The sequence below is a fragment of the Enterococcus sp. LJL51 genome (genome assembly GCF_049894025.1).
Lineage (GTDB): Bacteria > Bacillota > Bacilli > Lactobacillales > Enterococcaceae > Enterococcus_L.
The window spans coordinates 1-115,343 of sequence record NZ_JBNEQE010000005.1; the positions used below are offsets into that span (position 1 = coordinate 1).

Annotated in this window: 99 protein-coding genes, 2 tRNA genes, 1 other RNA gene, 1 pseudogene and 1 CRISPR repeat array (1 of these 104 running past the window's edge); of the genes and pseudogenes, 19 read left to right on the plus strand and 84 right to left on the minus strand. The window is 38.5% G+C overall.

Features of this window, described 5'->3' with window-relative positions; genetic code table 11:
* Positions 1–155: transposase (locus ACPWSO_RS06560; RefSeq protein WP_426082301.1), on the plus strand; the 155-nt coding region annotated here is incomplete at its 5' end.
* Positions 156–323: 168 nt separating this feature from the next.
* Here the strand turns inward: ACPWSO_RS06560 and ACPWSO_RS06565 are convergent.
* A complete protein-coding gene (locus ACPWSO_RS06565) occupies positions 324–977 on the minus strand; it encodes a redox-sensing transcriptional repressor Rex (protein ID WP_426082078.1) in 654 nt (217 codons plus the stop codon).
* 197 nt (positions 978–1,174) lie between these two features.
* Between ACPWSO_RS06565 and ACPWSO_RS06570 the strand changes: the two genes are divergently transcribed.
* Positions 1,175–3,109, plus strand: coding sequence for an ABC-F family ATP-binding cassette domain-containing protein (locus ACPWSO_RS06570; protein WP_426082079.1), 1,935 nt, complete (start codon positions 1,175–1,177; stop codon positions 3,107–3,109).
* A 196-nt stretch (positions 3,110–3,305) separates the two neighbouring features.
* Here ACPWSO_RS06570 and ACPWSO_RS06575 read toward each other — a convergent pair whose 3' ends face one another.
* The 8 genes and pseudogenes from ACPWSO_RS06575 to ACPWSO_RS06610 all read right to left on the minus strand — a co-directional run bounded on the left by ACPWSO_RS06575 (position 3,306) and on the right by ACPWSO_RS06610 (position 10,229).
* Positions 3,306–3,599 carry a choline/carnitine O-acyltransferase gene (locus ACPWSO_RS06575; RefSeq protein ID WP_426082080.1) on the minus strand — a complete coding sequence of 98 codons (294 nt, stop codon included), beginning with the start codon at positions 3,597–3,599 and terminating at the stop codon, positions 3,306–3,308.
* 172 nt (positions 3,600–3,771) lie between these two features.
* Positions 3,772–4,218, minus strand: coding sequence for a D-aminoacyl-tRNA deacylase (gene dtd, locus ACPWSO_RS06580; protein WP_426082081.1), 447 nt, complete (start codon positions 4,216–4,218; stop codon positions 3,772–3,774).
* A 10-nt stretch (positions 4,219–4,228) separates the two neighbouring features.
* On the minus strand, positions 4,229–6,442 hold the full coding sequence (locus ACPWSO_RS06585) for a RelA/SpoT family protein (protein WP_426082082.1): 2,214 nt from the start codon (positions 6,440–6,442) through the stop codon (positions 4,229–4,231).
* 361 nt (positions 6,443–6,803) lie between these two features.
* Complete coding sequence (locus ACPWSO_RS06590; protein WP_426082083.1) at positions 6,804–7,439, minus strand: deoxyribose-phosphate aldolase; 636 nt, start codon at positions 7,437–7,439, stop codon at positions 6,804–6,806.
* 2 nt (positions 7,440–7,441) lie between these two features.
* Complete coding sequence (locus tag ACPWSO_RS06595) at positions 7,442–8,203, minus strand: 16S rRNA (uracil(1498)-N(3))-methyltransferase (RefSeq protein ID WP_426082084.1); 762 nt, start codon at positions 8,201–8,203, stop codon at positions 7,442–7,444.
* 1 nt (position 8,204) lies between these two features.
* Positions 8,205–9,152, minus strand: coding sequence for a 50S ribosomal protein L11 methyltransferase (gene prmA / locus ACPWSO_RS06600; RefSeq protein WP_426082085.1), 948 nt, complete (start codon positions 9,150–9,152; stop codon positions 8,205–8,207).
* Between the two features lie 18 nt (positions 9,153–9,170).
* Positions 9,171–9,659 carry a DUF3013 family protein gene (locus tag ACPWSO_RS06605; RefSeq protein WP_426082087.1) on the minus strand — a complete coding sequence of 163 codons (489 nt, stop codon included), beginning with the start codon at positions 9,657–9,659 and terminating at the stop codon, positions 9,171–9,173.
* Positions 9,601–10,229 (minus strand): annotated as a pseudogene (locus ACPWSO_RS06610) (DNA-3-methyladenine glycosylase). Before ACPWSO_RS06610 ends, ACPWSO_RS06605 begins: the two are co-directional and overlap by 59 nt.
* A 595-nt stretch (positions 10,230–10,824) precedes the next feature.
* Here ACPWSO_RS06610 and ACPWSO_RS06615 point away from each other — a divergent pair.
* The 5 genes from ACPWSO_RS06615 (at position 10,825) to ACPWSO_RS06635 (ending at position 14,323) form a co-directional block, all read left to right on the plus strand.
* Positions 10,825–11,613 carry a hypothetical protein gene (locus ACPWSO_RS06615; protein ID WP_426082088.1) on the plus strand — a complete coding sequence of 263 codons (789 nt, stop codon included), beginning with the start codon at positions 10,825–10,827 and terminating at the stop codon, positions 11,611–11,613.
* Positions 11,614–11,850: 237 nt separating this feature from the next.
* On the plus strand, positions 11,851–13,131 hold the full coding sequence (locus ACPWSO_RS06620) for a replication-associated recombination protein A (RefSeq protein ID WP_426082089.1): 1,281 nt from the start codon (positions 11,851–11,853) through the stop codon (positions 13,129–13,131).
* A 55-nt stretch (positions 13,132–13,186) separates the two neighbouring features.
* A non-coding RNA gene (ssrS, locus tag ACPWSO_RS06625) (6S RNA) lies at positions 13,187–13,378 on the plus strand.
* Positions 13,379–13,447: 69 nt separating this feature from the next.
* Positions 13,448–13,717 (plus strand): hypothetical protein, encoded by a 270-nt coding sequence (locus ACPWSO_RS06630; protein WP_426082090.1) that lies wholly within the window; start codon positions 13,448–13,450, stop codon positions 13,715–13,717.
* A 135-nt stretch (positions 13,718–13,852) separates the two neighbouring features.
* Positions 13,853–14,323: a universal stress protein gene (locus tag ACPWSO_RS06635; RefSeq protein ID WP_426082091.1), complete on the plus strand. Its 471-nt coding sequence runs from the start codon at positions 13,853–13,855 to the stop codon at positions 14,321–14,323.
* A gap of 318 nt (positions 14,324–14,641) precedes the next feature.
* Here ACPWSO_RS06635 and ACPWSO_RS06640 read toward each other — a convergent pair whose 3' ends face one another.
* The 17 genes from ACPWSO_RS06640 to ulaG all read right to left on the minus strand — a co-directional run bounded on the left by ACPWSO_RS06640 (position 14,642) and on the right by ulaG (position 28,319).
* The gene (locus ACPWSO_RS06640; RefSeq protein WP_426082092.1) at positions 14,642–15,460 is read right to left on the minus strand and encodes a GNAT family N-acetyltransferase; all 819 of its coding nucleotides are present in this window, start codon (positions 15,458–15,460) and stop codon (positions 14,642–14,644) included.
* A gap of 111 nt (positions 15,461–15,571) precedes the next feature.
* Complete coding sequence (locus tag ACPWSO_RS06645) at positions 15,572–16,759, minus strand: acetate/propionate family kinase (protein ID WP_426082093.1); 1,188 nt, start codon at positions 16,757–16,759, stop codon at positions 15,572–15,574.
* Positions 16,760–16,792: 33 nt separating this feature from the next.
* Positions 16,793–17,800, minus strand: a complete 1,008-nt coding sequence (locus ACPWSO_RS06650; protein ID WP_426082094.1) for a class I SAM-dependent methyltransferase — start codon at positions 17,798–17,800, stop codon at positions 16,793–16,795.
* A gap of 222 nt (positions 17,801–18,022) precedes the next feature.
* Positions 18,023–18,358: a competence type IV pilus minor pilin ComGG gene (gene comGG / locus ACPWSO_RS06655; RefSeq protein WP_426082095.1), complete on the minus strand. Its 336-nt coding sequence runs from the start codon at positions 18,356–18,358 to the stop codon at positions 18,023–18,025.
* The gene (comGF, locus tag ACPWSO_RS06660; protein WP_426082096.1) at positions 18,342–18,824 is read right to left on the minus strand and encodes a competence type IV pilus minor pilin ComGF; all 483 of its coding nucleotides are present in this window, start codon (positions 18,822–18,824) and stop codon (positions 18,342–18,344) included. Before comGF ends, comGG begins: the two co-directional genes overlap by 17 nt.
* Positions 18,787–19,113 carry a competence type IV pilus minor pilin ComGE gene (locus ACPWSO_RS06665; protein WP_426082097.1) on the minus strand — a complete coding sequence of 109 codons (327 nt, stop codon included), beginning with the start codon at positions 19,111–19,113 and terminating at the stop codon, positions 18,787–18,789. The genes comGF and ACPWSO_RS06665 overlap by 38 nt, the downstream gene beginning before the upstream one ends.
* Entirely contained in the window at positions 19,088–19,543 is a 456-nt protein-coding gene (comGD, locus tag ACPWSO_RS06670; RefSeq protein WP_426082098.1) for a competence type IV pilus minor pilin ComGD, read from the minus strand. The genes ACPWSO_RS06665 and comGD overlap by 26 nt, the downstream gene beginning before the upstream one ends.
* The gene (gene comGC, locus ACPWSO_RS06675) at positions 19,518–19,841 is read right to left on the minus strand and encodes a competence type IV pilus major pilin ComGC (RefSeq protein ID WP_426082099.1); all 324 of its coding nucleotides are present in this window, start codon (positions 19,839–19,841) and stop codon (positions 19,518–19,520) included. Before comGC ends, comGD begins: the two co-directional genes overlap by 26 nt.
* Entirely contained in the window at positions 19,838–20,881 is a 1,044-nt protein-coding gene (gene comGB / locus ACPWSO_RS06680; protein ID WP_426082100.1) for a competence type IV pilus assembly protein ComGB, read from the minus strand. The genes comGC and comGB overlap by 4 nt, the downstream gene beginning before the upstream one ends.
* A complete protein-coding gene (gene comGA, locus ACPWSO_RS06685) occupies positions 20,835–21,791 on the minus strand; it encodes a competence type IV pilus ATPase ComGA (RefSeq protein WP_426082102.1) in 957 nt (318 codons plus the stop codon). Before comGA ends, comGB begins: the two co-directional genes overlap by 47 nt.
* A 788-nt stretch (positions 21,792–22,579) precedes the next feature.
* On the minus strand, positions 22,580–23,260 hold the full coding sequence (locus ACPWSO_RS06690) for an L-ribulose-5-phosphate 4-epimerase (RefSeq protein WP_426082302.1): 681 nt from the start codon (positions 23,258–23,260) through the stop codon (positions 22,580–22,582).
* A gap of 13 nt (positions 23,261–23,273) precedes the next feature.
* Entirely contained in the window at positions 23,274–24,134 is an 861-nt protein-coding gene (locus ACPWSO_RS06695) for an L-ribulose-5-phosphate 3-epimerase (RefSeq protein WP_426082103.1), read from the minus strand.
* Between the two features lies 1 nt (position 24,135).
* A complete protein-coding gene (locus ACPWSO_RS06700; RefSeq protein ID WP_426082105.1) occupies positions 24,136–24,777 on the minus strand; it encodes a 3-keto-L-gulonate-6-phosphate decarboxylase UlaD in 642 nt (213 codons plus the stop codon).
* A 104-nt stretch (positions 24,778–24,881) separates the two neighbouring features.
* On the minus strand, positions 24,882–25,181 hold the full coding sequence (locus ACPWSO_RS06705) for a PTS sugar transporter subunit IIB (protein ID WP_426082106.1): 300 nt from the start codon (positions 25,179–25,181) through the stop codon (positions 24,882–24,884).
* Positions 25,182–25,225: 44 nt separating this feature from the next.
* The gene (locus ACPWSO_RS06710; protein WP_426082107.1) at positions 25,226–26,695 is read right to left on the minus strand and encodes a PTS ascorbate transporter subunit IIC; all 1,470 of its coding nucleotides are present in this window, start codon (positions 26,693–26,695) and stop codon (positions 25,226–25,228) included.
* A gap of 15 nt (positions 26,696–26,710) precedes the next feature.
* Positions 26,711–27,169: a PTS sugar transporter subunit IIA gene (locus tag ACPWSO_RS06715; protein WP_426082304.1), complete on the minus strand. Its 459-nt coding sequence runs from the start codon at positions 27,167–27,169 to the stop codon at positions 26,711–26,713.
* A gap of 85 nt (positions 27,170–27,254) precedes the next feature.
* Positions 27,255–28,319 carry an L-ascorbate 6-phosphate lactonase gene (ulaG, locus tag ACPWSO_RS06720; RefSeq protein WP_426082108.1) on the minus strand — a complete coding sequence of 355 codons (1,065 nt, stop codon included), beginning with the start codon at positions 28,317–28,319 and terminating at the stop codon, positions 27,255–27,257.
* A 201-nt stretch (positions 28,320–28,520) separates the two neighbouring features.
* Between ulaG and ACPWSO_RS06725 the strand changes: the two genes are divergently transcribed.
* From ACPWSO_RS06725 to ACPWSO_RS06735, 3 genes are all read left to right on the plus strand, one after another.
* Positions 28,521–29,282 (plus strand): hypothetical protein, encoded by a 762-nt coding sequence (locus ACPWSO_RS06725; RefSeq protein ID WP_426082109.1) that lies wholly within the window; start codon positions 28,521–28,523, stop codon positions 29,280–29,282.
* Positions 29,283–29,298: 16 nt separating this feature from the next.
* On the plus strand, positions 29,299–30,069 hold the full coding sequence (locus ACPWSO_RS06730) for a DeoR/GlpR family DNA-binding transcription regulator (protein ID WP_426082110.1): 771 nt from the start codon (positions 29,299–29,301) through the stop codon (positions 30,067–30,069).
* Positions 30,070–30,395: 326 nt separating this feature from the next.
* Entirely contained in the window at positions 30,396–32,123 is a 1,728-nt protein-coding gene (locus ACPWSO_RS06735; RefSeq protein ID WP_426082111.1) for a DUF4037 domain-containing protein, read from the plus strand.
* Between the two features lie 618 nt (positions 32,124–32,741).
* Here ACPWSO_RS06735 and rlmN read toward each other — a convergent pair.
* The 9 genes from rlmN to ACPWSO_RS06780 all read right to left on the minus strand — a co-directional run bounded on the left by rlmN (position 32,742) and on the right by ACPWSO_RS06780 (position 43,858).
* Positions 32,742–33,812 carry a 23S rRNA (adenine(2503)-C(2))-methyltransferase RlmN gene (gene rlmN / locus ACPWSO_RS06740; RefSeq protein ID WP_426082112.1) on the minus strand — a complete coding sequence of 357 codons (1,071 nt, stop codon included), beginning with the start codon at positions 33,810–33,812 and terminating at the stop codon, positions 32,742–32,744.
* A gap of 483 nt (positions 33,813–34,295) precedes the next feature.
* A complete protein-coding gene (locus ACPWSO_RS06745; protein WP_426082113.1) occupies positions 34,296–36,125 on the minus strand; it encodes an FtsX-like permease family protein in 1,830 nt (609 codons plus the stop codon).
* Positions 36,115–36,864, minus strand: a complete 750-nt coding sequence (locus ACPWSO_RS06750) for an ABC transporter ATP-binding protein (protein ID WP_426082114.1) — start codon at positions 36,862–36,864, stop codon at positions 36,115–36,117. Before ACPWSO_RS06750 ends, ACPWSO_RS06745 begins: the two co-directional genes overlap by 11 nt.
* 183 nt (positions 36,865–37,047) lie before the next feature.
* Positions 37,048–37,749: a GntR family transcriptional regulator gene (locus ACPWSO_RS06755; protein ID WP_426082115.1), complete on the minus strand. Its 702-nt coding sequence runs from the start codon at positions 37,747–37,749 to the stop codon at positions 37,048–37,050.
* Positions 37,750–37,965: 216 nt separating this feature from the next.
* Positions 37,966–38,382 carry a YjdF family protein gene (locus tag ACPWSO_RS06760; RefSeq protein WP_426082116.1) on the minus strand — a complete coding sequence of 139 codons (417 nt, stop codon included), beginning with the start codon at positions 38,380–38,382 and terminating at the stop codon, positions 37,966–37,968.
* Positions 38,383–38,871: 489 nt separating this feature from the next.
* Positions 38,872–41,256, minus strand: coding sequence for a DNA translocase FtsK (locus tag ACPWSO_RS06765; RefSeq protein WP_426082117.1), 2,385 nt, complete (start codon positions 41,254–41,256; stop codon positions 38,872–38,874).
* Positions 41,257–41,656: 400 nt separating this feature from the next.
* A CRISPR array of direct repeats spans positions 41,657–42,080; the repeat unit is 30 nt; unit sequence CTCTTAATCTAAACAGACTGTAATGTTAAT.
* 117 nt (positions 42,081–42,197) lie between these two features.
* On the minus strand, positions 42,198–42,569 hold the full coding sequence (locus ACPWSO_RS06770) for a tyrosine-type recombinase/integrase (protein ID WP_426082305.1): 372 nt from the start codon (positions 42,567–42,569) through the stop codon (positions 42,198–42,200).
* Between the two features lie 265 nt (positions 42,570–42,834).
* On the minus strand, positions 42,835–43,332 hold the full coding sequence (locus tag ACPWSO_RS06775; RefSeq protein ID WP_426082118.1) for a hypothetical protein: 498 nt from the start codon (positions 43,330–43,332) through the stop codon (positions 42,835–42,837).
* A 22-nt stretch (positions 43,333–43,354) separates the two neighbouring features.
* On the minus strand, positions 43,355–43,858 hold the full coding sequence (locus ACPWSO_RS06780) for a hypothetical protein (RefSeq protein WP_426082119.1): 504 nt from the start codon (positions 43,856–43,858) through the stop codon (positions 43,355–43,357).
* A 59-nt stretch (positions 43,859–43,917) separates the two neighbouring features.
* Here ACPWSO_RS06780 and ACPWSO_RS06785 point away from each other — a divergent pair, with 59 nt between their 5' ends.
* The 3 genes from ACPWSO_RS06785 to ACPWSO_RS06795 all read left to right on the plus strand — a co-directional run bounded on the left by ACPWSO_RS06785 (position 43,918) and on the right by ACPWSO_RS06795 (position 45,143).
* Positions 43,918–44,061, plus strand: coding sequence for a hypothetical protein (locus tag ACPWSO_RS06785; RefSeq protein ID WP_426082120.1), 144 nt, complete (start codon positions 43,918–43,920; stop codon positions 44,059–44,061).
* 132 nt (positions 44,062–44,193) lie between these two features.
* The gene (locus tag ACPWSO_RS06790) at positions 44,194–44,889 is read left to right on the plus strand and encodes a pre-toxin TG domain-containing protein (RefSeq protein WP_426082121.1); all 696 of its coding nucleotides are present in this window, start codon (positions 44,194–44,196) and stop codon (positions 44,887–44,889) included.
* Positions 44,890–44,903: 14 nt separating this feature from the next.
* On the plus strand, positions 44,904–45,143 hold the full coding sequence (locus ACPWSO_RS06795) for a hypothetical protein (RefSeq protein WP_426082122.1): 240 nt from the start codon (positions 44,904–44,906) through the stop codon (positions 45,141–45,143).
* A gap of 500 nt (positions 45,144–45,643) precedes the next feature.
* Here the strand turns inward: ACPWSO_RS06795 and ACPWSO_RS06800 are convergent, their stop codons facing one another.
* On the minus strand, positions 45,644–46,855 hold the full coding sequence (locus ACPWSO_RS06800) for an NAD(P)/FAD-dependent oxidoreductase (RefSeq protein ID WP_426082123.1): 1,212 nt from the start codon (positions 46,853–46,855) through the stop codon (positions 45,644–45,646).
* A gap of 31 nt (positions 46,856–46,886) precedes the next feature.
* Positions 46,887–47,789 (minus strand): prenyltransferase, encoded by a 903-nt coding sequence (locus tag ACPWSO_RS06805; RefSeq protein WP_426082124.1) that lies wholly within the window; start codon positions 47,787–47,789, stop codon positions 46,887–46,889.
* Positions 47,790–47,917: 128 nt separating this feature from the next.
* Between ACPWSO_RS06805 and ACPWSO_RS06810 the strand changes: the two genes are divergently transcribed.
* Positions 47,918–48,898, plus strand: coding sequence for a polyprenyl synthetase family protein (locus ACPWSO_RS06810; RefSeq protein WP_426082125.1), 981 nt, complete (start codon positions 47,918–47,920; stop codon positions 48,896–48,898).
* Positions 48,899–49,064: 166 nt separating this feature from the next.
* Here ACPWSO_RS06810 and cydC read toward each other — a convergent pair whose 3' ends face one another.
* The 9 genes from cydC to ACPWSO_RS06855 form a co-directional block, all read right to left on the minus strand.
* Complete coding sequence (gene cydC / locus ACPWSO_RS06815; protein WP_426082126.1) at positions 49,065–50,813, minus strand: thiol reductant ABC exporter subunit CydC; 1,749 nt, start codon at positions 50,811–50,813, stop codon at positions 49,065–49,067.
* Positions 50,806–52,539: a thiol reductant ABC exporter subunit CydD gene (gene cydD / locus ACPWSO_RS06820; protein WP_426082127.1), complete on the minus strand. Its 1,734-nt coding sequence runs from the start codon at positions 52,537–52,539 to the stop codon at positions 50,806–50,808. Before cydD ends, cydC begins: the two co-directional genes overlap by 8 nt.
* Positions 52,536–53,561 (minus strand): cytochrome d ubiquinol oxidase subunit II, encoded by a 1,026-nt coding sequence (gene cydB / locus ACPWSO_RS06825; protein ID WP_426082128.1) that lies wholly within the window; start codon positions 53,559–53,561, stop codon positions 52,536–52,538. The genes cydD and cydB overlap by 4 nt, the downstream gene beginning before the upstream one ends.
* Positions 53,558–54,967, minus strand: coding sequence for a cytochrome ubiquinol oxidase subunit I (locus ACPWSO_RS06830; protein WP_426082129.1), 1,410 nt, complete (start codon positions 54,965–54,967; stop codon positions 53,558–53,560). The genes cydB and ACPWSO_RS06830 overlap by 4 nt, the downstream gene beginning before the upstream one ends.
* A 303-nt stretch (positions 54,968–55,270) precedes the next feature.
* Positions 55,271–55,948, minus strand: a complete 678-nt coding sequence (locus ACPWSO_RS06835; protein ID WP_426082130.1) for a lysozyme — start codon at positions 55,946–55,948, stop codon at positions 55,271–55,273.
* 21 nt (positions 55,949–55,969) lie between these two features.
* Positions 55,970–56,176, minus strand: a complete 207-nt coding sequence (locus tag ACPWSO_RS06840) for a hypothetical protein (RefSeq protein WP_426082132.1) — start codon at positions 56,174–56,176, stop codon at positions 55,970–55,972.
* Positions 56,177–56,338: 162 nt separating this feature from the next.
* Entirely contained in the window at positions 56,339–57,007 is a 669-nt protein-coding gene (locus tag ACPWSO_RS06845) for a CHAP domain-containing protein (protein ID WP_426082133.1), read from the minus strand.
* A gap of 743 nt (positions 57,008–57,750) precedes the next feature.
* On the minus strand, positions 57,751–58,158 hold the full coding sequence (locus ACPWSO_RS06850) for a hypothetical protein (protein WP_426082135.1): 408 nt from the start codon (positions 58,156–58,158) through the stop codon (positions 57,751–57,753).
* Between the two features lie 90 nt (positions 58,159–58,248).
* Positions 58,249–59,277: an SDR family oxidoreductase gene (locus tag ACPWSO_RS06855; protein WP_426082137.1), complete on the minus strand. Its 1,029-nt coding sequence runs from the start codon at positions 59,275–59,277 to the stop codon at positions 58,249–58,251.
* A 120-nt stretch (positions 59,278–59,397) separates the two neighbouring features.
* On the opposite strand from ACPWSO_RS06855, the gene ACPWSO_RS06860 reads away from it, so the two are divergent.
* A complete protein-coding gene (locus ACPWSO_RS06860) occupies positions 59,398–59,685 on the plus strand; it encodes a MerR family transcriptional regulator (protein WP_426082138.1) in 288 nt (95 codons plus the stop codon).
* Positions 59,686–59,920: 235 nt separating this feature from the next.
* Here ACPWSO_RS06860 and ACPWSO_RS06865 read toward each other — a convergent pair whose 3' ends face one another.
* The gene (locus ACPWSO_RS06865; protein WP_426082139.1) at positions 59,921–62,008 is read right to left on the minus strand and encodes a DNA topoisomerase III; all 2,088 of its coding nucleotides are present in this window, start codon (positions 62,006–62,008) and stop codon (positions 59,921–59,923) included.
* A gap of 327 nt (positions 62,009–62,335) precedes the next feature.
* On the opposite strand from ACPWSO_RS06865, the gene ACPWSO_RS06870 reads away from it, so the two are divergent.
* Positions 62,336–63,013 (plus strand): DsbA family oxidoreductase, encoded by a 678-nt coding sequence (locus ACPWSO_RS06870; RefSeq protein ID WP_426082140.1) that lies wholly within the window; start codon positions 62,336–62,338, stop codon positions 63,011–63,013.
* Positions 63,014–63,209: 196 nt separating this feature from the next.
* On the opposite strand, the gene ACPWSO_RS06875 is transcribed toward ACPWSO_RS06870, so the two are convergent.
* From ACPWSO_RS06875 to ACPWSO_RS06950, 16 genes are all read right to left on the minus strand, one after another.
* Positions 63,210–63,578 (minus strand): DUF1033 family protein, encoded by a 369-nt coding sequence (locus tag ACPWSO_RS06875; protein ID WP_426082141.1) that lies wholly within the window; start codon positions 63,576–63,578, stop codon positions 63,210–63,212.
* A 165-nt stretch (positions 63,579–63,743) separates the two neighbouring features.
* A complete protein-coding gene (gene mnmA / locus ACPWSO_RS06880) occupies positions 63,744–64,862 on the minus strand; it encodes a tRNA 2-thiouridine(34) synthase MnmA (protein ID WP_426082142.1) in 1,119 nt (372 codons plus the stop codon).
* 185 nt (positions 64,863–65,047) lie between these two features.
* Positions 65,048–65,746 (minus strand): alpha/beta hydrolase, encoded by a 699-nt coding sequence (locus ACPWSO_RS06885; RefSeq protein WP_426082143.1) that lies wholly within the window; start codon positions 65,744–65,746, stop codon positions 65,048–65,050.
* A gap of 68 nt (positions 65,747–65,814) precedes the next feature.
* Complete coding sequence (gene tsaA, locus ACPWSO_RS06890; protein WP_426082144.1) at positions 65,815–66,270, minus strand: tRNA (N6-threonylcarbamoyladenosine(37)-N6)-methyltransferase TrmO; 456 nt, start codon at positions 66,268–66,270, stop codon at positions 65,815–65,817.
* Positions 66,271–66,836: 566 nt separating this feature from the next.
* A complete protein-coding gene (pgmB, locus tag ACPWSO_RS06895) occupies positions 66,837–67,469 on the minus strand; it encodes a beta-phosphoglucomutase (protein WP_426082145.1) in 633 nt (210 codons plus the stop codon).
* A complete protein-coding gene (locus ACPWSO_RS06900) occupies positions 67,457–69,640 on the minus strand; it encodes a glycosyl hydrolase family 65 protein (protein WP_426082146.1) in 2,184 nt (727 codons plus the stop codon). Before ACPWSO_RS06900 ends, pgmB begins: the two co-directional genes overlap by 13 nt.
* Positions 69,641–69,797: 157 nt before the next feature.
* Entirely contained in the window at positions 69,798–72,107 is a 2,310-nt protein-coding gene (locus ACPWSO_RS06905) for a glycoside hydrolase family 65 protein (protein WP_426082147.1), read from the minus strand.
* Between the two features lie 93 nt (positions 72,108–72,200).
* The gene (locus tag ACPWSO_RS06910) at positions 72,201–73,229 is read right to left on the minus strand and encodes a LacI family DNA-binding transcriptional regulator (RefSeq protein WP_426082148.1); all 1,029 of its coding nucleotides are present in this window, start codon (positions 73,227–73,229) and stop codon (positions 72,201–72,203) included.
* A 73-nt stretch (positions 73,230–73,302) separates the two neighbouring features.
* Positions 73,303–74,115 (minus strand): carbohydrate ABC transporter permease, encoded by an 813-nt coding sequence (locus ACPWSO_RS06915; RefSeq protein ID WP_426082149.1) that lies wholly within the window; start codon positions 74,113–74,115, stop codon positions 73,303–73,305.
* Positions 74,112–74,990, minus strand: a complete 879-nt coding sequence (locus tag ACPWSO_RS06920; RefSeq protein ID WP_426082150.1) for a carbohydrate ABC transporter permease — start codon at positions 74,988–74,990, stop codon at positions 74,112–74,114. Before ACPWSO_RS06920 ends, ACPWSO_RS06915 begins: the two co-directional genes overlap by 4 nt.
* Positions 74,991–75,061: 71 nt before the next feature.
* Positions 75,062–76,447, minus strand: coding sequence for an extracellular solute-binding protein (locus ACPWSO_RS06925; RefSeq protein ID WP_426082151.1), 1,386 nt, complete (start codon positions 76,445–76,447; stop codon positions 75,062–75,064).
* 485 nt (positions 76,448–76,932) lie between these two features.
* Positions 76,933–77,274 carry a DUF1831 domain-containing protein gene (locus ACPWSO_RS06930; RefSeq protein ID WP_426082152.1) on the minus strand — a complete coding sequence of 114 codons (342 nt, stop codon included), beginning with the start codon at positions 77,272–77,274 and terminating at the stop codon, positions 76,933–76,935.
* Between the two features lie 82 nt (positions 77,275–77,356).
* Complete coding sequence (locus ACPWSO_RS06935) at positions 77,357–78,502, minus strand: cysteine desulfurase family protein (protein ID WP_426082154.1); 1,146 nt, start codon at positions 78,500–78,502, stop codon at positions 77,357–77,359.
* A gap of 68 nt (positions 78,503–78,570) precedes the next feature.
* Complete coding sequence (gene rarD / locus ACPWSO_RS06940; RefSeq protein ID WP_426082155.1) at positions 78,571–79,473, minus strand: EamA family transporter RarD; 903 nt, start codon at positions 79,471–79,473, stop codon at positions 78,571–78,573.
* A 363-nt stretch (positions 79,474–79,836) separates the two neighbouring features.
* On the minus strand, positions 79,837–80,799 hold the full coding sequence (locus tag ACPWSO_RS06945; protein ID WP_426082156.1) for a ribose-phosphate diphosphokinase: 963 nt from the start codon (positions 80,797–80,799) through the stop codon (positions 79,837–79,839).
* Between the two features lie 384 nt (positions 80,800–81,183).
* Positions 81,184–82,173, minus strand: coding sequence for an immunoglobulin-like domain-containing protein (locus ACPWSO_RS06950; protein WP_426082157.1), 990 nt, complete (start codon positions 82,171–82,173; stop codon positions 81,184–81,186).
* A gap of 259 nt (positions 82,174–82,432) precedes the next feature.
* Here ACPWSO_RS06950 and ACPWSO_RS06955 point away from each other — a divergent pair, with 259 nt between their 5' ends.
* On the plus strand, positions 82,433–83,941 hold the full coding sequence (locus ACPWSO_RS06955; RefSeq protein ID WP_426082158.1) for a helix-turn-helix domain-containing protein: 1,509 nt from the start codon (positions 82,433–82,435) through the stop codon (positions 83,939–83,941).
* A 378-nt stretch (positions 83,942–84,319) separates the two neighbouring features.
* A tRNA-Thr gene (locus ACPWSO_RS06960) sits at positions 84,320–84,392 on the plus strand.
* 498 nt (positions 84,393–84,890) lie between these two features.
* Here the strand turns inward: ACPWSO_RS06960 and ACPWSO_RS06965 are convergent.
* Both ACPWSO_RS06965 and rpoN read right to left on the minus strand, forming a co-directional pair.
* The gene (locus ACPWSO_RS06965; protein ID WP_426082159.1) at positions 84,891–85,643 is read right to left on the minus strand and encodes an alpha/beta fold hydrolase; all 753 of its coding nucleotides are present in this window, start codon (positions 85,641–85,643) and stop codon (positions 84,891–84,893) included.
* A 671-nt stretch (positions 85,644–86,314) separates the two neighbouring features.
* On the minus strand, positions 86,315–87,643 hold the full coding sequence (gene rpoN, locus ACPWSO_RS06970; protein WP_426082160.1) for an RNA polymerase factor sigma-54: 1,329 nt from the start codon (positions 87,641–87,643) through the stop codon (positions 86,315–86,317).
* A 59-nt stretch (positions 87,644–87,702) separates the two neighbouring features.
* Between rpoN and ACPWSO_RS06975 the strand changes: the two genes are divergently transcribed.
* Positions 87,703–87,774, plus strand: a tRNA-Arg gene (locus ACPWSO_RS06975).
* A gap of 328 nt (positions 87,775–88,102) precedes the next feature.
* Here the strand turns inward: ACPWSO_RS06975 and ACPWSO_RS06980 are convergent.
* The 19 genes from ACPWSO_RS06980 to ACPWSO_RS07070 all read right to left on the minus strand — a co-directional run.
* Positions 88,103–88,510, minus strand: coding sequence for a pyridoxamine 5'-phosphate oxidase family protein (locus ACPWSO_RS06980; protein ID WP_426082162.1), 408 nt, complete (start codon positions 88,508–88,510; stop codon positions 88,103–88,105).
* A gap of 483 nt (positions 88,511–88,993) precedes the next feature.
* Positions 88,994–89,797 carry an SGNH/GDSL hydrolase family protein gene (locus ACPWSO_RS06985; protein ID WP_426082164.1) on the minus strand — a complete coding sequence of 268 codons (804 nt, stop codon included), beginning with the start codon at positions 89,795–89,797 and terminating at the stop codon, positions 88,994–88,996.
* 244 nt (positions 89,798–90,041) lie between these two features.
* Positions 90,042–90,896, minus strand: a complete 855-nt coding sequence (locus ACPWSO_RS06990; RefSeq protein WP_426082165.1) for a hypothetical protein — start codon at positions 90,894–90,896, stop codon at positions 90,042–90,044.
* Between the two features lie 355 nt (positions 90,897–91,251).
* A complete protein-coding gene (locus ACPWSO_RS06995; RefSeq protein ID WP_426082166.1) occupies positions 91,252–92,220 on the minus strand; it encodes a hypothetical protein in 969 nt (322 codons plus the stop codon).
* A 123-nt stretch (positions 92,221–92,343) separates the two neighbouring features.
* Complete coding sequence (locus tag ACPWSO_RS07000) at positions 92,344–92,634, minus strand: hypothetical protein (RefSeq protein ID WP_426082167.1); 291 nt, start codon at positions 92,632–92,634, stop codon at positions 92,344–92,346.
* Positions 92,635–92,863: 229 nt separating this feature from the next.
* The gene (gene glmS, locus ACPWSO_RS07005) at positions 92,864–94,675 is read right to left on the minus strand and encodes a glutamine--fructose-6-phosphate transaminase (isomerizing) (protein ID WP_426082169.1); all 1,812 of its coding nucleotides are present in this window, start codon (positions 94,673–94,675) and stop codon (positions 92,864–92,866) included.
* Between the two features lie 568 nt (positions 94,676–95,243).
* Complete coding sequence (gene glmM / locus ACPWSO_RS07010; protein ID WP_426082170.1) at positions 95,244–96,602, minus strand: phosphoglucosamine mutase; 1,359 nt, start codon at positions 96,600–96,602, stop codon at positions 95,244–95,246.
* A gap of 48 nt (positions 96,603–96,650) precedes the next feature.
* Positions 96,651–97,772, minus strand: a complete 1,122-nt coding sequence (locus tag ACPWSO_RS07015; protein ID WP_426082172.1) for a CdaR family protein — start codon at positions 97,770–97,772, stop codon at positions 96,651–96,653.
* The gene (gene cdaA, locus ACPWSO_RS07020) at positions 97,769–98,656 is read right to left on the minus strand and encodes a diadenylate cyclase CdaA (protein WP_426082306.1); all 888 of its coding nucleotides are present in this window, start codon (positions 98,654–98,656) and stop codon (positions 97,769–97,771) included. Before cdaA ends, ACPWSO_RS07015 begins: the two co-directional genes overlap by 4 nt.
* A gap of 234 nt (positions 98,657–98,890) precedes the next feature.
* Positions 98,891–102,574, minus strand: a complete 3,684-nt coding sequence (gene nifJ, locus ACPWSO_RS07025) for a pyruvate:ferredoxin (flavodoxin) oxidoreductase (RefSeq protein ID WP_426082174.1) — start codon at positions 102,572–102,574, stop codon at positions 98,891–98,893.
* Between the two features lie 329 nt (positions 102,575–102,903).
* Positions 102,904–104,244 carry a type I glutamate--ammonia ligase gene (gene glnA, locus ACPWSO_RS07030; RefSeq protein ID WP_426082176.1) on the minus strand — a complete coding sequence of 447 codons (1,341 nt, stop codon included), beginning with the start codon at positions 104,242–104,244 and terminating at the stop codon, positions 102,904–102,906.
* 36 nt (positions 104,245–104,280) lie between these two features.
* Positions 104,281–104,664 carry a MerR family transcriptional regulator gene (locus ACPWSO_RS07035; RefSeq protein WP_426082177.1) on the minus strand — a complete coding sequence of 128 codons (384 nt, stop codon included), beginning with the start codon at positions 104,662–104,664 and terminating at the stop codon, positions 104,281–104,283.
* A 314-nt stretch (positions 104,665–104,978) separates the two neighbouring features.
* A complete protein-coding gene (locus ACPWSO_RS07040) occupies positions 104,979–106,241 on the minus strand; it encodes an aminotransferase class I/II-fold pyridoxal phosphate-dependent enzyme (protein WP_426082178.1) in 1,263 nt (420 codons plus the stop codon).
* The gene (gene hflX, locus ACPWSO_RS07045; protein ID WP_426082179.1) at positions 106,238–107,479 is read right to left on the minus strand and encodes a GTPase HflX; all 1,242 of its coding nucleotides are present in this window, start codon (positions 107,477–107,479) and stop codon (positions 106,238–106,240) included. Before hflX ends, ACPWSO_RS07040 begins: the two co-directional genes overlap by 4 nt.
* A 5-nt stretch (positions 107,480–107,484) precedes the next feature.
* Positions 107,485–108,411 (minus strand): tRNA (adenosine(37)-N6)-dimethylallyltransferase MiaA, encoded by a 927-nt coding sequence (gene miaA / locus ACPWSO_RS07050; RefSeq protein ID WP_426082180.1) that lies wholly within the window; start codon positions 108,409–108,411, stop codon positions 107,485–107,487.
* A gap of 183 nt (positions 108,412–108,594) precedes the next feature.
* On the minus strand, positions 108,595–110,742 hold the full coding sequence (locus tag ACPWSO_RS07055) for a glycosyltransferase family 2 protein (protein WP_426082181.1): 2,148 nt from the start codon (positions 110,740–110,742) through the stop codon (positions 108,595–108,597).
* 14 nt (positions 110,743–110,756) lie between these two features.
* Complete coding sequence (locus ACPWSO_RS07060) at positions 110,757–113,966, minus strand: glycosyltransferase (protein ID WP_426082182.1); 3,210 nt, start codon at positions 113,964–113,966, stop codon at positions 110,757–110,759.
* A complete protein-coding gene (locus tag ACPWSO_RS07065; protein WP_426082183.1) occupies positions 113,963–115,171 on the minus strand; it encodes an ABC transporter ATP-binding protein in 1,209 nt (402 codons plus the stop codon). Before ACPWSO_RS07065 ends, ACPWSO_RS07060 begins: the two co-directional genes overlap by 4 nt.
* A 27-nt stretch (positions 115,172–115,198) precedes the next feature.
* Positions 115,199–115,343 carry the end of an ABC transporter permease gene (locus tag ACPWSO_RS07070; RefSeq protein WP_426082184.1) on the minus strand. 671 nt of this gene lie beyond the right edge of the window, so the window shows 145 of its 816 coding nt (coding positions 672–816); the start codon falls outside the window, past its right edge — the gene reads right to left on this strand; the stop codon is at positions 115,199–115,201.

The following is a 115,343-nucleotide window of genomic DNA, read 5'->3' on the forward strand; positions in this document are numbered from 1 at the left end:
AAAATGCTCTTCAACACACCTACTCCAATGGACCGCTGGAATGTTTAAACAACCATATCAAAGTTTTAAAACGGAATGCGTATGGCTTCCGTAGCTTTTACAATTTCAAACTGCGAATTATGATTCGTCACGGCAACGCTTTAATTGTAAACTAAAAAAGACCAAGAGAAATGTTTCCTCTTGATCTTCAAAAATTCTAAGATTTCTCTTCACCAACATTAGTTGACAAAGAGCCCTTTTTTATTAAACGAAAAGACAGATACTAAACAACATCTTGTGTAATTCCCAGGTTTCAGGACGTCCATCTTAATTGCTTTTACCGTCTATTCTTCACCTGTCTCAATCAAATCTCCATCGTGATGCAGGAAATAGATTAATGTTTGCAGTTCATTGGTTAGATCGACATTTTGAATCAATACATCTGATGGCGCTGCCAGACGGGCAATGGTAAAGTTTAAAATTCCTTTAATCCCCGCTTCAGCTAGCTGATTTACAACATCCTGCGCTTTTCTGGCAGGTAGCGTTAAAATTGCCACCTCAATTTGTTGAATCTTGATTTGCTCCAGCATATCCTCGATAGGATAGACAGGAACACCATCTACGATTCGTCCAACGATTTCTTCGTTGATATCAAAAGCACAGCTCACACGAATACTGTTGCTCTGATGAAATTTGTACTTCAATAAGGCACTGCCCAGATTCCCAACACCAATTAAAGCTACATTGGTTAATTCATCATCATTTAGTGTTTTACCGAAAAAGTTCATTAGATTTTCTACATCATAGCCATAGCCCCGTTTTCCCAGCTCACCAAAGTAAGAAAAATCTCTACGAATCGTAGCGCTATCAACTTGAACTGCTTCACTCAACTCAGTTGAGGAAACTTTACTTTTACCAGCATCATATAAAATACGTAAATAACGATAATATAAAGGAAGCCTACGCGCAGTGGCTTTTGGTATCGTTTGCTCTTTCACATTCATACCTCCAACTCATTCTATATCTCCACTACTAATAATAGCAGTTCCAAGAGCTAAAAAGCAACGTTGGTGCTCATAAAAAACTATTTATTGCCTAAATCTTCTGTTTTATAACCTACAGCTTCTTATGTAACTGAATTTTTTAGTATTTTATGCTAAACTAAGAAAGATTACGATGAAATGAGGATAGAACCATGATCTTACTACAAGCAAATCAGATTGCCCGTTTTTTTGGCGCTGAAACTTTGTTTGAAAATATACAAATGGAAATAGCCGACAACAGCCGGATTGCTCTGGTAGGTCGGAATGGTGCTGGAAAATCTACACTTTTGAAAATCATTGCTGGAGTAGAGGCTCCGGATGCTGGAACTATTTCTAAAACCAAAACAGCTACCATTGGTTATCTTGCTCAGGACACTGGGCTGGACTCTGAAAAAAACATCTGGGATGAAATGCTGCTGGCGTTCTCAGCTATTACTGCTATGGAAAACAGAATGCGGGAGCTAGAACAGCAGATTAGTCAGACAGATCCTGAGGCAGCTAATTACCCTTCAATCTTAAAGGAATACGATAGACTACAGCAGGACTTTTCAGACAAAAACGGCTACAGCATGGAAAATGAGATTCGTTCTGTGCTGCATGGCTTCGGTTTTGATGACAGCTTTTACGATCGTCCGGTAGCCTCACTGTCTGGGGGACAAAAAACTCGTTTGGCATTGGCCCGAATGTTACTCCAGAAACCAGACTTGCTGATTCTCGACGAACCAACCAATCATTTGGATATTGAGACCTTGTCGTGGCTAGAAGGCTACCTGCCAAACTACTCTGGCGCACTGCTGATTGTTTCTCATGACCGTTATTTTTTAGATAAGGTCGTAACTGAAATCTATGAAATCAGCAGACGAAAGATGCGCTACTACAAAGGAAATTACTCTAAATACCTTGAACTAAAAGCCGAACAGCTAGCTAGTGAATGGAAAGCATTTGAAAAACAGCAAACTGAAATTCAAAAGCTGGAAGATTTTGTCGCTAGGAACCTAGTACGGGCTTCTACGACCAAACGGGCGCAAAGTCGTAGAAAAACACTGGAAAAAATGGAGCGGCTGGATCGCCCTGCCGGAGATGAAAAATCTGCTAATTTTCTTTTTGATATTGAGAAGGTTTCCGGGAACGTCGTTTTACAAGTTGAAGACGCGGCGATTGGCTATGATGACACAATCCTTTCTGCTCCTATTACTATGGATATCCGCCGACAGGAAGCAATTGCATTAGTTGGACCCAACGGTATTGGAAAATCCACACTCTTAAAATCGATTATCGGCACGTTACCCTTTATTAAAGGACAAGCTTTTCTCGGAACAAATGTTTCAATTGGCTACTATGATCAGGAGCAGGCAACTCTTCATGGCAACAAAACCGTTTTGGCAGAATTATGGGATGAGCATCCAACGACTCCGGAGAAAGATATCCGCAGTGTTTTAGGCAGCTTTTTGTTCAGCGGGAATGATGTAGAAAAAACTATTCCATTATTAAGCGGCGGAGAAAAAGCCCGTGTTGCTCTGGCTAAGCTGTCAATGAATAAAGAAAATTTTCTGGTTCTTGACGAGCCAACTAACCACCTAGACATTGACAATAAAGAAGTATTGGAAAACGCCTTGATTGATTATGAAGGCACCTTGCTCTTTGTTTCCCATGACCGCTACTTCATTAACCGAATTGCTACCAAAGTCATTGAACTATCGGAAAATGGAAGTAAGCTCTACTTAGGCGATTATGATTATTATTTAGAAAAGAAAAAAGAAGAGGAAGAGCTTGCCGCTTTAGCCGCAGGTGAAGCGCAAGAGAAAGAAGTATTCGCCAGCAATAAAAATAACTTTTACCAGAACAAAGAAGCTCAGAAAATCTTAAGAAATCTGAAACGAAAAATTACTCAGATTGAAGAAACTCTCAGTAAATTGGATGAGCATATTGCTGAATTAGAAATAGAAATGAGCCGTCCTGAGGTTGCCGATGACCATGTCGGGCTGATGGAACTTAATAAAAAGCTGGAAAAAGCACATGAAGAACAAGAACAGCAGCTACAAGAATGGGAAGATTTGAGTCTTGAATTAGAAGAAATGGAGTCTTAGAACACCCTATTTGAAGCTTTTTCTAAACTTCAGCTTTCTCCTTCAATTATCAGAAAAATGTTGAGTTTTCAGCCTTAATAAATAGTTATTTGCCTATTTATTGAGGTTGAAAGGGCTATAGGGTTTGTCCTAAGGATAAACCCTACAGCTCTTTTTTACGTCTAACTTTTCAGCTTTTCTTGTTTCTTTAGTAATTCTACGTAATGTGCTGATAACTGGATAGCGAAGGAACCAGAGCAAAATTAGACTCGCTTTGGACAGGTCCTCTGCCGCTTAAATAGCTGTCCTGCCAAAAAGAAGCCAACCAGCTGCCGGAGCTGTTCTGCTGATGCTTTAATAAGCGCTCCTGAAGTACTCTGCCAGTTCCTTCAGAAAATTCTTCCAGACTGCGGCTGAGTTCTTTGCTTTCTTCAGCCGTTATAAAGGGACTCGCCCAATTAAACAGCTCCACTAATGTATCTTCTAAATCAGGAACAGGCAGCTTTTCCAAATGAGGCAATCGTTTTTTTTATATTTATGCAAGTTTTTTTCCAACACCTTCCTGCAAACAAATGTAAACGCTCACTAACTTATTATACCAATTTTTCTGAGCATTTATAAAAGTTTACAAAAAAAGCCCCTATTATCAAAAATCAATTTTTTTGGTAATAGGAACTTTATTATTATTTTTCTCTTGTATCGATAATGATTGTTACTGGTCCATCATTTGTCAGTGCTACATCCATATCTCCGCCAAATTCTCCGGTTTCAACAGAGATGCCGGTTGCTTCCAGCTGCTGATTAAATGCTTCATACAACGGAATAGCCTGCTCAGGACGTGCGGCTTGAATAAAGCTCGGTCGATTTCCCTTTTTAGTATCTGCATATAGCGTAAATTGTGAAATACTAAGAATACTCCCCTGTACTGCCTGAATATCCAGATTCATCTTACCTTCATTATCCTCAAAAACACGCAGTTTACTAATTTTTCGAACTAAATAGGCAGCATCTTCCAGCGTGTCCTCTTCATGAATACCTAGCAGAATCATGAAGCCATGACCGATTTTCCCAATCACTTTCTGTTCCAGTTTTACACGGGCACTGGAGACTCTTTGAATCACAGCTTTCAACTTACTCCTCCTATCCGTTCGTCCGGCGAACACTGTAAATGTCTGGTACACTTTTGATTTTATCGACAATTGTTTTCAAATGAGAAAGATTTTGGATTTTCACAGTGATATGAATCGTCGCCATCTTATCTTTTGTCGGCTTTGCCTCCACACTGACAAGATTTTTAGTCATTGAACTTATTACTTGTAAAACATCGTTCAATAAACCGCTGCGGTTATAGCCGTAGATTTCCAAATCTGCATCATATTCCTTATGAATATTATCTGCGTTCTCCCATTCCACTTCAATCATCCGTTCAGCCAGCTCTTCCTGATGCTGTACGTTAGGACAATCCGCCCGATGAATAGAGACTCCTCGTCCCTTAGTAATATACCCTACGATTTTATCTCCCGGAACCGGATTGCAGCAGCGGCTCAAACGAATCAGTAAATTATCAATTCCCTGAATCACAATCCCGCCTTCATGCCGAACCTTCATTTTATCTGATTCTTTCTTCACCGGCTGAGTCATCAGCTCTTCCGCTTCCTGCTTTTGTTTCTCCAGTTCAATCTGCTTCCGTTCCTTCTCAGTCAAACGGTTGGAAACGACCTGGGCACTGATTTCACCATATCCAACCGCCGCATATAAATCATCCTCAGTTTGATAGTTGAACCGCTCTAAGGCTTCAGCAATTTTTGCCTTATTCATAAACTCTTTAGGCTGGAAGCCGTGTTCGTTTAGGTATTTTGTAATTGCATCATGTCCTTTAATGACATTGACTTCTCTATCCTGTACCTTGAAAAAGCGTTTAATCTTATTTCTCGCCTTACTTGTTTTAACCATCTTCAGCCAGTCACGACTCGGACCAAAAGAGTTTGGCGAGGTAAGGACTTCAATTATGTCTCCATTTTTCAGCGTGTAGTCCAGCTGTACCATTTTGCCATTAACCTTGGCACCGGTTGTTTTATTGCCAATTTCCGTATGCACGCTGTAAGCGAAGTCCAGTGGACCAGAGCCCTTCGGCAATTCGGTTACATCCCCAGTCGGAGTAAAAACATAAACCTTGTCACTAAAGATGTCTCCTTTAACACTTTCCATAAAATCAGATGCATCATAGCTTTCATCTTGAAGTTCAAGAATTTCTCTAAACCAGCTCAGCTGTTTACCAGATGGATCTTCCTCCACCTTATCTGTCTTGCCTTCTTTATACGCCCAGTGAGCAGCTACCCCGAACTCAGCAATTTGATGCATCTCATGTGTTCGTATCTGAACCTCAACAGGATTTCCTTTTGGACCAATCACAGTTGTATGGATGGATTGATACATATTAGCTTTCGGCATAGCGATATAATCTTTAAACCGTCCAGGCATAGGTGTCCATTTTGTGTGGATTGCGCCCAGTACCGCATAGCAGTCCTTAATCGAGTCAACAATCACACGGATTGCCAGTAAATCATAGATTTCTGTAAACTGCTTCTTCTGGTCCTTCATCTTCCGATAAATCGAATAAATGTGCTTTGGACGGCCATAAATTTCAGCATAAATTTCTAAATCTTCTGTAGCCTTTTTGATATCTTCAACCGCTTCAAAAATATATTCTTCCCGTTCTTCACGTTTCGACTGCATTAAATGAACAATCCGGTAGTACTGTTTTGGATTGATGTAGCGAAGTGCTGTGTCTTCCAACTCCCATTTGATACGGCTCATCCCTAAGCGATGAGCTAAAGGCGCATAGATTTCCAGCGTTTCCTGTGCAATTCTTCTTTGCTTATCATCACGTAAATGCTTTAATGTGCGCATATTGTGCAGTCTATCGGCTAACTTAACCATAATTACCCGAAGATCCTGCGCCATCGCCAACAGCATCTTACGGTGATTTTCAGCCAGTTGTTCTTCATGAGACTTATATTTGATTTTTCCAAGCTTGGTCACGCCATCAACAAGCATAGCTACATCTTCGCCAAATTCATTTTTTAAGTCATCCAGAGTCACATCTGTATCTTCTACTACATCATGAAGAAACCCTGTAGCTACGGTATGAGGGTCCATATGCAGCTCAGCAAGAATACCTGCAACCTGAATCGGGTGAATGATATACGGCTCTCCAGATTTTCTGACTTGCCCCTCATGTGCCTCTTTTGCGTACTCGTATGCTTTCCCAACAAAAGCAGTGTGTTTCTCTGACATATATTTTGATACAATCCTTATAACTTCCGGTCCTGTTACAATTTCATCTTTCGGCATCGTTCTCACTCTCCTTCAGCTTTCAGCGGGTAGCTTTGTCCGCAATTCTTCACCAAGCCTAAAACTACAGACTTGCTGCAGAAAAGTACCATGGCAAAATCTTTTCAATCTTAAAACAGCATAGCAGAATTTAGCTGGAATCAGCGACTGTCTTTTCACTGCCGATGCTCTTTTAAAAGTGCGTATTTATTGTTTGCTGTCATTTTCCTACACGCCTTTGTTGTCATTTGCTTAGGAGTATTCGGTACAACAACAGCTATTTTTTGTAAAAAAGAAAAGTACTACTTGAAGCAGCAGCACTTTCAATACCCTCTTATTATACTCTAAAATCCCAAATTTTCAATTCCTTCATTTCTCGGAATCATGTAAATAAAGGTAGAATTTCTCTAGGATTGTTCACACCAATAGTCGTTGCTCCAGTTTGAAGCAATATTTCCATCTCCAATAAGGTCGGATTGTCTACGTTCACTTGGATTTCCAGATAACGGTCCCGCATTGTTCGAAACATCCCTAAATTAAACAACGCCGTCTCAACTGACAAATTAGAGCCTAGGGAAATCAGCTTCACGTTTGTCCGTCCAATCTGAATGGCGATTCGTCCCCGTTCCTCCTCTGTCATCTCTTCGATATCAATAAAAAAACCTAGTTCTCCTTTTCCAAAAGCCAGTGGTGCCAACATTTGATAGGTTTGTTTACTGATTGAAAGATTTTCTAAAGTAGCAGTAATTTGAACCTCTGTCGCTCCATCCCGATATAGTTCCCCTGTTTCAAACGCCTGTTTCGCCAAGGTGCCGACTCCTAATGGGTAATCGGCAATACTGCCAACGTGAACTTCAGTGCCCTCTAGAAGCTGTTTCGTTCGCCTCACATGATACGGCAAAACATATATCATTTTTATTTTATATTCCCTGATAAATAAAACTTCTTCTTTTAACTGCTGGTCGGTCATTGCCGGGTCCAGCAAAATAACAGAAATCCGATTTAAATCAATCCCCATATTCAACCCCCTTGCGACAACAATTCTTGTTGATAGCTAACCGCACTCAATGCATACAGCGGAGCCGTTTCAGCTCTTAAGATACGAGGTCCTAAACCACAGCATATGCCTCCGCTTTGCTCAAACAACGCAATCTCTTCAGATGAAAAACCGCCCTCCGGTCCAAACACAAACAGTAGCCGTGCACCTGTGTTAAGACTTGTTAACACGTCAACAAGTTTGCTCCGCTCATTTTGTTTTGCTGATTCCTCATAAGCAATCAGCACTTTATCATAGGTTGAAAACATAGCAAGCAGCTGTGCTTCTTTTTCCAGTAACTGTATTTCAGGAACTCTTTGACGGTGAGATTGTTCAGCCGCTTCCTGAGCTATTTTTATCAGCCGCTTCGTTTTGGCAGCCAGCTTTTTGTGATCCCATTTAACAATCGAATTTTGAGCCGGAAAGCCAATAAAGCTGCTGCTGCCTAGCTCTGTTCCTTTTTGCACAACCCATTCCAGCTTATCTCCTTTGGGTAGTCCGCAAGCAATGGTTACGTGGATGGGCAGTTCCTTATCCGCTGTTTCTTTAGACAGTTCTCTAACTGAGACCGTCTGTTCATCAATCGCTGTTATCTCTCCCAATACAACGATGCCGTCCTCAAACACTAAATAAAGCTCTTCTTCCGGCTTCATACGCATGACCCGTACAATATGATGATAATTTTCGTCTGTTACAGCAAAGACTTCTTGATTTCTATAAGATTCTTTTACAAAATAGCGCTGCATATTATTCGTCCTCTGATTTTTTTAAAATAATGGCATACCAGTCACCTTGCTGGAATATCTGATCCACCTGAAAACCAACACTTGTCATCTTTTCAAGAATCATCTCTTTTTTCTCTCTAATAATCCCTGAAACAACAAACGTCCCGGAATTTTTCAATAAGCGATATGCATCTTCCACCATCAATACAATGATATCTGCCAGAATATTCGCTACAATCACATCAGCTTCAACTGCGATTTCTGTCAATAGATTGTTTGCACCAACCTGAACATCAGCAGCAACGGGATTCAACGCCATATTTTCTTTGGCCGCAGCAACGGCTACATCGTCTAAATCATATGCATAAACAGTTTCAGCACCTAAATATTTTGCAGCAATACTCAGAACGCCGGAACCAGTTCCTACATCCAGCAGGGTTTCACCGCCCCGTAAAACAGTTTCCAAGGCCTGCAGCGTCAAACGTGTTGTCGGGTGAGTGCCTGTTCCAAATGCCATTCCCGGATCTAAAGTAATGATATGCTCTTTTGAATCTTTAGGTTCATACTTTTCCCAACTTGGTACAATCGTCAAGTATCGGGTTACCCGTACGGGATGATAATATTTTTTCCAGGCTGTCGCCCAGTCACTCTCGGCTACTTCACTAACGGTCAATTTATTTTTTCCAATCGCCAAGCCAAACTTCGGCAGCTGGGAGATATTTTCTTGGATGAACGGAACAATTTCCGGTAAAAAAGCAGTCTCTGGAAAATACGCCATAACTAACGCTCCCTCTTTAATATGAGCAAACTGATCTTTATCTAAAATCTCACCATAGATGTCGCTTTCAAAATTTTCAACATCCAGCGCATCCTCTATAGCAACACCGCTGGCTCCCGCTTCCATCATAATATTGGAGACCGCCTCGACAGCCTCACTTGTCGTTTCAACTTTCACTTCTGTCCACTTCATTTGCTTAATACCGCCTTTTTAATAGCTTGGATAAGGAAAATAGCTGTCTGTAGCTGTGCTGGCTTCCTTAATAGCTTTTTTAAATTCATCATCATTCCATACTAGTTCAAATGTTTCTTTATCCCCATCTGTCAAAAATTCAAGAAGACTATCCTGACCGTTAATCAGCACCTCATTTAGATACGTCAGTGCTCCATCAATTTCTCCTTTTGACATGCCTTTTTTCCCATCAAAAGGGATTACTGCCATATAATCTGAAGCATCAGGTATCTGCTTTACTTTTTGAGTGTTATAGAACAATAAGCCATCTTCAAACTCAATAATTTCAGATTCTGATACCACTCCCTGCGCATCATCAATTCGTTCTCCTGACTTATTTTCCGCAAATAACCGAACGACTACTTCAATCGTATGATTCCGTGTATCCCAGTCAATAGCGGTATCAAATTCAGTTATTTTCTTTTCCAGCTGCTGATTCAAATAATCGAGTATTGTTTGTTTTTTCATTAGTTATTCATCCTTCCACCCCAGGGTTTCTTGATCCACCCCAGCTTTCTTCTGTAAAGATATATATGGGTTCCCCGCAACTGCGAAACGGAGCGGCGCCTCTGTCCAAATTCCTTTATTCGGAATACCGATACGCGGCAGTTCAAGAATTTTTTGAGGATATTTCCTCTTTTCCGAAACCAAGTGCAGCGGGCTGTCAAAAATCGACTGACCATACAGTTCCCGGCTAATCCCTAATGCAGCAACCAACTTGCCTGGTCCATTTGATAACTCCGGTCCGCTACGTCCTTTCCGGTGAATAATCATCTCTTCAACACCTGCAGCCGGCTGCAGTCCTCGAATCATTACTCCTTGCGGGTGTCCTTCATCTCCGGTGACCATATTTAGAATCAAATGTGTGTGCATCGTGTATAGGTAAATTGTTCCTGGTCTGCCGTACATTGCCTGCAGTCGTGGAGTATTCCTCATACCAAAGCTATGTGCCGCCTCATCTTCCGGACCTAAATATGCTTCTGCATCAACAATATATCCTGCCAACGTGCCAGCTGCTGTTTCATGCTCCAAATACATACCCAGCAGATAGCGGGCAATCTCTTCTGTCGTGTGTTTTTCAAAGTATTGCTTGATATTATTCAATTTTGCCACCCTCTATCATACACAATCTATAGAAAATAAGCCATGAAAACAGGTAATCTTCCTGTGGTTCTCTCCAGCAAATCTAATCTTCAACCTTTGCGTATATCTTCTTATTAATAAATCACAAAAAGTCAAAGCTTGCTTTATAAAAAGCTAATCACGGCTAGTCTTGTTTTTTTAACAGTATTTATATATATTGTATCATATTCTTGCTCTTACAAAAGTATAAGAGCAAAGGGATTGACCTAATTACAAGAAAAATTTTTTTGAAAAAAGCTTGTTCATTTTTCAGCAAACATATTGATAAATCATTATTCGTCTTTTGCAGAGTCTCTTCAAATAACGTCTGCAGTAAAAAATAAATAAAATTTCTTATGCCAAATTGATTCTATCACCGGATAAAATCCTCTTACCAAACAACATGCGAATGTATGTTCTTATGATAAAAACATGGTATACTAGTGTATAAGAATTGGAATAGCTCTTCTTATTTTTTTATGTGTGTTTATTCCGGAAAGAGGATATTATTATGGCTTTCTTTAATCAGCTTTTTAGAAAAAAGGCAGACTCAGCAAAGAAAAGACCGGCAGCTTCTTCTGAACCGAAACAACTGTCTATCAATCGGCAAACCCTTGCTCCCTTCAATCTTCTGGAAAGTGAGCTGGACAGTATTTTTCAGCAAAACTACAATTCGCTACACCCGCAAATCCATTTGATTACTAGTGAAGAATTTCAGGCCCTTTCCATGATGACTGAAGTGTTGCCGGATGTCTGCTTCTTATGGACAGATGATGAAAGTAATTACGCTGGACTTTTTTATCAAGGACCGTTAAGAGGAAAAATTATGTTTCTTGATCATGGAAACCCTTTTTATGTTCCTTTATATAAAACAGTTGATTCGTTTATCCAACGGGTGGCAGATGGAAGCATTGAGAATCTATACATACCTGAACTGGGCGCTCAGTCATCGGAAAACAAGCCAGTTGCGGATTTTCCAATGAAAGCTGACAGCTCCAGTGAAATGCAGCAGAATTATGCTTGTAGTAAAATACTACTGGGGCAGCTTTCTCAGTTTTTAGATGAGGATGCTTATGCCCAAATCGCTTTTCAGGCTTTTTATCTCATGCCAAAAGAACACCTTTATGAGCTTCTGCCCTTCTTGGATAATGAAAATATGTATATTTTACAAGAGCTGCCTTATCTATTTGCTTTTCACAATTTCCTGCCTGCACGTCCTCCGCTTGAGAAAGCTGCGGAAGCTGGAAACAACTATATAAAAAGTCATGCGCAAAATGCATTGAAGCGCTATACTGCTTAGCAAGATACATGACTCTAAAACAAACAAGGATTATGAACAAAATTTCCCACCCTGTTTCCGCAATATCTAAACAGATGACAAGAACAAAATGAATTGCTGCAATACTTAGCTGTAATAAGCACCAGTTGGCACTTCATATCACTTTGCCTTCTAAGATTCAGACTTTCATTCCTGTCTTATGTGCAGTCTTGTAAGCTTTTATCAATTTACGATTATGAACAGAAAGGAAGTATTCCTATGCAAAAACCGCTAGCCTACCGTATGCGGCCAAGAAATATAGATGAAGTTGTTGGTCAAACACATCTTGTAGGAGAAGGAAAAATTATCCGCCGTATGGTGGAGGCACGTATGCTTTCTTCCATGATTCTCTACGGACCACCGGGAACTGGAAAAACCAGTATAGCCAGTGCAATTGCCGGTTCTACGAACTATGCCTTTCGAATGCTGAATGCGGCAACAGATACTAAAAAGGATTTGCAAATAGTTGCGGAAGAAGCAAAAATGAGCGGAACAGTTATTCTGCTGCTGGATGAGGTTCACCGCTTGGATAAAACCAAACAGGATTTTTTGCTTCCACATCTGGAAAGCGGACGAATTATTATGATTGGAGCAACAACTGAGAACCCCTATATTACTATTAATCCTGCAATACGCAGCCGGACACAAATCTTTGAAGTAAAACCTTTAAGCGAAGAAGATATTCAAACTGCTGTGAACTGGGCTTTGGAAGACAAAGAAAGAGGATTAGGAGAATATTCTATAATATTAGAACCAGAAGCTCTCCTGCATTTATCTCGAGCAACAAACGGCGATTTGAGGAGTGCTTTAAATGGGTTAGAATTAGCTGTAAAATCGACGAAGGAAAATAATGAGCAAAAAATTGTCGTTACACTATCGATTATTGAAGAATGCATTCAGAGAAAAGCACTGACACATGATAAAAACGGCGACGCTCATTATGATGTTATTTCTGCCTTCCAAAAATCGATTCGTGGAAGTGATGTGGACGCTGCGCTTCACTATTTAGGTCGATTAGTCGTCGCAGGTGATTTACCGATTATCTGTCGCCGTCTAATGGTTGTTGCCTATGAAGATATTGGGCTGGGAAATCCGACAGCTGCTGCGCGAGCAGTTACAGCTGTACAGGCCGCTGAAAAACTAGGCTTTCCTGAAGCTATTATGCCGTTGTCTATGACTGTTGTTGAACTCTGTCTCTCACCCAAATCTAATTCTGCAAATGCGGCATTAAGCAGGGCCATTGCAGATATCGAAGCCGGTAATGCCGGAGAGGTTCCTGATCACTTAAGAGACAGTCATTATTCTGGGGCCAAGGAACTAAACCGCGGAATTGGCTATCAGTATCCTCACGCCTTTGAAAATGCTTGGGTGAATCAGCAGTATTTACCGGATAAACTAAAAAATGCAAAATACTATGAACCGATTGACACTGGAAAATATGAACAAGCCCTTCATCAGCAATACGACCGAATTCAAAAATGGAAACAAGAAAATTCATAAATTCTCCAATGCATGGTCATTGCCGGATGGCAGAAGCTATGCTATTATAAAGATGGTTAATCTGTGATGTGCGCGTTGTCTTTTTTGTGTGTTGACCGAACATTTTATTGATATCTCGGGATCCGACTAGTATCCAGATGGGTAGCATGCCTTTTCATTTGGTAGCTCAAAATCAGGGATCGTGGAACCCACCTGCTAAGTGCGGGATCAATACTATAGGACAAATAACGGCATCGACGGATTATCCTTTTTTTAAACTTTCCAGAAACTGTGACATTAATGTAGATGTCGCAGTTTCTTTTTTTGGGGGAATACTATGCTTATTCGTTTTCTTATTTTAGCTGCAGCTATACTCGCTTTTATCATCAGTATTTATTTAAAAAAGAGCTTTCCTCTTCTTGCAGCTGCATTAAAAAAAGACATCTCTTCAGATTTTTTTGATAGCTTTAGCCGCCTGTTCTTAATTTTCGGAGTGTTGGGTATTGTAACAGCAATTATCAATCTATTTTATCTTTCCTTAGTCTATATTATCTTTCTATTAATGCTTGCCGCAGTTTTTGGAATCTCATTCTCAAAAAAAATATGAGAATTTTACCCTTTTTGATTTGAATTTCGACTGTTTTGTTCTACAATAATAGTGTAGAACGATTTAATGTTATATAAATCCTTTGGGACACCTCGCAGGATTCATATAGAGTAAATAATAAAGGAGTTGATTCCTATGTTACAAAATTATCGTAAAATCATGGTAGCCGTCGACGGCTCAGCGGAAGCAGAACTGGCTTTCAAAAAGGCTGTCAATGTAGCAATGAGAAATGATGCAGAACTACTACTAGCGCATGTCATTGACACGCGGGCTTTCCAATCCATCTCTTCTTTTGATGGGATGTTGGCTGAGCAGGCAACAGAAATGGCTAAACAAACATTGGATGACTACAAAAAACAAGCAGAGGAGCACGGCTGCGAAAAGGTTTCAACCGTTATTGAATACGGATCGCCGAAAGGAATCATCGCCAAGCAGCTTCCTCAAGATCACAATGTTGATCTTATCATGATTGGTGCAACTGGACTAAACGCTGTAGAACGGCTATTTATCGGATCTGTTTCAGAATACGTTATCCGCAATGCCGCCAGTGATGTCCTTGTTGTAAGAACAGATTTAGACAATAAGGTACCAAAAGAAGTAGAATAAAAGCTATAAAAATAGGACCCAGCCAAAAGCATTCAGCTTTTGGAAATCAGATGATGTTCACAAAAATGATTTTTTAATTTTGTGACTTTCAGTTTGTTTCCAGAAGAACAGCTTTTGTCTGGCCTTTTTTAATTGTAAGAGAGTTAGGGCAAAAGTATGACGCCTTGGAGCATAATACAAAGTAGATGAAAATTGTTAAGAAACTTTACGAAGAAATTCGAATAGCTGCTGATAGCTCCCTCAGTATTAGGAAGTAAACACGGATTAATGTCTTGCCTGCTCATTTTATTTTTTAGAATAGATTAATTTTTAGTTTGATTACTCTAGTTCATCTGTATTATAATTTTTTTCCATCTGATACTGCTCTACAATTGGGCTAAAACCTATATTCAACAGCTGTTTAGTCTCTTGCGATGATTCAGAGAAGTTCATCCCTACAACCTGTTCACGGCCAAATGCTTCCGCTAGATTTCTTATCATGTTTTCGCCATCTTTGTTGAAATCAACAAGATTCATCTGACAAATCGTCACCTGCTGTTCATTTCTCGACAATACTATTGTTCCAATCCGTTTATTTTCTTCTGAACTGATTTTATAGCCCTCATTTCCATGACTTAGCCAGTTTTGCCAAGGAGTATTGTCCGGTTCTACAATTTGTTCAGCTGCTATTTTTGAAAAAGACAGCTTACTTTGCGGTTTTTCTGTTACTTTTCTTTTTAGAACTAGAACCTTCGATGCAATATAATAGCCTAGCTTTTTATAGAGTTCAACTGCCTTAGTATTTTCAGTAATTACTTCCAGCGTCATTCTGGATACGCTATGCTGCTTGGCTATTGTCTCAGCCTGATTCATCAAAAGCTTTGCTATATTTTTGCTGCGATACTCTGGATGAACTGCCAAGCCTCCAATCCAGCCTACTTTTTCTTGCCCCCACACTGCTTCACCATACAAAATAATTCCAGCAGGCTTTCCATCACTCAAGTATATCCAAGACCAATCATCCTTTAGCTTCAAAAAACTAAGCCTATCATTCAGCTGCTGCTCCGTCACCTTAACGGGTACTAAATAATCTGAAAATCCCTGATTCCATAGTTCAGTCCGAACTGCTGAAGGAGTCTCCTTAAAAGATTGGAACACATCTCTCACACCTTTCTTAATCGACTATTGTTTCACTTAACTTTTTAAAAAGAACCCTTCACTCAGTAGTAAGAGTGAAGGGTTCTTTGGCTTCGGTAAGCTATTTGTTGATTATTTACGGAAACGCTCAACATCACGCGCAATTACTAATTCCTCGTCTGTAGGAATCAATAGTACTTTTACTTTTGAATCTTCAGTTGAAATCACAGATTCTTTCCCGCGCACATTATTTTTCTCAGCATCGATTTCACAACCGAACCAAGTCATTCCTTTAATTACTTCGCTACGGACATGAGAATCATTTTCTCCAATTCCCGCAGTGAACACAATTGCATCCACACCGTTCATTACAGTTACATAACTGCCGATATATTTACGGATACGGTCTGTAAAGATGTCATATGCTGTTTGTACTTCTTCTTTGTCAATATTTGATTCCAAGTCACGCATGTCACTAGAAATACCTGATAATCCTAATAAACCGGATTTTTTGTTTAAAATATCAATCATTTCCTTGATATCAGTCAAACCAAGCTTTTCCATTAGGTAAGGAAGTAATGAAGGATCAATATCTCCAGAACGAGTACCCATTGTTACGCCGGCTAACGGTGTGAAGCCCATTGATGTATCTACAGAAACACCGCCGTCAACAGCTGTAATTGATGCACCGTTCCCTAAGTGACAAGTGATGATTTTCAGCTCTTCAATTGGTTTGCCCAACATTTCAGCAGCACGTTGTGCTACGTATTTATGGCTTGTTCCGTGAGCTCCATATTTACGTGCGGCAAACTTTTCATAGTATTCAGTTGGAATACTATATAAATAATTGTGCTTAGGCATTGTTGTATGGAAAGCTGTATCAAAAACTGCCACACTTACGATGTCTGGTAGAATCTTTTTGAATGCTTTAATTCCCATTGCATTTGCTGGATTATGCAAAGGAGCAAGATCTGCCAATGCTTCAATTTTTGCCAGTGCTTCATCGTCAATCAAAGCTGAATCTTTAAAGTCTTCTCCACCAGCAACCACACGGTGACCAACCCCAGTGATTTCATCATATGAACCAAGAATATTTAATTCAATCAACTTATCAAGCAGCATTTTAACAGCAACTTCGTGATCGTTAATATCAATGATTTCTTCATACTTTTTATCGTCACCATACTTGATTGTAAAAATTGAATCATTTAATCCAATACGTTCAACGATTCCTTTAGCGATAACTTCTTCATTTGGCATTACGTATAATTGCCATTTCAAACTTGAACTTCCAGCGTTGATTGCAATTGTTTTAGACATGATATTCTCCTCTTTAAATGAATTAAGTAATTTTTATTTTAAATTTGAAGCTTTCCAGGCTTCAAATTGTTGAAAGAACTGAGTGATGTTTTTTGGATCTTTCATTGTCGCCAGCTTGGCAAGAAGGACTTCTTTCGCCTGCACGCTTTCGTTTCCCTTATTTTGGACAATCATGATACTTTTTCTCGATTGTTCAGATTGAAAAAGTTCATTCGGCAATTGAATTAAACCTTGCAAAAATACTTGTTCCTGAATCCATTTTTTTAGATATTGACTCTGGTCTGATTCAAATATATTTGAAGGTACTAAAAATAGCCCAAAGCCGCCGGGCTTCACATAATTCATCGCCTGCTCCATCAACAAATGATGTGCATATGTATGTCCTTTTTCTGAAGCAACAGTAAATTGCTTTGCTTTATCATCATTAGGGTAGTAGCCAATCGGCAGGTCACTGACAGCTGCATCAACTGGATCAATGAGTAAATCTTGTAGACCATCCTGATGAAATAGATGAATATTCGACTTGACTAAGCCATTATTTACTGATGCAACTGCTAATAATGTATCATCAATATCCACACCATAGCCTGTCATCCTATAACCGTTCATCTGCAGATTCACAACCAAGGTTAATAATAGATTGCCCATACCTGATGCAATGTCTAAAATCCGTAAATCCTTTGTTTCAGCAGATAAACTTTCTAATAAGTACATGAACAAATAGCCAATACCGTCTGGTGTTAGCTGATGGTTGGCTTGCAAAGGTTCATCCTTGTTTCCTTTCAGCAGCAAAAGCTGTGTCAAACGACTAAGCTCCTCTGGCTTTAGATCAATCTGTCGAAATTCCTTATAAATCTCTTCCAGTTTCAAAACCGTGGCTTCTTCAGGCTTTCCATCAAGAACTCTGACCGTAAAATCATCTAGAAGATTATCTCCATTTTCAATATAAGCATCTAAAAAAGAAATATCTAAAGATTTCTTCAGTAAAGTTATTGCTTCTTCCAGCAATTCGAAAGCCTTTTCCATTTTCTCAGAAAACAAAAAAACACCTCAACTTCTTAAAAAATATAACAACTTTCATACCTGTTCTATTTTATCTAAAAAACGCATAATAATCAATCAATTTTATAACATTATTTGTAAATTCAGCATTTACAGTAGAAAAACAGCAGTTTCATGAAAAAAATCTCATTATTTCCATTCAGACTGCTGTTCTGTACCAGTTATTTTCATTTAGATTTAGATACACAATTCACAAACTTTTTACTCTTTATCTTTTTCTGTTTTTTTAACCGCTTCATAGAAGGTATAGGTCGCCCCAGAAGTCTGAACAATCATTGTCATTTTTTGATTCTCTAATTTATAATTGAGTACTCCTTTTGAATAAGTTTTTGTCCCTTGATTATCTTCATTCTGATACTGTCGAAATTCTGATAAAAACATTGAACAGATTACTTTCGCTGTATAAAAGGCTTGTGTCTTTTTTGAATATTGAACAGTTAATTGATAATCCTCTGCGACAATTAAAAATAAGACACCAAATAAATAGAAAAAGAGTAATGCTGTTATCATCGTACTGCCTCTATACCTCTGCTTCATACTCAAGCTCCTTAGGAATAATCCAGCAACCCTTATGATTTCTGCCGTTTTCAAACAATACATCTACCTGTATTCGATTTTCATTTCTAGTAAAAATAGCTCTTTCCACTTTAGTCAGTAGTGGCTGATACCCGTTGTTTGCTGACTTCACTATTTTATTGTATTTAAATTCAATAAGTACCGTGTATTGCTCCTTCTGGTCATACAAGGTTAGCTTTTCACTTTCCAAAGCAGTCAAACTGCACTCTTTCAGTTCATTCTCCAATTGAATTTGAAAGGCATGCCATTCTTTTTCAGAAGCATTGTTTAGACGTCTAGTCAGCAGTTGGGTATGCCGGATATAACCTGAACTAATTATACCGATGAACGAAAAAAGAAATAATGCAAGCAGACATTCCAACAGCGTAAAACCAGATAGCCTCATTCTTCTATTCAATTTCTTCAACCGTAAATGATTCTTCCCCATTTTTAATAGCCGCCTTTACAATTTTCTTATTTTCCAGTGTAATACTTAGCTGATAATAAGTATTATTTCTAAAAATGACTTTGCTAGCTGTTCCACCATAGTTTTCATAATGCCTCACTTCTTCGTAAAGAAGCCGCTTCATCTCCAGTTGTGTTTCCTGTGCTTTTGTTTTTTCTAATAAAAGACTATTCACAGAAAGATAAGTACCAATTATCAGAGTAAGCATCGTTAATGCTAAAAAACTTTCTATAAATAAATAGCCATTATATTTTATGAATTTTTTTGACATATCTTCCATTTCCCATCTGAAACTGAAATTCAATCCTTTCTTTCTTAGAGACCCATTCAAAACTATATTTTGACAATGAGCCATTATTTCCCGTACCATTTTTAAACACTATTTTTTGAGGTCCCTGAACTACCAGCTCCTCTGGGATATTCAATATTTCCTCCCCATTTGCAGAGGAGAAAATCAATCGGCTTTCTTTCGTATTAAGATAAATGCCTGAATCTCGTTCACTGACAATCGCCATTTGCTGAACATATAGCAGATGCTTTTCAAACCGCATAAAAAACTGTCCCACAATGATATTTTGCTGGCTTTGCTTTAGCAACAATGAGGGCATGCTAATAAGAAATGCAGCTACCAACAGAACCAACAAAGCCTCAATCAGCGTGAAGCCCTGGTATTCTTTACTTATTTGCCTGATATTTATCATATTGCTCCTGTGTAATATAGCCCTCTGAAAGTAAGGTATCCACTGTTGGTGTCTGATCATTTTCTAAACGATAGACATCCATTTGTGTTTCCACGACTTTGATAATCGCTGCATTGCCCTTTTTGTCAATATTGTCCTTTTGTCTAGATAAATTTGGAGCAAAAAGCAGAATTAGAACGGAAATGATTAATAAAACGATGAGCATTTCCAAAAGTGTAAAACCTTTTAGCTTTTTTTTACGCAGCTTTTTTTCCATATTATTATTTTTGTGATTTTTTGCTATCTTTTGTTGTTTCATAATGTATCAATCCCTCCATAAATTGGCAGCAGCATTGCTGCATAAATTCCAACTACAGCCAATGCAATAATCAAAAAAATTATTGGCTGAAGCCATTGAATCAGCTTTTCTATTCGCAGAAAGAAGCTTCTCCAGCATATTTCACTATAAATCATTAGCTCTTTTCCTAAGTTTCCCTTAACTTCTCCTTGTTGAATAATTAATGCCAGCTCTTCAGAAAAGAACGGAAAATATTCTAACTGATTGTAGAAAGGTTCCCCTTTTAGCAAACCTCTCTCAATGATTTCGGATAGTTCCCTCATCAGTGATTCATTAAGGAGCCCCTTCATTGTGACAACAATATGCTTAATTTCCATTCCCTGAGAAAAAAGCTTTCCCCATTCCAAAGAAAAAAATGCTGAGGTATATTGAATATAGTATGATCGAAATCCTGGTATTTTTGCTAGAAATACGGCTCTATTAAAAGGAGTCTTTCTTTTAAGCAAAAGGCGAACACTGATAGTCAATGATATAAGCAGCAGCATACCGCCACCTAAAACATAGGGACTGGCTCTAACAAATTGAATACCAAAATTATCAGTAGTTGTTAGGCCGCTCATCTGAAGCTGGGGCAACAAAAATTGTCTCATACCGATGAGTGCTGCAAATAGGAACAGTAGAAGAATAAATGGATAGATAAGTATCTTTGAAAGGTTCTCTCTCTGTTTTTGCATAATCCCCATATGTTGTTCAATGCCTGTCAAAGTTGCCGCTAGATTTCCATGCCTTTGAGCGAATTCTATTTGAGTGATAATTTCAGAAGAAACCTCCAATTTTACTAAAGATTCGGTTAATTCCTCACCACTTTCCAACCCATCTATGAGAAAATCAATTAATGCTGCCGGCAATACCTTGGCTTTTCTCATAAATGAAAAGCTTTCGTTTAAAGAAAAACCGTTCATTAACAGCTCTGCTAAAAGCTTAAAAAAACCAGAAGACTGTTTTTTAGTTAATTTAGGTTCTTTTTTCTTTGTAATAAATTTCCGTACTGATAAATCCATAAGCCCATACCTTTCTCAATAAATTGTTCCACCCCATTGTTTTTGATTCAGAGAACTGATACTCCATCAGTAAAGCAGGAATCTCCCCCTCAATATCTACCGTCAACAACCGCTGATAGATAATACTTTTTAGGCACTCATCTAGTTCTCTGGTCTGTATGCCCAACTCCAGTAAACGTTCAGTCGCTCCAGTAATGCCCCTGCTGTGTATTGTTGCAAAAACTGTGTGCCCTGTTAGTGAGGCTCTAATGGCTGCTTGAGCAGTTAGTCCGTCCCTGATTTCACCGATTATTAAAATATCCGGTCGATGTCTAAGACAAGCCTTAATCAATGCATTATAGGTCATATCTATTTTATTGTTTGTCTGTAGCTGGAGAAATGTTTCCTCTTCAATTTCCACAGGGTCTTCAATACAAATAATCTGAGCATCTACTCCTGAATTTTTAGCAAGCTTATACATTAAAGTAGTTTTTCCTGAACCAACAGGACCACAAAATAAATGCAGTCCAGCTGCCTTCACCTCTTTACTGACCGTTTCCAACTGTTTAGGCAGCAGGTAATACTCTTTGCTGTCTCCAAAAAAATGTAGAAAACGAATGACTAAGCTTTCTCTTTGCCGGAAATCCCCTACGGAAGATAGCCGAAGCCTGCGTTCTTGTCCCCTAACCTCGTATGTAACTGCTCCAGTCTGTGCCTTTCTCTTTTCACCAACATCCATTTGTCCAATAAACTTAAAATGAAATATTAGCTTCTCTCCATGTTCTTTTGACAGCTGTTTATATTTTTGCCTATGCTGAACTGTTCGAAATAAAATGCTATAGCCTGTCCTTTCAGGTAAGATGTACAGATCCTGAGCTTTATTTTGTACACCCCATTCAATCAGCTCTTTTGAAAATTCTTTAATATCCATAGCTTCCTCCTCAAGATTAAGCTACGCAAAAGAATTCTAAACATGCAAAAAAAGTCTGAAATTAATGAACTTCAGACTTCGGAAGAAATACAGCTCCTATTAAAAAATAAAAATATCCTACTTCTATCTTTGTTTACGAAAAGAGGTGGCAATTGCCGTAATTAGGATAAGCATTTGCCTTTTTCTTCGTACGCATACCGTTCCACTAGATGTTCCTACATAAGTGAAACTGGCAGGAGATATCACCTATATTTAATATAATTAGTCGGCAGATAGTGTTTTCAACTGTCTTTTTCAACTCTATTTTTAAGAAATACACTATTTAATCGATTTCTTACTTATCTCTTATTGTCTTTCTGTAAAATATGCAGAATTAGTGCATAAAATAATACAACAGCTACTGCCTGAACAGTAGCTGTTGTATTATAAAGAGATTTAATGCACTATCTTCCCCAAAATAGTTTATTAATACTTGATACCATCATTATACTAAAAATTTTGCTCTCGTGGTTTTCAAAAATTGTCAGATTTATTAAAATTTTTGAGAAAACAAGGCATTTAGCTGAAAGGGTCAGCAAAACGCCTTGATTTTATGCTTAAACAAAGCATTAGATCCCTTACATTATATCAAACAAAAAAATTTATTTCTTCTCAATTTCTTATACCTGAAAGCTATTTCTTTGAGAAATCATACTAAAAATATTAATTATTTTTTTAGTAATAATTAAACGTAATTAATTTGAAATTTTATACAATTCCATCTAATTAAACTATAATCCTTTTTCATTTTATTGTCCATAATAAGCATTTTTACCATGTTTTCTAAAATAATGCTTGTCTAATAAATAGTTAGGAATCGGTTTTATTTTTCCTCCTATCTCCTCGGTTGACTGTGCCATCTCTGCAATTTCATCCAACACGATACTGTTTTCTACTGCTTTCTGAGGTGTTGCTCCCCAGGTAAAAGGTCCATGCCCATAGACAAGAACTCCTGGAACAGCTAGTGGATCAACTGACTGCTGCTGAAACAGTTCAGCAATGACCTTTCCAGTTTCTTTTTCATAGGCTGCTTTGACTTCCTTCTCACTAAGCTGTCTGGTGCAAGGGACTGGACCATAGAAAGTGTCAGCATGGGTTGTTCCATACGCTGGAATTTCTCGGCCGGCCTGCGCCCACATAACAGCATATTTGGAGTGGGTATGTACAACTGCACCAATTTCTAAAAATTCTTTATAGAGAATGACATGAGTTGCCAAATCAGAGGAGGGCTTCATACCCTTTGTCAACATATTTCCATCTAAATCAGTGATCACCATATCTTCTACTGTCATTTTCTCATATGGTACACCGCTGGGTTTGATTACAATCACACCCAAAGTTCGATTAATCTCGCTGACATTGCCCCAAGTCAACTTCACCAGACCTGCTTTTGGCAAAGCCAAATTCGCTTGAAAAACCCGTTCCTTCATTTTTTTAATTACTTCATCTCTCAAAATATCCCGCCTCCTTCAAATAAGGAAATAGAAACTCCTTGGCATCTTCAATCTCTTTTTTAGGGTCTGAACTAGTTTCACTCCACATTTCAATTAGGAATGGTCCGCTGTATCCAAGACGTTTCAAGGTTTTCAAGCATCCTGAAAAGTCGACACAGCCTGTACCAAATGGAACTCCCTTGAATTTTCCATCAAAATCTGCTGTTACTGCCAGTGTATCCTTCAAATGAATAGCCGATATCTGGCTGATTCCTGCTTCTAATTCATAACCGACATCATTTTCCGACCATGCAGAAAGATTGCCTAAATCTGGATAAACCTGTAAATAAGGCGAGGGAATTTGCTTTTTAATCTTCAGAAATTTAGAAATGGAATTGATAAAAGGATCATCCATAATTTCAATAGATAAAACCACTTCTTTTGCTGCTGCTAACGTAACAGCTTTTTTTAAATTTTCAATAAAATAATTTCGGGAAGCAATTGTCTTCTCTTCGTAATACACATCATAGCCCGCTAGCTGAATTGTTCGAACACCTAAATCAGAAGCTAAATCCACTGCCTGAGCCATAATTTCCAGTGCTTTTTTTCTTGCGCTTGCATCTTTCGATCCGAAAGGAAACCGCCGGTGTCCGCTCAAGCAAATAGATAGTATTTTAACTCCGGTATCATGAACTGCATCAATGACTTCTTTCCTTTGCTTTTTATCCCAAGTCAATCGGTCTAATCGTTCATCTGTTTCATCTATAGACATTTCTACAAAATCAAACCCCAGCTCTTTAGCAAGAGTCAACCGCTCTACCCAGCTGATTCCTCTAGGGAGCGCCTTCTCATAAATTCCTAAAGTGGTCATTCTACTCCCCCCAAATACGCTTAATTTCATCTTTAAAAGCCTGAGCAGCCTGTTTAGGATCTTTTGCTGAGGTAATTCCTCTCCCGGTAATAAATGTGTAGACAGCTACGCCTTCAAAAAGTTTTAAGGTTTCTACCTCTAAGCCTCCAGTAACAGATACTCTAAAGCCCATATCTATCAGCTTTTTAACTTTAGTCAGATCCTTTTCTCCCCAAGTTTCTCCTGCAAAAAGAGCATCCCTGCTTTGATGATAGATGGCTTGTGAGATGCCGGCATCCAGCCATTGCTGTGCTTGTTCAAAGGTCCAGTCGCCATAAAGCTCTACTTGAACTTCTCCAACTTGCTCAGCTGCAGCTTTCATAGTAGGGATTGTTGCACAGCATATAACAGTCATCCAATCCGCACCCGCATCGGCACAGTTCTTTCCAACCGTTCCTCCGGCATCAGCACATTTTGTATCTGCAATCACTCGCTTATCCGGGTATAGCGCCCGTATGCAGCGAATCGCTTCCTCTCCTGCTTGTAAGCAGAGAATCGTTCCTACTTCTACTATATCTACAACTTCTCCAACTTTTACGATGTCAGCTAATGCACTGGCTAGATCTGAATGATCTAACGCAACTTGTAAATTTGGTCTGCTCATATTAATTTTCCTCCCGCTCTAGTTTAAGAGCGCAGGATACGAAACAAATCTATCCCGCGCTCATTTCTAATCCAGCCTTTTTATAAATTTAGAAGCTTTCTGTTTTACTTATAGGTCGCTTCTAAATCCGTTTCCTGTACTTTTTCTTGTACCTCTTTTGCAGACATGACATTTTTGATTCCTATCACAGTCACACCCTTTTCCTTTACAGCATCGAACATATGCAGAAAATTCATAGGTGTAAATACTACATCATACTGCATAGCTGAACTTTTTCCCTCTGCAATTGAACAATGATGAATTTTTGTGATTTCAAAGCCAAGCTCTTTCAAGCCTTTTTCTACACTTCTCATCATCATCAAGCTTGTTCCTGATCCATTTGCACACGATACTAATACTCTCATTATTATTTCCTCCTATTAATTATAGTTAGTGTTTTTCCTTTAATTTAAGCTGCCATCTTTTTTACATACTCATCATAATCTTCAGCAATCAGGAAATAGCCTTCCGGATTCGCACGATACTGAAGCTGCGGAATGGCTAGTAGAAGCAGAACAACTACTGCAATACCAAAATAGCCAAGGAATTTCATCAGTAATGTAGCAATTGGCCAAACTGTCGCCCAGTCAAACATGCCTAAATACCCGCCATACTGTGCCAGTCCTACAAATGAAGCAATTAGAGCGGAACCAACAACCTGTATAATCCCAGAGATAAATGGGAAAATACAAGCAGCTTTTACTCCTCCACGGTTATTTGAAAACAGAGCAATCGCTGCATTGTCAAAGAATAGCGGAATAAATCCGGCAATTACAATGACTGGTGACTTAAATAAAATTAATAAGCCGATGGTTACAAACTGTCCTAATGCGCCAAACAGGAAGCCAATTGTTACCGCATTGGGCGAACCAAAGGCTAGTGAGGCAGAAACATCTATGCCGGGAACAGCTCCTGGCAGCAACGTATTAGAAATTCCTTGGAAGGATTGCGTCAGCTCATCCACGAAGGTCCGAACCCCTAACTGCAGAATTGCCAGATAAACGGCGAAGTACAAGGATGTTTGTAAAATATAGAAGAAAAAGCTTTGCCCTTCAACCATAAATTCAGCTTGAATCAGATAGTCTTGCCCCAATATAACCATAATTATTCCAAAGAAAAACAGCATCAAAATGGATGTGGAGACCATATTTTCATTGAAAATGGAAAGGAAACCTGGAAACTTAATATCTTCAATTCGTTTATTGTTCTTTCCTTTTTTCATTTTTTCAGCTAAGCGGGCAAAAATGTATATTCCAAACATTTGTTGATGGGCAATGGCAAAGCCAGCCCCTTCAGTCAGCTCCTGTGTGATTCCTACGGTCAAATTGGAACCAACTGCCCAATAACAACCTAGAACCAGTCCCATTACCAACAGGATTTCTATACGGCCTAAATCCGGGAAACAGAAGAGTAACAGCCAAAAGGCGGTTGCCGCCTGCTGAATCTGAACATTTCCTGTGGTAAATACGGCTCTTAATTTTGTATACTTTTTGAAACGAACCAGCAAAATGTTCATAACAAAGGCAATTAACAGTAAAATCATCGTATCACTGAAGGTCCGCCCAAAGGTCTCTTCAATTCCAGCGGTGACTGCATTTTGTCCGAAATAAGGATCGATAACCATGGCGTCTAAATCGAAACGTTCTTTTAGTCCAACAAGGATTGGCCGAAAATTATTAACCAGTCCGCCGGAACCAACAGACAAAATCAGATACCCTACAGTCGCCTTTAAGAAACCTGCGATACTTTCATAAATCGGTTTCTTCAATAATACATAACCTAATAACACAATAAATCCAATAAGAAACGCAGGCTGCGTAAGAATGTTTGCAGCAAAATAGTCCCAAATTCCTAGTAAAAAATCTAAAACCTGATCCATTTTATCCCCTCTTTCTTATAATTGATATTTTTCCATAACTCCTTGATAATCTGCCAGTGAGTTTGTCGCAGATAAATCTTCAATCAAGCCTTCTACCATCAGCAGCTCAGATAAATTCGCAATATTTTCCATATGTTCTTCCGGATTTTTAGCTGCCAGTGTAAAAAATAAACAGGCATTTTTTTCCGGATTTCCCTCTTCAAATACAACGTCTGCTGGCATTTTTGTAAAGGAAATAGCTGTCCCAAAGACCCCTTTACTTTTTTCTGAAGAGTGCGGCATAGCCACCCCTGGCACAATAACGATGTAAGGACCAAATTCTTTAACACAGGCAATAATTTCTTCTACATAAGTCTGATTGATGATTTTCTTCTCAAGTAGATTATCGCAGCTAATCTGGACTGCCTCTTCCCAATTTCCCGGCTTTTTTTCGCTAAAACGTACTAAATCATTTTCATAGAAATACTTCAGCATCATGTATCCCCTTCCATTTTTTATTTTTAAACAATCGGGAGGAATTTTTTGTTTTCCATCCCGATTTCTTTTATTTATATGCTTTTTACAGGAATGATGGGAATGGCGTATCATTCTCCACAGCAAAGACATCTTCAAATCCCCGATAAAAATTAAATTCCAGTTTGTCTTTATCATTAGGATAAGTAAATTTACCACCTACTTGCCAGATGAATGGTTTAAATTGGTAGTCTAAACGATCTTTCTTAAATTTCCAGATTTCCGTGATTTCTTTCGGATCTGCCATAAAGTTCGCCCAGATGTCGTAATGAACTGGAATTACTACCTTTGCATTTAGTGATTCGGCCATCCTAAGCATATCAACAGATGTTACTTTATCTGTAATTCCTCTTGGATTTTCACCATAGGCGCCTAAGCAAACGTCAATTTTATGTTCATTGCCGTGTTTAGCAAACATATTGGAATAGTGGGAATCTCCTGCATGATAAATATTACCGCCGCTCGTTTCAAATAAATAGTTTACTGCAATCTCATCCATATCCTGAGGCATTTTTTCCTTTAATGTTACTTCAGGATCTTCACAAGTTACCAGCGCTGTCCGGTCAAATGCTTCCAATGCGGCTACTTCAACATCTTTCACTTTAATGCGGTCCCCTGGTCTGACAACTATTGTCTTTTCTTTTGGAATTCCCCATTCCAGCCAAGTATTTACAACCTCTTGCGGTCCGATAAACGATGCCTCCGGGCAATTCTGATGGACTGCTGCAGCCGTATTAATATCCAGATGATCTGAATGGATATGGGTTACAACTAATGCATCTACATTCTTTACCGCAAATGGATCAATAACAAATGGCTGAGTTCGTAGATTCGGCTGCATGTTTTCACATCCGCTCATCCGCATCATTTGATGTCCTTTTTTCATCTTACCGTCTCCGTGTGTACGTTTACCTGTTCCACACCATAAATCACAAAGTATATTCGTCCCTTCATGTGATTTTAGCCAGATTCCCGTACAGCCTAGCCACCACATCGCAACTGTTCCTTCTTTAACATCTTCTTTTTCTATTTCTTCGTTTAAATAAGTGCCCCACTCTGGAAATGTACTTAAAATCCAGCTCTCTTTTGTTACATCATGAATTGTCGCCATACGCTGCCTCCTAATTTTTCACGTTTGTTTTCGTTTACAAATTTATTCTACAACAAAATCAAGCGTTTTCAATCTTTTTTTATGAGCATTTCATATTTTTAAGAACGTTTGACCATTTTTTAAATATTTTTCGAGCATTTAATCATTTTTTAGTGCAAATTAAGATTGTTTTATGATAGTATAATGTTTGAGGTGAGAATCATGAGAAAAATATTGTGGACTGTCTTTCATTCTGGGAAAAAACTACTACTCTGGAGTATTTACAGTATCTTTGCCGGTTATATCATCTATTTAGCAGCTACATCTCCTAAACTGGAATCTAAATTGTTTTTTTCAGTTGTTGGTATTGCTGCTTTAGCTGTCACACTTCTGTTTGAATATCTAAAAAGAAGCTATGAAAAAATGATCTGCGCACTAACTTTCGATTGTGATATTATCAAAGCAGAGCAATTGAAGAAACAGCTGTATAAAGCTGATTTGTTCAAGGGCTTTACTGGTTCCCTTCGTATCTTCGATGCCTTATTACTAATGGATAAAGGTCATTATAATGAATGTCTGGAGCACTTAGCAAAGAACGAAAAATTTTTCCGCTCGACCTTTGACTACCTTTTTATTTATTACCATACACAACTTCACTGCTTTTATTTTTTAGAGGAATTTGAAAAAGCAGATACAGCGCTAGAATCGCTTACTAAGTTAAAACAACTAAAAACAAAGCAGATTAGTCCCCTTTATTCTTGGTCAGAAATTGAGGGAATAAAGTATTATGTTCAAGGTAGAAATAAAAAGAGCCTAGAAGCCTTTGAACAGGTTGACACTAGTCGACTAAATAATCGGGAACTCGCTTATCTCTACTATATGCAGGGCCGCAGCACTGTTAAGTCTGGTGCAGTGTCCGATGGAAACCGTTTGCTGAAGGAAGCTCGAACGCTGGGAAACACTTTGCACTTAACGACTATATGAACAGGGAGAGATTTTTATGAAGAGTTCCTACAAGACAATTCAGGAGAGAAGAGAGCGTATTCTTGACTTGCTAAAAACCGCTGCTTCCTCTATATCAATTAAAGAAATTAGCGAGCAGCTGGCAGTGTCAGAAGTTACAATTCGCCGCGACTTGACTGCACTTGAAAAAATGGGTCAGGTGATACGGGAACACGGCAAGGCAAAGATAATTCAAAAAGAAAATGAGCAGCTTTACAACAAAGAATTGGAAATACTTAAATGTTTAATTGCCCAAAAAGCTGCTGAATTTGTTAGCGAGGGAGATACACTTTTTATTAATACTAGCTCTACCGCTCTCGCTGCCATTAAAAAGCTGGAAGAAAAACGCGTAACTATTGTCACAAACAATGTGAAGGTTGCCAATATTGATCATCATCCTAATTCGACTGTTATTCTTTCAGGCGGGGAAATCCGTTTTCCTAAAGAAGCATTGGTTGGAGATATCGCCATTGAATCCTTTTCAAAGATGTCATCTGATATTTCTATTATCGGCTGTTCAGGGTTAAGCTTAGAGGATGGTATCACTACTCCCGTTCTCCATGAAGCTAAGATTAATTCTTTAATTATTGAGCGAACCCGCGGACCGGTCATTGTTGTTGCAGATTATCGAAAAATTGGTTTTTCATCTAACTTTACCAGCGGAAATATTAAGGATATTGATTACTTAATTACAGACACCTTTGCCTCTCCTGAAGCCATTAACGCAATAGAAAAAGAAGGGGTTCATGTTATTCAGGTAGAGGTTTGATTAAGCATAGAAAGACTGTCACATAGATAAAAACTGCTGAATGCTCTAGACAGCTCAGCAGTTTCTATCTGTTTAAATAAGAATAAAACCTGCACAAAATTATCGTTGTAGTCTTCATACCTATTTCACTGGTATCATTTATAACCTGTTTAAATGAGCAAAATTAAAGTTATTCAACGTTTCTACTCTTAGGAATATTTACAGAGAAGTTTTTTTGAGCTATGATATTAAGTAAGCGCTACCATTAATTGCACTAGTGCGTATTATCGGGATATTCGGGCAAGTTTCATAGTTTTCAAGAGCTAAAAAAGGAGTAGTGAAGGCTGATGAGTAATAGTATAGAAGAACATTTGGCTCAAGCGCACAGCTATTGGCGTGAAGGAAACGAAAAAGAAATGCTGATTCCGCTGGAAAAAGCATTAGCTGCGGCAAAGCAGGAACAGAAAATAGCAAAAACAATTGAGATACTTAATGAATATGGAGGTGCACTGCGTGTTACCGGCAATTATCCAAAGGCTGTTGAAGCATTGACTGAAGCATTGGATTTAATTGACTGGTTCTATTCCCGTCATTCAGAAGCTTACGCCACTACGTTGACAAATTTGGCGAATGTTTTAAGAGCACAGGGCTCACTAGTAAAATCCGAAAAAATATTTTTACAGGCAAAAGAACTATACGAAAACCTAAATCTATTTGATTATCCTTATGCTAGTCTGTGCAATAATCTTTCTCTTGTTTATCAAAATATGGGTGAGTACAAACAAGCCTATCAACTGTTGATGAATGCTGTTGAACTTATTAAAGATTCACCTCGATTAGCTGTTCCTTTGGCAATCAGCTACAACAATCTTTTTGAAATTTGTAAACAAACGAAACAGCCGGAGGCAGAATCCTATTTGGTTTTAGCAGAAGAGCTTCTGAGAAATACAGTAGGCAAAAAACATCCGTTGTATGCAGTTATACTTAATAATATGGCCAGTGTTTTTTATAAACGAGGGGAGTTTTCTAAAAGCCTAAGTCTTTATGAGGTCAGTCAGAAATTGATTAGGGACACCTACGGTGAAGAAAGCAGGGATTATCAGGCAGTTACAGGGCATATTCAAACACTGAATAGTATCTTAAAAAAAGAAGCTATCGCTGAAGCGGCTTCTTCCATCCCTTGTGAAACGGACAGAGGTGGTTATGGAATGGAGGCTGCCCGGCATTTTTTTGAAACTGAAGTACTAGCGCTGTTTCAGAATAAATTACCAGAGATTTTCCCCTTCTGTGCTTTTGGATTAGTCGGTCAGGGGTCTGAATGCTACGAATTTGATGATGCCTATTCGCGAGATCATGACTTCAAAACAAGATGCTGCTTATGGCTGCCGCGACAAAAATATCTGGAATATATCGATGAAATAACTACTATATCTTCGTCGCTGACAGCTCAACTGGATGTCTATTCTATTGAAGAATTTTATAAGAATTTCACCTTGTGTGAGTCAGTTCCACAAACCATTCAAGAGTGGCTGCGTATTCCTCAGGATTTTCTTTCTATCGCTACTAATGGTCAGGTTTTCATGGATAATTTAGGACAGTTCACCGCCTTTAGAAAACAGTTACTAGCCTATTATCCCGAAGATATCCGCCTCAAAAAAATGGCCTATTGCTGTAATAAAATTGCACAATCAGGACAATATAACTATTTTCGATGTCTAAAAAGAAACAATCAAATTGGTGCGCAGGCTGCACTAGGAGAATTTATTCACTACTATAGCGAATGCGTCCATCTAATCAACAGACGATATTTACCTTTTTACAAATGGGTAGAACGTTCCCTTTCCAGCTGTCCTCTTTTTGGTCAAGAAACTACGGACGATTTAAATCTGCTGCTGGTTAATAAAGAGAATAATCAAGAAGAGCTGATAGAAACTATGTGCAGACGCTTAGTCAGCTATTTCAATGCAGAGGGTCTTTCTCAATCTAATGTTAGCTTCTTAACCTACCAGGCAGAAGAAATAATGGAAAAAATCAAAAATCCTCAGCTAAAAAGAGGAAATTCATGGGTATTATAAGGACACTAAAAACTAAGAAAAGAACTTACCAGAAAAGCAGTTACTCTGGATTTATTTTAGTTTTAGGCTAAGGAAAATATCGGTGGAAAAGCCCTTTGTCAGAGTCAGTTGGCAAATTTCATTTTCTCAAAAAACTCTCAATGGCACCTCTATTCGAAGAATGACAAGCAAAAAACACTTTCATAGAAACTTATTTACGTGGAGAATATTGCACTTATTCAGAAACAACCCTTGCTTTGCTTTAAACTGTCTATCTTATACGCCTATAATACTGGAGAGAATTTAGTCACTCGTTTGGCCAATTTGCACAAGCAGCTCGTATAGAACGCAGAATGAGTGACTACGTACTAAACATTAAAAAGCCGGAATATACTGAAAATAGGAACTAAGGTGAGAGCCTTAAGCAACTATTCTCAATATATTTCGGCTTCTTTCTAATGGAACTGCTTTTTCGTCTATCATTCTCCCTGCATACCTTTTCGCTGCTGGAGTCCTGAGGCAGTATGAATCATTGGAATACCGTTTATACAATTTTTAAGGACTGGAACATCATCAATTTGACGAATGTTTCAGTCCCCGCTTGTTAATTTATCTTTTTTGAATAGTAACTATGCCGCCTTATTTAGCTGCTTTTTCTTTTTTTATTTGCTTACTACGCAATTGTCCACAGGCAGCATCGATATCTGTGCCATGCTCTCTGCGAATAACACAGTTAATTCCATTTTTCTTAAGCACATCATAAAATGCCAGCACGTCAGCTTTATCACTGCGGCTGTACTGATCATGTTCGCTTACAGGATTATAAGGAATCAGATTTACATAGGTTAGCTTTTTCTTATTCTTCAGCAAATCTGCCAGCTGCTGAGCATGTTCTTTTCGGTCATTCACATGGTTCAGCATAATGTATTCAAAGGTAATCCTCCGATTAGTCTTTTCCAGATACTCATCGACTGCTTCCATCAGTTTCTCAATCGGAAAGCTGCGGTTAATTCGCATGATGGATGTACGAACATCATTATTTGGTGCATGTAGGGAAATCGCGAGATTAACCTGTAAACCATTATCGGCAAATTCTTTGATTTTCGGTACTAGACCGCTTGTTGAGACGGTAATATGACGTGCCCCAATAGCCAAGCCCTTGGCATCGTTGATTGTATGCAGAAAGTTCATCAGATTGTCATAGTTATCAAATGGCTCACCAATTCCCATCACGACAACGTGGCTCACTCGTTCATCCTGTCCACGCTCATCAAAATAGTGCTGAACCTCCATAATCTGTGCAACTATTTCTCCAGCTGTTAAATCCCGCTGCTTTTTCAATAATCCACTGGCACAGAAGGTACAGCCAATATTACAGCCAACTTGCGTGGTCACACAAACAGAAAGACCATATTCTTGGCGCATCAAAACTGTCTCAATCATGTTTTTATCCGGCAGTTCAAACAAGTATTTTACTGTGCCATCCTTTGACTCCTGAATAATTACCTGTCGCAAAGGATTAATAATAAAGTTTTCTTCTAGTATAGTAATTAAATTTTTAGATAAATTCGTCATTTCACTAAACGTGCGTACACGTTTTATGTACAGCCATTCCCAAACCTGTGTAGCCCGGAACTTCTTTTCACCGTTTTCAATAAACCAGTTGATCAGCTCTTCTTTAGTCAACCCGTAAATGGATATCTTTTCCACTAGTTTTCCTCATTTCATCAAGACTTCGATTCATACTATAACCCATTCTTTCTTGCATTGCAACAGCTCTCTTATTTTCAAGATAGGAAAAAGAAGAGGTTAAGCCAAAGTGTTTTGCTTCAAGAACCAGGCAGATACTGTTCAACATCAGCTCATACATCACTGTGTTTTTCAGCAATAAACCATACTAAACGAAAATAGCTACATTTCCAATATAGTATGGCTTATTTTTGAAGAGGCGGCTTTTGGACCGCCATTATTTTGGTCCCAGACATACTGAGAATCTGGGAATTTATATTGTTCCAAGCCCGCCCTTGCCTCAGATACCTGATGATTTTAAAAAAACACTTTCAGAAAAACCAAAGAACACAGCCTGTTCACCCAGTACCAGCAAAAAAAGTAGCGCTAGCGTTCATAACCTTTTGGGAAAAGCTTCTTTTGTAAAAAACGCTTAAATTCAACCACTAACATGTTGGCAGCCAATTAGGCTTGAATAAGCCGATAGACTTTTTTAAAGTAGAAGATTCTCGCAATTAGATAGTAGGCGGCCTGGATCAAAATGAATACACCCAATACCTGCCAACCTGCCAGCTGCATTCCCTGATTAAATATATGATACATGGCTGTCAGTGCAACTGCACCATGTATAACTGAAACAATAATTGGTGTAAAGAAGAGAATAGCCACCTGCTGATTGATCATTTTTTTCAATTCTTTTTTCGTTAATCCCATTTTGTAAATCATTCTGAACTTCTCTACATCGACATCCATATCACTGTATAAGCGGAAGTAAAGGAAGCTTCCGGCAGAGACAAAGAAGACAATTCCAATGAAAATACCTACAAATAAAATGGGTTTATAGCTGTCTAAAATCATTTGTGTAGAATAGGTTTTTGCAGAAAACTGATAATTACCTTCCTGAGATTTTCCCAGATCAATTAATTCTTCTCGTGAAAGATCCTGCGGTTGCCAAACTGTTCCCTGAGTGTAACCCAATGTATCTAAGTCAGTCGCATCAGGGACAACAACTGTTGTACTGAATACTGGCAAAATAGTTTCTTTTTCCTGCTTCTGTACTGCTAAAAGCTGTTGATTTGGCAATTGAACCTGAGTGACCGCTTCTGGTTCATTTCCTGAACCAAACTCTGTATCAAATAACAGTTGAATTGCTTGTCCGTTAACCACTATCTTGGGTTGTCCCGCAATTTCTGCCAACCGATTGTAGTCACTTTCTTTAATAAAGTTTACATGGTTCTGATCCGTATATGTCTTATAGTCACCCCGTTGCACCTGAATGCCTTTTTGCTCCAATAATGCGGAAAAGGCAGTATCAATCGGTGCTGTTTCTGCTATTTCACCAGATAGCTGAAATTCATACGGCATAGAATCAACTGACCCTAAAATCATTTGTTGAAAGCTGTAAAGGGTCCCAATAGCCGCAAAAGCAACTGTTGAAATGATGGATACGAGAAAGAAGGAGCGAGCATTATCTTTCATACGAAAGGCCAAATCCGAAAAGACAACCATGTTGGTTTTCTTCCAAAAAATCTGTCTTTTACTCTTCAGCTTTTCAATACTCCAGACACTGAGTTGATTGAACAGAAACCTCGTTCCCAAAACAACCAGAAAAATCACCGGCAGCATAACTATTGGAACCAGCTGACCTGGTGACAGCAGTGCTACACCATAACCGATGCCAATTAGTATAATTGCTAATAATCCTTTGATAAATGAACCCTTGATTGTCCCTTTTCCCATATCTCCAGCTTTCAGTAACGTCTGTAGCTTGAGCTTTGGTAAACGAAACTGAATGAAAAAAGAAATAGCTAAAAATAAAATGGAAAAAGAGATTAGAGTTATTATCATTGCCTGTAATGGAAAATAGAAACTAAGACTAACATGTATCAGCTTGTTGCTGAGGAATAAAATCAACTGGGAAAAACCTACTCCTACAATGCTGCCAATAATTGTTGCAAAAAAACCAATAACTAGATTTTCAATAAAAATCATGCGTTTCAGTTGTTTAGGGCTCATGCCCTGAATCATTAATACCCCGAATTCTTTCTTACGCGATTGAATAAACACATCCATCGAATACAGTACAAAGAAAAAAGAAAAGCCATAAATGATAATTGCCGCAGCCATCATCCCTTTTTGGGCACTGGCATTTAATCCATCAGATAATGCCGGATGAAAAGCAAAACCAGTAAAGGTGAAAAAAACCATCACAGCAAATAGTGTGCTTAGGAAATAGGCTAAATACAGCCGTCTGTTTCTGATTGTATTGCGGATTACAAATTGACTAAAACTCATTCTCAACACCTTCAATCATTGCAAGATTGGTCATAATCTCATCATAGAATTGTTTTTGTCCTTGCTGTTGTTTGATTTCACCAACCAATTCACCATCCTTGATGAACACAATTCTTTGGCAATAGCTGGCTGCCAAAGGATCATGGGTAACCATCAGAATAGTTGCCTGCTCTCCTCTATTCAGCTGCTGTAGGAGCTTCATTACATCTTTAGAGGATTTAGTATCCAGATTCCCCGTCGGTTCATCAGCCAGCAACAGCTGCGGCTGATGAATCATCGCTCTAGCAACAGCCACACGCTGTGCCTGTCCGCCGGATATTTCTCCAATCCGTTTTGTTAATAATGGTGCAATACCTAATTTTTCAGCTAGCTGGTGCAATTTTCTCTTCATCACATTAATTTTTTCACCATCTAAAGTTAAAGGCAAAACAATATTTTCTTCCACAGTCAAAGTAGGCATCAGGTTAAAGCTCTGAAAAATAAAGCCCAGCTCCCGCCGTCTAAATTTAGCGATTGCCTCCTGATCCAGTTTATGAGGGTTTTTGCCGTTCAATACTATTTCTCCAGAAGTAGGCTGGTCAATTGTCGCCAACAGATTTAAAAATGTACTTTTACCACTGCCGGAAGGTCCCATAATTCCGATAAATTCTCCATCCTCAACAGTTAAATCAAGCCCTTTTAATGCTTGATATTTGATTTCATCACCATATGTTTTACTTAAATTTTTAACTTGCAGCATTTTTAATCACTCCATTTCTTTCTACTTCATTCTATGAAAATCTGGTCTTTTTAACAATTGAAAGGAATAACATTGTGCTTACATTTTTGTCATATTCACTTGTAAAGCCGTAAAAATAGTTTTTTGACAGCAAAAAGCAGGCTCCTTATGCTAAAGAGCCTGCCTGCTGATTCCAGTTTTTAACTATGCTTCATATTCAATAACATATGGATGCATTTCAGTATTATAGATTGCTTCAGAGTATTCGACAACTTGATCGTGTCTGCCAAAAGAACGTCGAATCCGTTTCAACCCAACTGTTTCTGTTGTATCCAAAATCTCCTGCTGCCAATCAGTTAGCTGAATAATCTGAAAACTATCCTCAAATCGAAAAATTTCTATTTTGTGCTGATCCAAAATACGATACAGAGATTCCTTTTCAAAGCTTTCAATTGAGACATCCGCAAGTTCTATTGGCAGAAAGTACTCAAAATAAATATACGGCTGTTCATCCAATGTATAGACTCTGGAAAATTTAACCGCTTTTTTCCCTATATATTTATAGGCGGCAGCCTCCTCTGTTAGGTTGATAACATCCAATGTTAGGTTTTTCTTCACAACATTCAAACCAGATTCATTTAAAAACTCAGTGAACGTTCCTGCTTTTGACAGCTTGTTATAGGGACGATTACTTAAAACGGTTGTACCCTTTCCGCTCTTTTTCGCTACCAAATCTTCATCTGCAAGCATTTCAATTGCACGGCGTATTGTTATTTTACTTACCTCAAATATTTCTTCGAGTTCAGATTCTGTAGGAAGTAGTGAACCAACTGGATACTTTCCACTTATAATATCTGCTTTTAATTGTTCCGCCACATCTAGATATAAAACGCTTTTCCTTCTCATCATGCTCCCCCTTGACTTGGTCAATCAATAACTGGTTTCAGCTGCTGCTAAAATAAATTTTCTATTCCTTCTCACTATTGCTCTTGTATCTATAGAAACTCTCTACGCTTAAATAAAACAGAACAACAACTACTAACAGACACATCATTAAACAACGATTTCCAGAAAAACTTTACCTTTAAATAGCTAGCACACCACAGGAAAATTAGACATGCTCTAATGTCCCTTTCGCTTTTCTAAACGCTTTTCCTGCTTCTTTTCAAAAATCTGCTGCTTCTTCTCAATTGTCCGTTTCCGCTTTTTCTGTTTTCTCAAAAGCTTCAAGCTTTCCTGCTGCTCTGCTATTGCTGCTTGAGATTTTGTGGATAAAATCGGCTGCCTCTTCTGTTTCTCAATCATGCGTTGAATACGTTTTGGATTTATAGGCTTTTTTTCTATCTGTTCTTTTTTTATCTGACTATGCCATTCTTGCTCCAAAAGTACAGGCAACTGTGTAATTACAAATTGGTACACCTCTTCATCCTTAGGCTCCGAACCAAATATATGCTGATAGACTCTCAAATGCTGTTCACTATCCACATACTCTACCAACCCGCTCCAATACTGACCATTAAAATAAATTGTTAGTTCCACGCTGCTTCCTCCCTTAGTTTGGAAAAAGAACAATGGACGACCCAGGAGGGAAGGTTACTGACAATTACTGCTTTTGGACTACCAACCAAAACGTGTTTTTATGCTCTTATCTCTATCATACAATAAATGAAGCAGAATGCAATTTGATTTTAATAAAAAGAAGAAACATAACAGCTAACTTATGCTTTTTGTCTAATAAATCTTAAGAAAAACGGTATATAGAGACTCTTTTTTCTTTTTCTAGCAAAAGCTAGATTGTGAGAATTTAATAAGAAGGTTAATTGTTGAAAAATATTCTCTTTTAATAAAAAAGAACTGAAACATGAGTCAATCCGACCCTGTTCCAGTTCTAAAAAATCCAATTAATGAAAACGCTAGAGTAGCCTTTTCAACATTAAACAGACATGAGTTGAAACGAATAAAAACTATTCTAGTATTCTTTCAGCTTATTCTTCCAAGCTTAATCTTTTGCTTCCACTATTATTATTTTTACTGTTCTTCTTCCGGGAATGGCGGCTCTTCTTCCGGCTCCGCTTCAACAAAAACCTTGCGCGGCTTACTACCTTCTGATGGACCGATAACCCGATTACTTTCCAGTTCGTCAATCAAACGCGCTGCTCGATTATAACCAATTCTAAAACGCCTTTGCAGCAGTGAAATACTCGCCGTCTGCATTTCAATTACTAAAGCCTTGGCATCTTCATATAGTTCATCCTGTGGCATCTCACCCGGTGCCGCAGCTACTTCTTCAGTCGGCATCATATTTTCCTGATAGTCTGCTTCCTGCTGTTCTGTCACAAAGCTGACCACTCGTTCTACTTCCTGGTCAGAAATAAATGCTCCCTGAACACGGATTGGTTTGTTTTCTCCCATCGGCAGATAAAGCATGTCTCCTCGTCCAAGCAGTTTTTCTGCACCATTACTATCAATAATTGTGCGGGAATCCGTTCCGCTTGATACAGCAAAAGCAATTCGTGAAGGGACATTGGCCTTGATAATCCCAGTAATAACATCTACACTAGGTCGCTGTGTAGCTAGAATCATATGGATACCTGCTGCCCGCGCCATTTGAGCCAGGCGAATAATCGCATCCTCAACTTCATTGCTGGCAACCATCATTAAATCGGCCAACTCATCAACAATCACGACAATAAACGGTAAAATCGGATGGTTTTCACCAGCTTCAATATTTCTCTGTCTCACTAAGTCATTGTAGCCGGAAATATTTCGAACCCCGGCTCCAGCAAATTTCTCATATCTAAGCTCCATCTCCTGAACAACCTTCTGCAGTGCTTGAGCTGCCTTGCGCGGGTTCGTTACAACAGGGGTTAGCAGATGAGGAATCCCATTGTAAACATTCAATTCAACCATTTTAGGGTCAATCATCATCATTTTAACTTCATGAGGCTTTGCCCGCATTAAAATACTGGTAATAATCCCATTGATAGCGACTGATTTCCCACTCCCTGTTGAACCAGCAATCAGTAAGTGAGGCATCTTAGTCAAATCAGCAGATTGTACCATACCTGAAATATCTCTTCCCAACGGCACCTCAAGCAGCTTATCTGGATGGCTGGGCTGAGCTTCAACAACATCACGGAAGGATACCGTACTGACTGTATTATTGGGTACTTCAATTCCTATCAGAGATTTCCCAGGAATTGGAGCTTCCATCCGCACATCCTTGGCGGCTAGTGCTAACGCGATGTCATCTGTTAAGCCGACAATCTTACTAACCTTAACGCCGACAGCCGGTTGAACCTCAAACTTTGTTACTGCAGGTCCCAGACTAGCTTTGACAACCTTGGCATCGACACCAAAACTCTGAAAGGTTTGCTCAAGAACTGAAATATTCTTTTCAATTTTTTGGTATTCGTCACTTTGATCTGCCGCTGGAATGGAATCCAGCAATGAAGACACAGGCAGCTGATAATCTCTGTCTTCTGTTTCAGCAGAAATTTCAAACTCCAAATCTGTCGGATCTTCCGTTTCTGAAAAATCAGTTTCCGGTTCAGGTCCGTAGTAATCATCAGGAGACAGCTGCTCCTGATTTTGAAAGCTGTCAATAGGAACTAATGTTAACTGTTCCGGCTCTTGTTCAGCAGCCTCTGTATACAGCGCCATTTCTTCTTTCGCTAGCTGTTCCCCTGCAGTATGGGGTCTAACCTGATTCTTTTCAAGCCATTGTTCTGCCATTTCTCGGGCTTTCTCTTGTTTTTCTTCTTCCTTAAGCTGCTTCATTTCAGAACGCTTCTGGGCTCTTGCCGCCATTCGCTCGTCGCTTTTTGCAAACATGTTGCTAAGCAGCTTGCGAAGCCTCTGAATCCCGTTTAAAACTTGCTGAATCTCAAGCTTGCTAATCAGAAAAATTCCCAATGCTATGATTATCACTGCAATGATATAACTGCCCAGTTGAGCAACTAAAAAGTGTGTGGCTGAATACAAGAGCGCGCCCAGCATTCCACCACCGACATTTTCACTGATACTATTCCTGCTGAGATCCATTTTTAGAAAATCCCAGGTAGTATTGATAATATTTGGAGAAGCACTGTTGATATTACGGAACCAGTATGCGTGAATGAATAATAAGAAACCAACATAAATTAGACTACCGCCTATAATCTGACGAGCCGACTTAATTGGAAAATTATCTCCAAAGAGGACTAGTGAAAAACCGTAGAGCATCAACAGAATTGCTGCTGCAGAAAATGTATTTCCAACTGCGAAACGTAATCCATTCGCAATCAATATACCTAAAAATCCTAATTTTAATAATCCCAACAAACCAAAGAATACGAAAAAAATACCAATAAAAATGTAGCGCAGCTGTTCCTGCTGCTTTTGTTGTTTCTTGGTTTTCTTTTTCTGTGCCATTAATCCTCCCTCTTTCCGACAAAGACCATTATACCTAAAAAAAGAGACGAACAAAAGTACCCCCATTCGATTTTCCCATTTAAAAAGGAAAACTTTACCAGTTTTCCTTAAATTACCAAAAAATATAGTTTGTATCACCAGTTATTTACTGTCGACCTTGGATACTGTAAATAAGCAGGGATATCGACAGACTTATTTAATTCTAGTCAACCCTTTTTATAACCGCTTAGAAAACCACTGTTCACAGGGTTCATATGCTTAAAGAAAGCTGAGATTAACACTTGGGATCATTGACATTATGTTATCATTGCCTTAATATTTGTAGTGAAAGAAGAAAAATACCGAGGTCGACAGAAACTGCTGCTTCAGACCAGTCATACCAAGGGTTAGAATGTAGCGGCTCTTAATCTAAACAGACTGTAATGTTAATTATTTTTCAGGATCACAAGCCCGCTAAATTGAAATCCTCTTAATCTAAACAGACTGTAATGTTAATTTCTATTTACTTCCTTTCAAAACAATTTTATTTACCTCTTAATCTAAACAGACTGTAATGTTAATTTTTCACAAAATAGGTACGCTAATAGCCCGGCAACCTCTTAATCTAAACAGACTGTAATGTTAATTCAATATTCATTCGAATTACATCATTCTGACTAGAACTCTTAATCTAAACAGACTGTAATGTTAATCTCAATACGTGTCTTGAACTGAGGTGCAGAATCAGTCTCTTAATCTAAACAGTGTGTAATGTTAATAAAGGAAAAGCCGTTTGAGTATTTTCTCAGCCAATCCTCTTAATCTAAACAGAGTGTAATATAAGTGACGAGTAAAATAATTTTTATTCATTCGCCCAATCCATAGAGCTACAAAGGATTGGACGTTTTTTCATTTTATAAATGTTATTTCTGTAAAATTCATACCCTAATTTACACTTCGTTTTAAAAATCCGCTATTTTCTGCAGATTTTCCACTACTGATTTTTTACGTTCTTCGGAAACATGGGTATATATGTTTAATGTTATCTTAATATCAGAATGTCCTAACCTGTTTTGAACATCTTTGATTGTAGTACCTTCTGCCTCAAATAATAAAGTAGCGTGCGTGTGACGGAATCCATGACACCCGATAGGCGCAAGGCTCAATCTTTTAGCTGCTTTATTTGAATGATAATAGACTGTTGAGCGAGAAATAAATTTATTGTCAAGAGTGGTGAAAATCATTTCAACATCCTTTTTACCATATGAGAAAAGTAGTTCTCTTTGTTTCATTTTCCATCGTTTTAATATATGCATTGTGTATGATCGAGACATATTAGACACAATAAGCAATAACTTAGACAATCCAAAACTTTTCCAGATTGTACTACAAGCAGGCGGCACCTATAAGGGGGCATACGACAAACATGGAAATAAATACAATGAAATCAATCGAATTTTCCCAATAAAAAAAGATGGTATTCATCTTTGTAAAAAACGTGCCGATGGCGGTTTAGTTCGGTTCCCGGATGTTCCGGATCATCTGATGATATGGAATGAAGATATAAAAAACTTCCGGATTTTAGCCGGAAGATTGATATTAATTATTATTATGAACTCGGTCAGAAGGTTCTGCAGCGGTGGGAATAGCTTCTTTTTCTGATTTTCTAAAATGATTGTATGCTTTGACACTCGACATAGTAGGAAAAGTAAAAACGAAAAAAACTTGTAGAGATTCTCTATCAAAATCAAGTTTTAAAACAATAATCAAAATTATTAGAAAAGAAACGTAAGAAGCAAACATATCAATCCAAAAACTATATTTTTTAACAGTAGTTTTAATTACTTTAGACATGAATTTATCGAAAAACAAACAAAATAGAGCACCTAAAAAAACAATTAAAACAAAAACGATAAAAAAGTATAAAGTAAAGTTTTCTTTTATAACTTCCTGTGGGAACAATCTTAAAGAAAGCATAACGAGTGTTCCACAAAAAGCTGAGTGCAAAATAGCCCCGCATAGATTAAATAAATAACCATTACTAAAATTGTCAAAAATTTTTTTAATTGCTTTTTCTTTTTCAACTTCTTTTTGCATAATTTTTTATCTCCTTTTCTTGTTACTTATATTTTCGATTTGGCATGTAAATATTTTTAATTTTAATCGTTTGTTCACTGCTTTCCATCTCTTTCTCAGAAGATGAAAAAAAGTATTTTATAATCTTAAACGATACGTTTATAGGATAAATAAGAAAAAGGAAAACATTAATCTGGGTTGTATTTACTAAGCTATCAGCAAGAAAATTAATGGAAAATAGGAAAAATGAAATTGTACTTGTGAAAATATCGATAACTAAAGAAAACTGATTTGTGAAATTTATTTCAGTAGCTTTCATATATCCTCTGAACAATAGAATATTTAGAAAGACGGATAAAGCAAATAAGATTAGTAAGAATCTAAGAAAATGCTCTTCTGGATAATAAGGAAAAAAATGATCGAACACAAGAACCATAATTCCATTTACAAGTATTAAACTAGAAACAAGAAAAAAGGAAACAAAAAAAAGACCTACATTAACAAGTATTCCCAAATTCTTTATTAAAAATGCTACCATTCTATTCATAACAACACCTCACATATTTATTACTCATTAAACCAAAAAAGAAAGCAGGTGTAAATACTTTGTCTATAGAATACTTACCGGGAGAAAAACACGCAGCCAATAACGTCGATGTTTCTGAAAGCCTTGAAAGCTTTCAGGATGCGGGTTATCTCCTTACTGATACAGATTTAATCATAGACATTGATGACTTAAACCACGAGTAAATAAAACAGCTCTTAGAACGTTTCAGGATCAAAACTCAAACCATATGGACGACAAGAGGCGCCCACTTATATTAAAAAAAACTCTGGCTTTCGTGGTGCAAAAAGTGTTTCAGGGTTGGGCGTTGAGATTGAATGTTAAACGTAGCGGGCGAGTTTTCAGGCGCTTACGACTTGTACAGGGTTGTTTTAGGAAGAGACCCCGTCACAGGTGAAAGCTTAACCTTTGATGAATGGATGCAAGCAGGATTTTGGACGGTGTTAGAGGTACTATCTGCGAAAAAGGTGCTTGCTTTATTAGATAATGTTAGACTAGGCAATAAGCTTTTAGATGGCGTATCGTTAACAGAAAAAGAGCTGAAATTATTCAACAAACTGAATGATGTCGGGGACTATAAGATTATTGATAAGGTAGACGATTTAAACGAAGCTGAAAAAGCTAGTGGAGTTAAAGGTAAGTTGATAGGGAGTTTAGATGGATTAACTAAAGAGGAAATTAATGCAGTAGATATATTGAGGTCTCAAGGTAAAGATGTAGAAATAATTCCAGTTGATCCAAAAGCTAGAATAAAAACTCCTGATTTTAAAATTGATGGAGTAAGAACAGAATTGAAAACCTTGGGAAATCCTAACACAAATACAGGTATGAAACGTATTCAAGAGGCGTTTAAACAAAACGCAAATGACGTTATCATAAATGGTATTGATGCGGGTTTGACTAAGAGTCAGGCTGAAGAGATATTAGCTAGAGCAGCCGGGAAATATCCAAATGGGAAATTTCCTGGTAAAGTAGAGATATGGACTAAAGAAGGTACGATAGTATCAAAATAGGAGGAATATAGCATATGAGATTTCAATGTAAATGTGGAGAAGTTTTGTCCAATGGCATGTCTCCCAATGATATAGAGTTGCGTGTATATACAGATAAAGAATGGGATGAGTTAATTAATTTAGGAATGACTGATTCTGTAGATATACCTTTTCCAAAATTAGATGTTTGGAGATGCCCTGTGTGTAAAAGATTATATGTATTTGATGAAGGTAAACTAAAATATCAATATGTTTTGGAAGAAAATATTTTTTAAATAAAAAGGTATTCAAACACAAGATTGGTAATCAAAGCATTTAGACCGCTCAATAATGGGCGGTCTTTTTTAGTACAAAAAAACAACCTTTATATTTTGAAAGCTGTTAGCTGTTCGTCCGTTGTTTTTCTATTGATTAATTTTACTTAATGTTTTGATTTTTTGCATCCCGATTTACACTCCGGTTTAAAAATTTAATATTGCTAATTCTGATTACTTAAATACTAAAAATACTGATATATCAGCGCTCTAGTTCAGTCTGATTTAGTATGATTTCTAGTCACGATTACAGAGTATAATGTTAAGTGATTATAGTGCTCAGTTGTTTTTAGTTGGCCACGCTCTTAATCTAAACAAAATATAATACCAAAGCTTTAAAAATTCACAAAGAGGACGGCTTAAGTATATACTCAAGCCGTCCTCTTATACGATTCAACAATCTATTCATAAGTTATTACAGAGATTGAGGCATCGTGGTATCGTCGATGCCACAGTTCTCTTTAATGATAAAAATCAAAACGGCCTTTCGCCATTACTTCTTTTACACCGCCTGTTTCTAATAAGGAACGGTCCATAATTGCTTTTTTGATAAAGGAAGCGGGATAGCCTTTTACTTCGGTTTTTCCAACTTCACCAAACGCATGGGTATTTCCAATAGAGCATACTGAGCCTAATGAATGGAAGGTGAAGGGTTCTGTCGCCTTACCTTTCAATTGAGCCTTGATATTTCTGCCAGCCTGCTCCCCCATCTTCAATGAAATCTGAGCAGTGGTCGGATAAGGACGGTTGCTGGCCATATCCATGACTGCGGAGCAGTCGCCAACGATATAAACATTTTCATGTGCTGGTGCAGTTAAATCTGGATTAACCATCACCCGGCCGCGTTTTGCTTCAAAGCCGGAAGCTCCGACTACGCGGCTGCCGCTGACGCCCGTTGTCCAAATAATGGTTTTGGCTTTCAGCTCTGTAACAGCTCCTGTTTCTTTATCCTCTTGATAAACCACCGTATCGGGCTTAATTTCCTTGATTGGTTTTCCAGTTAAAAATTTTACTCCCCATTTTTCTAATCGCTGGATACCGTAGTCTGCCAGTTTTTCACTGAACATCGGTAATAAACGGGTGACCGCTTCAACACAGTAAAGCTCAATCGCCGCAGGTTCAACTCCAGCTAGTTCCGCAAAATGTTTTCGACCTTCAACAAACGCGCCCAGCAGTTCTATCCCAGTAAATCCAGCACCACAGACCACAATTTTTAGTAGTTCAGGGTCTTTGGTTTCTTTGTAAGTCTTCATCTGCTCTTCGATGTGCTGATGAATCTGTTCTGCCGTAGCAACATCCACCATCTGTAAAGCATATTCTTCTACTCCAGGAATACCAAATGACTCAGACACAAACCCCAAGGCGACAACTAGATAATCATACGTGAGTACCTGTCCGTCCTCTAATAATACGGTCTGATTGTCTGGATCGATCTTGTCCACAGTTCCCTGAATAAAGGTAGTACATGAGGCTTTTACCACATCACTGATTGGATAGCTGATTTTGTCTTTTGTTTGTGTTCCTGCCGCAACCTCATGAAGGTCTGTCGCCTCATAATGGTAAGCATTACGGTCCACCAATGTAATTTTTAAATCTGCCGCTCCCTTTTGTAGTTCATGAAGCGCCCTCAGTCCTGCATACCCTGCTCCTAAGATGATGACCTGTTTACTCATGTTAATTCTCTCCTCTCACACATTTCATTTATTACAGCCATAAACCAATGGCAAAAAAAACAACCTGAGCGAAAGCACCTGCTGCAAGAATTCTTACCGCACAAATAAATGTTTTCGTTTTTATCTGCTCCTGAAGAAGCTGTCGCGTCTGCTTCCAGACAAAAGGAATGATTAAGAATGTTAAAAGCAGCGTAATTGGTGCCAGGCCTGACCAGACACTATAAGCAATTGCTGCAAAAGCAATCACCTGCAGCAGAACAAATAGTTTTAACGCATTACCCTTTCCTAAGTAATGTACCAAAGTAAAGCGATGATTTTTTTCATCCTCTTCCAAATCACAAATATTATTTGCCAGCATCAAATTGGCAATCAGACAGGTATTTGGTAAAGAAATCATGAAAACCTCGCCGATTGTTGACAGTGTCCATTGAAATTCTTCAAAAGTATTAATGTAAACACAAATCAGCGTAATCATGAATCCCATTGTAATTCCTGACAATACTTCTCCTAAAGGTAAGCTGGACAGTGGTTTCGGCCCTGAGGAATAAAAGATGCCGACTAAATAACAATAGACACCCATCGCCAGCAACGGCCAGCCGACTATTACTGAAAGAGCAATGCCAATCAATGCTGAACCAGTAATCATCCAGATAATCCAATGGCGGAGCTGTTTCAATGAAAGACCCTCTCGTCCGATAATATTCGTCTTTTCTTTATAATCATGTCCTTCTTTTGCATGAAGATAATCATTATAATTATCTAAAATATCAACTGCCATATTAAAAATGAACATTGCAACAAAATAAATGCATACATACAACAGATGTGTCTGGCGATAGTGATACCAGCTATAACACAACCCTAGCAGAAATGGCAGGACACTAGCAGTTTTTGCTTTTAATTCAACTAATTCAAAAAAGATATCTCTATTCAAATTATACTCCTCTCTCCTTTCTTTTAGCTAAAATATGCTTCATAATTGAATCGAATAATTTACTGTATTTATTTCTCAATATCATATACAATCAATAGTATGGAGTTATTGAAAGGAACTACTTTGTTATGAAGGATTTTTGGACACACTTTCCACTGGTTCAGCAGCAGTTGATTGAAACAAGTCTGCTGATTGAAAACAAAATTAATATTCGCAATAAAGAAATCGAACGAGCACTGCTTGAGCTGAATCACTCCGGCGGCAAAATGCTCCGTCCGGCTTTTTTCTTTATTTTCGCCCAAATGGGCAATAAGGAACAACAGAATCAGCAGCAGCTAGTAAAAATTGCTGCATCTTTGGAAATTCTACACATGGCTACATTAGTCCATGATGATATTATTGATGACTCGCCGCTGCGCCGAGGAACTCAGACTATACAGTCGAAATACGGTAAGGATGTAGCCGTCTATACTGGTGATTTGCTATTTACAGAATTTTTCGATTTACTGGCAGATACAATGAAAGGCTCGGATTTTCTTCGCATTAATGCCCACTCGATGAAACGCCTGCTTCTGGGTGAGCTGGATCAAATGTATACACGCTACAATAAGCATATCACTGTTACTGACTACTTGCGAAGCGTAACTGGAAAAACGGCTGAGCTTTTTTCTCTCAGCTGTATTGAAGGTGCTCATTTTGGTCACGCGCCAAAGGAAGTAGAAAAACTAGCAAGTAGAATCGGACGTCATATCGGTATTGCTTTTCAAATCTATGATGATATTCTTGATTACTCAGCTACCGAAGTTGTTCTAAAAAAACCTACTATCGAAGATATCTCTCAAGGGGTATACACACTCCCTTTAATTTTTGCTTTGGAAGAACACAGCAGTTTATTAGCGCCTTATCTTGATAAGCAGGAGCTGATTACAGTAGAAGAAGCAAATGAAGTGGCAGCACTTGTCCATCAGCTCAACGGTGTAAGTAAGGCAAAAGAGTTTGCCGGTCGAATGACGGAAAAAGCCCTTTCAGATATTGAAAAACTACCTCCGTGTGACAGCACGAAACAATTGAAAATGCTAACTGAACTTTTATTAGGCCGTTCTTATTAACAGCCTATTTTATTGCTGCTGTTCTCATTTCAATTTGCAGCTTTACAATTAAGGAGAGGGACCGAGACAATCGATGTCTAGTCCCTCTCTTTTTGTAATCCTGCCAATCGCCAAAAAATGCGATTTACAGACCGTTTTTTTGGTGCCCTTTCCATTTAGCAGCTTGCTACAAGCCCTGATCCACACGATAAAGCTGCTGGTAATGAGCATTCTCTGCCATTAGCTGTTCTGGTGTTCCTTTCATTGTCAATTTGCCGTTTTCAATGAATATGACCTGATCCATAGATTGTACACTTTGGAGATGATGGGTAATCCAAATGATTGTTTTGTCCTGCAGCACTTCAAAAAAAGTGGCTAAAAGCTGCTGCTCTGTAATTGGATCAAGACCCGTTGTTGGCTCATCAAGCAACACAATTGGTGTATTTTGCAGGAGAATTCTTGCTAACGCCAGTCGATGGCGTTCCCCTCCGGAAAAACGCAGGCCTGCCTCATCAACCATTGTCTGTAGTCCTTCAGGCAGCTGCGTCACCATTTTTTTCAAGCCCACCTGCTCTAAAACCTGCCAGATTTCCTCTTCAGAAGCATGCTCATTGCCTAGTCTGATATTATTCAAAATCGTAGTACGAAACAAATACGGCTTCTGTTGAATAACACCTATCCATTGGGTAATCTGATCGCCAAACAACGCTGTTGGAACATCTCCCAACAATACCTGCCCCGCTGTAGGAAGAAGGTCTCCCCGAATCAACGAAGCAAATGTACTCTTTCCTGAACCGCTACGCCCTAAAATAGCCAGCTTCTCGCCCCTTGGAATAGTTAGCGTCAGCTGATCCAGCACATTTTTTTCCTGCTCTGAATAAGCAAAAGTCAATTCTTTAATATTGATATCCACGGTCTCTGGCGTTAGCTCCTGTGTTCTGCTTTCTTCATGATTATCCGGCAGCTCGTTCAAACGACGAATAGAATCTCCATAAATATTCACTTCCTGAGCAGCAGCAGGTAGCGGTGCAAACGCATCAATCAGTGGAAAAATAGTTAACACGAAAGCTGCAATCCAGTTAGCCGCTCCGCCATGATTTCCAGGAAAACGGAATGCTGTCCATGATAAGACAGCTAAAGCAATCAAACCAAACAGCAACTGTAATGTAAAATCTCTGCTTCGGTCAAACTTTTTTGTCTTTTCATCTAGTCCGCGTAATTTCCTCTCCTGTGCTTCATAGGATGCAACAAAATCTGCACCTCTTTGACTAAACATCCAATCGGAAACACCTAGAATATTATCAGTTAATGTCTTGTATAACTCATTCTTAGAAACTTTCTGTTTTTCCTGACGTGCACCATTTACTATTAACGAAAGCAGCGGCAGCAGAAAAACAATACTTCCCAGAAGCAGCAGCATAGCTAAAGCAAACCACCACGAAAATAATCCTAAACCGATAATAATAAATGTGTAAAGAATCCAGGCAATCACAGTGGGGAAAATAGTTCTCAGATACAAATTCTGCAGATGATTAATATCCTCAGAAAGTAAACCCAAAAGATCCCCTGTCTGAAAATCAGACTTTAAAAACATTGCTCTCTTTTCTAAAGTTAAATAGAGCTTCAAACGTAAATCTGATGTCATTTTTAATACCCAGTTGTGGCTAACCAGTCGTTCAATATACCGAAAAACCGGTCTGCTGATGCCGAATGCCCGAGTTAATACAATTGGGATATATATCATTAAAATATTCTCAGGCAGTGAGGCAGCTTTACTGATTAAATAGCCGGAATTAAACATTAATGCACCAGCACTAAAAAATGTCAGAAAACCTAAAAATAATGCAGCAGCTAATAATCCTTTATACTTTTTCAAAAAAGGCTTTACCCATTTATCGTTTCGGTAATCTGCTGTATTTATCGGGAGTTTATTCATCACTTTCCCCCCTCATCTCTTGTATCAACGATACATAATAACCATTTTTTTCCAGCAGTTCCGGAAGGGTCCCCCACTCAACCAGACGACCTTCATTCATCACTAAAATGAAATCCATTTCCTTCATCCAGTGGAGCCGATGAGTAGCAAAAAACACAAGATGATTTTCCATTAACGGAAGCATTTTCTCTTTAAGCTCGACTTCTGTCTCAATATCCAAATGAGCTGTCGGCTCATCAAAAATCAAAATTCGCCGCTGTGCATCCAAAAACGCCCGTGCCAGTGCAACTCGCTGAGCCTGACCGCCACTAAGCATTCGGCCGCTTTCACCGATAACAGTCTCAATGCCATTCGGCAGCTCAGCTGTCAGTTCATCCAAGCCAACCAGCTGAATCACTTTTGCAACCTGCTCATCAGTAGCCTCCGGCGTATAGAATCGAATGTTATTTGCCAGTGTATCCTGAAACACGTAGGGATTTTGTGGAATATATAAAATCTGTTTCTGCCAGTCCTGCTGTGCCATATGAGGAAGGGCTTGATTGTTAAGCAAGAAGCTTGTTTCTGATTCCGGTGTAAGAAACCCCGTCAGTAGATTAATCAACGTAGATTTCCCAGAGCCGCTGGCGCCGATGATTCCCACCTTTTGCAGTCCTTCAACAGAAAAAGAAAGCTCTTTCAGAGTCGAACGTTCCTGTTCTGGATAAGTAAAGCTAAGATTTTGAACAAAAAGCTTATCAGTTGCTGACCATTCCGGTAATGTCAGCTGCTCTGTCTGAGAAGCCTCCGGCAGCTCCAACACGCTGTGGATAGCCTGAAACGCATTTTTTCCATCCAGTGTTGCATGATAATCACCAGCAAAATCACGAATTGGCAGAAAGAATTCCGGTGCCAAAATTAGTGTTGTTAGTGCCGGGAATAGAATAATCTGCCCATTTAGCAACGCTAGACCTAGAAAAACGGCAACGACTGCTACTGATAAGGTTGTAAAAAAATCAAGCGCAAAAGTTGATAGAATCGCTATTTTCAAAGTACTCATAGTTGCTTCTCTGAAACGCTCACTAGTAGAGTAAATACTGTCAGCATACTTTTTGCTTAGTCCAAACAGTTTTAATGTGTCCAAACCTCTGAGCGAATCAATAAAATGATTAGAGAGCAGCTGAAAAGCCTTATACTGCTTATCCGCTTTACTTTGTGCTGCATAACCTAAAATAATCATAAATACAATAATTATCGGAAATACAATTAACAGGATAACCGCAGAACGAATATCCAGCGTAAAAAGAAACGCTAAGATAATCCAGGGAATCACCATCATATTAATCATTTTCATCAAAATCAACTGAAAATAATTTTCAGTCTGATGAATACCTTCTAAAGCCATGGTAACAATATTTCCTGTGCCTTCTTTTTGAACAACAACTGGACCTAATCGGAAAATTTTAGTCAGCAGCTGCTCACGTAATTCTCTTGATGCCTTGTAACTAAAATTATCCAGCTGCTGATCCCTGAAAAAGGTAATAATGTGACGACCAGCGTAAAATAAAAAGAACCCCAGCAGAAACTGCCACTGCTCTTCCAATAAACCGCCGCCCCATAAGCCAGTAATCGCTTTTGCTAAATAATACGCCTGCCCAATAATAAAGACTGCCTGCAGGAAAGAAAATCCTGCAAGCAATAACATCATTCGTTTGGTTTCAGGCATCTTCATGATTGCCTTATCGATCATTCACCATACCCCGCCGCATGGAGAGGATGGGTAATTCTTTTTCTAAAAACGTAATATGTCCAAGCCGTGTACCCCAGTACAAATGGTAAAATCGTTAGAGAAATCCAGCTCATAATTTTTAGTGTATAGGGACTGCTGGAAGCTGACTCGATTAGTAAATCGTTAGCAGAGCCTAAAGAGCTAATCATTACTCGTGGGAATAACCCGCTAAACAGCAACGCTACCAATAAAACCAAGGTTAGACCACTTGCAACAAATGCCAGCATTTCTTTTTTCTTAAACACACTAATATTGGCAATCACAGTCAAGCCGACAATTCCAACCAATAAAAGGAGGGTTGTCATAAAGTGCAGTTCAAAGAAATCGGTTTTGAAATACAATAGGACAGCAAAAACAACTAGTCCCACATAAAGAATCCAATATAGAAATTCGGCGTAATTTTTCGCCCGTTCTCTGACTGGGCCGTCTGTTTTTAATGCGATATAGTTTAGCCCGTGCAGGTAGCACAACAGGGTAAGAGCCACTCCGCCGACTAGTGAAAACAGATTAATATAGTCTGTAAAGCCCGCTGACATATTCCCTGCTTCATCAATTGGCATCCCTTGAATCATACTGATAAATAAAACACCAAAGAAAAATGGGACTAAAAAGCTGCCGATTGTCAGGGTCCAGTTCCAAATATTTCTTTTAGGTCCTTCAGGCATCCGATGACGAAATTCAAAGGAAACACCACGGATAATCAATCCCACTAAAATAATAAACAAAATTAGATAGTAGCCACTAAACAATGAAGCGTACCAATAGGGAAAGGAAGCAAACATTGCGCCTCCTGCTGTCAACAGCCAGACCTCATTGCCATCCCAAACCGGTCCAATACTTTCAACAACCTGATCTTTTTCATGATCGTCATGCGTCAAAGTCTGAACTGCCATACCTACACCAAAATCAAAGCCTTCTAAAAAGAAAAAGCCTGAAAATAAGACACCAATTAATACATACCATAATAACTGCAGATTACTCATTTACTGAAAACCTCCCTGTCAAAAGGATCTGAAGAGGCTGTTTGCTGTGCCAGCATTTTTTCTTCATAATCAGGTCCCTTTTTCAATTCTCTTGTAATCAGATAAATCATAACTGTTGCCAGACCTGCAAATAGAATAAAATAGATAATATTCGAAATTAAAAGCGAAGTCACTGATACATTAGGAGATACACTGTCTTCAATTCTGAATAACCCGTAAACTGTCCAAGGATAGCGTCCCAGCTCTGTGATCAGCCAGCCAGCTGTATTAGCTAAAAATGGTGCAAACGTACATAACCCCATAATCCAAAGCATCCAGCGTTTTTCATAAAGAGAAGGTTTCTTCTTACGCGTAAAGAATAACCCTAGCACCGCAACCAGCAGCATCAGCATGCCAAAACCAGCCATTACACGGAAGCTCCAGAATAAAGTGTTGACTGGCGGATAATAATTATCTTCGCCATATTTTTCAATCAGTTCTTTGTTAACTGTGTCCATCCCGTCTACAGCACCGGAAGGTTTATTATAAGATAAAATACTCAGCATATAAGGAATTTGAATACCAAAAACCTGCTTATGCTTCGCTTCATCCGCCCAGCCAATCAAGGTCCAGGCAGCTGGATCGCCAGAATCTTCATAAGCTCCTTCCATCGCCGCAAATTTCATCGGTTGATCGTCAATCAATGCTTTCATCTGAGCATCACCAGCACCTAAAACAAGGATTGAACCGACTAAAGTAACCACTAAGCCTAAACGCATGGAACGTTTATGAAACTCTGTATCCCGCTTTTTCAAAATTTGAAAAGCCGCTAGTCCGGCAACAATCATTCCACCCATGGTAATCGCTCCCGCGATTACGTGAGCAAATTCGTACCAAACTTGATGATTCGTCAGCAAAGCTCCGAAATCAGTCATTTCTGCCCGACCATTACGCAGCGTGTAGCCTACCGGATGCTGCATAAAGCTGTTAGCAGCCAGAATCCAAAACGCGGAGAGCATTGAAGCTCCTGTCACCAGCCACATGAACAGCAAGTGAACCTTTGGTTTGACGCGATCCCAAGTAAAAATCCACAAACCTAAAAAAGTTGACTCCATAAAAAAAGCCAGCAGTGCTTCCACAGCCAACGGTGCTCCGAAAATATCCCCAACAAAGCGAGAATAATCAGACCAGTTCATCCCAAACTGAAACTCCTGAATAATTCCGGTCACAACCCCTACTGCGAAGCTTAGAAGGAAAATATTCCCCCAAAATTTTGCCATCTTCCGATAGCGCTCATCCTTTTTCCAAACGTACATCGATTCCATGATTGCTACAACCAAGGCAACACCGATGGAAAACGGTACGAAGAAAAAGTGAAATACCGTTGTCATTCCAAACTGGAATCTTGCCAACGTAACAATATCCATAAAACACCCTCCTTGTTCTCAGCTTTTTCTTCATATAAGAAAAAGCACTATAAAATAATAATTATTATGATGTCCTTTTGAGTATACTCCTTTATTGCAAAAGTACCAAGACTTTCGAAATGGAAAAATGAAAAAAAACGAATTTTTCAGAGTATTCTAATTATTAGGAAAAATAAATCATTGCTTTACGATAAAAAACCAGATTTTTTCTCTCTATAAATCAGCAGCTTACTCCAATTTAAAAAAAGCCTTATCGGTTGATCCCCGATAAGGCTTTTTCTACTAACTATATTTTCAGATTAGTTATTTAACAGTGGGACGAGTAGACACTGATCTCAATCTTGAAAACCAGCCTACAGCTCGGCGAACCGTTGGCATATCTTTCCCGTAATTGGCTTTATAGATTGTATTCAAAATACCCTTTTCATCTGGGTGAGCAATTCCTGTAATCCCTTTACCGTCAAAGTAATAAGTTGTTGAATCACCTTCCACCTCGAAGAAACAAGGTGTGTCAAATAGGGCGTCCTCTACAACTCCGCCTGTTTTTAAGAACAATGCTACTTCATCGTTTCTACGATTAAGCAAACCTTGTAGAAATTCACCATCTGCATAAACATATTTTTTCATTTCGTTTGCTGCAGCCTGCCATTGCCTGCTGTTTAGATAAACCAACAGCTGAGAACCCACAAGAATCGCCTCACCTAAGTTAAAGTGAAAGCTCACTAAAGCATCAAACTGTCCCTGTGTTAATTGAACCTCTACGTAGTTGAAAATACCAGATGCATGTGATTTGATATCTTCATCTAGAAAAGCATTCGCCTGACTTTCTGAAATAGTCATTCCTGGATAAACACCTTTCGTATGTCCATACCCGATTGTCCACTTACCTACAGAATCCTGATAGGCAGTCAAACGAAGACCTTCCCATTTTTTAATTAGATTTCTTCCATCTTGAGAAATCTTCATATTTTCATTTGCCATTCTTCCACCTCCTCAGTAGTATTATTTTACAAGCGGACGTGTGGATACACTACGTAGTCTTGAGAACCAGCCTACTGCTCGGCGAACCGTTGGCATATCTTTCCCGTAATTTGCTTTGTAGATTGTATTCAAAATACCTTTTTCATCTGGATGGGCAATCCCCGTAATTCCTTTACCGTCAAAATAATAAATTGTTGAATCTCCTTCTACTTCAAAAAAACATTTCATAATTATTTTCCTCCTTAATAATTTTAATAAATAGTTGTTTGTTTTATAGAAATATCAGCGCTGTCATCTCTATAAGTTAATTATATTCTAAAATGAGCAATACAAACTTTCATAAAACTCCCACTTTTCTTTCCAAATATAAAGTATATACTGTTTTTCCACTTATTTTACAAGCGGACGCGTCGATACACTGCGCAATCTTGAGAACCAGCCCACTGCTCGATGAACTGTCGGCATATCTTTGCCGTAATTGGCTTTATAGATTGTATTCAAAATACCCTTTTCATCTGGATGAGCAATCCCTGTAATCCCTTTACCATCAAAATAGTAAGTCGTGGAATCCCCCTCTACTTCAAAGAAGCACGGGGTATCGAAAAGTGACTCTGAAGGCGATGGTGCAGACTCCGTTTCATAATTAGGACGAATAACACCCCAGACACCATCCATATTATGAAGAACTCTAGCTGCCGGGCTTCCAAATTCTAAACTTGAGTTATGCCAGTTCTGATCTACAGAGACAAAAGTTCCATCTCCTTGCCCATCCTCTACAGCAATTGCTGTATGTCCATATTGAGCATATATGCCCAGTCCCCAAATAAGGACATCCCCCTTTTTGATACTCGCAGCATTGGTTACCCGAATTCGCTGAAAGCCGGCTGGGATAGCCTGTGTTGTTAAATGAATCGCATTGCCGCTGGGCCACCAGTCAAAGTATTTTTTCATGACATGAATCGTCAAGTCCATACACTGTGAGCCATAAGCATTGTCCATATCGATACGCTGACCGACAAGGCTGTTTACATAAGTTGCTACACTACTTGCTTTTACCATATTCTTACTCCTTTTCTACCATTCGAATGTTTATTTATTTAGGATATCCTATGTAAGAATTATAACCAGAATATGTAAGCAAAAACTGTCAAATAACTGTTAAATTCCTCCCATAATCATGAGTTTTTGCTAAAGAGTATAATTTTAGCATGAACATGAATGTCAGCTATGACTAGTTAATTCAAAAGGTATTTTCTCGTGCACAAATTATTACGGAGCGTTTCCGTGTATCCAACAAATGAATCATATACTGGATCAACTACAGGTAAAAACGCTGAATGCTCTTTGGTATGGAACGACTCAAGAATAGAAACACTATGGAAGATTGCAACGTTATTGAAAATTGTTATTGAAGGATTCCACGGACTTGAATACTCACACCTGTTAATATCAAATATCACCCTTGCTTAAACGACAATTGAAGCTAGCTGTCCAGCTACGAATAGACTTTGTAAAGCCTGTCTCTGGGATTACTCGAGGCAAAGCATAATGAACTATTGGCTTAGCTGCCCAGATTATTCGCTTTGTTTCCTTTCTTCAAATAAAAGAACTTAAAACAACGGTGTACCAACCTCTAAAAGTTAGATTTTCAGGTCTAACTTTTGGAGGTTGGTACACAACGGCAGGGAGTTCCTGCATTTGTTTTAAGCTCAACAAGTTTATTCAGTTTTTTGTCCTACAACACAAATTGTCATATAACTAGTTTTTCAAAAACTATTCTTTTACTGTGCTTATTAATATGATTAAATCCATTTCAATCTGCTGATTTCATCAATCGTAAGCCCAAACTTATCAGTGTTGTTAGTAAGCACAGCTCCAAGGCTGCCTATTTCTGTACCTTTCCGTACCAAAACATCGATTCCTGCTGGGGTTACAAGAGAGGCATCAAATCTAATCACCAGAATATTGTCCGTCAAGCCAATCACTCGCCATTTACTAGTCAGAATTTTTAAAACTCCTTTGCCTCGCCAAACGAATAACTCTTCTCTAAACGTATCTATACCAGTGATTTTTCTTATTTTCCCAGTATTCGTTTGATATGTAACTATATCCAATAGTTTAAGTGGATGGCGATTGAGTATTTTATAGCTGATACTTGGCACCTGACGTTTTCCAGAAAGCCACATAGGAAAAGTTGACCCTTTAATCAACCATTGACCTTCTAATTGAGTTATGCTATTTTCCGTAACAATCCCCGCCTTTCCAAGTTAAGCTCAACTCTATTTTCCAGTTAAGCCGTTTTATATAAGATGATGCTTGATCATACTATCAATGGAGGCTAAAATAATACCTTCATTATCTGCAATCGGCTGCCAGTCTAAAACCCTTTTTGCTTTGTCGTTACTGACATTACGGCTCATTCCCAAAAGGAGTACCCCTTCTTTAGCTTGTCTGCTGAACAACGAAGAAATACGGATAATTCCATTAGGTAATATTTTTGAGGGGACTTTTCCGGCAGCTTCGGGTCGCTTTTTCTTGATTATTGATGCTATTTCAGTTATTGATATTTGACCTTTAGCAGAAGCAATAAATCGCTGTCCATTCGCCTTTTCACTGGTCATTGCCCGAATATGCAAATCAGCAACATCTCGGACATCTACAATATTTAAAGGTATATTTGGTATTCTTTTGCTTGATCCATTTAATAAACCTTGTAAAATTTCAAAGCTTCCTGAAATATGAGCACTCAAAGATGGACCAAATATAGCTACTGGATTAATTGCTGCAAATTCCAATGAGCCTCCTTCATTTTTGATGAAATCCCAAGCAGACTGCTCAGCTAGAAGCTTAGATTTTTCGTAAATAGATAATCCTTTTTCGTCTACCTTAGTCCAATCTTTTTCAGTTGTTGGAATTGATGCATCTTTATTACTAAATCCAACGGATCCAAAGTTGGATGTCATTACGACACGCTTTACCCCTGAATTCCGAGCTGCCCTTAATACTCTACTAATTTCCTCAACCGCTGGACGGATTGCTTCTTCTTCATTTTTTGGTCTAGTAACGAAAACTGGTGAAGCAACACTCAGAACATAGTCGCAATCTGTTATAGCCGTCTCCCAATTGTCATCCTTGGATAAATCAGCCTCAAAAAACTGAAGCTGTTCAACTGATGTTGTACCGTTTTCTTTAAGCATTTCAATAATTTTTTCCTTGCTATTGATTGAACGCACGGTAGTTCTCACATTATACCCTTTTTGCAGCAATTGAACTATTATTTGGATTCCAAGAAATCCTGTACCTCCTGTTACTAAAACATTATTCTGCATCTCTTTTCCCTCCGCTAATCATAAAATTGAATCTATCATTCATTTGATGAATTATCATCATAGAACCTAAAGTACTGTTTAGGTCAAGAGTTTTGATTAACTTTTTTGAGGAGAGAAACAATGACTTATTCTATTAAAGAGGTCTCAGAGCTATTTAGCTTGTCGATTCCTACAATTCATTTTTATGACAAACAAGGGCTGCTGCCATTTGTTTCAAAAAATTCGTCTGGGCACCGTGCTTTTACTGAGTCTGATTTATACTTAATGCAACCCATTTGCTGTCTAAAAAATACTGGCATGCCAATCAAAGATATCCGAGCCTTTATTGATTGTGTTCTTAAAGGACCTGATACAATTGCTGCCCGCAAAGAATTACTTTCTACCCATAAAAGTAACGTATTAGCATAAATTCAGGAATTAAATGAGAATCTAAAAGAAATAGAAATAAAAATTGATACCTACAGTTCTACAGATGCTGTAAAAATCATTAATCTACAACGAAATTTTGCTTCTGCTGAAAAGGACGCGTATCACCTGCCAAATCCTTATACAAAAGTAACTCGGGGTTAAATTAGAAAAAGGAGTGATGACCTCAACCAGTCATCACTCCTTTTTTCAATCCAACGATAACGAAACTATTTTTTTATTTATCTTCTCCCAGCGCTGCTTTTAAAGCTTGTGCCAAGGCGCTTTCTCCTGGTTCTTCTTTTTGAGAATACTTTTTCATCAGTTGGCGTTCTTCATGTTTAGTAATTTTTTTATTGCGCTGCTTTTTATCTGGAATCTTTTCACTTATGGAGCAAGTATTGCATTTGAAATAAGAGCCGTTCTTACCATCAATAATCACCATTTTCTTGTGGCATTGAGGACAACGGTGATTGGATACCTTGGGATCCTTTCTTCTTCTGTAGCTGCACTCCTGATTTGAACAAACATAAATTTTTCCATCACGAGTATTTTTTTCACGCAAGTTTTCACCACAGTCCGGACACTTTTTTTGTGTCAGGGAAAAATCCTGGTAGCGGCTTTCGCTTTTCTTGATTTCACTTACCAAACGGCTGGTATCCTGTTCAATCTCTTTCAAAAATTCCTTGCTGTTTTTCTTACCATGAGCAATTTGCTCCAATGTTTTTTCCCATTTCTCAGTTAGCTCAGGTGTCACCAGAGATGGATTCACCAACTGAAGCAGCTGCTTCCCTTTAGGAGAAACCAGCAAACCTTGTGTTGTTCTTTCCATCAATTCTGATTTAATCAGCTTTTCAATAATCTCAGCTCTAGTTGCAGGAGTGCCAAGGCTATGTTTTTCCATTGCTCCCAGCAGTGTTCCTTCATTAAGTGGTTTAGGGGGAGTCGTCATTTCCTTATTAATTGAAAAATTCGGCTGAATACTCATTCCAGTTTTCCAATCCGCCGTTGGGGCAGCAGCGGCTTCTTTTTCTTTTTTCCAACCAGCAACCTCTACTTTATTCTGTCTAAAAACAAAATTTTCCTTGCCGAAAGAAACGGTAATTTTTCGCTGATTTACTTTATGAGGCTGGGCAAAGATTCCTAGAAAACGTTCAACAATCATTAAATAAATTTTTTGTTCGTCATTGCTCAATTTTTCAAAGCGAGGACGCTGTTCAGTAGGAATCAAGGCATGGTGATCGCTAACCTTCTCATTATTAAATACTTTGTTCAAGACAACCTGACCATTATTTTTCAGGTATTCCTTCGCTTCTGGAAAGCTGGAGCTGATAGCCTGTAAACGTTCCTTCATTGTGTCTTTCATATCTGTTGTCAAATACTTACTGTCTGTCCGAGGATAAGATACGATTTTGTGGTATTCATACAGACTTTGTACCAGCGACAATGTTTTCTTTGCCGAGAACTGATAGCGCTGGTTGGCATCCCGCTGAATTTCAGTCAAATCGTAAGGTAATGGAGCAGCTTCTGTTTTCATCTTATCCTGTATATCTGAAACCTTTCCATTATTCTTACTTAGCTCTTTCACAAAAGCTTCTACCTCGCTGCGTTCTTTAAACGCAAATTGATTTTTTTGAACCAAGCGTCCTTTTTCTTTATGATAATTTAAATCTACACTAAAATAATTTTGCGGACGAAAGCCTTCAATTTTTTTCTCTTGATCTCTTACCAATGCCAATGTGGGTGTTTGCACACGACCGGCTGAAAGACTGTCCTGATATTTTACAGTGAGAGCCCGTGTCACATTCAGACCAACCAGCCAATCAGCCTTGGCCCGTGCCAGCGCAGAGTAGTAAAGGTTATCGTACTCTTTAGCTGGGCGCAGCTTTCTGAACCCATCCTTGATTGCCTTATCTGTCTGTGAAGAAATCCATAAGCGCTTCACTGGTTTTTCAAAGCGGATATATTCAAGAATCCAACGGGCAACCAGCTCGCCTTCCCGTCCAGCGTCTGTAGCAATCACTGCTTCTGTGACATCTTTGCGGCTTGCTAATTGCTTAATTGCCTTTAACTGATGGCCAGTTTTAGGCAGAGGCTTGATGCCTAAATTCTTTGGCACCATTGGCAACGTCTCCATTTGCCAAGACTGCCATTCTTTATTAATATCCTCTGGCATTTTTAATCCTAAAAGATGACCCAGTGCCCAAGTTACAATTACCGTAGGCCCTTCATAATAGCTTTTATTTTTTTGGTTTGCACCCAGCACTTTACTTAAATCTTTAGCAACACTAGGCTTCTCAGCAATAATCAGTTGTTTGTTCGCCATATATTTCACTCACTTTCCTGTTTCATCTATAATAATCTCTGAAAAATCAATTCCTACATAAAACACAGCAAGATGCTTTTTTAGCCGAGTATCTCGGGTATTTATTAGCATTTATTGCTTTAATCATCGACCAAAGAAAATAACATGAATTCCTAGTCTTTTACAGTATTAATATAGTTTTTCTCTTAATTAAAAAATTCAATGCCTTTATTCTACCACATTCTTCTCTCTCTTTGCTTTTTACTTAAGTCTTTCTTATTGAAATATAAAGTCAAAAACTACATACTTACTAATTGTAAGTGTAAAATTCAAAATAACGGAGTTCTTATGATAGCAATCGAATTTTTTCATGATGTCATCTGTAGCTTTTGTTTTCCTATGTCTTACCGAATGAGACAAGTTCAAATTGTTCACCGTTCATTTCCACTAGCAAAAGAACCACAGGATCTAGCACAAATGTTTGGCAGTAGAGAACAAGCCAAATCGGAAATTCTTTCTCACTGGGTACATGCCAATCAAAATGATGAGCTTCACCGGTTTAATATTAAAGGAATGAAAAAAACAGATTTTTTATTTCCAACTTCAATGAATGGCTTGCTTGCTGCAAAAGCCGCTGGCGTTGTTGCAGGAGAAGCCGGTTACTGGGATATCTTTGATGCTCTTCAAGAGGAGCTATTTGTCAAAAACCAAAATATCGAAGATTTGGCTGTCATTGAACGCCTAATCAAATCATCTTCAATCGACTTCACAAAGTGGCAGGAAGCCTTTGATTCACCAGAAACCCTGGCCTTGGTTGAAGCTGACTTTCATTTGGCTGATACCTACCAGCTGAAAGGTGTCCCGGCATTAATTGTAAATGGAAAATATTTGATTAACGGGGCTCAGCCTCTGGAACAGATTATTCAAGCACTTCAGACAATTAAAGAAAAAGAGGCGCCCGTGATTGAAATTCTTGAACCAACAGACGCAAACAACAGGGCTTGTACAATAGAAAACAGGAAATGAGTATGTAACGATTAAAAGCAATTCTGCTATAGAAAATATGGCATAATCTGCCGGATTTAGTCATTTATTCCACGTGTAACTTTTAATAAAGCAATTTAAAAAATAAGCTGCATATCTAAAATAGTTTTCCTATTTTAGATATGCAGCTTATTTCTAAATACGTCTATCTTACCTAATTAAACTACTTTTTTTGCTGTTAGTTGGCAACACTTCTTTTGCAGCACTTGGCTTTGCCGCATTGGTCACCAGCTTCATAGAGATCCTTGCCGCTTTCAAAATTTACCGGCTGATCATCCTGCAGCAGGGCAAGTCCCATATACTGCTGTAAATCATCATCGCACTCTTCACACCAGCGCTCATCCCCATCATTCCAAAAGGCTGAAAGATAGTTAGGCTTTGCATTTGTATATGTATATTTTGAGGAAATTTCCTGCCACTTTTCTATGTAATATGCAGCTGCTTCGTCCAAACAGTCAAACGTTTTCTCTTCAATGATGTCATCCCGCCACTCTTCAAAAAACCACCATGGTTCATTATCACCATACATTAAAATTACTTGATACACTCTTTTCACCTCTTCAATTCATACAAATGCTATTGTAGTCAGTTCCAGATAAAGATGCAAGCAATTGAGCTTAAAAAGAACATCCGTTATCTTATTTTAACATAAAAGCTGGTCTAGCTATTAGAAAGATGCCTCTGATAAATCAATCAAAGGCATCCCATACTTTTAAACATATTGAAGAACTTCTGCGTCTTTATATGCCTGATCGATCAGACCGCCGCCAAGGCATTCCATGCCATCATAAAATACCACTGCTTGTCCTGGTGTTACTGCACGGACTGGTTCATCAAAGATGACCTCGGCCCGATTATCAGATAAAAGCTTAACAGTCACGGGAACATCCTGCTGACGATAACGGAACTTTGCTGTACAGCGGAATTCCTTTACTCTTTCTTCATTTGTCGTAAAATGAATTTGGCTGGCATCCAGACGTGTAGCATAGAGTGTCGGATGATGGAAGCCTTGACCAACATAAAGAGTATTTGTTTCCAACTCCTTGCCAATCACAAACCAAGGTTCTTGCGATTGACCGCCTCCTCCAATTCCAAGTCCTTGCCGCTGACCAATTGTATAATACATTAATCCGTCATGCTGACCTTTCACTTCACCATCTTCAGTGACCATATTGCCGCGCTTAGCCGGTAAATAATTACTTAAGAATTCCTTGAAATTCTTTTCTCCGATAAAGCAAACACCAGTTGAATCCTTTTTCTTTGCAGTTGCTAAATCTGCTTCTTCTGCAATACGACGGACTTCTGATTTTTCCATGCTGCCTAACGGAAACATAGTTTTAGCTAACTGTTCTTGTGACAGCTGACTTAGAAAATATGTTTGATCCTTATTATTATCTACACCTCTCAGCATATGGACGGTTCCGTCTTCATCACGCGCTACTTGTGCATAGTGTCCTGTAGCCACATAATCTGCACCTAACTGCATAGCATAGTCTAAAAAGGCTTTAAATTTGATTTCTTTATTACACATAACATCGGGATTCGGTGTTCTGCCAAGTCGATATTCTGCTAAAAAATATTCAAACACACGATCCCAATATTCCTTTTCAAAATTCACCGAATAGTAGGGAATACCAATTTGATCGGCTACCTTAGCAACATCCTTATAGTCCTCTGTCGCTGTACAGACACCATTTTCATCGGTATCATCCCAATTTTTCATAAAGATGCCTACAACATCATAGCCCTGCTCCTTTAAAAGCAGTGCTGTAACCGACGAGTCAACCCCGCCGCTCATTCCGACGACAACACGTATCTTGCTGTTTGTCATTTTCTCACCATCATTCTTATAGATTCTGAAACATCCACGATTTGAAGGTCGCTGTTTTCCAGTGCTTTCCATTATACTAGGAATTCATGAGATGTAAAGATGTTCGCAAAATTATAAAAAAACCTAAATAACTATTGCCAATAAATACTGTTCCCCCGACAGGCAAGGTCGCTGCTGCCGTTCAATTAACTAATCATTTGCTGTAGCCATGCTTGATAAAAAGCCAGCTGCTTCTCTGTATGGAAAAAATGCTCACTGTCTTCCATAATCGTTAAATCAACTGGAAATCGGCTGGAAAAATCCTTTATCACTGACATATCTGTTAAGTTATCAAGGGTACCGTATAAAACAGCAGTTGGTATATCCCACATTACAATAGGATGTGCCTTAACATAAGTATAGTACGCCCAATAGAGAGTCTTGAAGGGTGTGGCTATAACCTGCTGCTTTTGCAGCTGGTCAGGATTGACTCCCGCCCAAAGCATCATCTTTTCAAAAAGCTGACCCATATCTAAAATAGGTGATAAGAACAAGGTCTGCTTTAGCTTCTCATCAGAAAAAGCTAGTAAGCTAAAATAGGCGCCAATACTATTGGCAAACAAATAAATGTCTTTTGCCTGTTTTTTTGCATAGACCATTACTTGTTCAAGCTCTTCAATATATATTTGAGCATTTTGAGGTTCTGCACCTATTCTTTCTCCATGAGCAGGTAAATCGAAGCTAAGCACCTGAAACCCCTTCTTCACTGCTTCTTCAGCCAGCAGTGCAATAACTTTGTCTTCTTTGTTAGACTGATCGCCATGAACCGCAACGTATAGTCGGTCTGATTGCTTTCCCCATAAAAGTGCTGGAATATGTTGGATTTTAATGTATTCTTTTTGCATGTTCTTCCTCTGTTTCTTTCAATTATTCTTTTACTTCCTGCTATTAATAAAATCAAGTTCTTTTTCATTTAAAAATAGCTTTTCATTAGTCGATTGACCCACTCCGGAACAATTGCCTCATCTTTACAATCATACATGGGATAATATGGTTTAATGTCTAAAACCGGCGTGCCGTCAATTGCATCCAGCCCTTTCACTGTTAACGTAGTTTCCGAAACAGAAACTACCTCTACTGCTGTAATCCCGATTTGGTTTGGGCGATCCTTTCCTCTTTGGGAAAAAATTCCTACTAAAGGCATATCTTCCCTGTTCTGCGGCTTTCTTTGCAAATGATTTTTTTCATCAAAATGTGCTTGATTCAGATAATAGAGTATCAGAACATGAGAAAATTCTGATAAGCCTTTCAATCCGCCAAAATAATTTGATTTTAGAATAACCTTGGATAGGTCTGTTCCCCATGAGTTATCCTTACGCTGGCTTATTTGATTATCTACAATTCCAATTGCTTCGATTTCAATAGGCATAGGCACTCTCCTTTTTTCAGCAGCCCTCTCTTCTTTTACAAATAACTGACAACTATTCTCTTTTCTCATTTTAGCATAAAGAGAACTTTCTTATAGCAGTAGTTTCACTTTTTGGGGAAACTAAACGCAGGGATATCATCATTTGCATTCATAGCAAATTTTAAGCGTAACAATACAAGAACGGTTGACTGAAAGTATTAATCATGGAGAATAAGGAACGCAATCGTAATAGCACCTATTCTTTAGGCTATACTTTTTCTTGCTGCTTCAAAACTTTTAATAAAAAGGCAGCTTATTTCAAAAAATTATTTCTACTTCTTCTTTTGTTCAGTTTTAAAGCAAAAAAACGTGAGTGAGATATAACTCAAAGAGTTATGTTTCACTCACATGAAAATCGAATAAACAGTAATGCAGGAGCACTTGTCGGGTTTTAGGCTGCGACGAGTAACCGCGGGAGCACTTGTCAGATTTTAAACTGCGATGAGTAACCGCAGGAGTTGCCCGCTCCCATACAACTTAGACCTTCTATCTTTACTCCATTATAAAATTATCAGTCACTTAAATTTTTAAACTAATAATTCGTAAAGTCCAGCAACAACCCTGTCTGCCTCTGGAAGATTCTCTTTTGTTCCGATTCCAACTACATACATTCCTGCCGCTTTTCCAGCCTGAACCCCTGCTTCGGCGTCCTCAAAAACAGTACACACTGACGAATCTAATCCTAGTGCTTCTGCTGCCTTTAAAAAAACCTCTGGATCAGGCTTAGCCTTGGATACTTGATTACCATCAATAATTGCATCAAAAAGATCATAAATGTCTAAATTCTTTAGAATTAAAACTGCATTCTTACTGGCAGACCCTAAAGAAATCTTAATTCCGGCTTTTTTAAGCTGCAGGATGTATTCCTTTGCCCCTTTTAAAAGCTCATCTGTTTTCATATCTTTAATATAATCCAGATACCACTCATTTTTCAGTTCTCTGTACTTTTCCTGCTCTTCCTCAGTTAAATTAATACCGCCAATCTCCAAAAGAATTTCCAGTGAACGCACTCGGCTGACACCTTTCAATCGTTCATTTTGCTCTTCAGTAAAATCGAATCCTAGCTGATTCGCCAGCTTTTTCCAAGCCAGATAATGATACTTTGCAGTATCCACAATTACACCATCCAAATCAAATATTGCACCTTTCATCGTTTCCATATTTTACTGCCGTCCTTTCCTGCTTCCACTTGATAAATTCCGTCATTTCTACAAACTTTAAAGCTTAGCTTTGTCCATTTTTTTGGTAGCTTGGGATTTGTTGAAAGCTTGCCGTTTTCTATCTTCAATCCGCCAAAGCCAAGAACTGCAGCCATCCAAGCGCCACCGTTCGCTGCCGGATGGGTTCCACCAATATAAATGGTTCCAGCAAATTGTTTCGTCTGTCCCGTTAAATCAACGGAGGCAGTCTTCATGAAGTACGGATATGCCCACTCAGGATCGCCAACATCACAGGCAAGCAAGGCATAAATACAGGGACTTAAAGAAGAACCATGCTCTGTTCGTGGTTCATAGTAGGTCCAGTTGGCTTTTTTTACTTCTTTTGAATAATCCTCTTTAAATAAGTTCAGCATCAACACGACATCTGCCTGCTTGATGATTTGTGTATCTGAAGCCACACCATAGGCACCGCCCCAGTATTCTTTCGGGTCGATTAGCCGCGAGCGAACCTCATCCACAGTTGTATCCTCAAGCTTAAAGTAGTCGTCAAACTGCTCAATAACACCGGTTTCTTCATCAGGTTCCGGAATATATAAAGCGACTTTCATTTTTTTTAGATTTAGAATTTCTTCCTCGTAATTCAGCTTTTCAATAAGCGCTCGGTAAAAATCCGGTTTTTCACTAATAATTTCCAGTGTTTTTAGTGCAATATCCAGTGTGTAAGCCGCTATTTTATTTGTATACACATTATTATAAACACGTTCATGGTATTCATCCGGACCAATTACATCAATCAGCTCAAACTGTTCTTTCTCAGAACGATAATAGGAATAGGAATAATAAAAACGGGCACATTCAAGAATGACTTCAGCTCCTCCATCGAATAAAATCTCCTGATCACCAGTCATTAAATAGGTTTGCCAAATACCGTAGGCAACATCGCCGCTAATATGAATTTGCTTATCACGGAAGTAGGTCCGCATTGGTCGTTTAGTGAACACATCTGTAACATTGTAGTCTGAACAAGCATCCTGTCCATTTTCCTGGCTTTCCCAGGCATAGAAAGCACCTTTAAAGCCATATTCAGCTGCTTTTGCTCTGGCCCCATCCAATGTGCGAATTCGATAATCCATCAAGCTTTTTGCTACATCAGGTGCTGTATGCAGGAAAAAAGGCAGCATAAACATCTCTGTATCCCAGAAAACAGCTCCTTTATACGTCTGACCTGACAGCCCCCGAGCCGGTATTGATACTGGTTGTCCTTTTCTAGGGGCGATACTTAGCAGCTGATAAATACTGTAACGTAATGCCAGCTGAGCTTCTTCATCCCCTTCAATTTCAACATCTGATACATACCAATAGTTTTTCCACTGTTCCTCATGCTGTTCTTTCAAGACTTCATAGCCGATATTGTTCGCCTTCCGGCTGCTCTCAAGTGCTGTTTCGACAGGATTCTCTGTATCCTTTGATGTGTAAACCGCAATTGTTTTAGTCAAAGTATATGTTTTCCCCGCTTCAGCGGTAAATGTAAATTCATGAAAAACACCGGCTTCTGAATCAATCAGCTGCGGCTGTATATCTTCGTTAAAAGCAGCTGTTTCAGCTGTGATTACGGTCTCTCCTAATTCACTGGTTACAGCAGATAAACCAATGACGCTTGTCTCTTTATGAACGGTAAAATCCGTTAAATGAGGACCATTAATATCCCAAATCTGCTTATCAATTCCTGTTAAAAGCCGAACTTCCCCAGTTTTCTCTAAAGAAAAAGAATAGCTCATGACCAGGAGATGGGAGTCGCTGCTGCTTGCGAAACGCTCACTTTCAACTGTCACTAGCCCGTTGCTTCCCTTAAAAACTGTTTTTCGCTGATGAACGGCTTTGTACATGTCTAATTGCTGAAGATGCTCTTCAATATCGCAGGTTGTTAAATCAATGTTTTCTCCAGCTACTGTTAGCTTTGTAAACAATCCATTAGGCGCATTAACGGGTTCCCGCCAAGCGGTTCCCCGTTGATCGTAAATTCCAGATAGATTACAGGCAACCATCTCTTTCTTTGTATACTCCTCCAGCGTCCCCCGATAGCCGAAATAGCCATTACCGATAAGGAATTTATTTCCAAAATCTACAGCTTTGTCCAGCTGTTTTCCAGTCTCTGAAATAATCCAGCTCATGTTTTCTCCTCCAATTTTTCTTAATTTCGACAAAAAGGAAGATTGAGAGAAAATTCTTCATCCCTGCCCAATCTCCCTAATAGTGATTCGCCTATTTTCCAAGTCCAGCTACTCCTCAGGCAGGTCTCACCAGTCGAGAAAAGCTACTGACAGTTCTTTAAACTTGCCATTGTTCTGGAATCATCAACTGACTGCTTGCTTCAGCAATCGTTCTTTCCTGTCCATAGACGGTCATTGTTACTGGCTTGCCGGCAACTGTTCGAAGAGTCGCCTGTTTATCAGCAACAGCAACTTCAATGATGCTGCCGTTATATTGGATTCTAAAGGAATAGCCTGTCCACTGTACCGGCAGTATTGGGTTCAAAACCAGCTGGCTGCCGTCACTCCGAAGTCCACCAAAGCCATAGACAATATTCATCCAGGCGGCGGCAATAGATGTCGTATGAAGCCCTTCATTCGTATTGCGGTTGTAATTGTCCAAATCCATCCGAGTCGCAAAGCTGAAGAAATCAAAGGCTTCATCAAATTTGCCTAATTCAGCCGCTAATACAGAATGAATAGACGGTGACAATGAAGATTCATGAATCGTTCTAGGTTCATAGTACTCGTAGTTTACCCGCTTAGATTCTTTAGAAAACTGTTGATTGTATAAGAATTGGAACATCAAAACATCCGGCTGTTTGATCATATCATTGCGATAGATACGATCATAGGACCAGTGAGAATACAATGGAAAATCCGTCACAGGAATCTTTTGAATATCAATATGAGGCAAATCAAAAAATCCATCGTGTTGTTCGATAACACCATCTTCTCTTTCAAAGAACAGCGCTTCTTCTGCACAATGCGCCCAGTTTTCCCACTCATCCTTTGTTACGCCAGTTTTTTCCTGTACTGCCACAAATTGCTCTGGCGCTTCTTTAAGCATTTGTTTCAGTATCTTCACTGTATACTCAAATGTCATTTTTGCCATATAGTTGGTATATGCGTTATGGTTGACCATCACCTGAAACTCATCCGGTCCCATTACACCGTAAAAGCCGAATTTATTTGTCAGCTGACTCCAATCTCCCCGTGCTTCCAAAAAGCGGGAAATTTCTACCAGCATCTCTGCTCCATGACTGTATAGAAATTCTTTATCTCCTGTTAGGTGACTGTAATGCCAGATACCATAGGCTACTCCTGTGCTTGGCTGAAACTGTGTACTGGCATGCTGCCAAAGGTCACACGCCTCATCCCCATTCAGCGTAGCAATTGGATAACAGGCACCTTGACAATCCAATTCTTTGGCTCTGCGCTTTGCAGCCTCCAAAGTTGAATAGCGGAATTCAAGCAGGTTTTTAGCCGCCTTTGGATTGTTAAATAGATAGTAAGGTAAACAGCAGGTTTCTGTGTCCCAAAATGCATGACCGCTGTATGCTTCTCCTGTTAAACCTTTAGCCCCAATGTTGTTTGAAGCATTTTGTCCATGATAAGTCTGCTGCAGCTGGAAGATGCAAAACCGGATTCCCTGCTGGTTCTTTTCATCCCCGTCAATTCGAATATCAAAGTTATCCCAGATATTTTGCCAATAGTTTTGCTGAGCTTCTTGTCCTTTCGTATAGCCTTGAAGAGAAAGTGCTTCGACTGCGTCTGTTCCTTCCTGCCACAATTCATCTGTATCAGCAGGCTGTTTCTTAATAAGATTAGAAACAAGCTTTTCTACAATGACTTCTTGTCCTTCTTCTAAAATCAGCTGAAGCTCATATCCGATTAGCTTGTCTGATTCTATCAGTTTCTTTTCTGCTTTCTGATTACTATTCAGATGAAATCCGGAAAATATTTGCTGACCAGTAGAAATCGTTTGGCCGATAATTGCTAAATCTTCCTGCGCATTAAGCTGTCCTTTTCGCTTTTCTTTCCAGAAGGAGACTGGCTCCTGACCATGTTTTGTATTGAAATCAACTCCACTAATCAGCTGAAGATTTCCGTTAAAATTCAAAGGTTTAAACGAAATTTTTTGATAGCCGCTGCTTGAATTTTCCATATGTAGAAAGCGTTCAAATTGAACCTTCAAACGTTTTCCAGTTTTCGTTATCCAAACAAAAGATCGTGTTAAACAACCGTTTTTTAAATCGAGTACCCTAGAAAAATCTTCAAAAGTAATCGCATTCATATCCAACCGCTCACCGTCAATCATAATTCTTGTATATAACCAGTCAACGGTATTTAGCATGAAATGAGGTTTCGTAACAATTCCTTTGTAATGAGAAAGCGCCTTTTTTCGGCTGAACTCATAAATACCGTTAAAATAGCTGCCTAATAGAGTTTCCCCCGAAGATCCTTCTTCAAAGTAGCCGCGAACGCCCATATATTCATTTCCTAGAGAGAAAATAGACTCTGACACCTGCTCATATTCAGGATTAAAGCCAGTTTCGATAATCTTCCAAGGATTAAGTTTAAAGTATTCATCTGCAATTTTTGCCATGTGCCTACACACCACCTGTTTTATTTAAAGTACGTTTTTTGAAACAGGCTGCAGGAATGTCCCAAAAAGACATTCCTTTGTTTACTGAATTTCTTACTCAGTCACTTTCGTTACAGATTGCCGGACAATCAATTCTCCAGAAAGAAAATAAAGCGATTGATTCTCTTTATCTGGCTCCTCAATAATTTCAAGCAGCTTAATTAATGCCATTTCTCCTTTTTTGACATGATCCAAACGAATAGTTGTCAATGGGGGATCATTAATTTCTGCATACTTAATATCATCGAAACCAATAACTGCTATTTTCTCTCTGTCGTATAATCCCTTCACCTTTAATGAATGAATAAAGGAAACTGCCAGAAAATCTGCAGTAACTACTACTGCGGTAAATTCAGTTAACCGGGCAGCCATCTGATCAAAATCATCTCTCGTATAAAGATGTCTGCGCTCAAAACTCAAATTACTGTTTCTCAAGGCTTTATTAAAGCCTTGATAGCGCTGCTCGATAACTCCTGTTGTATCTTCGTCAAAAGGATAGGTCAGAAACGCAAACCTTTTATGCCCATTTTCTATCAGGAAGCGGGTTGCTATAAGCCCCGCTTCAAAATCATCTGTATTGATGAACACCCGGTTATTCGAGTGCTCTGCCAGATAGCTCTCTTCATCTGTGAGATGGGTATCAACAAACACAACAGGTGCTTGAATAATTTTGTTAATCTCACTGAAGAATTCTGCGGATACACCAACAGCAATAAATCCCTCAAATTTCCAGTTTCTCTGAACAGCCTCTACGTCCTCCACTGAAGTAACATTATGAATCAACGTAAACATACCGGCTTCCTTTGCCCGACGTTCAATTCCTTCCAGAACCTCAGTAACAAAAGGGTCGGAGAAATCAATATCTACTTTGTCTGAATAATAAAGCAGACCAATCAGCTTTGAAGAGGATTGTACCAGTGCTCTGGCATTCATATTTGGTGCATAATTATATTTTTTTATGATTTCCTCAATCAGATCAATCTTATCTTTTGAAACTCGATGGGCTTTTTTATTGATGACATTGGAAACCGTTGTAATACTTACGCCAGCCTCCTGTGCAATTTGTTTGATTGTTACCCGCATTTTCTTCACCATCTTCTTGTTTATTTACAACTATTATATCCATAAGGTAAAGAAGTATCCAATCTTTCTTTTTTTACTTCCCTGAACCGCTGGCCACACCAGCAATAAATTGCTTCTGGAAAATGATATAAACAATGATAACCGGGATGATTGAAATTGAAGTTGCCGCAAATAATCCGCCGTAGTCTGTTCCGTACTGTCCGTTGAACATTCTCAATCCGACAGAAATCAGCTGTTTCTTCTCATCATTAATCATCAGGAACGGCCATAGATAGTCTTCCCAGCTCCATAAAAACTGAAAAATTGCCAAACTTGCAATCGTGTTGCGCGACATGGGTAGAATGATTTTATGAAAGATGAAGAATTCAGATGCACCGTCTACTCTCGCCGCTTCCAGCATCTCATCAGAAATCTGAGAAATTGACTGCCGGAACAGGAAGATACCAAAACCACTGATCATTGCTGGAATAATTAGCGACTTATAGGAATCCAGCCAACCAAAATCAAGCATCATCTCATATTTAGGAATAATTGTTACTGCCCAAGGCAGCATCATCGTACTGAGTACCACACCGAAGAGCAAATTTCTTCCTCTAAAGCGATACTTAGCAAAAACAAATCCTACTAAAGCACTGGTGTAAATTGTGATTGCAGTTATCGTTACAGAGATGAACAGACTATTGAAAAACATCCGCATAAAATCAAACTTTTCCTGAACATCTATGTAGTTTTGAAAGGTATTCGGTGTAGGAAACAAACCGCCGTCTACCCGCACAATTTCCTGATTCGTAGCAAATGAGGAAAGCAGCATCCAAATGAATGGAACCACTGTTATCAATGCAAGGGCTAGCAGAAGCAGATTGAACAGAATCCGTTTTGTTTTCATTTGTCCAACTTCCCTTCTCCAGTGATTTTAAACATAATAATGGTTAAAATACCAATGATGACAAATAGGATGATTGCCATTGCTGAGGCTGTCCCAAAATTGTATTTTTCAAAGGCCTCGTCATAAATTAAATAAGAAATAACATAAGTGCTGGTTCCTGGTCCGCCTTTGGTCATAATCAAAACCTGAATATACGCCTGCAGATAAGTGATTAGTGAAGTAATAACTACAAACAGTGTTGTTGGACGAAGTAATGGCCAGGTAATCTGACTGAAACGCTGCCACTTATTTGCTCCATCAATATCTGCTGCTTCAAATACATCCTCCGGCAGCCCCATTAATCCGCCTAAAAAGATTACCGTAGCATAACCAAAGTCCTTCCATATTGTCATGATAATAATTGCCGGCATCGCCCATTTAGAGTTCATCAGCCAGTTAATATCCAGTTGAAAGAGTTTATTAATTAAGCCAAACTGAGGATTGAACATCCACATCCAAACAAAGGAAACCGCAACTAATGGTGTGATTGTCGGCATATAAAACATCCCTCTAAAGAATGTTTTGAAACGTGCCAATTTTGAATACAGCAGCGTTGCAAGACCTAATCCGATAATCACCCGGAACACCACTGAGAAAAATGCAAAGATAAATGTGTTGCTCATTGAGCTCCAAAACAGCTTATTCGTTAAGACATTTTTAAAATTATCCAGACCAACAAAATTATATTTATCAATCAGCGGATTCCAGTCATGAAGACTTCCGGCAAAAGCTTTATAAATCGGATAGACTAGAAAAACCGCAAAATATAGCACAAGTAAAGTAACCGTAATATTTTTCAAGCTGAAAAACGTAGGTTTAACTGATTTTTGTTCCATCATTATCCCTCCTTCATTCTTTTATTAAGTGGGGAAGGGACATGAATATCCCCATCCCCTCTAAGCTATACTTATTTTGCTTCGTCAAAGAATTCGTAACTAGATTCTAATGATGTAAAATCTGTATCCTTCATTTCAGATTCCATTTTTTCCTGTGCATCTTTAATCGCTTGTTTCATATCTTTACCATTGTATAAAACATCATCTAATGTCTGATCTGCTGTTTTTTCAACTGTTGCAGGAAAGGCACCAGGCCAGATTAGACGGTCTACACGAGGAGCAATCGCACTCAATACAGGATTTTCTAAAATTTCAGAGTCATCCGCTAATGATTTCTTTGTCGGGAATGACGCTAATGCCAAAGCACCTTTTTTAGAATATTCATCATTAGCCAGACAATATCTCAGGAAGTCCTGTGCTACAGCTTGCTGTTCTTCTGACTGATTCTTGTTAATTCCTGGCGTACTTTCTCCATTGTAACGGTCATAAGCAAATGGTACATCTTCTGTTGGCGTCGGCGTTGCAAAAACACCAAAATCAATATCTGGATAGTTTGTATTCAGTTCATTTAAATACCAGCCCCACATATAAACCATTGCTGTTTGACCATTACCAAAGCTTTGTTTTGCTTCTTTCCCAAAGTCCTTTGAACCAACCTTATCTTTTTCATATAGATTAATTAGGAACTGCATGTTTTCTTCAGTTGTTTTATTATCGTAGTTTACGACCTTACCATCGTCTTTAAACAACAATGTGCCTTTTTGGTAATTCAACCCTTCATAGATTGCACTATAGTTTTCAAAGTTATAGTTAAAACCAGCCTGAGTGATTTGTCCATTTTCTGTTTTAGTCAGCTTCTTCGCGACTTCTCTAAACTGATCCCAGGTTTTTGGAATATCCGCATCGGTTAATCCAGCATCTTTCCACATTGCTTTATTATAATAGAAGTTTCCGGTATTAATTAAGCTGTCAGTATAATATACTTTTCCATCAATCACATGAGGATCAACTGATGTAAAATCAGCCTTCAAATCATCTACTGAAATATCATAAGGTGCTAAATAAGGGATTAGAATATCATGTTGTGAATTATGAATATTAAAAATTGCCGGACCATCTTTCCCTTTTAATGATAATGGCAGCTTTGTCCAATAATCTTCCCAAGGCTGGTTAACGACTTTGATTTCAACATTCGGATAGATTTTTTCATACTCTTTAGCCATCTCAATTGCTGGATCGCCCTCGTTCCAAGTCCAGTAATCAATTTTAATCGATTCGCCATCATTCACTAGCTTATTTGGATCAAATTTCACTGTTTCGCCGATTACGTCCATTCCTTTATCTTCTGTTGTGTCTTTGGTACCTGATGATGTTTGGCTTTCCTTGCCTGATGAGCATGCTGCCAAACCACCAATTAATAAAACTGAGAACAACGCTGCGATGACTTTCTTCTTCATTTGTAAGCCCTCCTATATTTTGTAGGTTTAACGTTAAACTTATACTTACAAAACAAGTTTAACGTTAAACTAAAATCTTGTCAAGCGCTTTCATTTGTTTTATTATTATTTTGTTTGTATTTTTTTTATTTGTTATTAATCGTTTGTTATTAAATCCAACTAATTTTTGCTGATTTCCAAGCTTCATAATTTTTGTAGATGTTATCGAATTTTTTTATTTTTTCGAATGATTTTTTATAACTAATTCTTTTACACACTTCAAATGCTTTAACATGTTTTTCAGCCTTTACACAAAAAAAGAATACCAGGTAAATCTTGAACTAGTTGTTGTATTGTGAGATTTATTACAGCTGATTTTTCCAGTTTTGTTTGTACTGAAGTCTTTAGTTAAATGATAGGCACAGTAATAACATAGCCATTTAAACAAGAAAAAAGACCCAAGTAATTTCTTGAGTCTTTGTCTACGAATCAATGATTCAAATCAATTAAGCTTTTTCCAGAACACCACGGCTAATCATTCCATCCATCAGGAAATAAAACTTCTCCTGACTCATTTGATGATTATCTCCTTTGAAAATATTCATAGACTTTAGCCCATTTGCAGTTGTCACTGACATCTTCAATAATTTCAAATCCTTGGAAATCGTGAGTTTCAGCTTGAATCCTTCTTTACTTTGAGGGGTTGCATCCAGCGAACGAATCAGTTGGAAGTTCCCAGAATTGGTTTCAGTAAAGCCATTGTCTCTAAGTGTGTATCGTTTTGCAGCGGAATTCACTTTATAAAATATTTCCGATCCTTGTGCTGCTGCTTTTTCTGTAAACGCCATTTATTTCACCTCTTTTGTTCAATTCATCTTTTATTATAGTGGTTGACACGAGTTTTTTCTAGTCTATTTTCATTAATTTCTTTTATTCAGTCAGTCGTTTTACTGTCTGAATCAGAATATCCATAAATTTTGCTATCTCTTCCTCTGTATTTTCATAACCGAAGCTAATCCGGATCGATTCATTAACAGCAGGATGTCCCTCACCATACATAGCTTCCAGTACATGAGAAGGCTCAACTGTTCCAGCTGTACAAGCTGATCCTGTCGATACAGCAACGTGATTGAGGTCAAGGTGCATTAATAATAAATCATTAGGAACCCCTTTAAACCAAAGATTTAGGATATGAGAAAGTTTTTGCTCCTGCGAACCGTTTAGCTGGTAAGCAATTTCTGCTTCAGTCAGTTGCTTCAAGATCAATAATTGAAACTGTTGATTTTTCTTTTTTTGTTGCAGCTTCGCCTCAGTTGACAAACGTTCCACTGCTTTTCCCATTCCTGCAATACCAGCCAGATTTTCTGTACCAGCTCGTCTTTTTTCTTCCTGTTCCCCTCCATGCATAAAGGGGAGTAAACGGATTCCTTCTCTTTTATATAAAAAGCCAACACCTTTGGGACCATTTATTTTGTGGGCCGAAGCACTTAAAAAGTCAATTCCTATTTTCTGTAAATCAATTTCTTCTGAACCATAAGCTTGAACAGCGTCTGTATGAAAAACTGCTTGATGCTCTTTTAAAAGTTCACCGATCTCCTTAATTGGCATCAATTGACCCGTTTCGTTATTTCCATACATAATAGAAACAAGAATCGTTTCCTCATTTAACGCTTCTTCAAATGCTTCAATTGTTACCCTACCTGAGCTGTCTACAGGAAGATACGTTACATCAAAGCCCATCGTCTCCAGATATTTCATCGGCTCAAGTACCGCAGGATGTTCTACAGCAGTAGTGATGAGATGTTTCCCTTTGTCCTTCATTCTCAATGCAGTCTCAATAATCGCTGTATTATCGCTTTCTGTTCCACCACTAGTAAAGATAATCTCATGGGGTGCAGCATGAAGACTTTCCGCAATAATTTGACGAACAGCTTCCAGCTTCCGATGAGCCTCTCGACCAACACCATGGATGCTTGAAGGATTGCCGTAATTGGTGGTCATTACCTCAGTCATCTCGTTAATCACATCAGGATGCATAGGGGTTGTTGCTGCATGATCTAAATAAATGTATTTCATCGGATTCGTCCTTTCGTCATTATTACTGAGTTATTCTAACATAGAGCTTAGATTTCATCAAAGCATCCTTATTCTTCTTTTAAAAATTGCTGTTCCTTTCGATAGGAAAGAAAACTGCCGTACATAAAGACTGCGATTCCCAACCAAATAAAGCCAAATGCGGTAAATTGAGCAGTTGAATAAGGCTCGTGAAATAGGAAAACAGCAAATAAAAGCATAATTGTCGGATTAACATATTGAATAAACCCAACAATAATATAAGAAATCCGTTTAGCCGCCTCCGCAAACAACAATAGTGGAATAGCCGTTACAACACCAGCACCCATTAATAGTAGATTTGTTGAGCCGGTATAAGCCATAAATCCCTGTTTTGAAAAAAATAATAGATAAATCAGTGCAATTGGCAAAATAATTAGTGTTTCCAGTGTTAGACCTGTATACGAACTGACTTCTATCTGCTTTTTCAACAGCCCATATAGGCTAAAAGAAAAAGCCATGATGAGTGACGCATAAGGAATAACACCTGTTTGAATAGTTAGCAGCACTACCCCTGTCAAAGCCAGCAGGCAAGCGACAATTCCTATCCGATTCAGTCGTTCCTTCAAGATAACTGTTCCTAATAAAACATTAACTAACGGATTCATATAATATCCTAAGCTAGCTTCAGTCACCCGCCCCTGACTAACGGAATAGATAAAGGTGAACCAGTTGATTGAAATTAAAACCGCGGCTGCAACGATCCCTACTGTTTTCTTTTTGCTTTTTAGAACGGCCTTAACTTCTGCTAAAAATGCGGCGCCTTTTCTGGTCAGAAAAATATAGAGGCTCATAAATAAAAAAGACCAGACGATTCGGTAGCATAAAATATCCAATGCATCTACTTCTGGAAGCAGCTTCCAATACAGCGGGATAATTCCCCATAGTATATATGCTGCAAACCCTAATATAATTCCCTTTTTCTGTTCCTTCATTTTTTCTCCTCCCATCAAAACATCTATTAAAAAAATCATTATATAAAATTGAAAGCAAAAAAAATTCAAACAACTCCGTGCAGCATCCGTTTGTAAAAACCAAGAACTATTTTTTTTTAGCCTTATGCTTTTTTCAGCAAACCTCTTTCACTGGTAAATGGGGTTTAAAAGAGTCTGGGACATAAAAATAAATTCCCAGACTTTTAGTATGCCTAAAACCGAATAAATGGTGGGACAGAGACAATTTATTCGGCAATAAGCTGTAATTTAGCAAAAATTTATAAGTCAATTTTCACAAATTCCTTCTTACTGCTTGAAATCAACTGTTTCTGTTCCAACCTCTTTATCTCAGCTCTAAAACTATTATTTTTTTAAGTGAAACAGCGGACTCATTGGTGTATTCTCGTGAATCCTCTTCAGCGCTTCGCCCATTAAATCAGCACAGGAAACAATGGTCAAACACTCTGGTCTACGGTCCTCTGAAACAACAACGGAATCTGTCACACACAGCTGCTTAATCGGCGAAGCATCAATCCGTTCTTTACCTCCCTGTGAAAGCAGTCCATGAGAGCCGCAAGCATACACTTCAGAAGCACCGTTTTCAGCTAAAATATCAGCTGCTGTTGTCAATGTCTCCCCGGTATTAATAATATCGTCAACCAGAATACAGATTTTATCTTGGACCTCACCAATAACATAGCCGGAACGCTTACCGTCTTCCTCATACTGATCCACAATCGCTAAAGACGCGTTCAGATATTCAGACAGACTGCGCGCCCGCTGAACCCCGCTGTTTTTTGGTGAAACCACTACAATATTTTCTCCAGTTAGTTTTTGATCTTGATAATGCTGAGCAAACAAAGGCATTGTAAAAAGATTATCTACCGGGATATCAAAGAACCCCTGAACCTGAACAGTGTGCAAATCCAATGTAAGCAGTCTGGTTGCACCAGCCTCCACAAGCATATTTGCCACCAGTTTGGCGGTTATCGGTTCTCTTGGCTTTGCTGTTCGATCCTGACGGGCGTAACCGTAATAAGGCAGTACCACATTAATTGTTTTAGCACTGGCTCTTTTCAATGCATCAATCATAATCAAAAGCTCCATCAGATGATCGTTGACAGGTGCATTTGTAGATTGAATGAGGTAAACATGGTCTCCCCGTATACTTTCTTCAATATTGATTTGAATTTCTCCGTCACTGAACTGACGAACTGTACTTTTTCCTAATTCTGTACCAATTCCAGCGGCAATCTTTTCTGCTAAGGGTTGATTGGCATTCAAACTAAAAATCCGCAGCGTTTCATCTTCATATTTCCGAACCATGATTTCCTCCATTTGTTATTTTTTCTTCGCTCATTTATTTTACCACTGATTGAGCGAAAAATCATGAAACATTGAAAACTATTGCTAAAAGTAGGAACCATTCCTATCTAACCAGCCTATTTAGTAAATAACGTTTAAGACTATTTATACTTTTGAAACTGAAATAATAGTTCTCCTTAAAAAAATCTCTGCAAAAGCTGCTCTTTCACGTTCATCAGAATTTCTGTGAACATAGAAAAGCCGAGGACTGAAATCCTCGGCATTCCTCCCCAGTATTTCATTTACAGAAAACTAGGGTTATATCAGACTGGAAATTTAAAAAGATAGACTCAATTCCCAGCCTTTTAGCATAAATTTTGGGGAAATTTATGTGCATAACTACAATTAATTATAAGCAAATGCAATCAGATTGGTATCATCATTGATACATGCCTGCAGTGAGATTCGCTCGCCGCCGCCAGAACCAGTAATCATGTCCCACATGTCTGCTCCACTGCTCAGCTCTGCGCCATAATCATCGACCCGTACCATACTGCTGACTGTATAAGTCGTTGGTACTCCGGTACCATCTGTTACGATTATCTGGCTGCCGCTTCCTAAAGAAAAAACAGCATTAAAAATACCTGGGTTATGACCAATAAAATGTGTATTTAGTCCGTCGCTGCCAGACTGCACTGCCGCTCCTCCCCAAGTAGAGGCGGTTCCGTAAGGATTGCCGTCAATGATACTTTGACCGCTGCCCTGACCACCATTTTGATAGGGAATTGCCTGACCATTTATATAAATAGTCATAGGTTGATAAGCAGACGCTGAGTCATTTCCCTCAGTATTCTGCTGACTAGTTGAAGCAGCCGGTGCGGTCACAACTGCTGGTTGTTGCACGCTTTCAGGTGCAGTAATCGTAAAGGTTTTATCTGCCCAACCAATATTCCCACTGCTGTCAGCAACAGAAAAACGAATAGTTTGTGTACCGGCTTTAGATGTATCTAAATTTCCTTCTGCCCCAACTGCTGCAGAAAGATCTCCATCGTAATCATCATACGCTGTTACGCCTTCATAAATATTTACCAGTTGGCCGACACTGACCGTTACAGCATTTGCTGTAACTACTGGCGGCACAAAATCTGCACCTGTGTTACTGCTGCTCTCTGCTTCTTTCTTCGCTTTCAGCTCAGCTTTTGTGTCAATCGGCTTAGCTTCGGCTATAGAATCTGCAGTTTTGCTGCTTGTTTGATCTGTGGCAGCATCTGTACTTACTTGTGTGTGTTTTTTTTGTTCATCAGCTGATTTGTCATAGATTTCGGCAAAAGTAGTTCCTCCCGCAAAAGTTAGTAATCCTACAGCCATTGCGATTTTCATTACATTTGTTTTCATGTCGATCCCTCCAAGCTAATTGGTGAGATTTACATTTATCGATAAATTCAAATCTGCTTTTTATTAAATTTTTATGTCTTTTCAAAATTTATTGCTTTTCTATATTCTTATAATATACCTGTTAGTCTCAAACACATAACAATTCGATTGTTTTAAATTTAAAAAAATAGAAAAAAAATGGTATAATCGCTTATATAACAAGGCTATGTCAAAATGTTCTCAAACATAGGAAGATTTTGAAACGAGGAGCGAATTTATTATGGAACGATTATTATCAACAGATATGTCTCGACGTATCTTACTATTAAACCTGCTCTACGGCAGCGAGGACTGGCTAACAACTGAGAAACTCTCTAAAAAACTTCACTGTTCGACTAAAACAGTTATGATGGATTGTCGCTATATAGAAGGACGCTGGCCTGAACACCTCTCCATAGACATGTCCAAGAAATACGGTGTGAAGCTGTCTGTCTCCGCCCATCACTCGATTCATGATATCTATACAGATATCATTAAAAACTCAGATACTTTTTCTCTTTTGGAAACTGTCTTTTTTCATCCAGGAGAGTACTCGGAAAGTATCGAAAAAAGATGTTTTACCAGCAGTTCATCAATCTACAGATTATCGAAAAGAATTAATATTCCTTTGCGGGAAAGAAATATTATGATGGAGAGAAATCCGTTTATTTTTTCAGGGAAAAGCGAACGGGAAATCCGTTACTTTTTTACTTCCTATTTTGTAGAAGTTTACGGTATTCATCACTGGCCTTTTCAGTTAGATAAAGAGAAAATACTGGAACTAGTCAAGCAGATTAATGAAGACTTTCAGCTTTATCTCAGCGACATTCGTCTTATTCATATGGTGTTCTCAATCGCAGTAACCTTAACTAGAATTAATCAAGGTTTCTCTACAGAAAATGAATGGCCAACTTCTTCAGCCTTTTCCGGATTTTTAGCACAATCAAAGGTGCCTGATTATCAAGAAAAACTGGATTCAATCAATTCCTTTTCTAAAAAGGATCAAAATTACGACTGGTATAAAGATTTTTATTATACTGTTTTTTGGTGGATTTTTGGACAAGAAAAAGAAACGGACAAAGAAATAATCTCATCTGCTGCGGCCTCTTTAATAGAGGATCTTGTGAATGAACTAGATATCCCAATAGATGCGATTAGCAGTCAAAAAATCAAACAGGTCATTGAAAATATTTATTATCTCCATCAAGTGTTTCCCTATAAAAAGCACATTATTTATTCACGTTTCTTTTACTCAAGTAAGTCAATTCGCCAAAACTTTATTTTGTTCTCAAACACTATTTCTAAAACCTTAAGCCACTTGGAAAAGCGAGATCAGTTTCCTTGGAAATCCATGTATCTGAACGAAATTCTCCATGATTTTATGATGTACTGGAAAAATCTTCCTACCTACTTATACAGTAAACGCAGTCCCATTTCAATTACTGTACTTAGCGACCTTGGCAAAGAACATGCCGAAGTCTTGGGTTCCATCTTAAAATTGAATTTCTGCAATACTATTAATGTTGTCACTCAAAATACTTCGTATTTTGATTTCAATGCCCGCAAATCAACGAATAATTGTGACCTCTATGTTAGCAACCATCATATTGATTACTTTGCTAAGGATAAGATTGTCGTCGTAGAAGATATTTTATCCCCGCGAAACATTATTGAGTTGAGAAAGATCATTGAACGCAGTCAGTTGCGAGCACATAGAAATGCTAAAACTACTGCAGCGAATATGTGCTAAAGGATACGTGAAAAAATAAATGGGACGAAGCAAAAAGCTAAAAAAAGCATAGTCTCTCTCATATTGATGATTAGTTCCCAAAACGATTCATCATCAAACTAAGACAGTAAACGCAGGACATCAATTGTTCTTGCGTTCACTGTTTTTAAAAGATATCATATATCCAAACTACTTTATTTACATAAACATTTTTAGATTTATCTGTTGTTATAATTCAACCTTTGCGATGAAAATCACGAAAAAAGGTGATGATGCTAACTTAATCATCGGGGTTACACAGGTTAGCTCTATCTGCAGCTGAAATCGACGGTTAATTTTATAAAAACCAGTTGACAAGCTTATAGCTATACGTTATCCTGTATCTTGTGTTATGTAAATGCCGCCTTAGCTCAGTTGGTAGAGCACCACCATGGTAAGGTGGGGGTCGACGGTTCGAGCCCGTCAGGTGGCTTTCTAATAAACGCTGAGACGATTATTTTTTAATCGCTTCGTCGTTTTTTTATTTATGTATTTTTTCCCTTTCTAATCTTTAATTATCTCCATATAATTTGAAATTTTTGATTTCAAAAAATTCAGAGAATGTTGTGCTTAAATAAATTAAATGAGGAACAACTCTTGAGAAGCAATCCTTGTTACTTTTACGGATGAAATGTTTTCATTAGGCGAGCCTGTTGCAACAGAAGATATTGTAATTGAGTAGACTATTTTAAAGAAATTTATAAATAAGAAAGCTTTCTGGCTTTTTTATTTTGTTCAACGAAGGAGGAATAGCTGAAATCAAAAGTAAGCTTCAGTTCTTCCATCTATTCCCTTCCTCACTTATTTCCCCTAATTCAAAAGCAGAACAGCTGGAAGCTACTCTGCTTTTGATTCTATTCACCTTACAATAATTTTCATTTTATTCAATCTAACCTCAATTATCTCTATCAAACATTCATGCACTACTTATTCATTCTTCCTCAATGAATTGGTGTATCTCTTGCGCTAGCTGTTCAGCATTCGTGCCTATGGCAGGATGTCCACCTTCATCGAAAAGAACAATTTTTGCTTGTGGAATGTCTTTCTGAATGTTTTTATACTCCTGCTCAATCATTGGGCGAATCATTTTATCTTCCTTAGAAGCTGTAAGAAGCAGTCCGCTTTTAAAGGCTGACAAAGGTTTGATAAATAATTCTTGTTCGGACTTTGAAAGTCTCAATAAGGCAGCAGTATCCTTGGCTACAACCTCTTGCCAATCACTACCTATACACCACTCGTAAAACTCAGCAGCTGCTGGATTGGATTGAGCAGTAGCTCTTTCTTGCACAAGCTCTTCAGCAAAACCAGTATGAAGCGTTCTTCCATCGAAGCTATCAGCTACGACACCTTTAATTAAATCCGGACGAAGTAATCCTGCATTAACTGCTGCCCATGCCCCTCCACTTGTCCCAACTAGATAAATACTCTTTAAATTGAGATGTTCAATCAGCTTAACCACTTGTCGAGCTTCATCCATCCATAGATTAGTTGGAAACTCTTCGACTCTATCCGACTTTCCATATCCTAAAAAATCAATCAATATAATTCGGCAGCCATTATAACGAGGCAATAACGGCTCAAACATTTTTGATGAGGACGTATTTCCATGAAGAAAGAGCACTGGCTCTCCTTCTCCAGCTACTGAAAAATAAATATTCTTCTGTTTGTACTTGAAATAGCTCATAGCATTTCCCTCCTGTATTCATTTAATTGATTCTGATGAACAAGCAAGGCAACAGCAGTACTTAACCTTGCTGTTCTATTTTTTTATTCCAGCAGCCCATCACAAGCCCACCCTTCTCTATTTCTTTTAATAAATTGTACCATAATTTTGGTAAGCCCCTGCTGAGAATCATGGTTTAGTTATCTACCCATGACTATTGTTTTCTTGACTGAATAACGACTCCGGCTAGATAATTCGAGTAAAGAAACTTTGTATTCCTTTTTTGAAATTCACTTTTTAGTCAATTTTCTTTTTAATGCTTTTACTAGAAATTTTACTTTAAGCAGTATCTTTTATGCTTGTATTAAAGGATGAGAGACAGCTTTTGGTTGGCTCATTATAGCAACTATTCCGCTATACCTCTTCTGATGCTGCCACTAAGGTTGACCAGTCGGATGCTGGCATTTCTTTACTATTTTGCTATAAAAATTTTTTCAAAATAATTAGAAATTCGGTGCCCTGTATAAAAATATTAAGCCACGAGCAATAAACCGGATATACTGAAAACAGACACAGCAATTTTCAGTATATCCGGCTTATTCTTATAGATGTTTTTTTGAATCAATATTTCTCGCCAACGATTATTCAACTGTAATTCTCTAGTCTTAAAGAAATTTTCTTCGATCGTTTCTTTAATCATACCTTTTACGTTTAGAGGACGCTGGAATTCCCAAAGCCTCTCTATATTTGGCTACCGTCCTGCGGGCAATATCGATATTCTTTTCTTTTAAGCTTTCAACCAGTTTTTGATCTGAAATGGGTCTGCTTTTGTCCTCAGCTGCAATCAGCTGCTGGATTTGTTGTTTCACATCAACTGCTGAACGATCTTCGCCATTCCGCTCAGTACTAGCAATCCCCTGAGAAAAAAAAGAACGCAGTTCAAACGAACCAAATTCAGTTTCCATATATTTTCCATTGACTGTCCTACTTACTGTGGATTCATGAATATCTAAAGTTTTAGCAATTTCTTTTAGGGTCATTGGCCTTAGCGGACGACTAACTTCAAGGAAAAACGCCTGCTGACGTTCCACGATTTCTTTTCCTACACGTAAAATAGTATCTCCACGTTGAACGATTGTTTTCTGCAGCCATTCAAATTCCTTTTTCTTTTCTACAATATATGCTTTTACTTCCTGATCATCCGTCTGCTCCATTTTTTTAAAATAGGCCTCTTGAAAACGTATTGCCGGCATTCCCTCCTTACTGGAAATCACCGTCAACTGCCCTTCATGATTCACAACCTTTAAATCTGGACGAATATATAGTCCTGCAGTCGAACCAAATATACTGCCGGGCGATGGAGTCAATGTTTGAATAAAATCAAAAATCTCTTGTATCTCCGATAGTTCAATATCAAATTTTTTACTAATAGTTGCCCATTTCTTTTGTGCAAAAGCTTCAAATTCTTCTTCAATAACTATATAGGCAAGCGCTGGAGCTTGATTATCCCTTTCAATTTGAAGCAACAGACATTCTTTCAAGTCTCTTGCACCAACCCCAGCAGGATCAAGCTGTTGCAGTAAAACTAATGCGTCCAGCATTTGGACTGCATCTGCTCCAGTCTGCTTTTCTGCTTCCTCCAAAGAAATTGTTAGATAGCCATTCAAGTCAAGAAATTCTGCTAAAAATAAAATCAGACTCCGCAAATATGTATCTCGATAATTCAAGTGAATCTGATCAATCACATACTCAAACAAGGAAAGCGAATTATCTGGTATCTGATTCATTAGATTGGACTCTTTGTCATTATTATATTGACCGGTACCTCCGGCGGAGTATGTATGCGAGTTAAGACCACTTTGCAGCTCAATCAAAGGATTTTCCAACGCCTTATTTTCTATATATGTTTGCAGTTCTTCTGAATTATACTGCAATACCTGAATTGATTGCTGGAGCTGTTGGGTCATAGCAAGCTTTTGTGTTTGCTTCTGCTGCTGCGACAAATGCTGCTCAAATTTCATAAATTTCAATCTCCTACTTGTTTTTTTTCGAAATATCAGCTAAACTAGTATTCGTGCTTGCGTCCTTAGTGTAGTGGATATCACGTAAGATTCCGGTTCTTGAGACGGGGGTTCGATTCCCTCAGGACGCGTTTTTCAAAAAAGAGAGTAATAACTTATAGTGATATAAACATTGTCCCATAAGGCTTCTTACAGGATTATAACACACTTTTAACAGCAATCAAAACGTCGGTTTTCAAAGAAAACCGACGTTTTGATTTAATCTCCAGACTGTCGACTGAGCGAAAGTAAACAAGAGCAAAATTGGTTTTTACACATCTTAGGATGTGTTTTTTTATAAAAAAGAACTGCACCATTTGTCAAGTTGACATTGATGCAGCTCTTTAAATTCAGATAAAGATACATTTGAAATAAGACAGTTCTTGTACACAGTCTTTTAGCAGCGACCAGTTTGCCTGCTTAGGGCTTGTCAATTTCTTTAAAAACAGTGGTTCCATATTGGTGAATTTTAGCAGTATACACTTCAAAAGAAAGAATAACCGGATTCTTATGATTCAGCAATTTTTGATAATCATTCAAGCGGTCTTCAATCACTTGATAATCCTCAATCGAATGAACAGAGAAAACACCTTTCAGCAGCAGGCTCTCAAATGTTCCATCATTATAACAGCAAACGTTCCCTTTGTTGTTTTGCTGAATATTCTTGACAGTATCGCCATCACCGTCTACATAAAACTTCAATGTATGAAAATCAACTCTTGCAATCGGTTTAGACACAACTATTGTATTTGGAAATCCATTTCGATCATTCGTGGACAGTAAAAAAGAATTGCCCCCTGCAATTAATTTGCGAATTTCTTCAATCATCTCCACGCCGCCTCTTTTCATCTTTAATCTATTATACCTAAAGTGAAATGAATTAGGAATTATAAACCCCGAATTTTGAAGCAGAACTTCTGATTTTTCTACTAACACAAGAATACTTTACCAATGGTCTGGATAGCTAATCAGAAGCAGCTGACTTTATTGATGAGCAGCTTGCCTATTTTTTTGTTACCATAAACAACCTGCAGCATTAAATATAGTTGAATCGTTATCAACATTATCTGTCTGAGTCAGCAGACTTTTGAGCAAGAGGTGATAATGACAATATTGCTATCCACCCGTACAGCTAAATCTTTTTTATCCGTTTATTGTTCCTTTTCTTGCGTTTAAACACTAAAAAATGTTGGCAGATTTTCCTTAAGGATTTTCTACCAACATAAATTATTATAGAGACAAGCACCAATTAGTTCAGTCAAAAAACAAGCCATTTTGTCCATAAATATCTACCCAGCTAAATCCATCCTTTTACTTTACAGTAGAGATTGAGGTCGTGGAAAATAACTCGCCTAATACTGAGACATCTGGCGTATTAATATACTCAGCTAAGTCATCTTTCACTGTTTCAAATATGACTCGTGCAATTTCAGAATGACCAAATTCATTTGGATGCATATCGTTGATTAACTGTTTATCTGAATAGCCTAAATAACTATTTTTAGATTTGGGATCAATCGTATCTTTTCTCTCTGTCCACAATTCTCTGATATTCGCTACTGGTACTCCATATTTTTCACCGGTTTGAATAATAACATCATCATAAAGCTGAGAAATTTTCTCATCTCTATTCCAGGTTGTAACCAGTACGATGACTCTATTTTTTTCTTGCAGCTCAGTAATAACGTATGATAGATTTGCTTTGAACTGAGTCAAGCTTTCTTCACCACTATATGATTTAATATCATTGGTCCCATATTCAATCGTAATAAAATCAGGCTCCTGACTTTTTATCTGCTCAACACTCGAAATACCTAAGTCGCTTAGCTTGGCACCCGATTTATATACACCCATTTCGTTTACTTCAATATTAAAATAAGCGCTGATTGCATCAGCCAAAACACTGATGAAACGTTGATCCTGTCTATAAGTAATTGCGCCATTGGAGATACTGTCTCCCATAGGAGAGTAGGTAATCCTATTTAAAGAAGAGAATGCTGGTACATCATAAACATCTTCTCCTTGAACCTCATCGATAGAGAAAAACGTCTCATATCCCCAGAAAGCAAAACCGCCAACTACTAACACTATCAGCAGCCCAATAATCTTTTTCATCTATAATCCTCCCCTAAATAAACACTCCAAGGGTAATTATAGCAAATATGAAAATGATTGTTAACCCAATCCTAACATCTGTTATTTTTTCCAAGGTAAGCAGCAATGCTTGCTTAACAAGCAAATACGCATAAAACATGAAGCTAGCTTTAAAACAGAAGCATCTTTCTGCTTTTACTGCTTATTTCCAGCGAATCGGTATTTGACCTTCACCAGAAAAACTATAGTTGTCTTTTTCAATATTTCAGCTGAATGAGAGAAATTCTTCTTGACCTGTTAAGTTATGCCATTTTAGCCGTTCATTGCTTTCCATTAAAGAAGTCCCGCCTTCATCCTGAGAACTATAGCTCATTTCTGCATCCTGAAATTGGTCAGAAGGAACAATTGGATCATATAGCTCATAGAAAGTTGTCCCTCTTTTTAAAGTTATTGTCGGCATGATTCCTTCTGAAGAAATCATGATATGTTCCAGTTGATTTAACTCAGAAAGCGCAGAGATATCAGTTAATAAAGCTTGTGTATGCAGCTGCTCTTCTGCTTCTTCCTCTTCATTACCATAACCTCTCGTATAAAGTCTTAGGTCTTTAAGATTCTGTGCATTTTTTAGATCATATAAATTAAGCTGGTTTGTTATTTCGATATTGAGCTCTTCTAATTTAGTTAATTTTCTTAGCGGTCGGATGTCTTTAGTGTTCCCTTCTTCACCTACAAAGCTTTTGAGATTTACAGCAACCTCCAAACCATTAAAAGAGGTATAGTTATCATCAAAACCTCCGCTAAAGCGTTCCATTGAAGTTAAAAATTCTGGAGTAAACAAACCAAACTGCTGAGTGAAATCCATCTTTTCTTCCCATTTTTGATAAATTGCTTCATATGCTACATCATAATCGTTTTCAGAAATCAGACCAAGCTCCAGCTTCTCAGCTAGCTCATCTAATTCTACATACCTCTGATCGTAAGCATAGCTATCAAAGGTACTACTTAAATCGTAAGTAATAGACCTGTCGTTAAAACGAACATAATCCCGATTCTCTGCCCTTGCTGTAGTCGGTAGTCCAAACAACAACCCTAACCCAACTATTCCCGTAACTTTTTCCATCTTCTAACTTAATAATTCCTTTCTTATTGCTAATTAAATCATAACAGATGATTATATTTTGATAAATACAAAAAATGAATTTTAATATAAAAATTATTAAAAATATTTCGTAAATATAATGTTAAAAAAATGATCAAATCTGTTGTTAAAAATTTCAGAAGCTACTGACTGGCTATCCAGATAATTGGCGATGCTTCTCTTCTTTAAAAAGAAGAACTTGAAACAAAACCAGTAATTTCCTGGTTTTGTTTCAAGTCCTAAGAATTAATTTCACTTTTTTGTCCGGCCAACACAATTTTATATAGTGTGTTTTACTTATCTGCATTGCTCAGTAAGCCTTAGCTTTTTTATTTAATTATGCATTTAGCCCAGCTAATTCAAACCGGACATTTTGCTGCATTTCTTTGATTTGCTCTGCTTCCTCTGTATCCAGGTAATCTCGGTAGGCTTCTGCATCACTATCACTATAAGAATGAATATAACACATGGCCCATAGCTTGGGATCTTTAATCAGCTTATCTGAAAATGGATACAATAAAGCGAAATGTAGCTGGACCTCCTCCTGTAAATCAAAATAAAGAATATGATTATCATGAAGCAGCTCTTTTTCTAAAAACAGCTTAATTCGCTGATAGGAGGAGGTTTCCAGTGGTTTAGTCAGAGAAGCAGGAACGACTTGATATGTACGTCCGTCACGCCATAAAAACGTAACCTCTTTTTTATAATGTAAATGCGCCAATTCTTCCAGTACCCATGAACGGACGAGCTTATGAACGGCTTTATCAACTAGAACGACTTGCGCCATCTCCACAAACTCTTTCTGAGGTAGATAAACAGATTTTCTTATCAGTGCCAGCTGCTGATAGTAATCAACATTTTTCAGCTGAGCAAGCTCCTCTTTAAGGGCATTAATTTTTTTTACTTCAAACTGCTGATGAAGGAGTTCGGCCTGACGAATTTTTTTCTTTATTCTAACCAGTGAACGCATTTCACCGCAGTTTTCTTTTAAAATCTGTTCGTTCACAATACTGTGAGCACTAATGAAACGTTGATTCAGAATAAGCAGTTGAACAAATGTATCCATGTATTCCAGGCAGGAAAGATATTGCTCCCTCATCTCTTCAGCAAGAGCAAGTCCTTGTTTATTTTCTCCAGCTTTCACATATACACTCACCAGCAGATAATTTAAGGGAAATTCTTGACGAATAGCATACGCTTCTTCAAAATAGTCTATTGCTTCAAGATAATTTTCCTGATTTGCCGCTTCTTTTCCCAACTCGATAAATCGATCATAATTTCTTGGAAATTGTATTTTATTCGTCATCGGAAGTACCACCTTTCTATTTCCTTTCATTCACTATTTATACTGATAATAACAAAAAAAGAAAAGCCTGTATACTTGAAAAAAGGATTTTCAAATAAGCTTTTCTTTGTTTTTAGAAAATACTTAATATAAATTTCTCAAAATAACTGCCGTTTCTTCTGGTCCATCTGCCTTCATTTTTTCTGACTTCTCTAATAATGAAAAACCTGAATACCATTCCTTAGTCAGCTCGTCTTCAACTTTAAACTGTTTTATTTTTTCTACGTGAAAGGCTTCCGGATCCACTTCCTGAACACTATCCCAGCCAGTATCAATAAAAATTCTGGTTTCATCTGTAACAGCTTCGTTGCTCTCTAACTCTGTCACAATCTTTTTAAGTTCCCCAAACGTCATTGCTTGTACCTGATGTTCCATATCATGTTTCCTCCGCTCTTGTATTCGCTGTTGTGTTTCATTCTAACATATCTCAACCGCAGTTAGAAACATAACTGTATACTTTACATTTTAATAACAGCCGTTTTTTAATTAGGATATTCCACAATATAAAGTCTCCAAAGAAAAAATCCTATGATTCTTTCTTTGGAGATATTTTCAATGACTTGAAACAGGAATTTCATGATTGTTTAATCACCTGTATCAGCTACTATTCTACTGTTACACTCTTTGCCAGATTTCTCGGCTTATCTACATCATAGCCTCTTTGCAAAGTTGCAAAATAGGCGATTAACTGTGTAGGAACCACACTGACTAAGGCACTCAACAGTGGATGGACATCGGGAATAACCAGTTGGTCTGTTTCCTTAGCCAAAGCTTCTGTAACAATCACTATGGTCTGTGCTCCCCGGCTCTCAACTTCTTTTAAGTTTCCACGGGTATGAGCTGCTGTTTTTTTGTCAGTAATGATCCCAATAACTGGTGTTCCTTCTTCAATTAGGGCAATTGTTCCATGTTTCAGCTCCCCAGCTGCAAAGCCTTCCGCTTGAATATAAGAAATTTCCTTTAACTTCAACGCTGCTTCCATCGAAACATAATAGTCCATCCCGCGTCCGATATAGAATGCGTTGCGAGTGCTGTTAAGAAATGTTTCCACTAATTGACTAATCAGCATTTTTTCGTCGATAACTGCCTCCATTACAGATGCTGCTACGCTCAGCTCATGAGCAATATCAAACGCTTCAGCAGCCTGCGTCTTCTGGTATCTGCCTGCACTAACAGCCAAAATTGCCAAAACAGCAATTTGTGCCGTATATGCCTTCGTTGAAGCAACTGCAATTTCTGGTCCCGCATGAAGCAGCAGTGTATAGGTCGCTTCTCTAGAAAGAGTTGAACCGGCAGCATTGGTCAGCGTTAATGACGGAAGACCTAATTGATTGATTTGTACTAGCACCTGACGGCTGTCAGCTGTTTCACCACTTTGACTTAAAAAGATGAACATCGGTTTTTTGGACAACAACGGCATATTATAACTAAATTCACTGGACAGATGAACCTCTACTGGAATTCCTGTCATTTGTTCCAGAATTTTTTGTCCTGCCCAGCCTGCATGATAGCTTGTTCCACAAGCAATGATATATAACCGATCACTTTCAGAGACGGTTTTGACAATCTCTTTATTAATCAAATCTTTTCCGGAATCATCTAGATAGTTTTCAATAATTCTACGCATAACTCCCGGCTGTTCATCAATCTCCTTCAGCATATAATAAGGATAGGTCCCTTTTTCAATATCATTTAAATCCAGCTGTGCCTCATAAGATTCACGGAAAACCAAATTTCCTTTCTGATCCTCAATGTGAATACTGTCTGCTTTGACTGTCACTAGTTCTCCATCAGCAATTTCTACAAAATGGTTTGTCTCCTGAAGCATAGCCATCGCATCACTGCAAATCACATTAAACCCGTCACCCAAGCCAATCAGCAAGGGGCTTTTATTCTTAGCCACGTAGATAACCTCTGGGTGTTGATTATCTATCAAAGCAAAAGCGTAAGAGCCTCTAATTACATTTAAAGCAGCTTTCAGTGCTTCTCCAGCATTCGCTGTTTCTTTCGAAAAATATTCGATTAGATACACAACAATCTCTGTATCTGTTTCTCCCTTCAGCGTTGTTCCTTGAAGAAATTCCTGTTTTAATTCTTCAAAATTTTCTATAACGCCATTGTGAACTAATGTGAAGCGTCCTGTCGCTGAAGTATGAGGATGAGCATTTCTTTCACTCGGTTTTCCATGAGTTGCCCAGCGCGTGTGACCAATCCCAATGCTTCCATTGACTTCTTCTTTTATTTTACTTTGTAAGTCAGCGATTCTCCCTTGAGATTTTATCAAATGATCTTCACCAGCTTCATTCGTTACATAAATCCCGGCTGAATCGTAGCCTCGATATTCAAGTTTTTCCAATCCCTGTAATAATATTCCTGCTGCATTTTCTTTACCAATGATTCCGACAATTCCGCACATAATGTCTTTTCCTACCTTCTCCAATTGAGTCTTACACTACAATTTCATCATGTGTTTCCATCTGTGTGATTAGCTCTTTGTTATAATTTTACAATTATTTTTTAGACTAATCTGTAGAGTACAGTCCCTGAAGTCACCCGCCGAATCCTCGATAAACTTCTCCCTCGTCACCTGGTTATTTGCCAGGCCTGGCGCTCCCCTTTAATTGGTATACATAATCCTCCTTCTAAAAAGTATCATGGAAACATAATAAATAATATATCAACACAGAGTATTTTGTCAACAAAAAAAATAAAACAAATAATTGGTATATACACAAAAGAAAGAATTTGATTGTCCATAATCATCTAAAAAAGCGTGTTTTCTTCTCATTGAAAACGATATTTTATACTAGACAGCCATTGAAAAAGTAAAAATAATTATTTTAATTTCTTTCAAAAAATAGAGTTTGGCAATAGTCGATTTTTGAAATAAAATTAAATCGTTCAACTTCTGATTTGATCTTTAAGAAAAGCAAAAAAGTTTAAAAAAGGCATATACTGCACTTTTTTAAACTTTCTTTTTTATATTATTTAATCCCAATTTCTGCTTCAACAACAGCAGAAATCGTATCTACATAATAATCAACTTTTTCTTTAGTTGGTGCTTCTGCCATCACTCGAAGCAGCGGTTCAGTTCCTGATGGACGCACTAAAATTCTGCCATCACCATTCATTTCTGCTTCCATTTTTTCAACAATTGCCTTGATTGCTGGCACTTCCATCGCATTATGCTTATCAGTGACGCGAATATTAACCAGCTTTTGCGGGTAGACTGTAATCTCTCCAGCAAGTTCAGAAAGTTTCTTACCAGTCTGCTTCATTACATTCAGCAGTTGAATCCCTGAAAGCATCCCGTCTCCTGTTGTATTATAATCCAGAAAAACCATATGACCAGACTGCTCACCGCCAAAATTATAGTCATTTTTTCTCATTTCTTCTACAACATAGCGATCGCCGACTTGAGTAATGACATCTTCCATGCCAGCGGCTTCCACAGCTTTACGGAAACCTAAGTTGCTCATAACTGTTGTAACGATTGTATTTTTTTTCAAGCGTTTTTTCTCAGCCAGATACTTTGCGCAAATGAACATTATTTTGTCACCGTCAACTATATTTCCCAGCTCATCTACAGCTATCAAGCGATCACCGTCACCATCGAAAGCCAGACCTGCATCTGCCCCTTTTTCAACAACCATTTCCGCTAGTTTCTCAGGATGGGTAGAGCCTACACCATCATTAATATTCAAGCCGTTGGGACTGGTTCCCATAGTGAAGAAATCTGTCTCTAAATCAGCAAACAAACGATTGACAGAAGTTGCTGTTGCACCATTAGCAGCATCAATACAAACTGTCAAATCATTCAAATCTCCGGGAATAGTTTGTACAAGAAACTGAGAGTACTTTAGAAGCCCTTCTGGAAATTCTTCAACTGAGCCCAAGCCTTCAGCTGAGGGGCGCGGTAATGTATCTTCTTCGCTGTCAAGTAATGCTTCAATCTCCAGCTCCTGATCATCAACCAATTTGAAACCGTCTGAACCGAAAAATTTAATACCGTTGTCTTCAGCGGGATTATGTGAGGCAGATATCATTACTCCTGCAGAAGCCTTCTGCAGACGTGTTAGATAAGCCACACCCGGGGTTGCAATGACGCCTAGCTGGAAGACTTCAATACCTACAGACAACAAGCCTGCAATTAATGCTTGTTCAAGCATTTGTCCGGATACCCGAGTATCTCTGCCTACAAGTACTCGAGGCTTGCGCGATTCATCCTCTGCGTGCTGACTTAATACATAGCCGCCATAACGCCCCAATTTAAATGCCAGTTCAGGTGTCAGCTCCTTATTGGCTATTCCTCTAACTCCATCTGTACCAAAATATTTGCCCATCACTATTCTCCTTAATCACATTAGTTAATTTTGTGCACCTCTTATTTACTAGGATGACTCTTGGGTATCTGACGAGGAGGTTGAAGAAGAAGGCTTTTCGCCACCACTGCCACTCACCTCACTGCTAGTTTCCGAGGTTTTTGTTTCTTCTGTTTTACTCGAATTGCTAGTAGCTGTCCCTTCACCAGTCCCGCCGTTCACCTGACTATCAGAGCCTGAACGTAAGTATACTGGATTAATTGTTACTTCAATTTTAGTTGGCGACACTGTATAATCACCGTTTGCCGGAATACCTACTGTCTGCTTCACAGAGGTACTGATGCCCGTCACATCTACAGGGACTTCCAGAGTATCAATCGTTTCTAATACAGAATTAGAACCGCTGATTTCTACCATTTGTTCAGAAACATCAAATGTATAGCCGGAAACATCTGCAGGAGGCGAGCCTGTGCTTACAACCCTTAGAGCAACTTCTTTCTTAGGCAGAGAAAGCTGTACAGTAACTTTAACCTGTGGTGCCGGATTTTCGATACTTAACACTTGACCTCTGCTGTCTAAAGCCTGTACATTGACCGTTTGTTTAATTGTATCGCTTGATTGAGTAACACTGGATAACGGTGCAACCACTTTAGCGATTTCTGCCATTGTCTCTTCACCAGTGGTTATTTCAACTTTTTTAGGACTAACTGCAATGCTTTCCACCTTATACCCTTCTGCGTTAAAGCTGTCGGGAATCTGTGCCTCTACGTCGAAGCTCTTTGTTACTTTTTTCTCAATCGTAACGGTAATTGTTGCCGGTTCAATATTTGCCGTAACTGCTGAACTCAAGCCTGTCACTCTTAGAGGGACCTCTGAAGTTCCAACAGAAACGTTCGTTAAATCAGCGACTACTTGAAATTTCCTAGTATCTTCATTCGCTTCAAGGTTTAACTGAATCCGGTTTGCACTACTTAGATGCACTGTTACTGTATCTTCATAGCCGGAAACAAAGTATTGGTCTTGATCATAGTTCAATTGAATAGGGATACTGTAGAGCATTTCATCGTATACCTGACTAGTTGTAACCGTGTTTCCAGAATTTCCGTCTGAGTTAGCATTAAAGAAAAGCAGCAAGGCAAACAATAATGCCAGCAATCCGGAAAACCAATTGCTTTGTGAAGCCTTCTTCATTTCTTTTTCCCTCCTTTAGTCACACCATCAATAAAATGCTGTAGGAGGTTCTTTTTATCTTTTTCATCTTCGGCAGGAACCAACTCTTCTCTGAGGATTTTCAAATATTCCTCTTGGGTGAGCTTGGAGATTAATTCATTGTTCAATGTCAAACTAACATCTCCCGTCTCTTCAGAGACGATGATTGTCACTGCATCGCTTACTTCACTAATCCCCACAGCGGCTCTATGCCGAGTACCAAATTCTTTAGGAATTAGATTACTTTCGGAAAGAGGCAGATACGCTGAAGCTACCGCAATTTTTCCGTCTTCAACAATAACCGCGCCGTCATGAAGCGGTGTGTTTGGAATAAAAATATTTATTAGCAGTTCTCCGGTAATATCCGCATCCAAATCGATTCCTGTCTCAATATACTCCTCTAAGCCTGTGTTTCTTGCAACAGTAATCAGAGCACCAATTTTACGCTTTGACATATATTGAATCGCCTTGTCAAAAGCCAAAATCATTTTTTCATCTTCCTGCTGCTCATTTTTAGAAGGTTTGAAGAAAGAGCTTCTGCCCAAGTGTTCCAAGCCGCGCCGGACTTCCGGCTGAAAAATGACTACGGCTGCAATTACGCCATACATAATCACCTGATTCATCAGCCAGGATAAGGTATGCAGTCCGACAATCTCACTGACTATTCGGATAATGATAAAAACAGCTACACCTTTTAGAAGCTGAACAGCTTTGGTTCCTCTGACCAGCATAATTAATTTATATACTAAGTACCAGACAACCAGAATATCGATAATATTTATAATAAAATTGCGGGATAATAAATCCGTCGAGATGAATTTCTGCCAATAACTTACATCAAAAAACTGACTGATTTGAAAAGATATCATATAGGTTATCACTTCTCTCTGAAGAATTCCTTTTTAGTATAGCATAAATTTTTTACAGATTACAGAATACTGATAAGCAAAAGAAACTTTTAGAAAAATGAACACACATTTTTCTAAAAGTTATGAAAAAACTAATCAATTTTCAATTTATCAACAGTTAACCCCGTTTGCTACGCTCAAAATCATACAGCCCAGTTTCCAGCCTTGATAAAGTAAAAACCGTATTTTTATCTATTCGTTTGATTCCTGACTTCTTTTAGCAGCCCGTTCTGCTCTTCTTGCAGCCCGGCGTGCTTCCGCTTCCGGATCTTTCACACGTTCTTTCTTTTCTCTGACAGGGCGACTTTCTGCTGTTACAGACATTTCGCTTTTTTCAAGTTTTTCCCGCAGCTTTTCTTCCTGTCCAGCTAGCCGTGCATAATTATAGAATCTTGTCTTGGCGTCATTAACCGTTTTTTCAAAGAGCTTACCAGCATATTCAGCTTGTGTCGCTTCTAAAGCCGAGAATCTAACTTGCTTGCGCATAAAGTCTTTCATCTCATCAAATACTGGTTTTTTGAAGTCCAAGGTCATCGGAAGTTTGCCTTTTTCTCTTAACTCAGGGTTATAGCGGTAAAGCGACCAGTATCCTGACTGGACAGCTTCTTTTGCTTCTTGAAGCGTCTGACTCATCCCGCCTTTTAAACCGTGAGCAATACAAGGAGTATATGCAATGATAATTGATGGTCCAGGGAATTTTTCTGCCTCTTCAAATGCTTTAATTGTTTGCATTTGATTAGCTCCAGAGGCTATTTGAGCAACATATACATTTCCGTATGTCATCGCCATCATCCCAAGGTCTTTCTTGGATACATATTTCCCGCTGGCTGAAAACTTCGCAATAGCTGAAGCTGGAGTTGCTTTAGATGTCTGACCACCAGTATTAGAGTAAACCTCATTATCCAACACCAGCATATTCACATCCGCTCCGCTGGCCAGTACATGATCGATACCTCCATAACCTATATCATAAGCCCAGCCGTCGCCGCCAATCATCCATTGACTAGGTTTGGCAAAAAGATCATTGTCTTGATACACCGCTTCAAGCAGCGGCTGTCCGGATTTTTCATTTTCTAAAGCTGCTTTTAACTTAGCTGCCCGTTGCTGTGTGCCATCACTGTCATGAAGATGAATCTGCCAGTCTTTCATTAATGCCTGCAGTTCTTCTGAAGCAGCAGCCATGCCTTCATCCATTTTTTCAGCTAGGTATTCCCGTCTTGTCTGATTTGCCAAAAACATTCCATAGCCAAATTCCGCATTGTCTTCCAATAGGGAATTCGACCAGGCAGGTCCTTGTCCTTGATCATTGGTTGTGTATGGTGCCACTGGTGCAGCAGCACCCCAGATAGAGGAACAGCCTGTTGCATTAGCTATCATCATACGGTCGCCAAACATTTGCGTCAGCAGCTTTACATAAGGCGTTTCGCCACAGCCTGAGCAGGCACCGGAAAATTCAAGTAACGGCTTGTTGAACTGAGAGCCTAGAACCGTATTGGCTTTTGCAGGGTTTTCCTTTTGTCTCAAGGTCATTGAGAAGGCCCAGTTCATTGCTTGTTCTTTTTGTTCATTGTATGGCTTCATCACAAGCGCTTTTCCTTTTGCCGGACACGCTTCTACACATAGTCCACAGCCGGTACAGTCTTCGATAGAAACCTGAATACGATATTTCAAGCCGTCTGCGCCGCGCATTTCTCTGACAATGTAGCCTGCTGGTGCTTCCGTCATTTCTTCATCATCAGCTAAGAAAGGACGAATTGCCGCATGAGGACAAACAAAGGAACACTCATTACACATTGTACAGCGGTCGCTAATCCATTCCGGAACTTCCAGAGCAACGCCCCGTTTTTCTACAGCAGTTGTTCCTAACGGCATTCGGCCATCCACCATGCCGTTATCAATCAATGTTCCGACAGAGAGCGCATTCCCCTCTTGTCGATTAATCGGTTCAACGATTTCTCTTACATATTTTGAAACGGTCAAATCAGTTTTTTCTGTACTTAGTTCACAGTCTTTCCAAGCCATTGGAACATCCACTTTATGAAGCAGTTCTACTGTTCGGTCGATTGCCTGAATATTTTTTTCAACGACTGCCATTGATTTATGCCCATAACTCTTCAAGGCTTCATCTTTTAGTATTGGTAAAACCTCTTCAAAAGGAATAATGTTTGCCAACTTAAAGAAGGCTGTTTCCATAACAGTATTGATTCTGCCGCCTAGTCCTACTTCACTAGCTAGCTTTACAGCATTAATTGTATAGAACTGAATATCATTTTCAGCAATGTATTTTTTTAGCTTATTTGGCAAAAATCGTTCCAGCTGTTCGTCACTCCAAATAGAGTTCAGCAGGAAGGTCCCACCCTTTTTCAAGCCTTTCAGCAAGTCATACGTATGCAGATATGCAGCTGTATGGCAGGCAATAAAGTCTGCATTTTCAATCAGATAAGTGGAACGAATCGGTGTTTCTCCAAAACGTAAATGGGAGACAGTCAGCCCACCTGATTTTTTAGAATCGTAATGAAAATAGCCCTGTGCAAATTTATCCGTATGATTACCAATAATTTTAATAGCGGATTTATTCGCTCCAACTGTTCCATCTGATCCAAATCCCCAGAACTTAGCCTGATAGGTTTTTGGGTTAGTTAAGTCTAATGACTCTCCTGAATCAAGAGATGTATTTGTGACATCATCGACAATTCCCAAAGTAAAACGGGTATTTCTTTCATTTTTTTCTTTTAATAGCTCGTCATAAACAGCAATAATCTGGTTAGGCAAAACATCTTTCGAGCCCAATCCATAGCGCCCGCCGATTACAGCAGGACGGCTGTCACTTTCATAAAGCGCACTCTGAACATCAAGCAGCAGCGGTTCACCGCCGGCACCAGCTTCCTTTGTTCGGTCAAGCACAGCTACTGATTTTACTGTTTTAGGCAGCTTCTCTAAAAACGTCTCAAGAGGAAACGGCCGGAATAAATGAATATTTAAGAAACCGACTTTTCTGCCAGCCGCTGTTAAATAATCTACAGTCTGCTCAATTGTCTGAGCAACAGAACCCATCGATACAATAATTTCTTCTGCGTCCTCTGCACCATAATAAGTAACCAAATCATAATTGGTTCCACGCAGCTTATTGATTTCTTTCATATAATTTCTGACAATAGCCGGGAGCTGCTCATAATATTGATTCACTGTTTCCCGCTGTTGAAAATGGATATCCGGATTTTGATTTGTTCCGCTAACTGAAGGATGGTTGGGATTCATACTTCTCTCTCTGAAATCCTGTAAGGCATCCTCGTTTAGCAGCGGTAGCAGTTCATCATATTCCAGCACTTCAATTTTTTGAATTTCATGACTCGTTCTAAATCCATCAAAGAAGTTCATGAATGGTATTTTGGATTCCAATGATGCCAAATGCGCCACTGGAGATAAATCCATCACTTCCTGAACACTACTCTCACAAAGCATAGCAAAGCCAGTCTGACGGGCTGCCATCACATCTCCATGATCACCAAAAATATTTAATGCACCTGTTGTAACTGCTCTACTGGCAACATGAAAAACAGTCGGCAGCAGTTCACCGGCAATTTTATACATATTAGGAATCATCAACAGTAGTCCTTGCGATGCTGTATAAGTAGTAGTCAAGGCTCCTGTTTTTAATGAACCGTGAACAACACCGGCAGCTCCAGCTTCTGACTGCATTTCAACAATTTTAACTGGTTGCCCAAACAAATTTTTTCGACCTTCAGCAGACCACTGATCCACCAGCTCAGCCATCGTTGAGCTTGGTGTAATTGGGTAAATTGCTGCAAGCTCTGTAAACGCATAGGAGATATAAGCAGCTGCTGTGTTTCCGTCCATTGTTTTCATTTTACGCATTTAATTTCATCATCCTTCTATTTCAAAAAATAATTTCATCATTTATACATACCAGTTTATTATAACGGATACTTGAAGGTATTGAAACATTTTATAGATTTTTTTCACAAACTTACAATAATTTATTATTTCTTTTTTTTCTGTTTCCTTCATAGACTGCTATATAATGCATAAAAATCTTATTTTTTTCTGCTGACATACTATAGTTTTTATAATCAGCATTTGAAAAAATTGTGAAAAAAATAGTTATTTCTTCATCGGAAGAGTGTTTAGAATGGCATAAAAAAAGAACTATGCAATACAACGGCTGCATAGTTCTTCAATAGATATTAATACAATTCCAAATATTGTTCTCTTTCCCACTCAGAAACTGTCTGACGGAAGGCTGCCCATTCCATACGTTTTGCTTCAACAAAGTTTGCAAAGATATGTTCGCCCAAGGCATCTCTCATCACTTCATTTTTACGAAGCTCTTTAATTGCATTGTGGATTGTAGAAGGCAAGTCTTCAATTTGTGCTTCTTTTCGTTCTTCTTCATTCATAATGTAGATATTGCGGTCTACAGCGTTTGGCGGCGTTAGTTCATTCCTGATGCCGTCCAGTCCTGCTTGAAGCAGCACAGCCATAGCTAGATAAGGGTTAGCCGAAGGATCAACCGAGCGCAGCTCCAAACGAGTAGATAAGCCTCTTGATTCAGGTACACGAACTAGGGGCGATCTGTTTCTACCACTCCAGGCAACGTATACAGGTGCCTCATAGCCTGGAACCAAACGTTTGTATGAGTTTACTGTTGGATTGCACACAGCCGTATATGCACGAGCATGTTTCAGCAAGCCACCAAGAAAATGATAAGCAGTTTGGCTCAGCTGCATTGGTCCTTCTTCATCAAAAAAGGCATTTCCAGCTTCAGTAAATAATGACATGTTACAGTGCATGCCTGATCCATTGATCCCGAACAACGGCTTAGGCATGAAGGTTGCATGTAGTCCATGTTTTCTGGCAATTGTTTTTACAACCAATTTAAAGGTTTGAATATTGTCACAAGCTTCAATCACATCCGCATACTTGAAGTCAATTTCGTGCTGACCTGGAGCCACTTCATGGTGAGAAGCTTCGACTTCAAAGCCCAGACTTTCTAATTCCAAGACAATATCACGACGGCAGTTTTCACCTAAATCAGTAGGTGCAAAGTCAAAGTAACCGCCTTTATCATTCAGGTCTGTTGTAATTTCCCCATCTTCATCAAGCTTGAATAAGAAGAATTCCGGCTCTGGTCCTAAGTTGAATGAAGAAAAACCAAGCTCCTTCATATCTGTCAAAGCCCGTTTTAAATTCCCACGAGGGTCGCCTGCAAAAGGTTCGCCATTTGGATTATAAATATCACAAATTAAACGAGCAACTTTCCCATGATCACTTTCCCATGGAAAAATCATCCATGTCGATAAATCAGGATACAAGTACATATCGCTTTCTTCAATACGTACAAAGCCTTCAATAGATGATCCGTCAAACATCATTTTGTTGCTTAATACCTTTTCCAACTGACTGACAGGTACCTCAACATTTTTAATCGTTCCCATAATATCCGTAAACATTAATCGTAAAAAACGGACATTCTCTTCCTCGGCAATTCGTTTGATATCATCCACACTGTTTTCTTTTCTTGTCATAAGTTCCCTTCACGTCCTTCATTTTTTTATCCGAAATTATAGTTTCGGTCCTTGCGATTGGAATGGATTCTGTTGAGCCAGTCCTCCCTGAGAAAGAATTTCATCGTATAGAATTTTCCGGACATCTTCATCAGTTAAAGGCCTGCCGGAATTTTTGCCGTTTTTCTGTTCCTCTAGCTTCATTGTGTATACCCGTTTGATTCCTGCCATGTTTAGACCATCTGAAAGATAATCCTTTATCTCAAGCAGTGTATCAATATCATTCAATGAATACATTCGGCGATTGCCATCACTTCTTTCCGGATGAATCAGGTCCTGTTCCTCATAATACCGAATTTGACGTGCTGATAAATCAGTTAATTTCATAACTGTACCAATCGGAAAAACTGACATTGATCTCCTCAGTTCCTTTTCTCTCATATCCACCCCCCTCTCTTAGTTGGTAATAGAATAACAGCACTTTTTTCTCTTGTCAACGATTAATGTTAGGTTTCCTCACATTAATTATTTTTCGTTCGGTTTTAACGTTTTTTTCTTGTCTGGAAGCTGCTTTTTCTTTTAAGCCGCTCTTTTCCGTTGTTTATTTTTATTAAACTATTAAAATTAGGCTGTCTTGAATAGATCATTAGTCGAAACCTTAGACAGCTTTTACAAAAAACAGCAGAAGAATAATTGAAAAAAAACCAACTATCTCCTGCTGCTTGTAAAAATTTAAAAAATCCACTTAAACAAATTTATTGTTTTTTTGAATAAAAAACTTCATTTACTGCGTTAGAAACTGCAATTTTCACATGCTCTAAGGTAAGCCCCCCTTGTACATATAAGATATAAGGTGCCCGAATAGGACCATCAGCACTCAGCTCCATGCTTGCCCCCTGGACAAAGGTTCCTGCTGCCATGATAATATCATCTTCGTATCCCGGCATATAAGCAGGAATAGGAGTAACAAACGCATCGATTGGTGAAAATTTTTGAATTGCCTGACAGAAAGCTATCATCGCATCCTTATTTTTTAGTTCTACCATTTGAATTAGATCCGTCCGTTCATCATTCCATTTTGGCGTTGATTCCACACCGAACGATTCCAATAACGCCGCGGTGAAAACAGCTCCCTGGATTGCCTGACTAACCACATGAGGAGCAAGGAAAAAGCCCTGTAGCATATCATAGACAGCATAGAGCATGGCACCACCCTCACTCCCTACCCCAGGCGTCGTTAAACGATAGGCACAACGCTCTACCAATTCTGCCTTTCCTGCTAAATAGCCTCCAGTTTTAGCGATGCCTCCCCCAGGATTTTTAATCAATGAACCTGCCATAATATCCGCACCAACTTGAGTGGGCTCTAGTTCCTCTGCAAATTCGCCATAACAATTATCAACAAAAACTACTATATCGGGAGCAATAGCTCGAACTCTTTCAATCATTTCCTTGATAGCCTCAATCGTAAAAGAGGGTCTTGCTGCGTATCCTCTGGAGCGTTGAATTGCAATCATTTTGGTTTTCGCTGTTATTTTTCCTGCCAAGCTCTGAAAATCAACTGTACCATCCGCTAATAAATCAATTTGATCATAGCCAATATTATACTCTTTCATTGAGCCGATTCCATTGCCAGTAAGACCAATAACTTCCAGCAGTGTGTCATATGGTGTTCCTGTAATATACAGCAGCTCATCTCCAGGTCGCAAAATGCCAAATAATGCTGTTGCTATTGCATGGGTACCGGAAATAATTTGTGGACGAACTAGTGCTTGTTCTGCACCAAAAACCTCCGCATATACATTTTCCAGAGCCGTTCTGCCCAAATCATCGTAACCATAGCCTGTCACCGGCTGAAAATGTACTTCTGATATTTGCTGGTTTCTAAAGGCTCTCAGCACCTTCGCCTGATTTGACAACGCAGTTTGCTGCAGCTTTTTTATCCGAGGTTCAATCTGCTGAGTTACTTCAGCTATTTTTTGAACTAGTTTGGGATGAAATTGTTCTGTCCAGCTCATTCTTCATTTCTCCTAACCCATTTTGATTCTTTTTTCGCAAAGCCGCGCACTAAATAGCTGTTTTGATCTTCCAAAAATTCTTCTGAAAATAAGATTGTCTGTCTTTTTAACGCGCTTAACTCATGGCCTTGATCCGCACTTACTTCAAACTCATAAGGCACCAGCAACTCCATCATTTTTTCGCGGATTCTATTAATCAGTTTTTCTTTATCCTGACTATTCTTAGCAGAAATCAACACGTTAGGGAACAAAGTTGGTACGAACTCATCCGTCTGCAACAAATCACTCTTATTATAAATTGTTAAAACAGGAATTTTTCCCAAATCCAGTTCTGTTATTAGCTTTGTTACCGTTTGTTCGTGCTGCAGTCGATTTTCAGCACTGGCATCCACTACATGAAGAAGCAAATCCATTTCTCTACTTTCCTCAAGCGTCGAGTGAAATGCTTCAATCAGCTGTGTAGGCAAGTCTTGAATAAAACCTACTGTATCCGTAATTGTAACAACCATCCCGTTAGGCAGCTGCCATTTCTTTGTTAAAGGATCGAGCGTTGCAAAAAGCTGGTCTTCTGAATATGTTTTAGCTGCTGTCAATAAATTAATAATTGTAGATTTTCCCGCGTTTGTATAACCAATCAAGCCGATTTGAAATACATCTGCATTTTGTCTTTTCTGTCTGCTTCGTTCTCTGTGCGCAGCAACCTCTTTCAGCTCTCTTCTGATTGCCGTCAGCTTATTTCTAATATGGCGTCTGTCTGATTCCAGCTTGGTTTCTCCCGGCCCTCTAGTGCCGATTCCTCCGCCTAAACGGGAAAGATGCTTGCCTTGACCAATTAGTCTGGGCAACAGATAGTTCAACTGTGCCAGCTCTACCTGTAATTTACCTTCTCTGGAACGAGCCCGCAGAGCAAAAATATCTAAAATCAGCTGTACTCTATCAATTACACGAATACCTAATGCCTCACCAATCAGCTGATTTTGTCTAGGTGTTAGTTCATGATTAAAAATAACCAAATCCGCCTCATAGGCATCTGAAAAATTAATTAATTCTTCCAGCTTGCCCTTGCCAATCACTGTCTGACGGTCAATTTTTTGCCTTTTCTGCGTTAAGCAAAAGACAACTTCCCCTTGTGCCGTTTCAGTCAATTTTTTTAATTCCTGCATGGAATAATCAAACTGTTTGGTATTATCATCTGTTTCTACGCCGACCAGAATCACTTTTTCTTTACTACTCTCCATTTCTACTACCTTCTCTCCTGCTTCAGCCACTTTTCGATTGTACTGTCCAGTTCAGCCAAGCTATCGGGTTGCTGAATAAGATTAATCCAATTTGCCTGCATCCGGTTCCTAAACCACGTCAGCTGACGCTTAGCATAGCGTCTGGAATTTTGCTTGACTTGCTCAACGGCCTCTTCCAAACTAATTTTTCCTTGAAAATACGGAAAAAACTCTTTATAGCCAATTCCTTGTGCCGCCTGCATTTCCAGATTTTCATAAGTATATTCTGCTTCTTCCAACAAACCCTGTTTCAGCATTTCATCCACTCTTTGATTGATTCGCTGATACAAAAGTTCCCGTTCCGTTTCCAGACCGACCAGGAAATAATCATAAAGCTGCTGCGGCTGTTCTTTGGGCCGCATAATACTATAGCCTGTCAAATCAAAGACTTCCAGCGCTCGGATAACTTTCTTGCGGTTATTAAAATGAATTGCTGCGGCTGCCAACGAATCTTTCTCTTGAAGCTGCTGCCAAAGCGCTTCATTTCCATTCTGCTCCGCATAGCAGTTATACTCCTCACGCAGCTTTAGTGATTCATTTTCTTTTTTTCCGCCAAGCTGGAAGTCATAAAGCAAAGATTGAATATAAAGACCTGTTCCACCGACCACAATCGGCAGCTTGCCTCTACCATTGATTGCTTCGATGCAGCTTCGGGCTTCACGTTGAAAATCAGCTGCTGAATACGAATCTGTAATATCCCGACAGTCAATCAGATAATGGGGAATGTCTTCCATCTCCCTTTTTGTTACTTTAGCTGTACCAATATCTAATTTTCTATAAACCTGCATGGAATCTCCGCTAATGATTTCCCCATCAAATTTTTTTGCCATATGTATACTTAATGCCGTTTTCCCAACTGCTGTTGGTCCAACAATGACTAATACTTTTTTCATTCCCAAATCATTCACCCATTAATAAATTATTATGCTTCCGTGATTTTATACTGTTCATTCTATCATTCCAAATTGCTCCTATCAAATGAAAGTACAAAAGGGCGGACATATCGATTACATGTCCACCCCTCATTTTCACAAATTGTTTAAACACAGTTTATCCATCATTTTATGACGACAAATTTAAGCATCCGCTTCTATACGAATCGTAAAATTACCTGTTCCGCGAGTTAAATGCGGACTGTAAAACGGATCATGATCAATATATGTCTGCCATTTTTTCTGAAGGAGTTTCTTTTCACCTTCAAAACGCTGCAGTTTCTCTGGTGTTGTTTCATAGCCTCTGGATTTTGATTCAAAATGGTAGAGTTCAGCCTGATGCGCCCAAACATTATATCTTCCAAGCTCATAGACTTTCATACATAAATCAACATCATTAAATGCCACTGTGAATTCCTCATCAAAACCACCGACTGCCTCAAAATCTGCCTTTTTCAATAAGACGCAAGCAGCTGTTACTGCCAGATAATCTACATCTAGGTAAAGCTGACCAAAATAGCCGATATCGCCGTTAGGGAAGTAGTGATGTCCGTGGCCGGCAACATTTCCCAGTCCCATAATGACACCTGCATGCTGAATTGTTTTATCTGGATAGTAGAGTTTTGCTCCAACACAGCCTACACGGTCAAACTGAGCATAAGAAACCATCCTAGTCATCCAGTCCTCAGCAATAACTTGTGTATCATTATTTAAAAATAATACGTATTTTCCATTTGAATTTGCGGCAGCAATATTATTGATTTTTGAATAATTGAAGGGAATATCAATTTCTTCAACAATAAATCTTTCACCCAGCTTATTTTTATATCCTTTATAAAGTTCATCCATTTTCGGGTCATCACTCTCATTATCAGCAATGACAATTTCATAATTAGGATAAGTTGTTTTCTCAATAATCGAATCCACACAAGTTTTTACATCATCATATCCATTTCTGGTCGGAATAATGATACTAACTAATTCTTCATCGATTACTTCATAAGCAACATCATAAAATCCCGGAGCAATTCCCGGTTGAATTGTTCCATTTAACTTACGCCGAGACAAAGCATCCCTCAATGCTTTTAGGCCGCCGTCACTTGCGTAATCCTTCTCCTTTTGAGACAACGCAGTAGAACCTGGGAGCACACGCCAATGGTATAAAACTTTTGGAATGTGCTTTATATGCGATTCAGGAATAATTTCAGTGAATCGCAAAACCAAATCATAATCCTGCGCACCTTCGACACCTTCTCTAAAGCCGCCGATTTCCTTTAGAATTTTGGTTCTAAACACACTTAAATGGGAGATGTAATTTGTCCCCATTAGTAAATCAGGTGACCATTCAGGTTTAAAATGAGGCTCAAATCTTGCTCCCTCTTGATCGATTTTATCTTCATCACTATAAATTAAATCTACATCAGGCTGGTTGTTTATTTCTTTAACAATCTCAAAAATTGCATTGACAGACAGCTCATCATCGTTATCCAGCAGCGCAACGAATTCGCCAGTTGCTAGATTCAGTGCATCATTACTAGCTACGCTTATATGTCCATTTTCAGATCGAAACACTGCTTTAATTCGAGGGTCTTTTTCTGAAAAGCTCTCTATTATCTTCTTAATTTCAGGATTAGTTGATGCATCGTCGCAAATACATAATTCAATGTTTCTATATACCTGATTTTGGACAGATTCAATGCAGCGAACCAACCATTTCGGCTCAACATTATATACAGGCATAATAATAGAGACAAGTGGTTGATCAGTTAAACTGGCTAACGCTTTTTCCCAATCACGAATCGTTTCTGTTTCATTTTGAGTCATCCACGCTCTATACTCGTCACCATTGATAAATTTCTCTAATTTATAGCGTCTAATTGTACTGCTAATTCCGTTACGCTTTAAGTACCCTAACCCTTTTCTAACCTTACCCAGCTTTAGCTGTAAAGGAGTTTCAGTCCCCTTTTCAACAGGATATTTCTTTTTCAGATTAACAGTATATGAGGTAGCTGCGTTTGCCGTTTTAAAGTTAAAAACTACTCTTCCAGAAGGACTTTTAGGTTTAACAACAAATTCAAAACCGACGTTCATTTCATTAGGCAAATCAAAAAGAACATTAACATCCATTCGATAAAATTGACTAATTGTAACCTCTGCATTTATCTCATTCTGAACGGTTATTTTAGGCGTTTCTTTACAACTTTCATCAAATGCCCAGCCTTTGACTGTAACTGTGTTGTCCTGTCCATTTCTGACAATGCTGTCTACTGTAACTGTTAAGTTCTTATCCATTTTTCCCTCCAGGTTTACAATGAGATTGAGTTCTTATACGGATCGTCTAGTTGCTGTTCAGACCAGTTTAATCCCAGTTTTTCTATTTGCTCTCTTGAAACATCAATATCCAGATGGTCTGATTCTTTAAGTCTAGCATAAGACGTATAAACGATATCTTTCCCTAAGTTTTGACGAATTTTCAAACTTAAATCCACACCCATTAGTTGGCTTCCCAAATCTTCAGAAAGCCCGCCGACTGAATCAAAATCAGCTCTTCTGAAAATCATACAATCTTCTGTCGCCGCATATATCCCTCTTGGCAATGCAGCTCGGTAGTAATACCCCAGATTAGTTTCAGGGTTCCCACGTTCAGGATAGATTAATTTCATTTTATCTAGATCGATAGAAACACCAATATTCGCAATCATGTTGCCAGTAGAAGAAAGTTTTCCACAGACCGCGCCTGATTCTGATTGTCTACCATAGTTCATCAGCTCTGTTAGCCAGGATCCAGAAGTTGGCGCCAGTTTTTCATTCAGTAGTAAAACAAACTCCCCATCAGATTGTTTGATTCGTTCATTAATATCTCCATCGACAAATCTTAAGCGGCTATCGTTAATTGTAACTTTCGCTTTAGATGATGTTGAAATGATAACTTCAAAATTAGCATAATAGGTTTTGCTTAATAATGTTGCTAAATTATCGTTTAAGTGTTTGCTGTCATGAACTAGTACGATTGAAACTTTTGGCTGATCCTCATACACAAAATCAGTTTTGTAGCAGCCATAAAATTCTGCGATTTTTACGTTAACTTTAATACCCCGCCGAGAAAAGGCTGCTTCTAATGCTTTTTTACCAGCTGTATAGGCATAATCCTTACTTTCAGGATTTAAGGCAGTAGATGTTTCGATAGCACGCCAATGATACAAGATCCCTTCAATATGATGGATACTGCTTGCAGCTTCTGTAGCCCGCAGCACAAAATCATAATCCTGACTGCCATTATACTCCGTACGCAACCCGCCTACTCTATCTAGCAATTCACGTTTTAAAACCACAAAATGAGTGATGTAGTTATGTTGTAAAATTAATTGCTGATTCCAGTTTGGTTTGAAAAAAGCATCAAATCGTTTGCCTTCAGCAGTTACCTTGTCTTCATCTGTATAAAAGAAATCTATTTTTGGATCCTTATTTAAAGCCTTAGCAATTTCATATAATGCATTTGGAGCTAACTCATCATCATTATCCATAAATCCGACATAATCACCTGTCGCAATTTCTAACGCTGAATTAGTAGCTTCAGAAATATGGCCATTCTTCTCACGGAAGATTAGTTTGATACGTTCATCTTCTGCTGCATATTTTTCCAGCAGAGGACGAATATGCTCTTTCGGTGAAGCATCATCCGCTAAACACAATTCCCAATTTTCATAGAACTGATTCTTAAGAGAACCCACACAAGCTGCCAGCCACTTTTCTTCCACATTATAAACTGGAACAGCAACAGATATTTTCGGCTGATAATCAAAGCTGCTTATTTCAGCTTTAATCTGATCTACATCATACTGCTCATGCTCTTCAACCCAGTGCTCATAAATATTTTGCTGACTCTTTCGATTTAATAACCAGTTAACAGAGCCCTTCAAGCCTTTTCTTTTCACCGCACCTAAAACACGGCGCAGCTTTGAAGGTACTCTTGGCGGATAATAGATACCGATATGGCGATTGATTGTAACCTTACAAACTCTTCCAGAAGCAGTCGTAATAATAAAATTAAAGAACTGCTCCAGCTCATAATCTGCCACTTCGATTTCGAAACCATATTTTTCTTCTTTCGGAAATCCAAATCCTTCATTGATTTCCTTCCGATACACTCTTTTTACTTTAAAATAAGGAGCACTATCAGTTGTCAACTGGAAATTCAACGGTTTCTTATCATCATTCGAAACACCCCAGCCTCTGATAAAGCTAGTATTACTATCTTCATTACGAGTGACCTCATCGATATTCAGAGCGAGTGTCTGATTCAGTTCGTCTACTGGTGTACGCGGGAAGTTTTCTTCCCCTTTCCTATCAGCAGGTATCCATTCATCACTCTTTACTAGTTCGTAATACCGATCAGCTATTAACTGTTTTTCTTCCTGAATTTTACGAATAGATGCCATCATATCATTTAATTCCAATATAAACTGTCCTTGAAAAATGTAATCAAAGTTAAGAACAACAGATTTTCCAGCAATTTCATCATGGTCAATTTTTATATAGGCAGGAAAAATATTTGAAAAGACAAATTTTTCCTTTTCATAAAATACCGCACTTGTCTCAAAACGATGAACTTGTTCACCTTCAACATCTATAAAGAAACGTAAGATTCCACCAATATTTTCAGGAAACGGCCAAATCGTTAGACTTTTCACCTCTTTAGCAATATCGGTAAAATAGTTGCGGTTTTCCCCTGTAAAGGTATTTAATACAACAATCTCTTCTTCTTCATAATCGCCGTAATCATAAACCAGTTTTACTCTCTTATAGTAATTTGAATTATCTGGCGTTATTCTGACTGGCGCTTCAACAGGATGTTGTTTTAACGCGTAGAAATACTGATAAACTTCTCCAAAGGGCCGCTTTCTAAAGGCATCGTGGACCTCAATCGGCAGGTCTTCGTAATGAGCATCAATCTCATTATTTCCTACTTCATTGATTGTAAAATCTTCTTTATTAATATATAGTCCTAGAGAATCGAACACTTTCTCAAAACCGGATTGTGTATAGAATGTTTTATGTGTTGCGTCCAACAATCCATATTCTGTCCATTCAAGCTTATTGTTAAACAAATTAATTAGTACAGAATTATGCGCCAGGTTAGGAAATGTAATCAGAATTTCCCCTTCTGGGTTTAAAAATCCTTTGACAATCTCTAATGTTTTGACAGGGTTTAAGAGATGCTCTAATACATCAGCAAAAATGATGTAGTCAAAAGTCTTGCCTTCGAAGTGCTTTACCCAAGTATACTCTTCAATATTTCCATAAAAAGAATCATCAGCAAAAGTACTTACATGATCAAATAGTTCCTTATCCAGTTCAACAATAGAAACATTACAGTTTTTGGCCTTCTGCAGATATTCTGTCATTCTGCCATTTCCTGGACCAAACTCTAACACACGACTGTTTTCATTGATATATGCAGCTATCTTGCCAACACTTGTGCTTTCATCTAAATCCATTTCAAAATCATACTTCATTTCATGGTATCCTTCCATTCATGATCTAGTATCACAATGCCCTCGCCTGTGTACTGTCCGCTGATGAACATTTTTAAGTATTTTGTTTTATACTCCAATGGTACTGTGGCATGTTCTTCAAAGAAAGCAATATCAAAATAATATTCGCCTGTCAGAAGAGACATTTTATTGTATTCAATATAAAAAACATTTTCTCCTGGTTCCCAAGGAATTTCAATTTTATCTAACAGAGTATTTAAACCACAGACATAATGATTATCAACAGTCCGAATCGCTACACCACAAACTGGTTTACGGATATCGGCATTTTTAACAGTATAATTAATTTTTACAACTACTTTTTCATCTTGCTGAACGATATCAACTGGCTGTAAGGTTCCATCAAGTAGCTCAGCACTTGTCACTTCAACAATATCAGGTACCGTTTCTTCATTCTTCATTACTTTTTCAGCTTCAATTGTTTTAATTGATTTCTTCTTCAGAAAGTTTTCATAGTTGGAAGTAACTTCCATTGTATCTCCTTCTTCAACTACTTCCCCATTCTTGAGCCAGTACACCCTGTCGCAAAAACGTCTAACAGAGTTAATATCATGCGATACAAATAAAATTGTCTTGCCTGAGTTTTTAATTTCTGTAAATTTATCCATACACTTCAGTTGAAATTCCAAATCCCCAACAGCAAGTGCTTCATCGACAATCAGAATATCCGGATTAACGTTAATTGCCACTGCAAATGCTAAACGGACAAACATCCCACTGGAATAGGTTTTTACCGGCTGATACAAATGATCACCAATATCGGCAAAATTAATAATATCCTGCTCCATCTCACTGATTTCTTCTCTACTAAATCCTAAAACCATCCCATTCAGATAGATATTATCGTATCCTGAATATTCAGGATTAAAACCAGAACCCAGTTCCAGCAAAGCTGATATTTTCCCATCAATTTCTAAAGTGCCAGATGTGGGCGTTAGTACTCCTGTAATGATTTTTAGCATCGTTGATTTACCAGAACCATTTTCTCCGACAAATCCAATCATTTCACCTTTTTTCACATGAACGTTGACATCTTTCAATGCATAAAAAACATCATGATAGCTTCTTCTTCTGGGATCCAAAGCTTCTTTAAATCGGTCAGAAGGTTTTCCGTACATATTATATGTTTTTGTTAGATTATCTATTTGAATTGCATATTCTGACATATCGCTGTCTCCTTAAATTCTTTACTATTATAAAACATCTGAAAAATGAGGTCTTAGTCGTTTAAATACAACTGCTCCAAGCAGCAATAGTACAAGCGTAAAGCCCCAGAAATAAAGAGTCAGTGCCCAATGATCCCAAAACCAACCTTGACTCAAAAATGATTCCCTGTAG

Bases quoted from the DNA above. Each gene is read 5' to 3' on its own strand.
- comGG (WP_426082095.1), bottom strand. From the start codon at position 18,358: ATGAAGCAGAGGTATAGAGGCAGTACGATGATAACAGCATTACTCTTT.
- ACPWSO_RS06830 (WP_426082129.1), bottom strand. From the start codon at position 54,967: ATGGATATTGTTACGTTGGCAAGATTCCAGTTTGGAATGACAACGGTA.
- ACPWSO_RS06665 (WP_426082097.1), bottom strand. From the start codon at position 19,113: ATGTCAAAAAAATTCATAAAATATAATGGCTATTTATTTATAGAAAGT.
- ACPWSO_RS06835 (WP_426082130.1), bottom strand. From the start codon at position 55,948: ATGGCAAATGAAAATATGAAGATTTCTCAAGATGGAAGAAATCTAATT.
- miaA (WP_426082180.1), bottom strand. From the start codon at position 108,411: ATGAAAAAAGTATTAGTCATTGTTGGACCAACAGCAGTTGGGAAAACG.
- ACPWSO_RS06745 (WP_426082113.1), bottom strand. From the start codon at position 36,125: ATGAGTTTTAGTCAATTTGTAATCCGCAATACAATCAGAAACAGACGG.
- ACPWSO_RS06910 (WP_426082148.1), bottom strand. From the start codon at position 73,229: ATGCGGGTAACAATCAAACAAATTGCACAGGAGGCTGGCGTAAGTATT.
- tsaA (WP_426082144.1), bottom strand. From the start codon at position 66,270: ATGCCTATTGAAATCGAAGCAATTGGAATTGTAGATAATCAAATAAGC.
- comGD (WP_426082098.1), bottom strand. From the start codon at position 19,543: ATGATAAATATCAGGCAAATAAGTAAAGAATACCAGGGCTTCACGCTG.
- ACPWSO_RS06965 (WP_426082159.1), bottom strand. From the start codon at position 85,643: ATGAGCTATTTCAAGTACAAACAGAAGAATATTTATTTTTCAGTAGCT.
- ACPWSO_RS07060 (WP_426082182.1), bottom strand. From the start codon at position 113,966: ATGAAGTATGATTTTGAAATGGATTTAGATGAAAGCACAAGTGTTGGC.
- cydB (WP_426082128.1), bottom strand. From the start codon at position 53,561: ATGAGTAATCTGCAGTTATTATGGTATGTATTAATTGGTGTCTTATTT.
- ACPWSO_RS06780 (WP_426082119.1), bottom strand. From the start codon at position 43,858: ATGAATAGAATGGTAGCATTTTTAATAAAGAATTTGGGAATACTTGTT.
- ACPWSO_RS06990 (WP_426082165.1), bottom strand. From the start codon at position 90,896: ATGGAAAAAGTTACGGGAATAGTTGGGTTAGGGTTGTTGTTTGGACTA.
- ACPWSO_RS06920 (WP_426082150.1), bottom strand. From the start codon at position 74,990: ATGGAACAAAAATCAGTTAAACCTACGTTTTTCAGCTTGAAAAATATT.
- ACPWSO_RS07040 (WP_426082178.1), bottom strand. From the start codon at position 106,241: ATGAGCTGGACAGAACAATTTCATCCCAAACTAGTTCAAAAAATAGCT.
- ACPWSO_RS06710 (WP_426082107.1), bottom strand. From the start codon at position 26,695: ATGGATCAGGTTTTAGATTTTTTACTAGGAATTTGGGACTATTTTGCT.
- ACPWSO_RS06695 (WP_426082103.1), bottom strand. From the start codon at position 24,134: ATGACCACTTTAGGAATTTATGAGAAGGCGCTCCCTAGAGGAATCAGC.
- ACPWSO_RS06905 (WP_426082147.1), bottom strand. From the start codon at position 72,107: ATGGCAAAAATTGCAGATGAATACTTTAAACTTAATCCTTGGAAGATT.
- hflX (WP_426082179.1), bottom strand. From the start codon at position 107,479: ATGGAGAGTAGTAAAGAAAAAGTGATTCTGGTCGGCGTAGAAACAGAT.
- ACPWSO_RS06865 (WP_426082139.1), bottom strand. From the start codon at position 62,008: ATGGCGAACAAACAACTGATTATTGCTGAGAAGCCTAGTGTTGCTAAA.
- rpoN (WP_426082160.1), bottom strand. From the start codon at position 87,643: ATGAAATTTGAGCAGCATTTGTCGCAGCAGCAGAAGCAAACACAAAAG.
- ACPWSO_RS06585 (WP_426082082.1), bottom strand. From the start codon at position 6,442: ATGCCGAAAGATGAAATTGTAACAGGACCGGAAGTTATAAGGATTGTA.
- mnmA (WP_426082142.1), bottom strand. From the start codon at position 64,862: ATGACAAACAGCAAGATACGTGTTGTCGTCGGAATGAGCGGCGGGGTT.
- comGA (WP_426082102.1), bottom strand. From the start codon at position 21,791: ATGGATATTAAAGAATTTTCAAAAGAGCTGATTGAATGGGGTGTACAA.
- ACPWSO_RS06690 (WP_426082302.1), bottom strand. From the start codon at position 23,260: ATGAAGGAACGGGTTTTTCAAGCGAATTTGGCTTTGCCAAAAGCAGGT.
- ACPWSO_RS06950 (WP_426082157.1), bottom strand. From the start codon at position 82,173: ATGAAAACAAATGTAATGAAAATCGCAATGGCTGTAGGATTACTAACT.
- cydC (WP_426082126.1), bottom strand. From the start codon at position 50,813: ATGAATAAACTCCCGATAAATACAGCAGATTACCGAAACGATAAATGG.
- ACPWSO_RS07000 (WP_426082167.1), bottom strand. From the start codon at position 92,634: ATGGAACATCAGGTACAAGCAATGACGTTTGGGGAACTTAAAAAGATT.
- rarD (WP_426082155.1), bottom strand. From the start codon at position 79,473: ATGAAGGAACAGAAAAAGGGAATTATATTAGGGTTTGCAGCATATATA.
- ACPWSO_RS06985 (WP_426082164.1), bottom strand. From the start codon at position 89,797: ATGAAAAAGATTATTGGGCTGCTGATAGTGTTAGTAGTTGGCGGTTTT.
- ACPWSO_RS06605 (WP_426082087.1), bottom strand. From the start codon at position 9,659: ATGAAAAAACAAACAATACTCGATTATTTGAATCAGCAGCTGGAAAAG.
- ACPWSO_RS06980 (WP_426082162.1), bottom strand. From the start codon at position 88,510: ATGATTGAAGAAATTCGCAAATTAATTGCAGGGGGCAATTCTTTTTTA.
- ACPWSO_RS06860 (WP_426082138.1), top strand. From the start codon at position 59,398: ATGACTTATTCTATTAAAGAGGTCTCAGAGCTATTTAGCTTGTCGATT.
- ACPWSO_RS06840 (WP_426082132.1), bottom strand. From the start codon at position 56,176: ATGAAATGTTTTTTTGAAGTAGAAGGAGATTCAACAATTTATTATTTT.
- comGF (WP_426082096.1), bottom strand. From the start codon at position 18,824: ATGGGGAAGAATCATTTACGGTTGAAGAAATTGAATAGAAGAATGAGG.
- nifJ (WP_426082174.1), bottom strand. From the start codon at position 102,574: ATGCGTAAAATGAAAACAATGGACGGAAACACAGCAGCTGCTTATATC.
- ACPWSO_RS07065 (WP_426082183.1), bottom strand. From the start codon at position 115,171: ATGTCAGAATATGCAATTCAAATAGATAATCTAACAAAAACATATAAT.
- ACPWSO_RS07035 (WP_426082177.1), bottom strand. From the start codon at position 104,664: ATGAGAGAAAAGGAACTGAGGAGATCAATGTCAGTTTTTCCGATTGGT.
- ACPWSO_RS07055 (WP_426082181.1), bottom strand. From the start codon at position 110,742: ATGGATAAGAACTTAACAGTTACAGTAGACAGCATTGTCAGAAATGGA.
- cydD (WP_426082127.1), bottom strand. From the start codon at position 52,539: ATGATCGATAAGGCAATCATGAAGATGCCTGAAACCAAACGAATGATG.
- ACPWSO_RS06725 (WP_426082109.1), top strand. From the start codon at position 28,521: ATGAGAAAAATATTGTGGACTGTCTTTCATTCTGGGAAAAAACTACTA.
- ACPWSO_RS06925 (WP_426082151.1), bottom strand. From the start codon at position 76,447: ATGAAGAAGAAAGTCATCGCAGCGTTGTTCTCAGTTTTATTAATTGGT.
- ACPWSO_RS06810 (WP_426082125.1), top strand. From the start codon at position 47,918: ATGAAGGATTTTTGGACACACTTTCCACTGGTTCAGCAGCAGTTGATT.
- ACPWSO_RS06570 (WP_426082079.1), top strand. From the start codon at position 1,175: ATGATCTTACTACAAGCAAATCAGATTGCCCGTTTTTTTGGCGCTGAA.
- ACPWSO_RS06755 (WP_426082115.1), bottom strand. From the start codon at position 37,749: ATGAGAAGGAAAAGCGTTTTATATCTAGATGTGGCGGAACAATTAAAA.
- ACPWSO_RS06630 (WP_426082090.1), top strand. From the start codon at position 13,448: ATGCTTATTCGTTTTCTTATTTTAGCTGCAGCTATACTCGCTTTTATC.
- ACPWSO_RS06620 (WP_426082089.1), top strand. From the start codon at position 11,851: ATGCAAAAACCGCTAGCCTACCGTATGCGGCCAAGAAATATAGATGAA.
- ACPWSO_RS06995 (WP_426082166.1), bottom strand. From the start codon at position 92,220: ATGACGAATAAAATACAATTTCCAAGAAATTATGATCGATTTATCGAG.
- ACPWSO_RS06885 (WP_426082143.1), bottom strand. From the start codon at position 65,746: ATGCAAAAAGAATACATTAAAATCCAACATATTCCAGCACTTTTATGG.
- ACPWSO_RS06775 (WP_426082118.1), bottom strand. From the start codon at position 43,332: ATGCAAAAAGAAGTTGAAAAAGAAAAAGCAATTAAAAAAATTTTTGAC.
- ACPWSO_RS06645 (WP_426082093.1), bottom strand. From the start codon at position 16,759: ATGTCTAAAACAATTGCAATCAACGCTGGAAGTTCAAGTTTGAAATGG.
- ACPWSO_RS06765 (WP_426082117.1), bottom strand. From the start codon at position 41,256: ATGGCACAGAAAAAGAAAACCAAGAAACAACAAAAGCAGCAGGAACAG.
- ACPWSO_RS06635 (WP_426082091.1), top strand. From the start codon at position 13,853: ATGTTACAAAATTATCGTAAAATCATGGTAGCCGTCGACGGCTCAGCG.
- ACPWSO_RS06700 (WP_426082105.1), bottom strand. From the start codon at position 24,777: ATGAGCAGACCAAATTTACAAGTTGCGTTAGATCATTCAGATCTAGCC.
- ACPWSO_RS06945 (WP_426082156.1), bottom strand. From the start codon at position 80,799: ATGGTTCGGAAATATGAAGATGAAACGCTGCGGATTTTTAGTTTGAAT.
- comGB (WP_426082100.1), bottom strand. From the start codon at position 20,881: ATGGATTTATCAGTACGGAAATTTATTACAAAGAAAAAAGAACCTAAA.
- ACPWSO_RS06935 (WP_426082154.1), bottom strand. From the start codon at position 78,502: ATGAAATACATTTATTTAGATCATGCAGCAACAACCCCTATGCATCCT.
- ACPWSO_RS06730 (WP_426082110.1), top strand. From the start codon at position 29,299: ATGAAGAGTTCCTACAAGACAATTCAGGAGAGAAGAGAGCGTATTCTT.
- ACPWSO_RS06705 (WP_426082106.1), bottom strand. From the start codon at position 25,181: ATGAGAGTATTAGTATCGTGTGCAAATGGATCAGGAACAAGCTTGATG.
- ACPWSO_RS06870 (WP_426082140.1), top strand. From the start codon at position 62,336: ATGATAGCAATCGAATTTTTTCATGATGTCATCTGTAGCTTTTGTTTT.
- ACPWSO_RS06900 (WP_426082146.1), bottom strand. From the start codon at position 69,640: ATGAGCTGGATTATTTCAGAGACTGGAAAACAGCTGGACAAAGCTGTA.
- prmA (WP_426082085.1), bottom strand. From the start codon at position 9,152: ATGAAGTGGACAGAAGTGAAAGTTGAAACGACAAGTGAGGCTGTCGAG.
- ACPWSO_RS06790 (WP_426082121.1), top strand. From the start codon at position 44,194: ATGTTAAACGTAGCGGGCGAGTTTTCAGGCGCTTACGACTTGTACAGG.
- ACPWSO_RS06590 (WP_426082083.1), bottom strand. From the start codon at position 7,439: ATGGGGATTGATTTAAATCGGATTTCTGTTATTTTGCTGGACCCGGCA.
- ACPWSO_RS06845 (WP_426082133.1), bottom strand. From the start codon at position 57,007: ATGGTAAAAGCAAGTAGTGTAGCAACTTATGTAAACAGCCTTGTCGGT.
- ACPWSO_RS07015 (WP_426082172.1), bottom strand. From the start codon at position 97,772: ATGAAGAAGGCTTCACAAAGCAATTGGTTTTCCGGATTGCTGGCATTA.
- ACPWSO_RS06595 (WP_426082084.1), bottom strand. From the start codon at position 8,203: ATGCAGCGCTATTTTGTAAAAGAATCTTATAGAAATCAAGAAGTCTTT.
- ACPWSO_RS06615 (WP_426082088.1), top strand. From the start codon at position 10,825: ATGGCTTTCTTTAATCAGCTTTTTAGAAAAAAGGCAGACTCAGCAAAG.
- ACPWSO_RS06955 (WP_426082158.1), top strand. From the start codon at position 82,433: ATGGAACGATTATTATCAACAGATATGTCTCGACGTATCTTACTATTA.
- ACPWSO_RS06770 (WP_426082305.1), bottom strand. From the start codon at position 42,569: ATGTCTCGATCATACACAATGCATATATTAAAACGATGGAAAATGAAA.
- glmS (WP_426082169.1), bottom strand. From the start codon at position 94,675: ATGTGCGGAATTGTCGGAATCATTGGTAAAGAAAATGCAGCAGGAATA.
- glmM (WP_426082170.1), bottom strand. From the start codon at position 96,602: ATGGGCAAATATTTTGGTACAGATGGAGTTAGAGGAATAGCCAATAAG.
- ACPWSO_RS06750 (WP_426082114.1), bottom strand. From the start codon at position 36,864: ATGCTGCAAGTTAAAAATTTAAGTAAAACATATGGTGATGAAATCAAA.
- ACPWSO_RS06930 (WP_426082152.1), bottom strand. From the start codon at position 77,274: ATGGCGTTTACAGAAAAAGCAGCAGCACAAGGATCGGAAATATTTTAT.
- ACPWSO_RS06795 (WP_426082122.1), top strand. From the start codon at position 44,904: ATGAGATTTCAATGTAAATGTGGAGAAGTTTTGTCCAATGGCATGTCT.
- pgmB (WP_426082145.1), bottom strand. From the start codon at position 67,469: ATGGAAACGATGAAAGGTGCAATATTTGATTTGGATGGTGTAATTGTG.
- ACPWSO_RS06800 (WP_426082123.1), bottom strand. From the start codon at position 46,855: ATGAGTAAACAGGTCATCATCTTAGGAGCAGGGTATGCAGGACTGAGG.
- ACPWSO_RS06915 (WP_426082149.1), bottom strand. From the start codon at position 74,115: ATGAAAACAAAACGGATTCTGTTCAATCTGCTTCTGCTAGCCCTTGCA.
- ulaG (WP_426082108.1), bottom strand. From the start codon at position 28,319: ATGGCGACAATTCATGATGTAACAAAAGAGAGCTGGATTTTAAGTACA.
- ACPWSO_RS06855 (WP_426082137.1), bottom strand. From the start codon at position 59,277: ATGCAGAATAATGTTTTAGTAACAGGAGGTACAGGATTTCTTGGAATC.
- comGC (WP_426082099.1), bottom strand. From the start codon at position 19,841: ATGAAACAACAAAAGATAGCAAAAAATCACAAAAATAATAATATGGAA.
- ACPWSO_RS06715 (WP_426082304.1), bottom strand. From the start codon at position 27,169: ATGCTGAAGTATTTCTATGAAAATGATTTAGTACGTTTTAGCGAAAAA.
- glnA (WP_426082176.1), bottom strand. From the start codon at position 104,244: ATGACAAGAAAAGAAAACAGTGTGGATGATATCAAACGAATTGCCGAG.
- ACPWSO_RS06735 (WP_426082111.1), top strand. From the start codon at position 30,396: ATGAGTAATAGTATAGAAGAACATTTGGCTCAAGCGCACAGCTATTGG.